Here is a 114,044-nt window from a genome sequence, read left to right as displayed (position 1 = left end):
CAAAACTTGGCCCGTGAGCTTGAGCTGACCAGCCTGAACGCCCTGAATGTTCACGACAGGAACGACAGCGCCCATCACGGTCGGGAACTGGACGAAGCCGTTCTTCTCGAGATCGTCACCCTTCATCGGAGCGTCGGTCGCGCCGAAATCGACGGTCTTGGCCTGGATCTGCTTGATGCCGCCACCGGAACCGATCGACTGATAGTTCATACCGGTGCCTGTCTCCTTCTTGTAGGCTTCAGCCCACTTTGAATAGACCGGGAAGGGGAAAGTCGCGCCTGCGCCGGTGATGTCGGCAGCGGACGCCGTGGTCGTCAGGCTCGCGACGGCAAGGCCGGCCGCAATGGCGAAGGACATGATCTTCACGGTAAATCTCCCTGTTCATACAAGCGCGGCGGGTGGTTCCACGACCTGCTCCGGACCGCGCGAGGGGACAGCTAGGCCCGGCGCATGTCGCCTCTACGACAGTTGGATGACAATTAAATGACACCCCAAAAGGATCCCACGGCAACGCCTTGGAATTACGCCTTCACGCGGCAGATGGAGCCTGTGGAAGCGTCACGGTAAACCGTGCACCTTGCCCTGGCTCGCTGGCGATATCGAGCTGGCCACGGTGTCGGTTGACGATGTGCTTGACGATAGCGAGACCCAAGCCCGTGCCGCCCTTGTCCCGGCTTTCGGCAACATCGACGCGGTAGAACCGTTCCGTCAGACGCGGCAGATGCTCCGGCGCGATGCCGGGACCGTAATCTCGGACGGAGAAAACCGCTGAGCGGCCATTGGAGTTGTGGTCTGCCTCGACACTCTCAACCCTAACGTCGACCGCCCCGCCACTCTCGCCATATTTCACGGCGTTCTCAATCAGGTTCTCGATGACGCGCAGAAGCTCGTCCCGGTCGCCGAGGACCAAAACAGGCTGCGGCGGCAGTGCCATCCGGATCTCGACTCCCCTCTCCTTGGCTTTGGGCGTAAACGTCTCGACCATTGGAACGACGAGAGAACCAAGATCGACGATTTGCGTCGGGGAAAGATGGGCCCGCATCTCGATGCGCGAGAGGGACAGAAGGTCATCGATCAGCCGCCTCATGCGCATGGCCTGCAGTCGCATGATCTCGAGGAAACGCTCCCGTGCCCTGGGATCGTCCTTGGCCGGTCCCTGCAGGGTCTCGATGAATCCTAAGAGAGAGGCGAGAGGCGTACGCAGTTCATGACTCGCATTGGCTACGAAATCCGCCCGCATGGCCTCAAGCCGTCGCGCCGAGGTGAGGTCGCGGAAGAACAGGACGACACCGGACTGCCCGGCCACGCCCGCCCCTTCGGTGTGCAGGGGGCCGATATGGACCTCGAAGGTGCGTTCCGTAGGAACTCGCTCGGAATACTCGATACGCAACGGAGTTGCCGCCTGCAGCACCTCCTCGATGCCGTCGAGCACATCAGGACTGCGCAGGGCAAAGGAGAGGGGATGGCCAAATTTCAACCCCGGCAGGAGGAGATGAGCAGCCTTGTTCGCCTCAAGAACTACGGCCCTTCGATCGACAAGGATGACGGGATCGGGAATATGGGCCAGCACCGCCTCTGCCATGCCGCTCCGGGCGGAGGCCTTGGGACGCGTTTGCAGGGCTTGGCCCAGGCGCTGACGCTGCGGACCGCTCAAGGCGACGCTGAGCCCAATGGCGCCGATGGCCCCAGCCACGAACCAGATGTCGCCGTATCCGCGCCAAAGCGCAACAAGGCTCAGCAGCAGGCAGGCCAGGAGTGCCCCGCGAAACGCGGCCATACGCAGCGGATTGGTGCCTGAAGAGTTGCCTTCCGACCTGATCTCGCTGGGATCTGTCATGATGCTGCGGGGCCCTGAATGAGTTTTGCGTCCTCATTAAGACGCGTACCCTAAAGAGTCATCTCCCTGCCAAGCTTTCCTCTGCGGCGTCCTCATCCGGCTTGAAAGCTCCCCGCGAGGAGCGCAGGCGGTTGCGGACCTCATAGGCTCCCAGAAGCGCGAGCGCCACGATGAAGGGGATCAGGTAATAGCAGAGGCGGTAGAGCAGGAGCGCGCCCAGCACCGGCTCCCGGGGATAACTCGAGAGGGCCAGGAGAATGGTGGCCTCGAAGACGCCCAAGCCTCCCGGCGCATGGCTTGCCACACCCAGCATGACGGCAAAGATGTAGACCGCCAGGAATGTCTCGAAGCTCAGGCCATGTCCGCCCGGCAGCAGGACGAAAAGGACCCCCGCCCCGGCGCAGACATCGGCGGCGCCGATCAGGATCTGCCCAAGGGAAAGGCGCAGGCCCGGCAGCTCCAGCCTCCAGCCTTGAATCCGCACCACCCGACGCTTCAACGAGACCCAGATCAGGTAACCGGCGACGAATACGGCCGCGGCGAGGCCGATCAGCTGGTTGACCCAGATATGGGTGTACACAAGGCTCGCCAGTTCATCCGCCTTGCGGATCAGGCTCCAGGCGAGGACGAGGGCCATGCCGAGCCAGAAGGTGACGCCGGTGATGACGGTGAGGCTTGCCACCCGTCCCGGACTGACGCCCTTTGGGGAATAGATCCAGTAGCGAACAGTGCCTGCGGTGAGAAGCGGGAAGCCGAGGGTGAAGCTCACCGCATAGCTGGTGAAGGAGGCCATCGCCGTGGTGCGATAGGGAATCGTCAGCTTGAGCTGTCTCAGGGCGATGGCGTCGTAGCAGGTCAGCAGGCTGTAGCTGATTGTCGTGAAGAGGATGGCAAGGCCGATCTGCCGTAAGCTCGCTGCCGTGAAGGCGGATTTGAGCTCATTGACGTCGATTTCGGAGACAATCCTCCAGAGAACGACGAGAGACGCACCGAACAGAATCACACTGGCTGCCATTCCGATCCAGGCAAACCGGCGGGACCGCCGCTCCCTGGGATGCAGGGCTTCGGCAGATGTGATGTCCGGCGGGGCAACCGGATGGGGGCTCATTTCGTTCATGAAAGGGTTCAATCAGCCTCAGCGTGAAAACACCCAAAGGGTTCAGAAGCAGCCCTGCATCTATGCGCTCGAACAGCGGAGTGCCAGCCTGTGAGGCGGTTTCTTAATGCTTTCTCATCATCGGGGCTACTCTTTCGCCCCAAAATCACAGTTTGATCACGATTTAGGTTGTCAGCATTGAAAAGGCCCACAACAATGAGGTTCCCTTTGGCAGGAGAACAGGCGGCAAGTCGCGCCCCCAGGGAGATCCGCGTGGATTTCAACGAAACGGAAAATCAGTTTGCCGTTCTGGCGGAATCCCTGCCGCAACTCGTCTGGTCGGCCAGATCCGATGGATCCCACGATTATTTCAACCGCCGCTGGCACGAGTTCACGGGCATGTCTCCGGAACAATCCGCCGGAAATGGCTGGCAGGATGCAGTTCACCCAAAGGATCTGAGCCACGTGCAGGCGCAGTGGCACCAATGTATCGAAACCGGTGCATCTTACGAAGTTGAGTACAGAATCAGGAATGCCGCGGGTGATTACGAATGGGTTCTCAGCCGCGCCGTTCCCATTCAGGACCTCTCAGGTCATACCGTGCGGTGGTTTGGAACCAGCACCAATATCGATGCGCAGAAAAAGGCCGAGGAAGCATTACGCAGCCTCGATACCCGTTATCGCTTGGCGCTCGAGGCCGCCGATCTCGGCACGTGGCAGATCGACCTGGAGAAAGGACAGATCCTCTGGGACGAGGGAACCTGCGCGCTCTATCAGATTCCTCACGACGGATCGTTCAGCATGCCCCTCGAACAGGCGATCGGCATGATCCATCCTGATGATCGTGAAACCGCGCGGGCGCGCATCGCAAAAGCCTGCGATCCGCAATCCGATGGTCATTATGAAAACGAGTACCGGGCCATTCTGCCCGATGGCAGGACCCGTTGGTATCGTTCAATCGGACAGGCTCTTTTTGCACCGGATGGCGACAAGCCTCATGCTGTGAGCCTCTCCGGTGTGATCAGCGACATCACCGAGCGTCATGCTTTCGAGGAAGCCCAACAGCTTCTCACACGGGAACTGAACCATCGCGTCAAAAACCTGTTCGCCATCGCGAACGGCATGGTCTCGATGACGGCGCGCACGGCCAAGGACCCGAAGGAAATGGCTACTGCTCTGCGCGGCCGTCTGAGCGCACTCTCGCGCGCTCACGAGTTGGTCCAGCCGGCAGCCGCTGTGGGACATGGCGCAGGGGCAGATGTCGATCTCGCCCGATTATGCGAGGCCGTTCTCGAGCCCTACGCGCAGACCGGTGCAAACAGAGTCTCGGTGGAAGGGCCGAGTGTGCGCGTAGGATCCAACACCACGACGAGCCTTGCCCTCGTTCTTCACGAGCTTGCCACTAACGCCGCGAAATATGGATGCCTGTCCAATCCCGACGGCCGGCTTGAGATCCGCTGGATGCTTCATGACGAGATGGTCGATCTTCTCTGGACGGAGACCGGTGGCCCAACCGTGGAGACACCGCCGGATTTCGAAGGCTTCGGCACTCAGCTTTCCCAGAGAAGCATCGCTGGCCAGCTCGGCGGCACATTGGAGCGGGAGTGGCTGCCGGGCGGATTGCGTGTGCACATGACCTTGCCTCTTGCCCGGCTGGCAGCCTAACGCTCCGTTCGTTGAAATCCACCCGGAAGCATGCATGATGATCCATCGCCGCGTTCTCGTTCTGGGCGGAGCCCGTTCGGGCAAGAGCCGAACGGCTCTTGAGCTGGCGGAAGCCTCGTCTGAAACACGCATTCTCATCGCGACGGCGCAAGGCTTCGACGATGAGATGCGCGAACGCATCGCGCACCATCGATCGGAGCGCAATCCGTCCTGGGAGACGGTGGAGGCTCCGCTCGATCTCATCGCTGCCCTTCGTGCGAATGCAGGTCCAGATCGGATCGTCCTCGTCGACTGCCTGACATTGTGGCTCTCAAATCTCCTCATGAACGAGCGCGATCCAAGCCGCGAAGTCGATGCATTGGTCGATGCCTTGACAGGCATCGCGGGCCCGGTGGTCCTCGTGTCCAATGAAGTCGGTCAGGGGATCGTCCCCGCAACGGCTCTCGGGTGCTCTTTCCGAGATCACCAGGGTCGATTGAACCAGCGCATCGCCGAAGCGTGCGATGCGGTCGTCCTCGTCGCGGCGGGATGCCCGGTTCTCCTCAAACCCGCTCCTCCCCTGGATCTGCGTTTGGGTTGAGCCATCGCATCTTTAACGCACCTTCGCCCTGATCTCTGCCGCCAGGGCGTCGATCGCAGCAGGAGTCGAAGGCCCGCCACAGATCGTGAGCTTCCTCGGCACCACGAGACGGCGCTCCAGTGGAACCGCGTGCACGAGCGCCGGGTGAACGAAAAGCGCCGTGCCATTGTCGACGGCTTTATCCGAGTCATCATCCAGGAGGAGGAAATCCGGAGGCGTGGTGACGATGGTTTCAAGGCGAGCCATGCCGCCATGCGGCAGACCCAGAGCCTGCTGATGCGGCTTGAAACCCATATGGATCAGAAGCTCGTTCATGGGAGAATCCGTCGAAGACACCCAGCTTCCCCGATCGTAGACAAGGACGCTCGGTTCGCCCTGGACGATATCCTTCGTGCGTTGGAGCGCGGCATCGATCCGTGAGATCAGCGCCTCACCCCGCTCCGGATGGCCGAGCGCACGCGCCATGGTGCGGATCTGCTCCTGTCCCTCCTTGAGACTCGTCCAAGGGCCAAGGGTCAGCACCTTGAGGCCCTGCGCCTTCAGAAGAGCGGCCTGGCCCTGCTGGCCATAGGTGCCGGACAGCACGAGATCAGGCCCGCTGAACAGGATGGTCTCGGCTCTTCCATCATTGACCGGCAATTCCTGGGCCTGCTCCGTCATGAAGGAGATCGACGGATCCTTGATGAGAAAGCTCAACGAGGCGATCTGATCGCGGTCGGCGAGCGTGAGCAGCATCTCGTCGGTGCAGAGGTTGAGGGACACCACGCGCTGGGGTCGGGATTGTGCTCCCGCGACGCCCCCCCAAAGGAGGGCGATGCAGATTGGCAACATCCATCTGGAAAACCGACTGAGGCGTAGTTGCGGCATGGGAGGCAAGCCCGTAAAGAGGTGGTCCGACGTTGGTGCCTCGACTTGATCGAGGTGAAACGGGAACACGGTGCGGACCTTGTCCTATTCCGTGGCTGCCCCCGCAACTGTAAGCGGCGAGCGGCAATCCTTCATGCCACTGAATCTTTGGGCGAGACAAGTTCAAGAGGATTTGGGAAGGCGGATTGCTCGCGATGACCCGCAAGCCAGGAGACCGGCCGGCGTCAAAACGCAACCCGTATTGCTCGCCGGTGGGGCGGGCAGGAGGTCTCCATGGTCGTGCCTTCACGCCGCGTGCTCGCGGTATCCGTGTCCTTTTTCGCCCTCTCGCTGGGCGCTCTCCAGGCGCAAACCTTCACCGAACCGGTGCCAGCCCCCGACTTTGTCGTCACGGCCACGCGCTCACCGCTCGCGATTTCGCAGGCCGGCAGCGCAATCTCCGTGATCACAGCCGAGGAGATTGCAAAGGAATCGCTGACGAGCCCCGCAGAGGTGCTGCGCCGCGTTCCGGGCGTGACGGTCGTCGAGACCGGCGGTCCAGGCTCGACGACGACGGTGCGCCTGCGCGGCGCCGAATCCGGCCAGACCCTCGTTCTCATCGACGGCATTCGCGTGAACGATCCCTCGACGGATTCCGGCGAGTTCGATTTCTCGAATCTCGCCGCCGTCGATATCGAGCGGATCGAGGTTCTGCGCGGCCCGCAATCCGCCATCTATGGCTCCGATGCCATGGGCGGCGTGATCAACATCATCACGCGCAAGGGCAAGGGCGCACCACGCGTCAGCGTCGGCATGGAAGGCGGAAGCTACGGCACGAAGGCCGGGCGAGCTGCAGTCTCCGGCAGCAACGGCCCTGTGTCCTATGCCTTCTCGACCACGGGCTTCGATACCGCCGGCTTCTCCCGCTACGGCTATCGCATCGGCCGGATCGAAGATGCCCTTTCCTTCCCTCTCGAGCCCGACAGCGCGCAGCGTCTTGGTGCGGCAGGTCGCGTCTCGGTTGCCATCTCGCCGGATGTTGAGTTCGAGATCGGCGGCTATTCCAGCTACAACAGGGTGCAGATCGATAACGCCGCATCGGCCTTCGAATTTCTTCCCGATGCCCCCTCGCAAACTCAGCAGCGTTTGTACGAGGGTCATTCGCGCCTGACCATCAACGCCTTCGACGGCATTCTCAAGAACACGTTTCTTGTCTCCGGCAGCCGGACGGATCGCGACTACCGTCTCGTGGGAATCTCACCATTCTCCGGCTTTTACTGGAACAATTACGGGTACCAGGGCGAGCGTTTGTCGGCGGAGTATCAGGGTGATCTGAAGCTCGGCTCTTACGGGCTCCTCACTTTTGGTGCGAAGGCCGAGCAGGAAAATCTGATCTCCACGTCACGCAGCGTTCTCCCCTTCTCCACTCCGGAGAATGAAGACATCGATGCATCGCAAACCACACGCTCGGTCTATGCGCTCCATCAGTTCAGCCTCTTCGAGAATCTGCATCTCTCGCTCGGCGGCCGTGTCGACGATATCGAGGATGGTGACACCTTCGGCACATGGCGCGCCACGGCAGCCTATGAAATCCCGAGCTCTGGCACGAAGCTGCGCGCCAGCGTCGGCACGGGCGCGAAGGCTCCGACCCTGTATCAGAAGTTCGATCCATTCTCGGGCACGGCGGACCTCGAGGCTGAACGCTCCATCGGCTTCGACGTCGGCATCGATCAGCGCCTCGCGGATGACCGCGTGCTTCTCTCGGCCACGTTCTTCGCCAATCGCTTCCGCAATCTGATCGCGTATGGCGTGGCGGATACTTGCCGGCCGGATCAGTTCTATGGCTGCTTCATCAACGTGAACCGGGCCCGGACCAGCGGCGTCGAACTCTCGGCCGATGTGGATGTCGTTCCCGCCTGGCTTCGCGTCAAGGCAAGCTACACGTATCTGGAAGCGTTCGACGAGGAGTCGGATCTGCGCCTTGCGCGCCGTCCAGAGAACCAGGGCCGTCTCGGCATTGCGATCACGCCCCTGCCGGGCCTGTCCATCGAGCCGTCTGTCGTATTCGTGGGAAGCCGCTTCTCCTCGCCTGGCGAGTTGAACGAACTCGCACCCTATGCCCGCTTCGATCTCTATGCGGATTATAAGATCAACGACACCTTCAGCGTCTATGCCCGCGCGGAAAACCTAACCGACGCAGATTATCAGGAGGTGTACGATTACGGCACAGCAGGTCGCTCCTTCTATGCCGGTCTACGCGCGACTTGGTAACAGTCGCGACGATCGTACCCATATGAACTGCAAAGGTCGGGTGCTGCAGCACCCGACCTTTTCTTTTGCCTGCCGAGAATGTGTCAATTCAGTGCAACCGACGCGGTAGAGGATGGTTCGCGATGGTGCTCCGAGCAGCCTGAACAAAAGAGGGTTCCGTTGCGACAACTCGTCCCGTCGCGAGTTGGAACTGACTGAGGAGTTTCAAAAAACCCTCCGAATGCAGAGGCTTACTCTTCATTCAAGCGGGCGACCGTTCGTCGCAACCATGAAGATTTGCCTATTATAAGGCCAAGCTGACCTATTCTGGACATATCCACCTAGCACATACTTGCTCTCGTTTAATCAAGAAGGGCTGCGCACCGTCTCGGCGGATAAGCAGTCGTTTGAGGGGGCTAATCCGAATGCGGGTTGTTCTGACAGCGCTTTACCGCGCATGCCAGTCATCGGTGTTTCGTCAGAGGGGCAAGTATTACTTCAGGCTTCAGTCGCCTGTCGCGCTGAATAGCCTCTCGATCTTTTGCAACCGTCGAGCGTTGCTTGGCATTGCCACGAGCGCGTGCTTCGGTGCATGCGTCACCGCAAGCCCGATGGCCGCTCCCGCTGAAGCGAACACATCTCAGAAGGACTCCACGTCTGCGCGTGCGTCTACGCCTGCGCCGATCATGCTGCCGAGCAGCGACCCCTTGGAGAACATTGTTCAGCCGGAGCCCGCGAAGATTCTCACCTATGCCGAGCTGCAGGAACTGTTCATCATGACCATGCCGCTCACCAATCCGCCCGCTGTGGAAGGCGACACCGAGGACGATGTCGACGTCACGCCTGTCGAATATCTTGAGTTCGAGGAAATGCGCGTGCCGCTCTGGATCGTCGACACGATCATGCGCGCGTCCGAAGTCACCGGGGCCGATCCCGTCTATATGATGGCGCTGGCGGATAAGGAATCGAGCTTTCTCCCCGGCAACAAGGCCTCCACCTCCTCTGCAGTGGGCCTGTTCCAGTTCATCTCGGGCACGTGGCTTGAGGCCGTTCGCTCATTCGGCCCCAAGCATGGCCTGATCATGGAAGCGGCAGCCATCGAAAACCAGGGCGGCAAGCTCTCCGTTCCGGATGAAACCAAGCGTGAGTACATCCTGGGCCTGCGCCGCAATCCCTTCATCTCAGCACTGATGGCTGCGGAAATGATGAAGCGCGACAAGACCAAGATCGAGGCACGCCTGGGCCGCAAGCTCAGCCGCTCCGAGTTCTATCTCTCCCACTTCTTCGGCGTGGACAGCGCCAGCAGGTTCATAGCGCTCGTAGACGATAAGCCGAAGAAGAGTGCCGAGAGCGCGTTCCCGGCTGCGGCGCGTTCCAACAAGTCACTGTTCTTCGCCAAGAATGGCAAGAAGACGCGCGAGCTCACGGTCTCGGAAGTCTATGAGAAAATCGACACGATGATCGACAAGCGACTGAACCGCTATGAGGACGTCTCCTCCCGGATGACGGCAGATGCGGCGTTCTGATCCGCCTGCTTCCTGTTATCCGCTGCCGTCTCCGTAAGAGTGACCACGGCAGGAGCGGCGGAGCTGCTGGGAGTGATGGTCACGAACTCGCCCTTGGGTGTGCGCCGAACCTGCACGATGCGCAGGATGATGAAAGCGGCAAGGCCCAGAGAGGCAAGCGCCGAATAGATGAAGAGACCTTGCGGCCCAAGGAGCTCCATGGCCCCCGCCCCGAACAAGGGGCCGATCGTAACGCCTACCGCCCACGCGAAAAGCAGCGTTCCGACCGTCGACACGATGCGGCCAGGATCGACAATATCGCAGGCATGGGCCACACAGACCGAGTAGATACAGAGAGCCAAGCCTCCCCAGGCGGCGAAGCTCCAGAGGATCGTCTGCTGCGCACCTTGCGCGCTCGCGATCAGGATAAGGATCGAAACCAGGCTCGTTCCCGCGGCCAATCCCGCGATGACATAGCGGCGGTCCGCCCTGTCCGAGAGCCAGCCGAGCGGCCATTGCATCACGAGGCTTCCTGCCTGCAATGCGACGAGCAGCGCTGCTGCTGTCTCCTGGTTCATGCCGATGCTCACGCCAAAGACAGGCGTGATGGCGATCACCGGACCATTGACGAGGCCAACGACGAATGATCCGACGACCGCCGAGGGTGCGGCAGTGAAGAGACCTTTCACGTCGATCTTCACGTTCAAGGGCGCAGGCGGCTCCTTCGTGGTTGTCGCTGCGACGGGAAGCAGCGAGAGCGACATCACCGCGCTGATCGCCATGAACAGCCCATCGGTCCTGATATCACCAAAGCCAATGCCGAGCGGCGACAACATGAGCGCCACTTTCGTTGAGATCATATAAATCGACAGAATGCGTCCGCGGTGGCTCGACGTGGCGCGAGCGCTGATCCAGCCGTCAGTCACGGTAAAGATGCAGGCGAGCGTGACGCCCGTCAGTCCGCGCAGCAGAACCCACGCCAGCGTCGTGTGTGCCTGCGTCATCGCCAGCACGAGCACCGCCACCATGACCGCCAGGCTCGCGAAGGCGCGGATATAGCCGACGTGACGGATGAAGGAGGGAGCCAGGAAACAGCCCGTCGAGAAACCAAGACCATAGGCCGCCGCGACGATACCGATAGCGGTGACGGAGAGACCCTCTGCCTGCATGCGCAGCGGCATCACGGCCTGAAGCAAGCCATTGGCCGCCTGCAACAGGGTGGTTGCGGCCGTCACGGACCAGATAAGAGCGAGAGAGGAATTCACGGATCCACGCGAGGAAAAGGCGGCGGACGCCGCACTCGCGAAGTAGAGAGCAGACGTCCTACCAGATCAAGCCCGATCCACTCTGTATCGATCCCTCTTCAAAAAGTTTCATGCAATCGATCAGTCCGGCTTATTGGTGCGCTCCATTCTTCTGGAACGACGCGAACAGGTAGAAGCCGTTGAAGCGAACGCCGGTCATGGCAGCCTCCCTGTCGAAGCCGAGAGGGGCCTCGCCATTGTCGAGACGTCCGCCGAACTGCCATTGTGGGCTGGTCACGAAGGCAGGAACCGAACGCTCCTCCGGAACCGCACAGACGAGGCCGTCCTGCTGCGTGCTGCGGAACAAATTGTAAGCGTACATGCCCTCCTCCATCGTCATCCCCCAAAGCCATCGCATCGCATCGCGAATCGCAATGTGCCGGAGAACCATGACGGGAGTGTGATATTGCAGCGCAACAAGAACAGAAATCTTTGGATCTCTTTGCTGATGCCCTGTTGCGGCGGGCAAAAGGTTGGGACAGCCTCGTCCGTTACCGTGTTAAGAGCAAGTGCCCGTGTAAGAGCAAGTGCCCATGCGTGTCATTGCGATTGGCAGGGAGGGACAGGTCGCCCGCGCTTTGGCCGAGCGTTCTCCGGCGTAGGGCCTGGATTACAGCCCTTTGGCAGGAACTTCGTGAAGACGGTGCTGCGTCTCGGCAAGGACCGGGAGGAGGTCGGTGTCGTGGCCGACCAGCTCGGCTCTCCGACAAGTGCTCTTGATATTGCCGACGGCATCTTTGCGGTTGCCAAGAGCCTTCTGGAAAGGCTCCAGGAACGCGCCCTACGCGGCGTCTTTCACATGGCAGGATCAGGCTTTGCGAGCTGGGCCGAGTCCGCGTCCGAGATTTTCATCCTGTCGGCCCGATGCGGCGGGCCCAGCACCAGGAGGCGCCCTATCACGACGACGGATTATCCAACCTCTGCCAAACGGCCTCCCAATTCACGGCTGGACGGCATGAAGCTTGAGACGATCCATGAGGTTAAGCTCCCCTCTCGGCAGGCCTCACTAGGGTTTTGTGTCGAGCGTCTCGTTGCGGAGATGCGGGAAAGCGGTATCTCTTGAGTCGAACCGGCAACGGCTGTCTTTTTCTCCAAACAAAACAATTGTTCTTTTAAAAGAACGAACTTAGTATCGGCCTATGACGACGCAACACGACCCCGAGTACCGCCTCGAAACCCGCCTCGTTCACGAGGGCCAGCAGCGCACGCCCTTTGGCGAAACGTCCGAGGCCCTCTTCATCACGCAGGGCTTCATCTATGAGAGCGCGGAGAGCGCCGAACGGCGGTTCCTCAACGAGGAGCCGGGCTACAGCTACAGCCGCTATTCTAACCCGACCATCGATATGTTCGAGCAGCGTATGGCCTCGCTCGAAGGCGCTGAAGCCGCCCGCGCGACGGCGAGCGGCATGGCGGCGGTGACAGCCGCCATGGTGAGCCAGGTTCAGGCAGGAGACCATGTGGTGGCCGCCCGCGGCCTCTTCGGATCCTGTCGATGGGTGGTCGAGGATCTCCTGCCCCGCTTCGGCGTGGGTTGTACTCTGGTCGACGGCGTGGACCTCGATGCCTGGCGCGAGGCCGTCCGGCCCGAGACGAAGGCTTTCCTCCTGGAGACTCCTTCCAACCCGAGTCTCCAGATCATCGACATCGCCGCCGTCGCCGAGATCGCCCATCAGGCCGGAGCGACGCTGACCGTCGACAATGTCTTTGCGACGCCCCTCTACCAGAAGCCTCTCACGCTGGGCGCCGATTGCGTCGTCTATTCCGCGACGAAGCATATCGATGGCCAGGGCCGATGTCTCGGCGGTGTCATCCTGGGCTCCACCGAATTCATCGAGAACAAGGTGCAGCAGTTCCTGCGCATGACGGGACCGTCTATATCGCCCTTCAACGCATGGGTTCTCCTGAAAGGTCTCGAGACCCTCTCCTTGCGGGTGGAGCGGCAGACCGCGAATGCAGGCTTCCTCGCCGACGCCCTACACAAACACCCGAAGCTCGTAAACCTCACCTATCCCGGTCGCGCGGATCACCCGCAGTCCGAGCTGATCCGGCGCCAGATGAGCGGCGCCTCCACCATGATCGCGCTGGAGGTGAAGGGGGGGAAGGAAGCCGCATTCCGCTTCATGAACGCACTGCGCCTCATCCGCATCTCGAACAATCTCGGTGATGCGAAAAGCCTCGTCACCCACCCGTCGACTACCACCCATCAGCGCTTCGCGCCGGAGCTGCGCGCGGAAATGGGGATCTCGGACGGCCTCGTCCGCCTGTCAGTCGGCCTGGAGCACCGTGAGGACCTGCTGGCCGATCTGGTGAATGCACTTGAGCGCGTATGACGGCTGCATTCACGAAAAATTGTTCGGGTTCCTGCGTCCAGCCTTAAGCAATAACCCGCCTCGATCCACATGGCTGCGCCCCACGCAAGGAAGCCGAGATCCCAATAGCTCCAATGCTCGCACACCACGGTCTCGTTGACGTGGTGGATGCCCAAGATCTGATGGCGGATCGTGCCCACAACCGGATTGAACAGCCCCAAGCCCTTCAGCAATGGGTCAAGCAGCAGCACCGCGCAGAGCTGCGCGCTCACCTTCATTCAAGATTTCCGTCTAAACAATGCCGCCGGAACGGCAAGTAAACGCCAAGACCTCTCCCAATGCATACTCCGTTTTCAAGGAGTACCCCTTGAAGTTCCGGCCGGATTGACACACCCTTTACTCGGGAATAACGCGCTCCGGCACAAGAAAGCGCGATCCTTCACAACAATCAGGGGGTGAGGGAGGAAGCCATGAAGAAAGGCAAATCCCCGGAGGGTAAACTTTCGGGACCGTCTAAACATTCGCGCCGTCGTTTCCTGCAGGTTGCCGGCCTCGGCGCTGCCGCAACCATCGCATCGCCGCAGGTCTCGCGAGCGCAAACGGCAACCTGGAAATTCCAATCCACTTGGCCCAACCGGGACATCTTTCACGAATTCTGCAATGACTTCGCCAAGCGCGTGAACGACATGTCGGGCGGGCGCCTGAAGCTCGAAGTTCTCGCCTCCGGTGCCGTCGTTCCGGCCTTTCAGCTGCAGGACGCCGTCCACGCCGGCATTCTGGACGGCGGCCATGGCGTCGCCGCCTACTGGTACGGCAAGAACAAGGCCTTCGCCCTGTTCGGCACGGGACCATCCTTCGGATGGAACGCCAATTCGTTTCTTGGCTGGATGAATTACGGTGGCGGCTACGATCTCTATAACGAGCTGCAGCAACAGATCCTGAAGCTCAACATCGTCGGCTTTCTCACCGGCCCGATGCCGGCTCAGCCCCTCGGGTGGTTCAAGAGTGAGATTACCTCGGCCGATGCGTTCAAGGGCCTGAAGTATCGCACCGTCGGTCTTGCAGCCGATCTCAACCGACAGCTCGGCGCAGCCGTCACCATTCTCGCCGGCGGCGAGATCGTTCCTGCCTTGGAACGTGGTGTGATCGACGGAGCGGAGTTCAACAATCCCTCCTCCGATCTGGTGCTCGGCTTCCCGGACGTCTCGAAGAACCTCATGCTTCAAAGCTATCATCAGGCAGGCGAGACCTTTGAGATCATCTTCAACAAGACGAAGTACGATGCGCTGTCTGCGGAGCTGAAGGCGATCGTCAAATACGCAGCAGAGGCAGCCTCGGCTGACATGTCGTGGAAAGCGCTCGACCGCTACTCGAAGGATCTGGAAGTCATCAGGAGCCGCGGCGTCAACGTGAAGAAGACTCCCGACTCTGTCCTGCAAGTCCAGCTCGATGCCTGGAACAAGGTGATCGATGAGTTCTCGAAGGACCCGTTCTTCAAGAAGGTCATCGACAGTCAGAAGGCTTGGGTACAGCGCACCTATGCCTATGAGCGCCTGAACGAGCCCTCGCGCGACATGGCCTACGATCACTTCTTCAGGGCGACGTAAGGCGCAGCGCAGCTTGCAACGATTGAGGACGGCACCTTTTGTGCCGTCCTCGCCATGCCTCACATCAGATCTAAGAAGGGCTCTTGCATGCGTTTCGTCTACTTCGTGGATCGCATCAATACGCTCATCGGCAAGACCGTGAGCTGGGCCATCGTCGTGCTCACCTTCGCAGTCTGCTACGAGGTCTTCGCCCGTTACGTACTGCGCGCACCGACCGAATGGGCGTTTGACGCAAGCTATATGCTCTACGGCCTACTGTTCATGGCGGCCGGGCCCTATACGCTCGCCCGCAACAACCATGTGCGGGGTGACTTCATCTATCGCAACTGGCTGCCGCGCCGACAGGCAGCCATGGATCTCGTTCTCTACTTCCTCTTCTTTTTCCCCGGCATTCTTGCGCTCGTTTATGCGGGCATTCCCTTCATGCAGATGTCCTGGCTCATGAACGAGCATTCCATGAACTCGCCGAACGGACCGCCGATCTATCCGTTCAAGGCGCTCATCCCCATTGTCGGCTCATTAATGGCGCTCCAGGGCCTAGCCGAGGTGATCCGCTGCATCACCTGCCTGCGTGACGGTGCCTGGCCTCCCCGCCTTCACGATGTGGAGGAGACCGAGAAGCTTATTCTCGAACGAGCCGAACAAGAAGGCCTCAAGAAAGGAACTGTCTGATGCTGGCATCATGGGGGCTTGGAAACCCTGAACTGGGCGTGCTGATGCTCGGCCTCTTCATCGTATTCATCATGTTCGGATTTCCCATCGCCTTCACGTTGATGGCGCTAGGCTTCAGCTTCGGCTACATGGCCATGGGCGACATCGTGTTCGCGCTCGTGGTGCAGCGCGCCTACTCCGTCATGACGAACGATACGCTGGTCGCCATCCCGCTCTTCGTCTTCATGGGGTACATCATCGAACGAGCGAACATTCTCGACCGGCTCTTCCACTCAATTCAGATCGCCGTCGGCGGCATTCCCGGCTCGCTCGCCATCGCGACGCTTCTGACCTGCGCGCTGTTTGCCACCGCCACCGGCATCGTTGGCGCGGTGGTGACGCTGATGGGCCTTCTGGCATTTCCCGCAATGCTGCGGGCGGGCTACGATACCCGCCTGGCGGCGGGTGTCGTCTGCGCCGGCGGCTGTCTCGGTATTCTCATTCCACCCAGCGTCATGCTCATCCTTTATGGCGCCACAGCCGGCGTCTCGGTGCCGAAGCTCTATGCCGGCGCTCTCTTCCCGGGTCTGATGCTGGCAGGCCTCTACATGCTCTATGTCATCGTTCGCTGCACGCTCAATCCAAGCCTTGCGCCCAAGCTCCCGCCGGAACAGCGCAAAATCTCGCTCGCAAAAGTTGTTTGGGCGCTTGCCACATCCTTCTTCCCTCTGGCGCTTCTCATCCTGTCCGTTCTCGGCGCCATCTTCTTCGGCATCGCGACACCGACAGAGGCGGCGGCAGTAGGCGCTCTGGGCAGCCTTCTTCTCGCAGCCGCCTATCGCTCTCTTTCCTTCGCAAAGCTCAAGGAATCCATCATTCTTACTGCCCGCACATCGGCCATGGTGTGCTGGCTCTTCGTCGGATCCTTCATCTTCTCGTCGATCTTCGCCTTCCTTGGCGGCCATCAGCCCATCGAGAGCTTCGTCACGCACCTGAATCTCTCGCCCTTCTGGTTCATGATCCTGACGCAGGCCATCATCTTCGTTCTTGGCTGGCCGCTCGAATGGACGGAGATCGTGGTGATCTTCGTGCCGATCTTCCTGCCGCTCCTCGACAATTTCGGCATTGACCCGATCTTCTTCGGCGTTCTGATCGCACTCAACATCCAGACGTCGTTCCTGTCTCCACCGGTAGCCATGGCGCCCTTCTACCTGAAGGGGATTGCGCCGCCCCATGTGAGCATCAACGAAATTTTCGCAGGCGTGATGCCGTTCCTCTTCCTCGTTCTCGTCGCCATGGCGATGTTCTACGTCTTCCCGCAACTCGGCCTTTGGCTGCCTGGCTATCTCTATAGCTGAGGTTACGGTCGGCGTTGCCGAAGAGCCCACGCCTGACGGCGGAACATGGCTTGATTCATGGCGTTGGCCTTCCATCACGCCAGCAAGGAGGCTGCCATGAAGTGCCAATTCTGCCACCAGGACGTGGACGACCCCTGCCACAACGCACAGCAGATGCAGCAGCGTGCCATGAGCCATGTCGAGCGCTGCGAGCACGCGCTCCAGGCTCAACAGGACATGGGCTCAGGTGCGCACCGCCGTGATGTCCAAGGCAATGGGTGACGTCATGGCCGGCAAGGGTGAAGATCGTGCTCGAGGCCTCGCCGAGCGGAGCGTGAACACCAGCATCGTCCATCCCGATCAGAGCAATCCGGACCACCAGGAGCAGGGTGATCGGACGGCAAGTGATCGCGTTCTTACGGAAAACCAGCAACGGGAAGGTCTGGAGAAGACCGATCCCGATCGTCCGAAACCGGAAGATCGCTATAATCCTTGAGGAACAGCCATGGCCGGTAAAGCCCGCATGAGACCATCCGGGAAGAAACAGAAGCGACGCAAGGATAAGCCATCCGGATCACGCGAGGAGCGTGTCACGCAGCGCAGCTGACACATTGCTTCGTCAGTCAGAAAAGCAGCCTGCCTCGGCAGGCTGCTTTTATTTTTACAGCATTAAACATGGAAAACGATATAACAGTCGTTAGCTTCTAGAGTGTTCATTGTGATTTTACACACATGACAATTAGTGGGATTGTGATCAAAGCAATAAATGTAACCCAAAAGGGAATACTTTCAGGAGGAAGCACTATGACTGCATCGTCTCTCAGTTTCAGATTGGCCGTTCTTTTCGTGATTGCAGGCATGGCCATGGGCATTGGCATGGCCGCGTCGCAGGATCACGCGATCATGCCGGCTCATGCCCATCTGAACCTTCTCGGATGGGTGTCCTTGTTTCTCTTCGGAATTTATTACGAGCGCCGCCCTGCTCTGAATGCGAGCCGCCTGGCGCTGATCCAGGTTGCCCTGTGGTCCGTCGGCACGGTCATCATGACGGTTGCTGTGGCCGCCATTCATCTCGGCTATGAAGCCGCCGATCCGGTTGCCGCCATTTCCGCTATCATCGTTCTCGCCGCGATGCTGATGTTTGCGTATTTCGTTTTCCGCCCTGCGCCGGTCGCAGAAGCTGGCTCCAATGTTCGCATGACACCGGCCGAATAAGCACCGATTATTGCAGAACCATTATAAAAAAGGCCCCGCACAGAAGGCGGGGCCTGCTTTGAAATGTCAGCTTCAAAATGAGATGGTGATGAGCAATCCCTGAAAAAGACCGCAACTCATCAAAATTGAAGTGTCAGAAATTGCAGCGGACGGAAGTGACGTTGTCCGTGCAAAGGTACCGGAGCGAGACGACTCTCGTGAGAGCCGCCTCTGATCAACAGAATCACGTTAGATCACGAAGAAGTCTGCGGCGGTGAGCGCAGCCTTGTTGTGGATCATAGCGAACGTCACCGCAGCAGCAGAACCCGAGCCGTCCTTGTCGTAGGACAACGCGCCGGTGTCCTTGTTGTAGACGATATAGTCGTTGCTATCCAAAGCCTTCTCGCCGACCCTGAAGAAGCTCGACGACAGCGCACCGGTGCTTGTCAGCTTCGTGAAGATGCTGTTCTCAAGACGGAACGAGTCGTGGGTCGGGTTGAAGTCCATGACCCAATCCACATCCTTGCCGATGGCCGTGTCGAACACGAAGGCATCGGCGTCGGAATCCGTACCGCCATACATCACATCGGAGCCAGCCTTGCCCCACAGCACGTCACGGCCTGCATTGCCCTTGAGCAGATCATTGCCTGAAGTGCCAGTGACATAATTGTTGCTGTTCGATCCCTGGATGGTCTTGGTCGTGACAGGGAGCGTCGAGTCCGAAGTCGAATCCGAGGAGGACGTGGTATCCGGAGTCGGCGTAGGCGTCGGAGTGGGAGATGGCGTAGGGCTCGATGTGGTCGGTGCCGAAGGAGTCGTCGTCGTGCCATCGTGATTGAACGACAGCGCATAGAACGACGTCTGGCCGTAGCCCGAACCATTGGTCTCGTTGGCACCGAGATAGGCGCCAGCCTTGAAGTAGAAGGTATCCGACTGCCACACGCTGTTGATGCTGGTATGGGAGTGATAAACCTTGCCGTCGGCATAGACGTCGACGTCGAGCACATTGCCCTTGGCGTTGATGGTGTACGAGAACTTCTCGTTCAGGGACACGTCCGGCGCGGAACCGTCGGCCGCCTTGAAGGTGAAGTTGTGCTCTTTGTTGTCGGAGCCCGACTGGTCATTGGCGAAGTACAGCTTGTTGTCTTGCCAGTAGAGACGAACCAGCTCGTCGTCCTGACCATGGATCTGGCCGACCACGATCTTATGGCCCTGGCCATCGCGCATCGGAGCCGCATCGACTTCGAGAGTGGCGCTCATGAAGCCGCCGGTGGAGAGATTCCAGGCAGCCTTGGAAGTGCCGTTCATCTCACGCAGCTCGGAACGAGCATAGGACGAGCCGCTGGTGGTCGCGCCATTGACGGGAGCATAGAAGACCATTGCACCATCGGAGCCAGTGTAGAAATACTTGCTGTTCTGATAGCCGCTCAGGTTTTGCACCTCCACCGCCGTGCCGGAAAAGCTGCCGGAGGAATCGACAGGAAGGGTAAGCTTCCAATTGGACAGGTCAAAATTGCCGCTGGGTGCGACGTTCGGATTCAAAGACATGAGTATTGCCCCAAACGTCTACTGAGCTTCTTTTTTGATGCTTCTGAGACGCTTTTGATAGAGAGATGAACAAAAGTTAGTCAGAACGACCGAAGGATACGCAACAGACACTTAAAAATGTATAATGGTACTTCAAAGCACCAACTTTTACTTCAGACCTCGGAGATCACTCTTCCGTAATCTGTAGAAAGCCTTTTCTATATCAATTAGGGCGAAATCGTGACGATATTGAACTAATGTTCGATTTCTAAAGGTACTTACCTTCCAAAGGCTCAACTTACTCTTCAGCAGGAAGGCCATTGAGATATAGAGAGAGGATCCTCTGTCCATGCGGTGACAGGCCATCCCTCACACGCAGGAAAGACGAAACAGCTGAGCGACTTGATGAGAAATACTTAAAAGACTGGCATTCCTACATTCGCTGCTCGCCACAGCTCAGGAGCAACGCGAGGCCTTCGCATGCAAACCGTCTCCCTCCTCGCATTTTCTCGTCGCGAGCCACATTGCCGGAAAGCGCCTTACCTCCAATTTCGATCAACTAACCCTTAGTTGCAGTGGATACTGAATTTCGATGGAGCTTTCCTTGGCTGGCTTTAATGCACAGAGAGGGAATCGGCCATGGCTGCACCAATCTTCACTGTTGCCCCAGCCACAGGCGACGCCAGGAAGGATACAGCCGCCATCAAAGCGGCGATTCAAGCAGCCCATCAGGCCTACCTGCAGAATCCTACCGAACAGGTGAAAGTGCAACTCGGTACGGGAACATACGTCGTCACAGGTGATCCTAATAATTCATCGGTCGGCCCTGTAGAGTTGTTGTCAGGCGTTGCCCTCGTCGGCAACGGCATGGGGCAAACCACAATCAAGCTCGCCGATGACTTCAATGCCAGGATCAACGGCATCGTTCGGACAGCGCTGCAGACAGTCGAACACGTCACGGTTGCCAACCTGACCATCGATGGCAATCGGGCCAACAACGTCGAGCATCAGGCGGGCTTCATCTGCGGCATCAAGGAGGACGGGTCGGGGCGCACTCAATCCGACATCACCTTGTCGGGCGTCGAGATCAAGAATTGCACGGCCTACGGCTTCAACCCTCACGAGATCACCTATGACGTCACGATCAAGGACTGCGTCTCTCACGGCAATGGCCTTGATGGTTTTGTGGCCGATGGCGTAGTTGGCGGCACGTACGAAAACAACCTGGCTTTCGATAACGATCGTCACGGTTTCAACATCCAAAACGCAACCGCCAATCTCGATCTGATCAACAACAAGGCTTACGCAAACGGATCGGCAGGCGTCACCATCCAGCGCGGCGATCTCTTCCGCGAGGGTGAGACGACCATCGAATGGGTAACCGACATTCAGATCATCGGCGGCGAGTATTACGGGAATACGAAGGAAGGCATTCTCGTCAAACTCTCGGACGACGTCACCATCGATGGGGCGAGGATTCACGACAACCTGCGTCAAGGCATCCGGATTGAGGGATCGACTGACACGGTCGTGCAAAACAGCATGGTCTTCAACAATTCGCAGGAAGCCGACAATACCTATGACGAGATTCAGATCCGCCTGCGTGTGGATACTGTCACGGGCAAGACCTATTACGCGACCCAAACACAGGTCCTGAGCAACACGATCTACTCGGATGGCAGCATCAACGCGCGCTACGGTGTGCGCGAAGAAGCCACGAATGATGATGGCGGACCGACGGGAACACTCGTCTCCGGCAATTCGATTTCCGGAATGGACTCTGGCTCCGTTTCCGTACCGAACTACATCTGGCTTGGCACGAGTGGAGACGACACCCTTGAAGGCACGACGGGCGGCGAGGAGATGCGCGGTTTGGCGGGCAACGACACCTATGTCGTCAATCATTCCGGAGATAAAATTGTCGAAGCTGCGGGAGAAGGAACTGACACTGTCCGATCGAGCATTACGTATACCTTGCTGGCCAATGTCGAAAACCTGACTCTGACAGGCACGAAGGTCATCAATGGACACGGGAATGAACTTAACAATACCGTCGTCGGCAACAGTGCCGCCAATACCTTGAAAGGCAATGACGGCAACGATACGGTCGAGGGTGGGCTCGGAGCGGATTCACTCTACGGTGGATTGGGCGACGATGCCTTCGTCTTGCGCAAGGGCGAGTTCGGAGGCGATACGATCTTCGACTTCTCCGGCAACGGCAGCGCCACAGGAGACCGGCTGGAGTTCGTCGGGTTTACCAGCAACGCGACACTGACCCAGACCGGTGCCAACACCTGGAGGGTCACGGACGGGACCTACACGGAGACATTCCAAATCGCAGGTGGAGCAGCCGTCCATTCAAGCGACCACAATCTGAAATCCGGCTCAGAGCCCCCTCCCCCGACAACGCAGTATCCAGCCATCGCCATTGGCACCACGCAGTTGGAAAAGCTGGCGTTGAACAAGTTCACCCTTGTCAGCCTCAGCACCGCTCAAGGCGGGCAGGCCGTCGAGAACAGAACCAAGGGTGTGGAGGCCACCGCAAAAGGTACGTTCACGGGTGAGACCGGAACCTACAAGGTGAAGGTTGTCTATTACGATGAGAGCGACGGTGCCTCTCCCATGGGCATTCGCGTCAACGGAACCACAGTCAGCTCCTGGGTCGCCGACAAGCAGCTCGGTTCAACGGGTGCGGATTCCAAAACGCTCACCTTCTACGAAGCCACTCTGCAGCTCACGACGGGAGCGACCCTGGAAATTTACGGCACACGTCAAGGTGATGAACTCGTGCGGATCGACACTCTCTCTGTCAACAAGTGGGACCTGATTGCGTGAGCCTGCCAGACGACGAGAAAAGGCAGCGGGGCGATGAAAAGGCCCCGCGCAGAGACTCAAGCGAGGGATTGCGGATCCTCATCGATTGCAATTGCCTGCTTGAGATTGTCCGATCACGTGGCGGATCCGAACGTCCTGGACATGACCCGGAAGAATTGCCTTCACGCTGTAGGCCCGCAATGCGGGCCGTCACCAGAACACGTCATCGGGGACCAAAGACAAATTCGTGCGGCTCTGTTCTCAAGCTCAATGCCATTTCATCCGCGTGCCCCTTGCCTCGTCAATTCCGGCAATAGCCCAGCCACTGTTTACAACGATGCTTAGGTAGAGGTCCATCAGGAGAGAGAATGGAAGCAGGGCAAGATCATCCTCCTGAACCAGGATATAGATGATTGCCGTCATAAGATTCAGAAGCCCCACCCCCAAAAGCCATGTCAGGATGCCAGACAGATCCACGCCGACTGCACCTGCGGTCGCCACGAAAGCCCAAAAAGCAAAATTGACGATAGGGATGAGCAGGATGTCGAGGCTATAGGCCGCCTTCACCACGAAGTTAGTGCGAGGATTGTTCACTCGTGCGAGCTCCTTGAGCTCACGCCGGTAGGCGCGGATCACTTGGAACGTGCCGCGCATCCACCGATAGCGTTGGCTGATCAGCGTATCGGGCCGGCTTGGGCCTTTCGTAAAGGCGACTGCACGCGGCTCATAAACCACCCTGCCGCCCAAAGCCAGGGCCGAAAGGGATAGCTGGAAATCCTCGGCGAAGGTTTCTCCAGACAAGGGCCCATAAACCTTTCCGCGCTCGTCGCCATGACTATCAACAGGGCGGTTATTGCAGGGTAATGCCGCTACTTTTTCCATGATGGACCTGCGATAGAGCCCAATCGCACCCGGAACAATTGTTACAGTTCCAAAGGCGCTGAGGCACATTCGCATTCCTCCATTGCCGAGAACATACTCCAGCGCCTGGAGACGCGTCAGCAAATTGAAGCGGTTACGGATCGTCACCTGACCGGCAACCGCGACAATCCCGGGATCACGCTGGATCCGTGCGACTGCGATCCAGAGCGTGTCGTGCCTCAGTCGAGAGTCGGCATCCACGCACAGAATGAGTTCGCCCCTGGATCGTTGGTATCCGAAATTGAGGGCGCTCCACTTGCCACCATTGGGTTTCGTGTAGACCCGCACACTGCACCGGTCGTAGTCGCCCTCAAGGGCCTTCGCGAGAGCATACGTCTCGTCCTTGGAGCCGTCATCGACCACGATGACCTCGAAGCTGGGATAATCAAGTGCTATAAGCGACTGGATTGCCGCCGCCATGGTCTCGGCCTCGTTGCAGGCGGGGACCAGAATTGAGACGAAGGGCTGAACGGAGGCTTTGACAGGCTTGGTCTGCGCCTCCTTATTGAAGGTATGGAACGCAATCCCGTGAACCAGGCACCAGCGCAGCATGGTGAGGAAGCACAGGGCCCCCAGGATCAGATTGCCGATGAAAGCGAACCAGCCCCAGTCATAGGTCAGGAGGATCGTCTCCTGGAGTGACCACGGAAGTGTCAGCGTTAGAAACAGACCATACGCGTAGGTCGTCCCCATGAGCATCTGGACCAGCACATGAGGATAATCGCGCGTCAGCGAGCGAAACTCGGACTGCGCTGCCGTGGAGCCACTACTCATGAGATTGCTCTTGTGAACCTATATGCGGATCAGAGTGCCGCACCCGCGCCTGCTGTCAGGCCTGGGCACGATCCGACGATGGGGATGACGTGGAACTCCGCTCTCCATCATCGCCAGAGTGGCTGGCTCGGTATAATGCGGGCAGAATGGAGACTTCACCAGGATGGGGCTCAGCGGCCGAGACAGTCACGGAGATGCGCAATGAGGGTTTGTCATCGAAGGTCAGGTTTTCGGCTGTGCTGTGAACTCGCTGTGCCACCACTTCGACACCCGCCTGGTCGGTTTCCGGCAAAAGCAGCACAAGCTCCTCCCCGGACCAGCGACCCACTTTGTCGCTTTCCCGCATCCCGGAGCAGCGTTCCGCAAGAGATTGAAACACCAGATTACCCACATCCCGCCCATAGGCTTTGTTGATGTCCCGCAGGTTATCAATTCTGATCAGAAGAATCCCGAGGGGCGTGTGGTTCGAAATGGCGTTTCGGATGTCGGCCTCCGCCGCTTCCAGGAAGCGATCTCTGGTCAGGATCGTACGGGCCATGTTTTGCGGCCTGCGGCTTCTGAACTCCACGACAGTGCCGGTTGTCTCAGGGGTGGGTGCTGCCTGCGGTTGAGCCTCAAGATTTGAGTCGCGCTGCCTGCGGCTTGAGCCAAACCCAAGGCAGATAAGACCCACAACGGCCAGCAATGCCCCTCCCTGGAAGCCCCGACCGGCGTAAAAGGCGGGCTGCCAGAGCAGCCGGACTTTCACATCTCGCCCGGCCCCGAGAGCTGTCACCGTCTCGAGGGGAAGTTCAACGTCAAAGAGAGCAACCACTCGACCTGGCTCTGAGGTCCTTTCGATCTTCTGGAACTTGCCATCGAACCGCTTGACCAGCGTCGGGTCTTCCAGCGCAAACTGCACGCCTTCGGTGCTTGCTACGCTATCGGCTTCACGCTCGAACATCAGCACGCGGGCCGTAAAACCGCTCCCTGAGGCAATGGCAAGTACTGGTGCATTGTCCGCAGCAAGGCCGGGAGATGGGTGGCGGTACACGACCTTGCCTTCGAACGGAACCTTGGCGATGGTGGTTTCGGTAATCTTTTGACGTTCTGCCTGGAGCGTTTCCACCCGCGTCTTGGCCGCTGCCATCTCACTCTCGACTTGAGAATTGGCGCGCGCGCGGTCTGCTTCGAGCAGGCGCTCGACGTCCTGGTCGGCAGTCTTAAGTTCGGCCGCTTTTTTGTCGGCTTCGATGATGCTCTGGCGAACAGCTTCAAGCTGCTGTGTGAAGGTGGCGTTCGAGGTCTCGTACCGCTCGTTGAGCGACTCAGCACGACGTTGAAGCTCTGTGACAGCAACCTGATCCCGATTGTGATCGAGTTGGAGCGCGAGGTAAGCGCTCGTGCGCTCCTCGACCCTTTGGGATGTCGTCAGTTGCTGGCTGAACATCTTTTGCACGCGGTCCAGCGCAACCTTCGCTGCTTCGACTTGAGCCGTGGTCGTCTCAAGAGACTTCTTTGCCGCGGCAAGATCGGCGTCAATCTGAGCCTTATCCCGTGCCCAACCAGCCTGCAAGGCAAGGTGGTCCCGCTCCAGATCGCGCCACGACCGCTGCAGCTCAAATTGCAGCTGCCGCTGCTGATCAAGTTGAGCCCTTAACTGCGCCTGCCGCTGAACCAGAATGACATCCAATGGGAGCGCCCGAGCCTGAAGGGTCTCAATCTGGGTGGCAGCTTCTTTGATCTGTTTGTCAATGACGGCAAGTTGCCCTTCGATAGCGGTCGGACGGAACTCAGCAACCACGGCGCCCGGTGTCACACGCTCCTGGTGCGCAATCAGCGACACAGTGGCGTCGCGGCGGTTGTGAACAACAAACAGGTCCTTCCCTTCGACTACGCCGGAGCGTGGCGTGAAAGTATCCACGGCCCAACTCGCAACCGTGGCAAGGAAGCCTAAAGCAAGAGCCGTAAAACCGATTTTGACAAGAGTGGGTGTGGTCGAGACCGCGCCTCTGTTTCGTCTTACCCAGACAACGGAGGTATAGGAGACGACGAAGATGACGAGCCCCACGAAGCCACTGAAGATGGCAATGCGAAGCAAGTCGCCTGTTGCTAATTCGACCATAACCATGCCCCTTTTGCCACCGACAGCGACCCTGTCTTACTGTCGGTCCCGTCCCACTTATTTATAAGCAACCTAATATTTAGCAGCCCCGCTGCATGGGCTTAACTAATGGATCTTAGCTTAGACCTAGTATTTTTCCCATATCTATTGAATGTCTATCTCAATCGCTCAGCCAGCAAACGTGCGATTCTGCATATCTTATTGTAAAATGGCCACACAGCAGCTTTCATTGACATCAGAACCGCAACAAAACTTTTATATTTTGTTATATCGATGCAATATAGCCTCTAAGATCTTAGTCGCGTCTTTCTCACTGAGAAATAAAAACCTAATTCACAGTGGATTACTACTTTGTAGGTATATCCATTTTGCAATTTTTCGATGAAAGCTAACCCTATCAGCTAACCGTCAGGCTCGCTTAACAGCGATTGATGCAAAAAAGGCGGGGCGGGTCGCAGGAAATACGTCTCGAATGAGGCTCTCTAAGCGGTCCCGGCGAAAGCCGTCTCGATAATCACAAACCACAAGCCTGAACAGCAACACGCACATCACGCGCGTGGAGAAACACGGTTGCATCAATGATCCTGAGCTTCACAAGCTACCTGCTTCAGAACAGCAAGATTTCAGTCAGCGCAGTCCTCAGTGACGGCACTCTGAAAGACGGAACACTCACCCAGAGCCAGTTCTCGACCTTCTACACGGATTGGCTGAAGGCGATCTTCAGCAACACCACGGTTCACGATTGGGTCCAGCAGACATCTGCGTCTGGCTTCACCTACGACGTGAGCAACTTCACCATCAACATCAACCAGAATGGCAGCCTCCTGCCGACGATTACGAACGCCGCAGGCCAGACGCTCGACCAGACCGTTCTGAATGCTCTCTTCACCGACAAGGACTCAATGCTTGTCGGCACCGGCAAGACCTCGCAAGAGCGTTCCTATGTCTACGGCTTTGAGCAAACGACCCTGAAGGCCATGTTCGCCCCCAAGGTTTCAGGTCCCGTGACCGGAGAGGCTACGGAAGACGGCAATGCTGTGTCGCTGAGTGCTCTTGCCAAAGTGACGGATGCCGATACGCCAACCTCATCTCTCACGGTGAATGCCCCGACCAGCTTGCCCCCAGGGGTCTCGTACGATGCTCAGGCGAAGTCCTTCATCCTCGATCCGACGCACACCTCTTTCCAAAGCCTCGCTGCGGGTTCAGAAACCAAGGTAACAGTTGATTACACCATTACAGATGACAGCGGCTTTACAACCTCGGCCTCGGTCATTTGGACTGTGAAGGGAATTAACGACGCTGCTTCGATCAGCGGAGCGCATACTGGCTCGGTCACGGAAGATGGCGTCCAGACGACCAGTGGCACCCTGACGGTCAACGACATCGATACCGGTGAGAACGTCTTCGAAGCCGTCCTGGCAGGTGACCTGACCAAGGACTATGGCAGCTTCACATTTGATGAGAGCAATGGTGCCTGGCAGTTCACGATCGACAATGCGGCGGCCCAGTCGCTCGGCGCCAATGATGTCGTTCACCAGAAGCTGACTGTCATCTCTAAGGACGGCACTGCAAACGAGACCATCACGGTGGACGTGCATGGCGTCAATGACGCTGCTTCAATCACAGGCACGAACGCTGGCTCCGTCACCGAAGACAATATCCAGACGGCAAACGGCACGCTGGCCGTCCACGATGTCGATTCTGGCGAGAACCTCTTCCAGGCCGTAGCCTCTGCCGATCTCGCGAAGGCTTATGGCAGCTTCACGTTCGATGCGGACACCGGCGCCTGGGATTTCACGATCGACAACGACGCCGCCCAATCGTTGGGAACCGGTGAGATCGCTCTGCAAAGCCTTACCGTCCTCTCGAAGGATGGCACAGCGTCCGAGACGATCACGGTTGAGGTTCACGGAATCAACGATGCCGCCTCAATTAGCGGCACGAAGTCCGGGACCGTTTATGAGGACGCTGCCTCACCGGGCGAACTCTCCACGGCCTCAGGCACTCTGACCGTGTCCGACGTGGACAGCGGCGAGAACGTCTTCCAAGCTGTGTCGGCCGGAAGCCTCGTGAAGGAGTACGGTGCCTTCACCTTCGATGCCAAGACCGGCGCTTGGGAGTTCACCATCGATAACGCTGCGGCGCAGTCGCTGGGGGCTGGCCAAGTGGTCCAGCAGACCCTTACCGTCACGTCAGAAGACGGGACGGCCTCCGAGACCATCACGGTTAACGTTGTGGGCAAGGCCGAGCCGGTAATGACCCCAACCAAGGTCGTTCTCTCCGACTTTGAGACTGGGACGCTTGCGTCCAATGGCTGGACCGTCACGACCGGCGGCGTTGGAAATGACGGCGGAGCAACCGCTGCCATCACAACAGTAGCGGGAAACAAGGCCGCTGAAATTGTCGCCACAGCGTCGATCAGCAAAACCGTCTCTCTCACGGCCGGCGACGTGTTCCAGTTCGACTGGATGTTTGACTCCGTTCGCCCTTCGGTCGCAGACCAGGGCAACGACATCGCGTACTATATCGACCAAGCAGGGGCGAAGCACACGCTTGCAACCGCGTTCAGCGGCGATACGGCCTGGGCGACGAGCAAATTCACCGCTGCTGCGGATGGCACGTACACCTTTGTGATTGGCGTCGAAAACGACGGAACGGCAACTTACGCGAACACCTATGACTCGAAGCTCTACGTTGACAACGTTCTGTTGTTTGACATCTAGGCCAACGAGTTCTGCTCGGCAAAAGGGGGCTAAGCGCCCCCTATTGTTGTTCTCATCGTGGGCGAACTCCGCTTGAATCGGGCTCGATGAACAACCCATTCCCTCAGTCAAGGCACGAATGGCCTCGAGGCGGAGTCCAGGTTCGGCGCTGACGCTGCGCACGTGTCCTCAGCGGTCAACGGTTTCTACCCGGTTCATGCGGCCGCGTAATGGGCTTGCAGCGGCCGGAACCTGGTCTCGCCTGCGGCAACCGGTGGGGTCTCTCTAAAACGGTGGCGGAGGGAGATCATTTCCCTCCGCCCGCTCGGCTTACTCGATGACTTCGATCACGCGGCGCGTCTCGGGCTCGACCAGCGCAGCCTCATCGTCGATCACCACGTAGCGATAGGTGCGAAGCTCCGGCACCTCCGAGACGATCGTCTGCGGCACCTCCAGGATCTCTACCTCCTGGGGCAGCGTAATCCCTTCGCGCAGTTCCACCTTGGTCGAGGTCGTACGCGTGGATCCGGTGGTCTCTACCGAGGTCTTGAACTTCTTGCGCTGCTCGCTGCTCAGGCTGACGGAGGCGGACTTACGGGAGCCTCCGGACTTGTGGATCACCTCCACGATCTTCTTCGTCCGGGGCTCGACGATCACGATCTCGTCCCGCACCACGACGTACTGGTAACCGCGGTACTGCGGGACGATCCGCACCACCTCAGCCGGCAGCGGCGCCAGACGGACCTCATCCGTGATGGTGGAGCCGACCGACACATTGAAGTTGACGTTCGAGACCGTGTTCACGTTGGTGTTGCTGAAGACCTGCGTCACCTCGGAGCGCTGCTCGGTGTTCAGGTTCGCCACAGCGTTCGTCGTGGTGTTCGACGAAGCGGTAGATGACGTGCTGGACGAGGCTCCTGCCGCGCCGCTCTGCTGGGTTGTGGAGCCCTGTTGCGTACTGGAGCCCGACTGCTGTGTGGTGGAGGCCGATTCCGACTGGGTGCTCTGCGGCTGCGAGGAACCCGTGGTCGAGCGCTGCTGGCTGTTGCCGGTTGTCTGCGAAGTCGAGCCGGAGCCCGTCTTCTGGTTCTCCTGTGCGCTGGTTGCCGATTGCGTAGAGCCCTGCTGCGGCCGCTTCTGGTTATCGGTGGCCTGGGTCGAGCCCTGCGAGCCAGAGGCTGCGCCTGCCGCAGGGGGGCGCTGGCTCTGCTCGGCCGATCCTGTCGAAGACGGCTTGGACGCATCTTGCGAAGACGAACCCTGACGCTGGACCTGGCTCGGCTGCTCTGATGCGGAGCCGGAGGACGCGGTCGAGCTCTGACTACGGCCGGGGGCGGCCTCGGACTTGCCGGGGGCGTCAGACGAGGCGCTGGGGCGGTTCTGGCCGGGAGCGCTTTCGGACTTTCCAGGCGTCTCCGGCGAGGCTGCCGGCGGCTTGATCTGGCCAGGCGCGGTGCCTGAGGAGCCCGGGGCTTGTGCTTGGGCGAGGACAGGAGCGATGCCAAGAGCCAGGGCTATTGCGGCGGCTGTCGAAAACAGAGTCGTACGCACTGAACGTTCTCCTTTGGATCTGTTCTAATCTCAACAGTCCAACGGAGCGTGGCAGGATCCGTTCCAACATCCCTGCCTAGCATTCAGCAGGCGGATCACCCTGCGGATACGGATCAATGTGGGATACGCACTGCCTGAAACTGCAGAAGATAAAAGATGTTCCCAAGGCTCCTGAAGCCCCTGCCGATGTGAAGCTGTTGCCCGAGATCCGGGATCTGCTCGCAACTAATCAGACCACGCGGCGGGGATAACTACAGGTTGCCTCCGGCGGGTGCAGGATAATTGCAATCGTCCCAAGACTGAAACTCCTCGATGCCGAGTGGACCAGATCGTGGGTTCCGGACGGACACACCCAGCGACGTCAGCCGAGAAGCGTCTCATGGGAGCTCGAGGGAACGGAGCTGTCCTCGTCGCTGCCTGGGGAATGAGTCTCACCTACGGTTTTCAACCTTGGGTACCTTCGGCCTAGATGATGAAGTCTGGTCGACGACATCTTCATAGCCGAGAAGCCCTGAAACCTTCCTAATCCTGCCTCCTGCCCGCTTTGTTACACTCAGAACGATCGTGGACGTTCGCGTCAGCCAGTAAGCGGCGCATCGACTGCACAAACAACGCCGCTTGGGGCGAACTCGATTTTGACTTCACCTCCGAGATCGTCCGCCAAGCTCCGCTCGATCAGACGAGACCCAAACCCACGCCGAGCAGGCTTGTGGACAGGCGGCCCGCCCGTCTCCTCCCACATCAGGTACAAGCGATTGGGGGCATTCGTGCCGTTCAGCTTCCAGCGAATCTTGATTTCTCCGATGCTATTCGACAGCGCCCCGTACTTCACCGCGTTGGTAGCCAGTTCTTGCAGCGCCATCGCGAGGGCGAGGGCCATGCGTGGCGGTACTTGTATGGGGGGTCCCTGCACGTGGATACGGTCTTCCCCGCGACTGCGGTATGGCGCGACGGCTTGCGCGACGATGTCGTGAAGGCCCACGTCAGCCCAGCTTCGGTCAGTCAGGACGTTGTGGACTTGCGACAGCGCAATAAGACGGCTCTCGATTGCACTGGAGGCGTGATCCAGGTCCGGCGCATTGCGAAGGGTTTGCGAGGCGATGGACTGCACCGTCGTCAGCGTGTTCTTTACCCGATGGTTCAACTCGCCGATGAGAAGGTCCTTTTCTCTCACCGCCGCCCTCAACTGGTCCACGACACGCAGACGCTCAAGGGCTGCCCCAAGGAGATTGGCGTAGCTCCTGAGAAACTCGATATCCGCTTGCGTGAAGTTCCGGGGCGTTTTGCTATCCACTTGAAGAACACCGAAGGGCGGGCGCCCACTGCTGCTCAAAATCAGCACATTCGCGAAAGCCTTAACCCCATGCTCTTTCATGAAATCGTGGTACTCGAACCGTTCTTCCTCCGCGATATTGTTCGAGATGACCGCCCCATCCTTGAGGGTCAGCCCCTCCGGCGAGTTTTCAGCAGCAGTGACAATTACGTGCCCGATGACGCCAGGGTCCCAACCATAGCCCGCGCGAGCTTTGAATGTCCTGCCATCAGGCAGGAGTTCCATGACCTTCGCGAGAGCAGTATCGAGGGCACGACCGACCAACTCGCAACCTTTGTTGAGGATGTCGTCCAAGGCTTCCGTCTTGAGGGCGAGTTCGCCGAACTCCGCCAAGACACGCTGCTGTTCCAGCAAATCGTCTTGGTTTGTGTCCTTCTGATCAGCCATCTCGTGCCTTGCCAAGGTTAATACAGCAAGGTTTTCAATCCTGTTGGTCGGCCTATGGTTCCAAGCAGGTATGGCTAATACCCTCGGCCTTCAGCCCCTTTGTCTTTTTGCGTCCGGTCAATTCATCATCCATGGAGCAACGACCGTCAAAGCCCTCCGCACTCCCGTGAGGGTAAATGATAGGCGAGCGGAAAGCCGTCTACCGCCCTCTGGCCAGGTGCTGCCTGATTCCCTCTTGGGCTGCATCCAGATCGGCGTAGGTTGGCTGACCCAGTCCTTCCAGCCGACCGAACCCTGCTTCCAGGTACCAATGCCCTGATACGCTATCGTACTGGTCACCGAGGTGGGTCAGCACCGCTACAAGCCGATGGTTCTCATCGAAGACCAGCATGCCCTCTTCGTCGCTGCCATTGCCAACCCGCACCGGCTGAAGGGAGAGGCTCATGCGGCCGCATCCTCGCGCACCAAATGAAGGTAGGTCGGGTCGAACTCACCCATCTGCTTCAGCCTGTCCCAATCAGGAATGGTCAACCGTGTTCCTTGCGTGACGATCAGGCCCTCGGCCCGCAGTTGCTGCAGAACCCGGTTGACGTGAACCGTTGTGAAGCCGAGCGCATCGGCGAACTCGCCTTGGGTGATCGGCAGGTCACAGACATGGTCCTCGACCAGGCCCACAGCCCTCAGGCGCACCATCAGCTCACACAGGACATGGGCCATTCGGGTGGGGCCTTCGCGCCGGCCCACATTTATCACCCATTCCCGGAAGATGGCGGCATCGATCAGGGTCTCGCGCCAGAAGGCGGCGGCGAGGCGCGGATAGCGGGTGCAGAGGTCCCACAGGGCCTCGTGGGCGATGAAACCGGCCGTGCAAGGGCTGATCGTGGCCACGCTGTTGTCGAGCACCTTCAGGTGCAGGCTCTGGAGGTCGGGAATGTCGCCGGCGATGGCGAAGGACACGATCTGGCGCTTGCCTTGAACGGTCATCTTGTAGACGCAGGCGAAACCACTCAGGATCAGGCATGAGCGGGAGGGGCGGTCCCCTTCACGCACGATATCCTGGTCTTCTTTGATGACCGTGACCTGCATCGGCAGGCTTTGGAGAGCCTGGCGCTCGTCATTAGTGAGCGTAAAGATGCTCTCCAGCTTGCGGATAAGCGGATTGTGATCGGGATGGAAATTTGAAGGCATGATGGCGCTCCCTTTATTGTAGGCGGGAGCACTCGGATCTCTCAGTCACCAGCGCCTGAAATCGGTTGCCGATAATGAAATCACCATCGCATGCAAGCGAACGTCTGTCATAGACCTATGTTAGTTTCAGAGATTAATTTCACCAATCCAGGCTGACGTGTCTGTGATGGCCGTAATTCCGATCGGCCCCTCTCGACAAGGATCCGGTACAGCTCAGGTCAACTTAAGTGAATGCTGGCTTCTCCGGCCTCCTCTACCGATAAGTTTAGGAGTAGAGAAATGCTGGATCAGCCCCGCTGCTTGATTGTCGAGGATCAGATTCTCATTGCCTTGTTGATCGAGGCATACCTCGAGGAAGCAGGCATTGCCGTGCAGACGGTGGCCTCCATTGCCGAGGCGCGAGCCTGGCTGGAGACCAACACAGCCGACATCGTCATTGTCGGCTTCATGCTCAAAGACCGCCCTGCCACGGAGCTGACAGGTGAACTCAACAGACGCGCCATCCCATTCGTCATCTATTCTGGATACCCTCTGCGCCAGAGCATACCCTCTGAGCTTCAGGGAGCGCCGTGGCTCAAAAAACCGACGAGCCGTAACGATTTGCTGAAGATTGTTCTGAAGACCCTCATGGCCATGTCAGGGCAGGCGCCATCCGCTCCGACGCTTCATTCTTGATCTTTACCTTCCCATCGATCTCCTCCACGAGAAGATGATCGATCCCCCGAGATTGCCAGCCGTTGCACAGGCCCAACTTCGTATCATCACAAAGCCATTTCCGCTCGAGGAAGACAATCAGAACGTAAATGTCGTCAACGGGGCCAACCACGAAATCCCCTGCCTTTGCGAATGTCCACGTCGGCCAGACTAGTTGTCTTCGGGCTTAAATTTCAGAACCGCTAAACAGAGGTCATTTGACGGGTGGCGGACAGGTCAGCGCCTTTTCACGGCAAAGGGTGAGAAGGCCTGCATGATTGGCATCATCTGCATGCGATTAATATTCAAGTGCCGTGGCAGCGTGCAGGACCAGAAGATTGTCTCCGCAATGTCCTCAGCCGTCATTGGAGTGAGGCCCTCATAAATCTTCCCGGCTCGTCCCTGATCCCCCTTCATCCGCACGACTGAGAATTCCGTTTCGGCCATTCCGGGTTCGATGTTGGTGACCCGCACGTTGGAGCCCAGAAGATCCGCGCGTAGGTTGAGCGCGAACTGTTTCACAAACGCTTTCGTGGCACCGTAAACATTGCCGCCAGGATAGGGATAGTCGCCGGCCACCGACCCGAGAAGGACCAGATGTCCTTCGTCGCGCGCGACCATACCCGGCAGAACGGCGCGCACCGTGGAGACCGCACCGTTGATATTTGTTGCGATCATCTGCTCCCAATCGGCGATATCAGCCTCGTGAGCAGGCTCAAGTCCTAGAGCAAGACCAGCATTTGCGACGCACACGTTAGGACGCTTAAAGGGTTCTGGGAGCAATTCAATTGCCTCGAACACTGCCTCTCGGTTCGTGACGTCGAGTTCGATTGTATGACAGCGTTCGCCGAACTCGTCCTTGAGCGCGGCCAAGCGGTCCCGACGTCGCCCCGCTGCAATCACCTTCGCTCCTGCCTGATGGAAACGTCGGCACACAGCGGCCCCGAAGCCAGCTGTTGCACCGGTGACAAGCACCGTCAGGCTCTGTGGATCGAGCATCTGGATCATATTTCAGTCCTCCAAGGTCGGGAGCAAGAGACGTACAGCTGTCGTCTCCCGAACGTTAAAAGCATTCGCTGCATCATGCTTGCAGGCGGAGCAATGGTTCACATTCAAGTGCGCTCATTGTCGATCGGCCGAAAGATTCGGTAAGCAGAGGTGATGTCCTCGTCAGCAAAGCCATTGGCGATAAGCCACTGGTGAAGCTCCGCAACAATTGCCGTGATCGGCATGACGGCGTGGACGGCCTGGCCGAGCGACTGCACCAGCTTCAGGTCCTTTACTAGGCTCTGAATAGTTCCCGTCGGAGCAAAGTCATTCTCAACCATGCGAGGCCAGAGTTGCCGGAGCATTGTTGAATCGGCACGCCCGCCGGCTAAAGCGGCAGGTAGCGCCGCTACATCGAGGCCCGTCCGCTTTGCCAAGCCGAGCGCTTCCGCGAGCACCATCATCGTGCAGGCGACAATGGTCTGGTTGATGAGCTTGGTCGTCTGTCCAGAGCCGATGTCTCCCATGAGAGTCATGCGCTTTCCAAGATGAGCCACGAATGGTCGGATCCGGTCCAGATTAGCCGATGACCCTCCAACCATGATGGTCAACGTTCCGGTCTGCGCTCCTGTCGTGCCTCCCGAGACCGGAGCGTCGACCCACTCCCTCCCGCACCGGCTCTTCAGCTCTGCCGCCATCCGGATGGTTGCATCGGGAGCTACCGTCGACATATCCACAAGAATGCCTCCGGATCGCCGTGCCGTGCCAATCCCTTCGGGCCCGAGGACGACCTCCTCCACGGCAGCAGTGTCGCTGAGGCACGTGAAAATGATCTCCGCATTTTCAGCCATATCCCTCGGGCTCGAACTTGCGATGGCGCCCGCCTGGAGCATGGGATCAAGGCGATCCGGATTACGGGCCCAGACGCGAACAGGAAGTCCGGCGGACAAAAGCCGCATCACCATGGGACTGCCCATTTTGCCCAGTCCGATATATCCGAGAGTGGGATTCAAGGTAGTCATGCAAGTTCAGCTTTCATTCGATCCGGACGCATTCTGGCAGTTCGTCATCGCGCGATGAGCGCGTTTCCGTTCTATTGAGTGAAGCGGCCAGCACCGCCCGCAACATCGAGCTTTCGGGTGCTGTCAAAGAATTCCGCGGCCGGATCGCTGGTCAATCCCACCATTTCCAACACAGGTCGCTCGGTCCATCCGATCGAGCCGAGATCCTCCATCACCGCATTGAAATCAATCGTGCCACACCCTACCGGATCGTGCTTGTAGACTGACAGTCCGGTGTCAGACAGGTGGATCATCTTTAAACGCGATCTGCACCGGCGCAATGCTTCCCGGATGTCCTCTCGGATGAAGGCTCCATTCGCCACATCATAGAGGACACCGACCTCATCGGATCCATAGGCCTCTAGCGTCATCATCAGGCTTTCCGCATCGGGTACAAATGCAAAAGGCATATTTTCGACGAGGATTCGCGTCCCGACTTTGTTTGCAAGAGGCACGAGGACGTCCAGCGCACGATAGAGATGCTCGACAGCCTGCTCACGCGGGATAGGAACGAGCGGATTCAATTTTCCCGGCCCGATGACGACATCCGGCACACATAGGTCACCCGCCAGCTCGACAGTCTTGCGAAGCAAGGAGAGTGAATAGTCCCGCATCTCGCGTGTAGCGGCGGCGATATTGAGATCGATGTTCGGCTGATTGAGCGACCTCAAAGTGAGTGAACGTTCAGACAAAGAGGTCTTGAGCTGCTGACGCGCGCCGCGATCCATATCAGCCGGCCACGCGTGCCCTGGATACATCACCAGTTCGAAGGCGTTGAAGCCCCACTCGGCCAACGCGCTCATGCATTGCTCAGCCGTGTGAGTAACGACATACGAATATGTGGTGATGGCATAATCTGAAGCGGCCATGAGGTTTTCGTTCCTGCGGTTGATATTCTGGCTCCGTGTCAGCCGGGAAAGCCGACAAAACCTTGACAACTTGGGTGCGTCGCACCTGCCCAAGGCAGCAGCAGGGAGACTCCGGTGGTCAGGCGCCCCTCCAGCGCCCGATGCGCCTGCGCAGCATCGACCAAGGAGAAAGTCTGCCTCACCGGGACATCGACAACGCGATTCGATATCGCATCGAAGACCTCTTGGGCCATTGCCAGGAGTTTCTCCCGGGTCGCTGTGAAGGTGGCCAGAGTAGGACGCGTCACATAAAGAGAACCTTTCTGCCCGATCAGAAGGAGATCGAAGTTCTTGATTGGTCCCGATGCATTTCCGAAAGCGCAAAGGAGCCCGCGCGGCTTGATACAGTCCAAAGATGCCGGATACGTCGTCCGACCGATGCCGTCGTAGACAACATCGCAAAGCCCGCCTTTCGTGTAGCTTTTGACGGCAGCCGCGAAGTCCTGATCCGTGTAGATGATCACTTCGTCGCACCCTGCGGCCTTTGCCAGGGCGACCTTCTTGTCCGAGCCGACCGTTCCGATAACCTTTGCGCCCAGGTGCTTGGCCCATCTGCAGAGGATCTGCCCGACACCGCCCGATGCCGCATGGACGAGGATCGTTTGTCCCGCTTCCACCCGGAACGATTGACGCAGAAGATAGTGTGCCGTCATCCCCTTCAGGCAGGCGGCTGCCGCCGTCCGATCGTCGATTGCGTCCGGCAGGGGAATGAGAAAGCGAGTGTCCAGGTTGCGCATCTCGGCATAGGCGCCACCGGTTGCGGTGGCGTAGGCGACCCTGTCTCCTTCCTTGAAATCTGTCACGCCGGGACCGACCATCGTCACGACGCCTGCCGCCTCATTGCCTGGAATGAACGGGAGTTGAGGCGCCTTGTTGATGCCGGTGCGAAAATAAGTGTCAATGAAATTGACGCCGATCGCCCGGTGCCTGATCTGGACCTGTCCTGGACCTGGTGGCACGAGGTCTTCATTCTCGACCTTCAGGACCTCCGGTGCGCCAGTCTCGTAGAAACGTACGACAACGCTCATGAGGCATCCCCCTCTTCAAGTCTCCGACGTTGGATCCGCGCGCCACGGATCAAGGTAGACCATCCTGAGGGTTCCGCCTGCCCGGATTCCAGAACCACCATTTCCGATCCATCACCCAATCCCTGACATCCTCGCGGAAGGCCAAATAGTGCGACGACTTCCGGTGAACCTCGAGTGCCGCATCATCCGCGTAGATTTCGATGAGCAGGAACAAGGTGGGATCATCCCGCTCCTGGAAGAAATCGAACCGCAGACATCCGTCCTCCCGTTCCAGGCTGATGGCCGCATGGCGCTCCAGCCTGGCGCGGAACGGTTCAATCACATCTTCCCTCACCTTCAGGTGAGCCGTGTGCAGAAGGGACATCGTCAGTTCAGAGATTGAAAAGCATCAGGCGTTCTTCGGTCATGTCCCGGATCGCGTAGCGCGGGCCCTCCCGCCCGATGCCACTATCCTTTACACCACCATAAGCGAGCTGATCCGTGCGCCAGGTCGAGCTGCCATTGATGATGACGCCACCTGTGCGGATCGTGCGAACGGCCCGGATGGCGAGATCGATGGATTTGGTGAAGACGCCGCACTGCAATCCGAACCGGCTGTCGCTGATCGTGCGGCAGACCTCGTCGAAATCCTTGTAGGGCAGAATACTGACGACGGGACCGAACACCTCGTCACACACGACTTTCATCGATGACTTTACGTCGACGAGAACGGTCGGCTGAAGTTGCGCTCCTCTGCGCTCTCCCCCTGTGAGGACACGCGCTCCACCCGCCACGGCTTCCTTGACCCATGACTCGACGCGCTGCGCCGTCGGCTCGTTGATCAGCGTGCCGACGTCGGTCGACGGATCGAGCGGATCGCCGAGCTTCAGCTTGGACACCTCGGAGACAACGCCCTCGACGAAGACGCTGTAGACATCCTCATGGACGTAAACGGTCTGCACGGAGATGCAGCTCTGCCCTGCGAGACGCATGGAATTGCGGGCGCAGACTGTGGCGGCCTCCTTGATATCTGCGTCCTTGTGAACAACGGTCTGCCCTGCTCCGCCAAGTTCGAGCGCTACCCGGCGCAGGCCGGATGCCGCCTTGATTTCGGCGCCTACGCGGGTCGAGCCCGTGAAGGTCACGAAGTCGACGCGCGGATCACGCACGAGAGCCGGCCCGACTTCGGGACCATAGAGCGTGTTGAGAACGCCGGCCGGTGTCCCCGCGTCGAAGAACAGGCGGGCCAGTTCGTGCACCACTCCCGGTGCCTGGGGCGGCGCCTTCAGTACGATGGCGTTGCCGGCTGCAATCGCTGGCGCCACCTTGTGGCAGGCGAGATTGAAAGGAGCATTGAAGGGCGTAATCCCAGCTACAACGCCGACTGGGAAGCGCAGCATGATAGCGATCTTACCCGCGCCCATCGCGCTGCCATCCAGCGGGATATGCTCGCCCTCGATACGAATGGCCTCCTCGGCCGAAAGATTGATCGTGTCCTGGGAACGCACAACCTCCCCGCGCGCGTCCTTCAGCGCCTTTCCGGTCTCGCGGGACATGATCTCCGCAATCATGTCGGCCCGTTCCACGAGAAGCGAGGAAACGCGCCGCAGGAGCGCAGCGCGCTCGAAACCGGGCATTCCGGCAATGATCGAGCGGGCGGCAACCGCGGCGCTGAGCGCCGCATCGAGGTCCAGCAGCGTCGAATGCGGCTGATACGACACGATCTCGTTGCGATATGGATCTTTCACAGGATCGGTCTGCGCTCCCTCGCGCCACTCGCCGCCAATCAGCATCGGAATGGTCGGAGCATCGACACGGGCATTCGCAGCTGTACTGGCCATCATCTCTCTCCCTCTTTTATCAGCGTGATCGGCCCCAAAGAACCTATCCTGCAGTATGTAACTGGCGGTATCGCCCGCAAAACTTCACTCGCAGCCGGGCAATATTCCGGCTTTGCGGTAAGCCTCGAATTGCTTTTGGAACATCTGTGCGGAATCCACCGACCCCGCGAAGCCGGTCTGACGAAGACGCGTCAGGCTGGAAAGCAGGTCCCAGTCCTGCCGGAACACGAAATCGCCGAACGCCCACAACGCCACTGATTCCAACGGGCGCCGCTGAAGCCCGTGCCGCGCGACGATCCGATCCCAGACAGGGCCCTTGTCCTGCATCCACGATGCAAGACGGATATCCCGTGGCTCGCCGCATTTGACGCCGAGCATGTCGGCAAGACGTGGCCACATGTAGCGCCAGCGAAAGGCGTCGCCATTCGTGATGTTGAAGGCGCAGTTAGCTCCTTCCACCCTGGTCGACAACCAGAGGATCGCCTCCGCAAGATGATTGCCGTCCGTCACTTCCGTCAGTGTGTCATAGCCCAATACGGTTCCCGGAAAATCGAAGGGAACCGACAGCTCACGGCAGATGGCAGCATAAGCGGCAATGATGGTCGTGAGGTTGCGTGCTCGTGACGGCGCGAAATCACACACGACATTCGGCCGGCAGGCCGACCAGGTCCACCGCTTCCCGCGCTGCAAGGCGGCAAGCGCGTCCTCCTGGTCGTAATAGAAGTTGGGCGGCATATGCCTGGGGTCGTCCTCCTGCGTCGGAGTACGATGGGGACCGAGATGCACGCCATACCATTTCGTGCCCTCGACGAGATGGACATGGGCCAGCTCCGATGAATGCGCCTCGGCCGCTTCGACCACATTCACCAGCATCCGCACATTGGACTCGACATCCTCGATCCCGCCCTCCCCATGCGGCGCGCGGGCGGCATAGAAGACGTGGGTGATCGGCCCTGCCTGGGAGATCGCTCGCCGGACCGATACCCCGTCGAGAAGATCAGCGGCAAGATGAATGAAACCGGACTCCCGCAGGGGCGCCGAGCGCGATATTCCGTGGATTGCCCAGTCGCCCTGGCGCGCCATGGCCGCTACCAGCGAAGAGCCGATGGCACCGGTCGGCCCGACGACGAGAGCGCTCCTACGGACCATGGATCAGCTCCCTGCCTTATAACCGAGAGCGGCAAGTTTTCTCGCGCTGTCAATCGTGTCCATGTCCGGATTTCGCGAGATGACCTCGAGGACCGGCAGCTCGGAATAGCCGATTTCCTCCAGCACCGGAGGCACGGCAGCGAAGGGAACATCGCCGAGACCCACCGCATCGTGCCGGTAGACGGACTTTCCGGTATCGGAAAAGTGCACGAGGCCGAGTCGCTTCTTCACCGTCCTCAAGCCCTGGCATGGGTCCTCGCCGATGAAATGGCCGTTGGCGACGTCATAGATGATACCGATATCGTCATTTCCGTATTCATCGAGAGTCTGCACGAGCGACTGCGCGTCGGGCAGGAAGGCGAAGGGCATGTTCTCGACGAGGAGGCGCACCCCGCTCTTCTTCGCGATGGGATAGAGATGATCGAGCGCCTTGAAGAAATGCCCGACGAGGAACTCGCGGCTCGGCGCGAAGAGTGGGTTGGCCTTTCCAGGGCCGATGACGATGGCGGGAGCCCCCAGATCGCCTGCGAGCGCGACGAACTGAGACAGGAGGCCCAGCGAATACTCACGCATCTGCGGCGAAGCGCCGACGATGTTGAGATCGATGTTGGGCATATTGAGCGATACGATCCGCGTGCCGCTCTCCTCGCAGGCTCGAATGACGTCGCGCTTCGTCGAAGTATCAGCCTCCGAGGGCCAGAGATGGCCGGGATACATCATGAGCTCGAAGCCGGGATAACCCTGCTGGGCGAGATGCCGGATGCATTCGGCGGCAGACATATCGAACGTATAGGAATAGGTGTTGACGGCGAAGATCTTGGCAGGGTCAGTCATGGAAAAGCGATCCGATCGGTGGAGTGCGGGAACGAAAGAGCGAAATTCGCAACTGCCTAGCGAACGGCAAAATCACGCCACGTAAATTGCGGCTCGTATCCGAGTTTCTCTCGAGCATGGGTGATGTCGAACACACCGGCTCTGGGGTTTCTGGAATAAACGTCGCGGCGAATTTCCGGCACCTTGCCAAGGCGCTCCTCGTATATCTCCAGCGTCGGTCGCTCGTTCAACCCATCGGCAGCTCCAATGAAGAAGCAATCATAGCTACCATCAGGATGCTCCAGAGCCAACTGAAGTCCCTGTGCCACGTCCTGCGGCGCGACGTATCCCCAGAAATGATAATTGTGCACGTCCGAGCCGCGTTCCCGCAGTTCCGGATATTCGGGCTCGAACACGATGTGACCGGGGCGGATGACGAGAACCTCCAACTTGCCGCGCGCGGAGAAGCACTTGGAGATGGACTCCGTCACCTCCTTCGAGAGTGAATAGACTTCGCTAGGCCGGATCGGATGCTTCTCGTCGACAGGCAGGTACTGAGGCGCCCAGTTCTTAGGGTTGTAGTGCAGGCCCGTCGCGGAATCGCTCGAGGCGACGACGGCCCGCTTCACGCCGGCATCCTCGGCCGCCTGAAGCACGGCCCATGTGCCCTGCGTGTTAACGCGAAAACAAATCTCAGGGCTGCTCGTCCTCGGGTTCGGAACGGCTGCGAGATGGATCACAGCGTCCACACCCTGAAAGGCCTCGGTCAATCCTGCAAGATCCGTAATGTCCACACTCTGGTAGGCGACACCCGGCACGTCCGACGGCCTCACATCGATAACGGTGATCTCATACTTGTCTTTCAGACGATCCACCACGAAGCGGCCCAGGCGCCCGCTGCCCCCTGTCACGACAACCTTCTTATAGCCCATTTCGTCTATCCTCCCGATATTCGTAAGTTGTATTCTTAGCGCACAAGATCGATCCACCGGCGCTCGGCATGCGAGCGGTAGATCGCTTCTTCGATGCGTAGAGCTTCCAGATATTCGGATGCTACGTTCTCGACCGGCGTTCCTTCCCGGAGATGGCGCACCACATGCTCCTGCAGAGCATGGACGGAGTCGCCCGCATATCCTTTGTTCTCCCAGGAATAGGTGTGTTCCGTCTCAGCGCTGCCGCGCCTGCGGAGCTTAATCCTGCCGAAGCCGTCAACGCGCAGGCTCCCGTCCGAGCCCTCGATCAGCAACTCTCCCATGGTGAGACGCGGGTTCTCGGCCTCGAAGTCGAGAAGCCGGTTGCCGTCGAAAACGCCGGCCGCACCCGAAGCGAAGCTGAACGTCACATAGCCGGAATCCTCACCGGCAATCGCTGGATTGAGACGGCGCAGATGAGCGAAGACCCCGGTGACCTCCCCCATGAGATAGCGGAACACATCGATGGTATGAATCCCGGTTTCATGGATGAGGAAGCGCGGCATCTTTTGAAAATAAGGCTGCCGGTCCAGATAAGCGGAAGGTCCCTGCCCGTCGCCGGGGCGCATTCTGAAGAGTACGTTGTAAGGCTCGCCGATCACGCCGTCGCGCAGCAGGCGACCGGCCTCGCGGTTCCACGGACGGAAGCGCCAGTTCTCATGTGCAACGATGAGGGTGCCTGTGCGCCCCGCTGTCTCCACCAAGGCTCGTGCCTCCTCGAAGGTTGGCGCGAGCGGCTTCTGACAGATGATGGGAATATTCCGCGCTGCTGCAAGCTTGACGAGGGCCGCGTGGCTTTCAGGGGTCGTGATGATGTCGACTAGATCCGGCTTGGTCGTATCGAGCATCTCCTCGGGGTTGGTAAAGACCGCCTTTGCTCCATAGCGACCGGCGAATTCCTCAGCGCGGGCGGTGTTGGAGTGGACACAGATGCCAACCAGTTCGACGCCAGGGATCCGGCTCCAGCTATCGTAGTGATAGTTACTGAAGAACCCTGTCCCGAAAGCAGCGACACGCATCTTGACCTCCGTCCCCGATCGTTGGGAGACAATAGACATCTCACAATCGCAAATGTCAATTTACAATGCTGAATTTTGCGCAAGGAAAGCGAGCGCATAGATTCCGGTCTGCGCATTTTTCGAGATGTCTTCAGGCAAGACGGAGAGCAGCGTATTCAAAGCCGCGTCGGCGCCGTCGCGGTCGGTCGCATGCACGACGATGACGGAGCCGACATAGCGATCCTCGCCTCCGCGCAACTGCTTTTCCCTCGTCGCAATCGTTGAGCGTTCACGGTCGGCCTCCCAGAGCTCGACACCAACGACGCTGTCTTTGTTTATGAGAATGTCCGACACAGTCTTCCAATTCCAATCGTTGGGGGCGGCCTCGTCCCGCTGCGCATCGATGCGCATGGTGACGGCATAGCCACCCTCGGCTTGGCCTACACGGCTCTTCCGCACGCAGACAGTGCGTGAATTGTTGAGGAAGCGTGGTTGAGATTGCAGCGTCCATGGCGTCGGATTGTTGAGACGCACGAGATATTCCTCTGAGGAGAGGACGCCAACATTCTGCGTTACGTAGCGAATGAAGAGGGCAGGACTGCCCTGGACGGCATGATAGCGCCGGACGCTGATGAAGCCGGGAACAGCCAGCCGCTCGAAATGGTGCTCAGCATTATACCAGGCAAGAACCTTCGAGGTGTAATCGGGAATGATATCATGCCAGATCGCCAGTATCCCGCGCTGCTCAGTGTCCATTGTCACACCCCGTTTTGCGATGATGTGAGTTAAGCTACCAAATCAAGAAAAGGCAACCGCCTTATTGGCCCTTGTTGGCAGGTTCCGCATAATTTCATGTTGCGGAAGCAAAGTTAGCGCGCGATGCCGTCTCATGGAAAGAAAGAAGGGCAGCGACTTCTCCATCGCTGCTCGTCCTGTTCGATCAGGCCGGCCGCCGATAACCCAGTTCCTCCGACAATTCAGCCGCCGTTGTCCGGACGCGTTGCGTGATTAGGTCCATCCTCTGGAGGTTCATGCGCCAGATGGGGCCGGACACACCGACCGCCCCGACAGCCTGCCCGGTGAAATCGTAGATGGGAGCAGCGACACAGCGCACTTCGTCGTTGAACTCCGCATCATCGAACCCGACGCCGGACTGCCTCACGCGCTCGATCTCGGCACGAAGCTGCGTGGGATCTGTAATTGTTTTCGGGGTCCAAACCTGCAATTCGGCGCTCGCCAAATACGACTCGAATTGGGCCTCCGGCATCGCGGCCAGGAGCACCTTGCCAAGTCCCGTGCAATGAGCTGGACGAAGTCCGCCCGCGCGCTCGACGAGTTGGAAGGCCCCTGTCCCCGCCACCCTAGCCGCAATGACTACATCATTGCCGGAGCGCAGCGCCAAGTGGCTGCTCTCGCCGCTCTCCCGCGCCAATTCTTCGAGGAAGGGCGTTGCGGTCGCAATCAGGTCGACCTCGCTCGAGGAGCTGGCCGCCAAGCTGAAAATAGTGCGCCCTAGGTGGTAGCGCTTGGTCGCTTTGGCCTGCCTAACCACCCCGAGTTCAACCATTGTGCGGACAAGGTGGAAGGTGGTGCTTGTGTGCAGCCCCACGCATTTGGACAGCTCCGCAAGACTGATCCCTTCCTGGTGCTGGGCAATATGGCTCAAAATGGCAAAGGCGCGCTCAATCGACTGGACTCCGCTCCGCTCCTTGCTCGTATCATTATCAAGTTTCACAGGCTCTTGAACGGACGAGGTCTGTGCCATGTTGTGAACTCCAATTCGATCACTGGAAAAGCCTCAGCAGGTGTTTTGGCGCGCAGCCTTGGCAGAGCGGAGGCTTTTCATCGTTATAAGGGGCGTTTAGGTGGAACTCCATATGCCATGTTGCGAAATAGTGGGAGGTTCCTTCCAAAATAATGCGACTGATCGCCTTGCCCTGCCGCCATCATTCAAAGAAAGGCGATTATAGCCTATTTCCACCCCATCATTTCCACTCCGCCGCAGACGCTGATGGCTTGGCCGGAGATTGCCATGCCGAACGGGGAGCAAAGATACAGGGCCATGTTGGCGATATCCTCGCGCTCCACCTTCATCCCGAGGGCAACGGGATCCAGCACCCTCCGCTCCATGTCCCCGGGAGTCATCCCCAAAGCTGCGGCGCGGCGCTCCACGAGGCCTGAGAACCGTGTCGTGTTGACGTGGCCCGGCAAGATCGCATTGACGCGGATCCCATCACGTCCGACTTCCATCGCGAGACTCTTGGTGAAGCCGATCACCCCCCATTTCGCGGCGGCATAGGGTGTACGGTTCGGATAGGACAGGCGCCCGGCTACGGAAGCAAGGTTGACCACGTGCCCGGAGCCTTCCCTGCGCATCAGCGGCACGGCCCGCTTGGCACAGTGAAACATGCTCTCGACATCGATGGCAAGGGTTTCCCGCAGCGCCTCGGCGCTGACATCGGTGATACCACCCGTTGGCCCCGCAATGCCGGCATTGTTCACGAGGATGTCGAGGCCGCCGAACCGGCGCTCCACCTCATCGAACATGGCGTTGACGGCTGCGGGATCGGAGACATCCGTGCGGCTTGCCGAGATCTCCGGAATGTCCGTCTTGATTTCATCAATCGCCTCCAGCGCCACATCGCAGACATGGACACGCGCTCCGGCAGTCAGAAATCCCTCGGCGATGACGCGGCCGATGCCTGCGGCACCGGCTGTTACGACAACGCGCTTGCCGGAGAGGTCTACAGGTAAGAAACGCTGCTCAGTCATTGTCATTGTGCTCCTTTCGCTTGTCCGAGTGGAAAGACCGTTCAGACGGCTTCCTTCAGCAGCGACACGGCGCGGGCATCGTATTGCGCATCGAACCCGAGCACCTCACGGCTCCGCGTCAGATCGTAGAGAGGCGCGAAGGGATTCTGCTCGTAGATTTCAGGACGGCGGACTTCCGGCAGCCGGCCGAGCACCCGCGCGAGCCGCTCAAGGGTGGGTTCGGGCGAAAGCGTCACATTGGCGGAAACGAAGAAGCGGTCGAAGCCGGTATATTTCATCTCGAGCGCGAGGCGGAATGCGCGGGCTGCGTCACGCGGGTCCACATGATGCCAGCAAGGACCGCCGCCCGCAGAGGATGGGCCGCCGGCCGGAGTGCCCTTGTAAGTCTCGGGCGACATAGATCGCGCACGGATCTCGCCGTACATTTCCGGATAGGCTACGAAGACGGGACGCAGCACGATCACTTCCATCTTGCCTCGCAAGGCAAAGCTGCGGCCCAAATCCTCGCCGAGCAGCTTGCTGAGGCCATATGGATCGGTTGCGTTGAGAGGGTGGTCCAAATCGACTGGCAGGTATTCCGGAGAGTGCATTGCCCCCTCACGCACCGTAAAGCCGACCACGGAATCACTCGAGCAGATCACGACCCGCTTGACGCCCGCGTCCTCTGCCGCGGCAAGGAGCAAGTAGAGACCGACGACATTCACCTTCATGGTCGTCTCGCCGGTGCCCGACCAGATGTTCGGGATAGCGGCGACCTGGATGATCGCATCCTGTCCTTTCACGGCATCCGCTACGGCAGCGGGATCGGTAAGATTGCCGACGCGCCAGTTAATAGGCGCGCTTCCCTGCTTCAAATCGAAGCCGGTGACCCGGCAACGTCCTGTCAGTTCCCGTACGATCGCCTGACCGAGAAGCCCGCCTGCGCCAGTGACCAAGACATTTTCGTATTTCATGACTTTTCCTCTTGAGAGACGATGCGTCCCCCTTTTCTCGTTTCAACAGGCCCTCGATGAAGCTGTGTCATCACCGTTGAAGGAGTTCCACATTGTCCTTCATCCAGGCCGCAAAAGCGGCGACGCCCTCGGTCAGCGGCAGCGAGGGCTTATAGCCTGTATCGTCCTTCAGGCGCGTGCCTGCGAGCGGTCCGCGCATCCGGTTGTAGGTGGTCCATGGCATGGTCCCAGGCCCGACCTCGACGACGGCGCCAGGCACCGCGGCCCTGACAGCCTCGGCCACCTCATAGGTTGTCCAATTCCGGCCGTGCCCGAGATGATAGATATCGTAATTGAGGGTCGGCGCATTGTAGGCTGCGAGCAGCCCCGACGCCACATCGTCCACATGCGTGAAACTCGCTGCGAAGTCGCCGCCGCCGGCCTCCCGAATCGGAATGCCCAGAACAGCCTCGCGCAGGAAGGCGACGACAGGCCCTCGTGGAAGATCGCGCTCGGCGGGAACCAGCGGCGGACCGTAAACAAAGGAGATCCGCACCGTCGCCGCCGAGAGACCATATTGCTTACGATACATTCCGACAAACAATTCGCCGGCAGCCTTCGTGGAGCCATAAAGAGTGGATGGAGAAAGGGAATGATCCTCGATAAGAGGCTCGTCGAGACGCATATCCTTCTGGAAGACCGATCCTGTGCTCACATAGATGAAGCGCCGCCAGCTCCGAAGCCGCGCCAGTTCCAGCAGCGCGGCCGTCGCAGTCGCATTGGTTTGCACCGTCTCCCACGGAATGGCATGCGCTACCCGATCGTTCGGCACCGCCGCCGTATGAACACAGCCGTCGATGTCGTGCGCCGAAGTCACAGCAGCGAGAGAGAACGGGTCGTCGAGAGCGCAATGCACCCATCGAACGCTTCCTCCGAGCTGATCGACGATCGCCTGCGGGACGGGCGAGCGGTGCTGAGCAACCACGTCCATCCCGGCTTTCACCGCAAGCCTGACGACGGTCAGTCCCACATGCCCTGTCGCGCCAGTGACCAGGAGTGCCATCTCATCCCCCGTTACATCAAAAAAGGCATGATTCCTCTTTTCCGAATTCCGTGAGGCGTTGATCACTCGTCATAGATGGGCGACGTGATCACCAGGAACACGAGGTTTTCCAGGCCAGTGTTATAGAAGGCATGCTCGACACCTGGCGGAATGAATACGACGTCGTGCGCACGCACGACCTGCTTCACATCGCCATGCTCGAACAGTCCCTCGCCCGAAAGCACGTGATAGATTTGCTCCTGCACCTTGTGCTTGTGGCGCGCGACATAGGCCATGGGAGCGTACGAGGAGATCCGATGATCGATCTGCTGCGCCCCGAGTCCCTCCAGGTCGACGAGAGGCTTTGATAGTGCCCCACCATGATGACCGGGAAACTCCTTCCACGGCACTTCAGCGATATTGCGGATTACAGCCTTCGGCTCGCTCATGTCCCTACTCCCCTGCCTTCTGAATAACTTTTGACATTTCGCTATGTGAACTGTCTTATGTCAATGTAGAATATTGAGATATCTACGGGGCGAATGGATGCGCGTCCTTTCCGCACCTCACCATCCCAAACCGCAATATCATGACGAGGGCCACGATGCAGGCAACGAAACGCTGGAAAATCCTGATGCTTCAAGGCGCCAACATGAATTATCTCGGGCGTCGGGAGCCTGAGCGCTACGGCACCACGACTGCAACGGAAGTCGACGCCATGATGAGCGCCTACGCGGCCGAGCGTGGCGTGGATCTCGAGATCTTCTACACCAACATCGAAGGTGAAGCGATCAATCGGATCTATCGCGCTAACAATGAAGGTATGGACGGATTGCTCATGAATCCCGCCGGTTTCCAATATGCCGGCTTCGCCCTGCGCGACTGCCTCGCCGCCGTTAAACCGACCCTGCCCTATGTGGAAGTTCATATCACGCACCGCTCCATTACGGGCGGCCTTCAGACAGTGACGGCGGAAATGTGCGAGGGCTTGGTGCTTGGCTTCGGCACCGATTCTTATCTGCTCGGCTTCGACGGATTGTTGCGGATCCTGGAGCGGCGGCGATAATTCCGCCGCCATGTCTTGACCGGCCATCATGGCAGTGCCGCCGCGTCTCTTGCCGCCACATAGCCAAATGTCAGAGCGGGACCCAAGGTGATTCCGGGGCCGGGATAGGCCCCATTCATCACCGAATTCATATCGTTGCCGCAAGCGTAGAGACCAGGGATCGGTGTACCATCCTCCATGAGGACCCGAGCCCGTGCATCCGTTCTCAGGCCGGCAGCTGTACCGAGATCCGCCGGATAGACGGCGACTGCGTAATAGGGCGGTTTGCGGATCGGCGCAACGCAAGGATTGGGCCTGACGTCTGCATCGCCCAGATGTCTCTGGTAGATGTCTCCTCCCCGGCCGAACTCGGGATCCTCTCCTATCTCTGCTTTCGCATTATATGCATTGATAGTGTCCTGCAGCGCCTGCGGCGGCAGGCGGAGCTTGTCTGCAAGCTCCGTGATCGTCTCCGCACGATAAAGATAGCCACTCGCAATATCGTTCTTGCAGGATAGGCTGAACGGCTTGATGCGGCCCAAACCGTATTTCCAGAGGAAGCCGCTGTCGCAGATCAGATAGGCGGGAATGGCGCTGTCGGGTTGGCGCAGCATGGCCAGTACGAATTCATGGTAGGAGCGGGCCTCGTTCACGAAGCGCCTGCCGTTGCGACCCACTGCGATGAGTCCCGGCTTTCCGCGATCAGTGACTGTATGCGGGAACACGCCTTGCGTACCGTCCTTGCGCATGAAACGCGATGCCGGCACCCAGAAGGCGCGATTGGCGGCACGCTCGTCAATGCGTCCACCCACGGCGCGTGCCAAACTCGCACCTGATGCCGCTCCGGAGGAAATCGTCGCCGAGACTGCCTGCGCTGCCGGAGGCAAATGTGCCTTACGAAGATCCAGATCGTGAGAGAAGCCGCCACTCGCCAAGATCACGGCCTTGGCTCTCAGCTTCGCTCTTTCTCCATCTCGGCAACCGATCTCGACACCGCAGACGCGGCCCTCCTCGACGATCAGCCGTTCGACGGCGGTGCCAAGGCGGATATGAACGCCCATTTCGAGTACCGATTTGAACAGCCGCCCCGTCAGCGCATTGCCCAGATAGAGGGTCGTCCCGCGCGGTGCCGTCATCCGCTGCCTGGCATAGCGCGCGAGGAGCTTCATGACTTTCCACGTCGATGCCGGCCGCCGAAACACGTTGCGCAAATGCGGAATGTCCGCGCGGCTGATCATCATGCCGCCGAACAAGGTGAATTCCGGAAGAGGCGGCCGCAACAGGGCGAACTTCTCTCCCAGCTCTGCCCCGTCGAAGGGCTGCGCCTCAAGCACGCGGCCGCCGGACGTGGCGCCGGGAAGATTCGGATAATAATCGGGATAGACGGGAACGGGCTGGAATTTCAGTGACGTCTTGCTTTCGAGATACTCGACCGCCTCCCCTGCCCGCGCGAGAAACGCTTCCCGCACGCTCTCGTTTTCAAGACCGAAAGCGGTTTCGCGCAGGTAGGTCCGCGCCGCAGCGATCGTATCGCCCTTCTGCTTGGGATTGGCCGGCATCCACACCATTCCGCCGGAAATGGCGCTCGTTCCGCCGATCAACGGCGTCGCTTCGAGGAGAGCGACGCGGCCTTTCTCCGCAGCCGCCACGGCTGCTGCCGTGAGCCCGGCCGCGCCGGCCCCCACGACAACCACATCGTATGTCTTCTCGCTCATCGGCCCGACCCCACGTCAGATCAGGATGACCGCTTTGCCGCGATATAAGCAGCAAACCCGTCGCGCATCGAGAAGCGCGGCAGATAGCCGAAAGCCTTATGGGCGCGGTTGCAATCCAGCGCCCCTTTGCGCACGGCAACGATGCCAGGTGCGACCTCGTAGTCACCCGCCGAGATCGCGATATCCGCTCCAGGGACAAGTTCGCGGATGATCTCGACCATCTCACCAAGACTCAAAGCCACTCCGGTTGTGATGTGATACGTGTCGTGCTCGTGCTCACGATGATCGAGGGCCTTGACGATACCCTGCACGAGATCGTCGATATAGATCTGATCAACCCGGTAATCCGCGCCGCCTGCCACGTGCAGCCTGCGCCCTTCGATTGCCGCATCCAGGAACGTCTTCGGAATCCGCGGACGCGGAAGCTCGGGTCCATAGACCCAGCATGTCCGGATATTGATGACCGTCTTCCCGTTGGCACGAGCAAAGTCCCTGGCGAGTTGCTCCACGGCAAATTTCGAGATGCCATAGGGCTGCACCGGAAAACAAGGGTGTCCCTCGTCGATCGTGTCAGCCTGGAAGGGGCCATAGACCTCCTCCGAAGAGAGATTGATCATGCGCGGCACATCCAACAGGCGCATGGCGGAAAGCACGTTCAGTGAGCCCTCCACATTCACGCGCATCGTGTAGAGCGGACTTGTCAGGGAATTGACGATCCCGACGACAGCGGCACAGTGAATCACGGCATCGGGTCGGGACGCCTTCATCGCCTCGGCAAGTTGCGGCCATTCGGTCAGCTCGCCGGGGAAGAAGGACACGTTCCGATACTGCTCCCGCAACCGCTTCAGTGCAGGGCCCTCGGCTATGTCGAAGGCAGCAATCTCGTCCCCACGCCGGGCAAGGTTTTCCGCAATAGCGGCTCCGATGAAGCCGCTACCGCCCGTCACGAATATTCTGGCCATTGCGCTTCCATCCTCTCCGGCTTCGTCTTACACCAGCTCTGCAGGCAGGATACGCTTTCCGAAGACCGGCTCTTTGTAGGGCACGGGCGGCAGTGACCAGGCGCCGGTCGCCGGCGGGCGAACATCGGCATCCACATGCACATCGATAAGATAAGGCCGATTGGCGCGAATCGCGTGCTCCAGTGCACCCGCGAAATCCTCGGAACGTGTGACCGTGACTGCCTCCACGCCCGCGGCCCTCGCCCACATGGCGAAATCGGGATTGTACGGCTCGCCGTTCGGGCCGGCATAGAATGCCGTTCCGATCTCGCGCCCATTGAACAAGCCATACTGGATATCGCGGATCGCGCCCCAAGCAAAGTTGTTCCACACCACCCATACGACAGGGATGTTGTATTCCACCGCGGTGCACAGGACGTGAGGCACCATGGCGAAGCCGCCATCGCCACACACAGAGATCACAGGTCGGTCGGGTGCGGCCAGTTTGGCGCCGAGTGCGCTTGATGGTCCGAAGCCCATGCCGGAGAAGCCCCAGCTGTTGAGCATCGTCTGCGGACGCCGCGCCTTCCAGAACTGCATGAACCAATTGTGATGGACGCCGGCATCGAAGGTAATGATGGCATCGTCCGGCAGGACGTCGCGGCAATCGGCAACAATGCGCTCCGGCCGGATCGGCTTGGTGTGCAGATCGAAGTTCGGCCTCGTGAAAGCGTCCCATTCATCCCGCCAGCCGTTGATCTGATTCAGCCACTCCCGATTACGGGGTTCAGCGGTGACGCCGCGCTGGTCAAGAGCAGCCAGGATCTGCCTGAGGAAGCTGCGCGCATCCGCAAGGATCGGCAGATCCGGGGCATAGTTGCGCCCGAGCTCGGCATGATCGACATCCACATGAATCAGCTTGGTGGTCGGGAAGTTCCAGGAATAGCCCGGCATCCAAGAGGACGAAGAGCGATCATCGAAGCGCGCGCCGACGGCTAAGACGAGATCGCTGAGGCGGCCGGCCTGGTTGGCAGGATAAGCGCCATTGCGCCCGATGAATCCGAGCGAGAGCGGATCCTCCATATCGATGCAGCCCATGCCGTTCGGCGAGCTGATGACGGGGATCGACAGCCGGTGCGCCAGTGCACTGAGCTCATCGCATGCTTCCGAGATCGCAACGCCGTGTCCGATGAAGAGCACCGGACGATTGGCAGCGAGCAGCATGTCCACAGCGCGCGCGACATCTTCGGGCGCTGCGGCGCTGCGGCGTTCGTTGAGAATGGCGCGCGAACCGCTTTCAAGGTTGATGTCAGCCTCTTCCTGGAACACGTTGAACGGCACGTCGAGATTGACGGGTCCGGGACGCCCCGACAGCATGGTCGACATGGACTGGCGCAGAGCCAACGGCAGCATGTCCACCCGGGTGGGCTGGAAGCTGCGCTTGACGACCGGCCGCATGACGTTCGCAAAGTCGGCTTGGTTGTGCCTGTTGATCTCCTGAAATGGACTGCGATTGAACTGCGAGGTCGGGACATTGGCCGTAATCGCTAGAAAGGCCGAGGAATCGGTCAGCGCCAGGGCCGTTCCCATGACGAGATTGGCGGAGCCGGGGCCGCAGGAGGTCAGGGTAGCCACCGCTTCGTGTTTCACGCGGAAATAACCGTCGGCCATGTGAGCCGCCACCTGCTCGTGGCGGGGCGAAATCAGGGTGATGTCTCCCCGCGCCTCATAGAGCGCATCGAGCATGCCCACGTTGCCATGGCCGCAAATGCCGAAAACGTATGGGACTTTCTCTTTGACCAGAAATTCGGTGATCAGTTCGGCGCCCTTGGGCATCTCTATGTCCTCTTGGTTTTTCCTGGCACGAAGCCTGTTCATTACTCATAACGCATTTGTCATTTTGAAATGTCAATTGTCATTGTGAAAAAACGTAGGAGACAATGATGTTTCTCGCCGCACCCAGTAATCCGGTCACGACATTTCTCACTGCGGGCTGCGCGTATTCGCAGCTTTGTACTGCCGACCGATCGGCAGGCTGAATGCTGCTTAGGCTGGAGCGGCTTGTTTCTTACGATGCTGCAGCGGGCTTCAAAGATCTTTCAGCGACACTGTCCTTGCCGACCAAGGCGTTCATCGGCGAGTGCGGCGAGAGTCGTCCCTCTCGCCGCATCGATCCTGTTCACGCTGCTGATTGCCGGAAGCGGAAGCCCCGGAACAATCTCTCCCAACCTCTTCCGAGACCCCGCTTGAAGGCCTCGTTCTGCAGGCACAGGGACATAACAATGAGCGCCAGCAGCACCAGCGCGACGGGCCGGGTCACAAAGGGCTCGATGCTGCCGGTCGAACCCAGCAGAGCGCGACGCAGGCTCACGTCCGCCATGGAACCCAGGAGCACGCCGATCACGAGCGGAGCAACCGGGTAGCCGATCTCCTCGAGCAGATAGACCACCGCTCCGAAGCCCAGCATGAGATAGACGTTGAAGAGATTGAGCCCGAGCGCCCAAGACCCGAGAGTCGCCAGGAAGGCCACGACGGGCATGAGGATTGCGGTTGGAAGCCGCAGCACCATCACCGACAGACGCGCCATCGAAAGGCCGATCACGAAAATTCCGATGGCAGCCCAGAACAGCATCGCTCCCATTTGGGCGATAAAGTTCGGGAACTCGAAGGACAGCATAGGTCCAGGGCGAACGCCGTGCAGATTCAGTGCGCCGAGCAGCATGGCGGCCGGAGGAGACCCAGGGACGCCGAGAGTGAGAACAGGGATGATGGCTCCGCCGATGCAGGAGTTGTTCGCAACCTCTGGGCAGATGACGCCGGTCGGATTGCCCTTGCCGAAGGTCTCCGGATGGGGATCGGCTTTCTTTGCGGCATCGTAGGAGGCCCAGGCAGCGATATCTTCGCCAACGCCGGGAATGACCCCGACGCCGACGCCGATGGCTCCGGATCGAACGATTCCGACTTTTCTCTTCCAGAGTTCGCCCCATCTCGGCCACAGGCTGTTGACGGTGCGTACGCTTCCGGCCTGATCATCGAGATCGCGTAGAACACGAATAATCTGCGGAATGGCAAAGCCGCCCAGGATCACAGGAACGAGATCGATACCCCCTGCCAGTTCAGCGATACCGAAGGTGAAGCGAGGATAGCCTTGGATCGTCTCCATACCCACGGATGCGATGAGGAGGCCAAGAAGCCCTGCAATCCAACCCTTGGCAGGCATGTCCGGCGAGGTCAGCGAGCCGCAGATCAGCACGCCGAACAACGCCAGCAGGAAGAATTCGGCCGAAGTGAACTGCAGGGCAAGCTCGATCAGGATTGGCGAGAGAGCGATCAGTGCGAAGAGACCAAGAATCGTGCCGATCACTGAGGCCGTCGTCGACATTGAGATCGCCTCGCCCGCGCGGCCCTGTTGCGCCATGGCATAACCATCGAGAGCCGTGGCGGCTCCGGCTGCGCTGCCGGGAATGCCCAGCAGGATCGATGCATGCGACGGGCCGTAAATCGCCCCGACATAAGCGCCGATCAAAGCAATCATCGCGAGATCGACGGGCAGAGTGAACGTCACGGTGCTAAGCAGAGCGACGGCCAGCGTTGCGGTCAGACCCGGAAGTGCGCCGAAAATAATGCCGAGCGTTACCGACCCAGCCATGACGGCCATGTTGATCGGCGTCACCATGGCGAAGATTTCATAGATGAAGGAGAGAAGCATCGTCGTCACCGCGTTTCAGAGAGGTGGCTGTTCAAGGCATCGGCACGAAGAGGAATGTCGAAAACAGGTAGGAAATGACAAAAGGAACACCGACGGACACCGCGAGAGTGACAGCAACGGTTCGGACCCAATGATGCTGGGCGTCCTTCCACCAGAAAATCGCAATCGATGCGAAGAGAAAGATGCTGCTGGCGACGACGAAATTGATCTTGCCGAGGCCAAAGAAGATGTAGACCATCATCAGCAGCGTGATGATGATCGCCCTGTGGATCGGGCGGTTTCGTGGCAACCCACGAATCCAATTTGAGGTGGCCTCTCCAATTCCGTTGAACCCGCCCTCTTTGATCGCGGTCAGCAGGACGCGTGCGCTGAATAGGATCAGAAGCGCCCCCACGACGGTTGGGAAGAGCCCTGGTGAGAGATACCATTGCGCGGCACCGCCGGTGAGGGTGCTCGTCCACGGCATCTGTGATCCGGAATAGATCACGGCAACACCAAGGCCAATCATGGCGCATGAGGCAACGACGTCAGCGCGCCGAAGTGACTTGTGCGGCAGCATATCCTGCTCCTTGAAAAGAAGTGGGACGGCGGACCATGGAGACCCGCCGCCATTTCCAATGGATTTAAGGCTTTGCGATGCCGAACGTGTCGGGAGATTTCTTGGCAACGCCAAGTTCGTAGAGTTTCCAGCTCATGGCGTCCTCCATTTTCTGGAGGCTCTTTTCGGCTGCGTCGCCATACTCGCCGTAAAGCTCGAACATGCGCTCGCTTCTGAGCGACTGCACCTTAGGATCGTCCATCGCTTTCACGAAGGCTGCATCGACCTTGGCCACGATCTCCGGGGGAGTATCCTTCGGGATGGCCATGCCAAGCCACTGGCGAGCGGGGATCTTCTGGATGTCAGGATACTTGGCGCCGGCCGCTGGAATCATTCCAATCTTCGGAAACTCGAAGGGCTTCATCTCAATCATCGCAAGCGGGCGCAGCTTGCCGGCGCGAATGAATTCGGCCTGTTCGGCAATACCCGTCACAACCGCGTCGACTTCGCCGGTGAGACCCGCCATGTGCGCCGGGCCGCTGCCGTCATACGGGATGTAGTTCAGTTCGACGCCAGCGGCCTGCCCAAGAGCGAGGGCCTTCATGTGCCAAACACAGCCGATAGGGCAATGCCCGACCTTCACCGACTTCGGATTTTTTCTTGTTGCCTCGATCAAATCATCGAGGCTCTTATAGGGAGAATCCGCCCTGACGGAGATTACGCCCGGCGCGCCCGCGACAATGTACCAGCGCCAGTCCTTTGTCCCAGTATTGTGGAACTCCATGACCTTGACGATCTGCTGCGCTTCTGAGGCCCCAAGCCAAGTGTAGCCGTCATGAGGCTGCGACCAGACGTGGTTCATCGCGACGCCGCCGCCGCCGCCCGTGCGATTGGATACGTTGATCTTGCCACCGAGATGCTTCTCCATAGCCTGCGCAAGATAGCGGTTTGTCGTATCCGTACCGCCGCCGGCTGCAGCCCATACCGACAGATCGATCGGCCGCGACGGAAAGTTCTGTGCGAATGCCGATGATGACAGCACCATCGCACCCGCAACGAAGACCGCCTTCTTGAGCCATTTCCTTGATTGCATCGTTTTCTCCCTTAGCGCCTGAATTCGCGTTTTTTCTTCATGATGGCCGTCCGTTGGCCGGAGTTGCGGAAGAAACCGGACGCACCTGTCCGATATTCTCCTCGCTCCGTCACTTGAGACCATTCGCTGGCATTTTGGCTTACGAAGCTTCTTCAAGAATTCTGATCGGTGCTCCACAATGAAGGCCCGACCGCCAGTCTGCGCCGATCTCTTTGAAGTCCTCGAGGCACCTCCCGCGCGACAATGGCCACAAATCCGTTGCCAATGTGGGAAGCGTAAATTTTATTTTGGTGGCAAGTCAACTCTCATTATGAGATTTCTTCCGGAGAGGTCGTGATTTATTGTTTGCGGCTGTTTCCGGCACGAAAGGCTTGAACGTCGGGTCTAACTGTTATGATAGAACGCCTGAGAGTGCTTCACAGGGCAAGCTTGACCTCTTCTCCTATGCAAAATAGGACATGAGAACCTTCAAGAAGAAGCTATTTTTTCATAATGTAAATTGCAATTTCTAAATTGCAGTCCTAACCTGATCGGCGCAGGTTAGTCTGAGAGATTCCGTGCCAGAGGCTGCAACAACATCAACGAGGTATGGTCCAGTGCTGCCTGCTCACCAAATCTCGGGCGCGTGGTGACCGGCCGCAGTTGGGCAGAGAGGACCTCGCCCGATATGGCCTTTATCATACGAGCCGAACTCTTCATGCCTGAGAACACCATACCTTGGGCCTATATCCCAAGCCGCAAGGGAGCCATTCGTGACCAGACCCCTCGCCATCAACTGCTATTCCTATATCTGGCGGCTCTCCGCCTGCGAAACTCTGGCCCATCTCGCCGAACACGGACATCGCCACTTCGAACTGATGGTGAACTGGCCGCATCTGTGGCCCTCCGCGATGGGGAATGCGGCTCGGCATCGAATCGGCCGTCTGCTCGAAGAGAAGAATCTTAAAGTCCTTTCGCTTGCGCCTCCGATGCTCGACCTGAATCTCGTCAGCAACTCCCCTGAGGTGCGGCGCTACTCCATCGACCACTATATCGACGTCATCCGTCTCGCAGGCGAATGGCGCACGCCCTGGGTCGTCGTGGTCCCCGGGAAGATCCACCCCCTGCTCCCGCTGCCGTCCCATTTCAGGGACCGGTGGTTCGAGGACGCCCTCGAAGAGATGGACCGCGCCGCGGAAAGCGAAGGTGTCAAGCTGACCATCGAGAATGTGCCGTCATCCTACCTGCCGCATGCCGGCGACCTCATGCGTCGCCTGAGGGAGATCGGCAATCCGCGCCTCGGTGTGACCTACGATGTTGCGAATGCCGTCTTCGCCAGCGAGGATCCAGCGGAGGGACTACGCATCGTCGCGCCGAAGCTGGAATTCGTCCATCTGTCGGATACGGGCCTGAGCACTTGGGCTCATTCGACGATTGGCACAGGCGTGGTTCCCTTCGACAGAATCGCCAGCGCCCTCGCAGAGATTGGTTTCAAAGGCCCCTCCACGCTTGAGGTCATTTCGCAGACCCCGGACGAAGATATTGCGGCAAGCTGTAAAGCTCTCTCGGCATTCGGCTGGAGCACCGCCGACAGGACAGGATGAGCCGCGGTTCGCCGGGCTCCCAGCATTCCGAGCGCAGAAGCGGGCATCACCAGCGCTGGGGGCAAGCTCCTCCCTCTTAACGGCAGATAATCCGCCATGGATCTGCAAAGGACGTCTGACGTTTACACGCGACGGATCGCGCATCGGCCTTATCGCGTGCGAACCAGGTTCGTATCTGGCTGATGGCCTTACAATAAAGATAGGAGCACTGTACTGCTGCATCGGCAGCCCGGTGCTCCCCTTCAGCCAGATTCCTTGTTATCTAGATCAGGCCGCCGTTAGGCTGAACGGTCTGACCATGCACCCACGATGCCTTGTCAGACGCGAGAAAGCTGATGATGTTGGCCACCTCCTCGGGTCGGCCGACGCGGTTGAATGGACTTAGGGCGGCGGAGCGATTGATCGCCTCTTCCGTCTTTCCGGAGCGGAACAAGTCGGTATCCACCGGGCCCGGTGCAACCGCATTCACCCGGATGCCACGGCCGCCAAGCTCTTTCGCCATGGAGCGGATGAGGCATTCAACCGCCGCTTTCGTGGCACTGTAGGGACCGACACCTGGAACAGCATGACGCACGAGCGACGTGGTCAGAGCAATGATTGAACCGCCATCGGCAACTCTTTGCGCCGCCTGATGCAGAATGTTGAATGCCCCGACGAGGTTAATTTCGACGAGTCGTCGGAAAGTATCCAACTCGAACTGCGCTATGGGAGCAGGCGGCACATTGATGCCCGCATTCGCGACAATGCAATGCGGCGCCTCGCCGAAATCCTTCTCAACATCGGTGAAGACTCTGGCAACTGCAGCAGGATCAGCAATATCGACCTGATATGCCTTGAAACTGGCATCCCTGACCGAAGGTAACTCGTGTGGGGCCTCATTCACATAAGTGAACGCCACGTCGAAACCATCCTGTGCTAACGCATTGACGCTTGCCGCGCCAATTCCGCGCGATCCTCCGAATACAAGAGCAACTTTCCGTTTCATTAGCTTTCCTCGAAGACAGGGCCTCCCAAACACACGGGGGCAATTCTGGATTAATCGATTATCATGAAGGCGTTGTTCGTCTCGGGACTTCCTTCTTTTTGGCCGCAGTCAGAGAAGAGATGTCACTCGCATTCGAGATCAGGCGTTTAGCTGAATAAGGCGGACGACAATCCCTCCATCCTTAATTGATCAAATCCATGGAACGCACATCCCACGCCTTCGGATCAGAGAAAGCTCAGCCGCCATTCGAGACCCGGCTGTGAACGGTCCTAATGACAGCTGAAACGCTGAGAAGACTTGCGAAGATGGGAGTCACTCTGACCACAGCGGCATCCACTTCTCCGATCAATCGATCGCGTAGATCAGAATTCTCATCAGGTTTGATCGTCCCGATAAAAGATCGATGATGTCCCCTCCGTTCTCTGGAGTGTTTTCAGGGTGAATCTGTGCCCCTTGATCTCGCCCTACGGGGCAACGTCGCGGCCACTTGCGTTTAATCTAGGTCTTTATACGTCCATGTCGCAAGCACTTTCTGATTGTAGCAATCAACCTTTTGCCGTTTGGCCAGACGGAATTCCGAGCGGCTGCATCGTAAAGTGAGACTCTCCTTCTGAAACGCCGACTGAAACGAGCGTCAGCAATAAGCTCTACAGCACCTGACTTTCTCAGATTTGCCGACGAATTCTACAATGCAGGAAAATATCTCACTGAGCGGCAAAATGGTGATGCGGAGCAGTGCGGCAGGCGTGATGGACTGCGGGGCGTGCTCCATGCAGATGGGCGGGCCCCACGGCGACCAGAGCGTTGTCTCGCTGGCCCATGGAACGCAGTCAGCGAGCGCATGCATCGCGAAATGGCGATGGAGTACACGGGCAACGCCGATGCCGACTTCGCCCGCAACATGATCGCCCCTCACCAGGGCGCCATCGACATGGCTAAGATCGTCGTCGCCTTCAGCAAGGACCCGAGATCCGCGAGCTCGCCCAGAACGTCATCAAGGCGCAGGAGGACGAAATCACCATGATGACGGCTTGGCTCGCGGAGAGCGCGAAGCCGTGAGGTGTACGCCATGGCATCCAACCTGACGATCAGCCGGCAGACGCTTCTCCACCGGACTTGCCGCTGCATCCGTCACCAATGCGGCCTTTTCCGCAGTGGCGGTAGAAGCCCTGCCCGCGATGACGGTCACCAAGGACCCGAGCTGCGGCTGCTGCGGTGCCCAGGCCGAGCACGTGCGCAAGGCGGGATGTGCCGTCGAGGTAATCAAGCCGGCAGAGGTGAACCGCCTCAAGGCACGCCTCGGCGTGCCTCAGGCGCTAGCCTCCTGCCACTTGGGTCAAAGGTGTCCCTAAGTGCGCTTGCGCGACGGTCTGTTTACGGCCCGAACACGGAACTTTGAGCAAGGCCTGCCGAGCAAAACCTGAACTCGGCAGCGAATTTATTTGCTGCACAGTTCTGTCGCTCGTCTTGAGAGATTTTGGAGAAATTTGATGGGACCTACTGGTTCTTCCAGCTAAGTCCCTGAAACCTTTGGCGCTCCCTAGGGGACTCGAACCCCTGTTTTCGCCGTGAGAGGGCGACGTCCTAGACCGCTAGACGAAGGGAGCTAGCAAGGTGGAGGCCGCTCGTATAACCACCATCGTGAATCCCTTCAAGCCCTTTCTCTTAAAAAAGAGGGGGCCATGCTGAAAATGAGGACGCGGTGGACGAGACGAACCTTCACGAATGGACCCTGGACGATGGAACAGCGGCCGAGCGGCTGGACCGGGTGCTCGCGCGCCTTGCGAGCGACTTGTCGCGCAGCCGTCTGCAGGCACTGATCCGCGAAGGCCAAGTGACCGTCAATGGCGCGCCCGTGCTCGATCCGGGCCGCAAGGTGGGAGCAGGCGCCCGGGTTGCGCTGCGGGTCCCCTCACCCGTTCCGGCCGAGCCCCAGGGGGAGGCGATGGACCTCGTGATCGTCTATGAGGACAACGACCTCATCGTGATCGACAAGCCGGCGGGGCTTGTGGTCCATCCGGCGGCGGGGCACGAATCCGGCACTCTGGTCAATGCGCTCATCGCCCATTGCGGCGATAGTCTCTCGGGCATCGGCGGCGTCAAGCGCCCCGGCATCGTGCATCGGCTCGACAAGGATACGTCGGGCCTCCTCGTTGTGGCTAAGAACGATCTGGCCCATCAGGGCCTCGCGGAGCAATTCGCCGATCACGGCCGCACCGGCCCTCTGGAAAGACTCTATCTCGCCCTTGTCTGGGGCGTGCCGGAGCGCAAGCGAGGAACGGTGGAGGCGGCGCTGGCCCGCAGCCAGCATAACCGGGAAAAGATCGCCATCGTCTCCGACGAGAACGAGCGTGGCCGCTATGCCATCACCCATTACGAGGTGCTGGAGGCCCTGCCCCACGCCAATCCCATGGCCGCTCTCGTCCAATGCGAGCTGGAGACCGGGCGTACCCACCAGATCCGCGTCCACTTGGCCCATATCGGCCACCCGCTCCTTGGCGATGCCGTCTACGGCTCAGGCTTCAAGACCAAGGCGAACCGCCTCTCGGACATGCAGCAGCAGGCTTTAAAAGCCCTGAACCGGCAGGCGCTTCATGCCGCGGTTTTAGGCTTCGAGCATCCCAGGACAGGCGAATTCCTGCGTTTCGAGAGCCCCATCCCTGCGGATTTGGCAATGCTCGTGGAAGCCCTGCGAGCGTAAAGTCGAGCGTCAATGCGTCGCAAAATTCTGCCACGCTGGCACCCTTGCGCTTTCCAGGCGTTCACCACGTCTTGAAGCCTGACGCCTCTATTCGGACAAGGTCGGACCGCTTATATAAGGAAGTTGGCGGCTGGCCATTCTGGGGGCCGCCTCAGGCTTGCCTCACGGAAAGAGGGAGCCAAAGGAGGAGAACACATGGCTACAGCGCTTCCAGTGCTTGCCAATGAAGGGGGCCTTTCCCGCTATCTCGACGAAATCCGTCGCTTCCCCATGCTTGAGCCGCATGAGGAATACATGCTCGCCAAACGCTGGCGGGAGCATGGAGATCGCGAGGCTGCCCATAAGCTCGTGACATCCCACCTGCGCCTCGTCGCCAAGATCGCCATGGGCTACCGTGGCTACGGCCTGCCGATCAGCGAGGTGGTGTCGGAAGGCAATGTCGGCCTCATGCAGGCCGTCAAGCGCTTCGAGCCCGACAAGGGCTTCCGCCTCGCCACATATGCCATGTGGTGGATCAAGGCGGCGATTCAAGAATATATCCTGCGGTCCTGGTCCCTCGTGAAGATGGGCACCACCGCGAACCAGAAGAAGCTGTTCTTCAACCTGCGCAAGGCCAAGGGCCGCATCTCCGCCCTCGAAGAGGGCGATCTGCGTCCCGAGCAGGTAAAGCAGATCGCCACCCAGCTCGGCGTGACCGAGCAGGACGTGGTGGACATGAATCGTCGCCTCGGCGGAGACGCCTCTCTCAACGCGCCCCTGCGCGAAGAGGGCGAGGGTGGCGGCGAATGGCAGGATTGGCTGGTCGATCAGAGTGAGAGCCAGGAGCAGCTGCTCGTGGAGGAGGAGGAAGGCCAGAACCGGCTGACCGCACTCCGCAACGCTCTCTCGGTCCTGAACCCGCGCGAGCGCCGGATCTTCGAGGCTCGCCGCCTCTCGGAAGACCCGATCACGCTCGAAGAGCTTTCGACCGAATTCGGCGTCTCCCGCGAGCGCGTGCGTCAGATCGAGGTGCGCGCCTTCGAGAAGGTGCAGGAAGCGGTGAAGAAGAACCTCACCCAGATCGAGAGCACACCATCGACTGGAGCCGAAGCCTCGGTCTGATTGGAAACCACGATTCCATGAAAAAAAGCCGCGCATCGCGCGGCTTTTTTGCTGGCTCACGATAGCTCTCCTACTGCCACTGGCTGAAGGCGCTGTTCAGAACCTGCTCGCCCGTGGTGCCCTTTTCAAAGCTCAGGATGGCGCGCTGGCCGGAGGCCATGCGGACTGGCAGATCGATCCAGTTGCGGCGCACGAAGAGTTCCGTATTGCGCTCCACATCGCCCTGCAGATTGGACAGGCCGATCAGGAACAGGTTTTCGCGCACGGGAACCGGCAGGCCCGCAACCGGCGTACCGCGCGCGGCTTCCTCGTTCTTGAACTGCAGGAGGCCGACGTCTCGGATCACGCGACCGCTGTCGCCGTTGCGGGTGGTGAAGGTGAGCTCGACCGTATGCGACGCCGGCAAGGTCGTATCGAGGTTGCGGCGCAGCACCATCTTCATGGTGAGGCCTGCATCAGCGATCTCGATATTGGCGGAGACAGCCTTCTCGAGCGGCTGCCCCTGCCCAGGATTCACATCCTCGAGTCGCCAGACCACGCGCCCGACATAGGCCTTCGGGGTCTGGGGATTGGCGGCATCCTCTTCGTAGAAGACGGCACGATGCGCCACGCCGATCGCCTGGCCTGCTCCTGCAGGAGCAGGCGCTGCCTGCGGAGCCTGCCCGCCGACACGCTCGTTGATCTTGGAATTTTCGGGAGCAACCGGGGCCTGAGGAGCTTCGGCCACGGGCGTCTCGGGGATAGGCGCGTCCGTGCGGCTCTGCCACCAGGCAAGACCCGCGACGAGAAGGATCACGAGGCCGATGACGGAGCCGAGCAGGATCGAGCGCATCCGCCCGTTGTTCTGCATGGCCGGATGCGGACGCGTGTCGACCCGCGGGCGGGCAGGTGCCGCCTCCTCGAAAGATTGAACGGGCTGCTTGGATTCCACCTCATCCTGGGAAGGCGCCCTCAAGGCCTGCCCTGGCGACACCACGCTTCGCAAGCGCTCGGCAGAGGATTGATGATGCTGATCCTCGGCCAGGAGCTCCGCGAAGGCGTTCGGATCGAAGCCTGCCGGAGGAGGCGCGTAATCGGCCTCGACCCGCGTGATCGCTTGATCGAGGGAGGTACATTCCCGCTGGATATCCGCCTCAGGCAGAGGCGGATTGAGAGACCGCAACTGGGTGACCAGAGCCGTTCGGGCGCGCTCGTAGACGGCGCGCCGCGTGACCGGCGTCTGCTCTGTCAGGCCTTCGACGGCCCGTGCGATGAGAGGGTAATAATCTGCCATTTCTCTCCGAATGGACCCGGAGACGGCCCGACGTCAAGCCTCAAAGGGGTTCTTCATGAGGATTGTGTCGTCACGCTCGGGCGAGGTGGAGAGCACCGCGACGGGCGCGCCGATCAGCTCCTCGATGCGGCGGACATACTTGACGGCCTGTGCCGGAAGATCCGCCCAGGAGCGCGCCCCGGCGGTTGAGCCGCTCCAGCCCTCGAACTCCTCATAGATCGGCTCGACCCTTCCTTGAGCCCCCTGGCTCGCCGGGAAGTAGTCGATGATCTGGCCGTCGAGCTTGTAGCCGACGCCGATCCTGATCGTCTCGAAGCCGTCGAGGATATCGAGCTTGGTGAGCGCGATGCCGTCGATGCCGGAGGTCCGCACCGTCTGGCGCACGAGGGTGGCATCGAACCAGCCGCAGCGGCGCTTGCGGCCCGTGACCACGCCGAATTCCTTGCCCTTCTGGCCGATCAGCTCGCCGGTCTCGTCGAACAGCTCGGTCGGGAACGGTCCCTCGCCCACGCGGGTGGTGTAGGCCTTGGCGATGCCGAGCACATAGCCGACGCCGCCCGGGCCCATGCCCGAACCCGTGGCCGCCTGGCCCGCCACCGTGTTGGATGAGGTGACGAAGGGATAGGTGCCGTGATCGACGTCGAGGAGAGCCCCTTGCGCGCCCTCGAACAGGATGCGGCGGCCTGCCCGGCGCTCCTCATCAAGCAGACGCCACACGGCGTCCATGTAGGGCAAAACCTTCGGAGCGACCGAGGCCAGTTCCTCATAGATCTCCTCGGGCTTGAACTCGTCGAGGCCGAAGCCGCGGCGCAGCGCATTGTGGTGCGTGAGCAGGCGCTCGATCTTGTCGCGCAGCGAGGAGAGATCGGCCAGATCCATGAGGCGGATGGCGCGACGGCCCACCTTGTCCTCGTAAGCGGGGCCGATGCCGCGCTTGGTGGTGCCGATCTTCGTGCCGGCGCTGCCGCTCTCGCGCAGCGCATCGAGCTCGCGATGGATGGAGAGGATCAGCGTGGCGTTCTCAGCCACGCGCAGGTTCTCGCGGGAGATCGCCACGCCCTGCTCCTGGAGGCGCGCCACTTCCGCCGCAAGCGCATGCGGATCGAGCACCACGCCGTTGCCGATGACCGAGAGCTTGCCGGGGCGGACGACGCCGGAAGGCAGCAGCGACAGCTTGTAGACGTTGCCGCCGATCACGAGGGTATGACCGGCATTGTGCCCGCCCTGGAACCGCACGACCACGTCCGCCTGCTCGGACAGCCAGTCGACGATCTTGCCCTTGCCTTCGTCGCCCCACTGGGCGCCCACGACAACCACGTTCGCCATCGCTCAAGCCTCACATGAAAAAACCCCGGCGCAAGGCCAGGGTTTGGATGGGTAAAAACCTTGCAAACCCTCTTCGTGGATCGCGCGCCCCAGGTCAAGCCGGAATGAGCCTTGTCCCATGCATCATGCTCCGTCCTGCTGTGCGCGAGATGTCCCTCAGTCTCGGTTTTTCAAGAGACGGAATAAAGGCGAGCGCCTGCACCCTCAGAGAATGGCTCATCAAGCACGGGCACCGCTTTCCCCTCCCCGCTGGCGGGGGTGGGGTGGAACGACCGGGTGAGCGATGGGATTCGTTCACTCACGTCATCACCGGCCTTGTGCCGGTGATCACGATAAAGCGAAGCGTTGCGCTCTTCCTGTTCGGGGTGGCTGGGGCAAGCCCGGCCATGACAGTAGTACTGTTGTACTCTCTTGATGAAGCGCAGCACTTTGACTTTGCGACCCCCACCCTCAATCCCTCCCCGCAAGGGGGAGGGAAACACCCAGCCTCTCAAGATGAAGGCGGAGCTATGAGAAAATGGGGATCCCCGGAGCAAGCCCGGTAGTCGGCCATGACGGAGAGAGTGGGACGGAAGCCGTCATCCCGGCCGGAGATGGCGAAAGCCATCGGAGGGGAAGGGAGTCCATAGCGCCTCGTGTGTCGGTGGATTCCCTTCCCGGTCCTTTCGGACCGCCGGGGCTGACCCGGGCGGGCGCTGTCGGATGTGACGCAGAAGCTCGATCGGAATTGTCAAAGAGCCAAGCGGCAGCATCCTCGCGGCGTGTTGGCCCGAGGGTGTGGGTCGAGGGGGGCGCGAGGAGCGGTCCGGCTCGATCTTGGAAGTGAAGCGTGGAACCGAACGGCTCCTCGCGCACGGCTTCTTTAGGCGGACAGGCGGCACCGGCTCCGTCAACCGCCGCAAGCGGACACCGCAGCGGTCGCTTCTCGACCTGCGGGCGGCTTGTGACCGATCCGAGCCCGACTTGCACAGCCTGGGCCTCCCGTCACCGGAGGCTGCGTTGACCTCCCGCACGGGACCGCTCCCGACCCCGCAGTCACGACGCCTCGCGAGCGCGCCCCCGGCAGGTCAGGACAGATGCAACATAGTTTAGATTAGGACCAAAGTCAAGAACAGAGTGAGAACACGATCATCGTCGTTCTGGGCCGGGTAGCGGTGGTGCGACCGGGTGAGCGATCATGAGAGCCTGCGCTGGAAGACCTCTCCCGTGTGGGAGAGAGGTGCACAGTAGAACCCAATGTGTTTGCTGGATCAGACACAGCGCTCCGACTTTTCGAGCCTACGGCCCGAAGATGATTCTGGCGGAGCGCCGATGGCTTCCCTAACAGTACACAGTCGCCTAGATGCTCTCCATAGATAGGAATATGTATTCCATCACCGGGGAGAGCGCCGTGAAAAGGATTTTTGTCGTTGTCGGCATGGCGCTCGGCACTGCGGGCTGTGCGCCAATGGTGCAGGAAACCATGACGGTCTCATGCTCGGACTATATCGGCCGGCCGATTTCGGAGCGCATCGCGGCTTTCGGGCCGCCACAGGCAATCTACCGGATCAACCCGACTGAGTTGGGATACGTTTTCGAGACGAAAGACACGACCTTCGTCGGCGGCGAGACCTATTACACGGTCAACTACATGATCGGGGCCGACCGGCACCGTGCTCCCATCTACCCTGTCACCACCAAGTGCCGGGGCTTCGTCGTGCAGGCGCCATCCTCCGCCACTCCCGTCTCTCAGCGTATCATCGTGGATGTGCTTTAGCGTGTCGTGCGGAACCGGAGGTTCGCGTCGCCCCCCCACGTCATCACCGGTCTTGTGCCGGTGATCCCGACCTTTTGAAGCGCTGCGCCCGTTACATCGGGATGGCCGGGATAAGCCCGGCCATGACGAAGGGAGAAGGTTCTTTGGACCGACCCGGAGGATGTCAGGCCCGGCCGCGGGCGCTCTTCTGTATCTTCACCCGATGCTCGATGAAGTTGCGGATTTCCCGGGTGCGGCGGTTCGCATCCAGCACCTCGGCATCGACCCCGTGCCTCCAGGCCAGATCGAAGCGTGAAGGCTCCACATCGAGTGTCGTCAGGTCATCCGCGTAGGAATGGACCTCTTCCGGCGTGCGGCAGAAGCCTTCGCGGATCATGAGTTCGGTTCGCTGACGCAGGATCACCGCCAGTTCGGAAAGGCTGAACTCCGGGTGGTACTGCACGCCCCAGAAGGTGCCGCCGTCCCTTCGGATCTCAGCCGCCTGAACCTCGGAGACCGGATTGGTGGCGATCACGCTGGCGTCTTCAGGAAGCGCCGTGACCATATCGAGATGAATGGCGGGCGCATCATAGACCTCCGGGCGGCCCTCAAGCAGGAGGTGACCCCTTCCCTCCTCCGTGCGCCGCAGGCGGCGGGCGAAACCCACTTCGCGACCGAGAGGATTCTTCTGCACGTCGCCGTCTGCCGCAACAGCGGCCACCTGCAGCCCCCAGCAGGAACCGAAGGACGGCGTGCCCGAGGCATAGATCGCCCGCATCAGGTCGATCTGGCGCGTGATCTCAGGGGTACGGTCATAGATGCTGAGGTGCGAACCGGTGAGCACGATGCCATCGTAAGACTCGAGCCCCGCCTGATCCGGCAGGTTCGCGCCCTCGTCCGTCGGGAAGGCGATGTCGCAGATCGCCGTCCTTTCGATGTCCTGGATCGCCTGTGCATAGGACTCGGACAGCATATTGCCATAGGCAGCCTTGTGGGCCTCCCTTGCACTGCGCGTATTGCCCTCAACCATCAGAAACCGTAAGGCCATCATCGTCACCCGCTTCGTTGACGCTGGTTTATCGAAACTGCGCCCGGCGGCAAGTATCATGAGGTCTAGCCTTCCATGAAAATCCTGCAATCGCTCTGGAAGGGACTGTGGGGACAGGCCTACCTGCTTCTGATCCTCACCACCCTTATGTGGGGTGGCAATGCCATCGCCGGACGTCTCGCCGTCGGCGAGGTGTCGCCCATGCTGCTCACCTGCATCCGCTGGGCCATCGTGGCCGTCATCTTGGGGCCGCTGGTGGGACGGCAGGTCGTGGCCGAGTGGCCAAAAATCGGCTCGCGCTGGCTCTACACCATCCTCATGGGCTCTTCGGGCTTCACGGCGTTCAACGCCCTGTTCTATGCCGCCGCCTATCATACGAGCGCAGTGAACCTCACGATCTTCCAGGGCTCCATTCCGGTGCTGGTGCTGATCGGCACCATCCTGTTCTTCGGCGCACGCGTGATCCCGCTGCAGATCTTCGGCATGATCGTCACGATCCTCGGTGTCGTGCTGGTCTCGGTGAAGGCGGATCTCGAGGTTCTCACGACGCTGGCGCTCAACATCGGCGATGTGTGGATGCTGATCGCCTGCGTCTTCTATGCGGGCTACACGCTGGGCCTGAGGCGTCGGCCGCCCGTCTCGGGCCTCGTGTTCTTCACGGCCATGGCGGGCGTCGCATTCCTCACGTCGCTGCCTTTGCTCGCAATCGAGATCGCGCAGGGCGCGGTGCAATGGCCGACGCTCAAGGGCTGGCTGATCCTTCTCTATATCGGCCTGTTCCCGTCGCTCATCTCGCAGATTTTCTTCATTCGTGGCGTGGAACTGATCGGGCCGGCACGTGCAGGCCTATTCGTCAACCTCGTGCCGGTCTTCGGCGCACTGCTCGCCGTGATGCTGCTGGGCGAGCCCTTCGCCTACTACCACGCGCTGGGCTTGTTTCTGGTGCTCGGTGGGATTTGGCTGGCGGAGCGGAAGTAGTAACAGTCACACCACTGCAAAATGCATTTTTCCGTCATGGCCGGGCTTGTCCCGGCCATCCACGTCTTCAACGACGATAAAGACGTGGATACCCGCAACAAGTGCGGGCATGACGAAGAAGGACATCACTATAGGCAGCACTAATCCGCGAACACCACCGTCTTGCGGCCATTGAGCAGGATGCGATCTTCCAGGTGGTAGCGCACCGCACGAGCGAGAACGCGCCGCTCGATATCACGTCCCTTGCGCACGAGATCGTCCGCGCTGTCGCGATGGGTGATCGGCTCCACGTCCTGCGCGATGATCGGCCCTTCATCGAGATCGGACGTCACGTAATGAGCGGTGGCGCCGATCAGCTTCACGCCGCGCGCATGGGCCTGATGATAGGGCTTGGCGCCCTTGAAGCTCGGAAGGAACGAGTGGTGGATGTTGATGCAGCGGCCCGAGAGCTTCGCCGCAAGCCCATCGGACAAAACCTGCATGTAACGCGCGAGCACCACGAGATCGGCCTGTGAATTGCGGATGATCTCCCAGATTCTGGCTTCCTGTTCGAGCTTCGTGTCCTTCGTCACGGGAAGATAGTGGAACGGAACGTCACCCAGGCCCACATGGCTGTAGGTTTCGGCGGGATGATTGGCGATGACGCCGACCGGCTCGAAATCAAGCTCGCCGATGCGCCAGCGGTAGAGCAGATCGGCCAGGCAATGATCGAATTTCGAGACGAGCAGCATGACTTTGCGCTTTTCGCCGATATCGCGCAGGGTCCATGTCATGCCGAAGCGATCCGCCAAGGGCACGAAGCCATCCTTCAGGGCGTCGATATCGCCGTGCCCTTCGACCGGATTGAAAACGACACGCATGAAGAAGCGATCCGTCAGCGTGTCGTCGTATTGCTGGGCGTCGAGGATGTTGAGGCCCACATCGGACAGATGCCCTGCCACGGCGGCGACGATGCCGGGACGGTTCGCGCAGGCGAGCGTCAGGACGAAGCGTTGTGACGGGACATGGACCATGATCTTACCTCTTCTCTCGCATCTTCTTTTCCGGCGAACGGGAATCCCCTTCGCCGGAAGATGCTTTAAAAACGCACCGCGCGGGCGCGCTTGACCTGCGGAATCTCCTCGATCTTGCGCAGGAGTTCATCCGAGACGGGCTCGTCGACCGAGACGAAGCAGATGGCGTCGCCGCCGGGCTTGTCGCGGCCGAGCGCGAAGGTCGCCACGTTCACGCCGGACTCGCCGAGCAGCGTGCCGAATCTGCCGATGAAGCCCGGCTTGTCGTCGTTGCGCACATAGATCATATGCGGCGCGAATTCGGCATCGACCGCGATGTCGCGGATCTCGGTGACGCGTGGCTTGCCGTCCTGGAACACGGTGCCGCCCGCATGGCGCGACATATCCTCCGCATCCACGATGATACGGATGAAGCTCTCGTAATCGCGTGCGGCGCTCTCGCGCTTGACCTCTTCCACCGTGATGCCGCGCTCACGGGCCACGATGGGAGCCGACACCATGTTGATGTCCTGCAGGAAGGGACGCAGCACGCCGGTGATGGCCGCCGATGTCAGCGCACGGGTGTTCATCTCGGCTACGGCGCCTTCGTACTCGATGCGGATGCCCTTGATCGGCGCCTCCGTGAGCTGGCCGAGGAAGGAGCCGAGCTTGTCCGCAAGCGCCACGAAAGGCTTGAGGCGCGGCGCTTCCTCCGCCGTGATGGACGGGAAGTTCACAGCGTTCTGGATGGCGCCCTGGAGCAGGTAATCCGACATCTGCTCGGCCACCTGCAGGGCCACGTTCTCCTGCGCCTCTGTCGTCGCAGCACCCAGATGCGGCGTGCAGACCACGTTGGGATGGCCGAAGAGCGGATTGGTGAGCGCAGGCTCCTCGACGAACACGTCGAAGGCGGCCCCCGCCACATGGCCGGAATCGAGCGCCGCGCGTAAAGCTGCTTCATCGACGAGGCCGCCGCGGGCGCAGTTGATGATACGCACGCCCTTCTTCGTCTTGGCGATGTTTTCGCCTGAGAGCACGTTCTTCGTCTTTTCCGTCAGCGGCACATGCAGCGTGATGACGTCGGCGCGGCGGAGCAGATCCTCCAGCTCCACCTTCTCGACGCCGATCTCGATCGCACGCTCGGGAGACAGGAAGGGATCGTAGGCGATCACCTTCATGCGAAGACCGATGCCGCGATCGGCGACGATGGAGCCGATATTGCCGCAACCGATGACGCCGAGAACCTTGCCGGTGAGCTCGACACCCATGAAGCGGTTCTTCTCCCACTTGCCGGCTTGCGTCGAGGCATCGGCCTGCGGGATCTGGCGCGCGAGCGCGAACATCATCGCGATCGCATGCTCGGCGGTGGTGATCGAATTGCCGAAGGGCGTGTTCATGACGATGATGCCCTTCGCCGTGGCGGCGGGAATCTCGACATTGTCCACGCCGATGCCGGCGCGGCCGATCACCTTCAGGTTCTTGGCCTGTTCAAGGATCTTCGCCGTCACCTTCGTGGCGGAGCGGATGGCAAGGCCATCGTAGTTGCCGATGATCTGGCTGAGCTTCTCCTTGTCCTTGCCGAGGTCGGGCTGGAAATCGACCTCGATGCCGCGATCCTTGAAGATCTGCACGGCGGCAGGCGAGAGAGCGTCGGAAATGAGAACGCGGGGAGCGGGCATGGGTTAAACCTCATGGCGTCATGGCCGGGCTTGTCCCGGCCATCCACGTCTGCCGGTTTCGCAAGCTCAGCCTCAAAAAGGCGTGGATCCCCGGGACGAGCCCGGGGATGACGGAACTGAAGAAATTGAGCCTCAAGCCGCTTTCGCGAGCTTTGCCTTTTCCTGCGCGAAGGCCCAGTCGAGCCACGGCGTCAGGGCTTCGAGATCGGATTGCTCCACGGTCGCGCCGCACCAGATGCGAAGGCCGGGAGGCGCATCGCGATAGGCGCCGATGTCGAGGGCGACGCCCTCCTTCTCGAGCGCGGCGGTGATGCCCTTGGCAACCTGCGCCACGGCTTCAGGACCTTTCGCCACCACATCGGGATCGGCGATGACGAGGCACACGCTGGTGTTCGAAGCGGTCGCCGGAATCTTCGCGAGGTTCGCGATCCAGGGCGTGCGCGCCACCCAATCGCGAATGACCTTCGCGTTGGCATCGGCCTTGGCGACGAGCGCGTTCAACCCGCCGATGGACTTCGCCCATTCGAGCGCGTCGATGTAATCCTCGACCGCGAGCATGGACGGCGTGTTGATGGTCTCGCCCTCGAAGATGCCCTCGATGAGCTTGCCGCCCTTGGTCATGCGGAAGATCTTCGGCAGCGGCCAGGCCGGCTTGTAGGTCTCGAGGCGCTCCACCGCGCGCGGCGAGAGGATGAGCATGCCGTGGGCCGCTTCGCCGCCCAGCACCTTCTGCCAGGAGAAGGTGACCACATCGAGCTTCGCGAAATCGAGCTTCTGCGCGAAAGCCGCAGAGGTCGCATCGCAGATCGTGAGACCTTCGCGATCGGCCGCGATCCAATCCGCATTCGGCACGCGCACGCCGGAGGTCGTGCCGTTCCAGGTGAAGACCACGTCGCGGTTTTTCGTGTCGACCCGGGAGAGATCGGGCAGCTCACCGTAAGGAGCGTTGATCACGCGGGCGTCGGCGAGCTTGAGCTGCTTGACCACGTCGGTGACCCAGCCCTCGCCGAAGCTCTCCCATGCGAGCATATCGACCGGGCGGGCGCCCAGCATCGACCACAGCACCATCTCCACGGCGCCGGTATCGGAGGCGGGCACGATGCCGATGCGGTAATCGGCCGGCACGCCCAGCACCTCGCGAGTGAGGTCGATGGCGAGCTTCAGGCGCGCCTTGCCGAGCTTCGCGCGATGCGAGCGGCCGAGGCTTTCGGTCTTCAGGTTTTGCAGGGACCATCCGGGGCGCTTGGCGCAGGGTCCGGAGGAAAAGAAAGGCGCGCGCGGACGCGCGTTGGGCAGGTCTGTCATGGTATCCATCCTTACAGATGGGCGCCTCTCGGTGGGGAGAGGTGTCCCGCCGACCGGTATGACGGAATGGGGGCCTATGGTCAAGGCAGATGCCGCAAGGCTAGGCAACGGAGAAAAATCTCAGATTACGAAATCGTAATACAAAACATCGTGCTCACTGCGTTATAGTCATAGGGACTGACCTAAGTTGTGTTAGGTCACATCCCATTAATTCGAGACTGAAAAAGACTTCCGAGACTAAGGAGCGAGCATGCGTGTGTCCGGTCAACTCGCCGTCATCGCCGTGCTGGGGGCAGCAGGGTTTGGCGGGTGGTATGCCTATCAAGGCGGGTACCTCGCCAATGTGCCTGTGATCGGCGCGTATGTGAGCCAGCCCGCAGGGCAAGGACAGGGCGCTCCCGCTGGAGGACGCGGCGGTCGCGGCGGTCCCTCCGGACCGGCGACCGTGGAGGTCGATACGGTCAAGACCGGTCGCATCGTGGAAACCCGCGAGGCCGTGGGCACGGTGCGCGCCTTCGAGTCCATCACGGTGACGGCTAAGGTCGCTGGCGTGATCGATGAAATCGGCTTCGAGGAGGGCCAGAAGGTGAAGGCCGGCGACATTCTGGTGCAGCTCGATGCCGCCGAGCGCCGGGCCGACATCGACCAGGCCATTGCCGAAGCCAACCGCGCCGTGGCCCAGCGGAATGAAATCTCCATCAAGCTCGAGCGTGCCCAGGCCCTCAGCCGCACCGGCGCGGGCACAAACGCGCAGGTGGAGGATTTGACCGCACAGATAAAATCCCTCGAAGGCGCGATCGCCTCGGCTCAGGCACAGCGCAAGGCGGCCGAGGCGCGGCTTGAGGACCTGACGATCCGTGCCCCGTTCAACGGCCGCGTCGGCACCCGCTCCGTTTCGCTCGGCGCCTATATCGCGCCCGGCACGCGGATCACATCGCTTGATGACCTCTCGAAGGTTCGCCTCGACTTCGCCGTGCCCGAGAACCTCCTGGGCCGTCTGCAGCCCGGCCAGACGGTGAATGCCATGTCGGCGGCCTACAAGGGCCGCACCTTTACGGGCAAGGTGTCCACCATTGATCCTCGCGTCGATCAGGCCACCCGCACCGCACGTCTCACCGCCGAGTTCGAGAACCCGGACGAGGCCTTGAAGCCCGGCATGTTCCTGGCCGTAACGCTCGAAGTCTCGGTCAATAATGAGGCAGTCCTGGTCCCGGAAGAGGCCATCGTCAGCGAAGGCCTGCGCCATGTGGTCTACCCGGTGAGGGACAACAAGGTGGAGCGCCGCGTCATCACCATCGGCCAGCGCCAGGGCGGCAAGGTCGAGGTGGTGAACGGGCTGAAAGCGGGCGAGACGATCGTGGTGTTGGGTGTCCAGCGCGTGCGCCCCGGGGCCGAGGTGATCGCCCGTCCGCTCGGTTCGAGCGCACAGGAGCCGCAAGGCGTGCCTGCCGCGAACCGCCAGCCGCCTTCGCGCAGCACGCTGAATGCGCCGCACGCGATCGGCACTGCGCAGGCCGCAGAGCGCTAAATGATTTCTCTCCCGCTCCGGCGGGAGAACTTTTGTCAACGGCTGGTCCAAGGACCGGTCCAAGAGCTGAGCCGTCATGCAGGTTTCCGACCTCTTCATTCGCCGTCCCGTTTTCGCCGTTGTGGTAAGCCTGCTGCTGATCGTGGGCGGCCTATCCGCGCTCATGAATCTGCCGATCCGCGAGTATCCGAGTGTGGATCGCCCGGTCGTGTCCGTCTCCACCGTTTACCGCGGCGCTTCGAATGAAGTCATCGAGAGCCGCGTGACCGAAGTGATCGAAGGTGCCGTGGCAGGCATCGAGGGCATCAACCAGATCCGCTCGCAAAGCCAGAACGAACGCTCCTCGGTCTCCATCGAGTTCGACGTGTCGCGCGATCCCGAAGGCGCAACGTCCGACGTGCGCGACGCGGTCTTCCGCGTGGTGGGCCGCCTGCCGGACGGCGTGGACCAGCCGGTCATCCGCAAGGTGGACGATAACGCCTCCGCCATCATGTGGGTCAGCGTCACCTCATCGACCTACGACGCTCTCGAACTCAGCGACTTCCTCAAGCGCGTCTACGTGGACCGCCTCTCGACCGTTCCCGGCGTTGCCAACGTCAACCTGGCCGGCGAACGGCGCTATTCCATGCGCATCTGGGTCGACCGCCCTGCACTGGCAGCGCGCGGCCTCACGGTTCAAGATCTGGAAACGGCGATCCAACGGCAAAATGTGGAACTGCCGGGCGGACGCATCGAATCCACCCAGCGTGAATTCACGGTGAAGACGGATTCCCGCCTCTCGACTCCGCAGGATTTCGAGCAGCTGATCGTTTCGAACAAGAACGGCTATCTCGTGCGCCTGAGCGAGGTCGCCAAGGTGGAGGTTGGGCCGGAGGACAACCGCTTCGAGTTCTATGAAGCGGGCAAGGTCGCCATGGGCCTCGGCATCGTGCGCCAATCGACAGCCAACACCCTTGCGGTTGCCGAAGGGGTGCGCGCGGAACTGGAAAACCTGAAGTCGTCGCTTCCCCCGGGAACCACGGCACAGATTTCCTACGACGAGAGCCAGTTCATCAGCGCTTCCATCGACGGCGTGCTGCACACGCTCACGGAAGGCATCATGCTTGTCGTGCTCGTGATCCTGGTGTTTCTGCGCGACTGGCGCTCCACCATCGTCGCGATCGTCGCGATCCCGGTTTCGATCATCGCCGCCTGCATGGTGATGGCTTACTTCAATGCCTCCATCAACGTGCTGACCCTCCTTGCCGTGGTGCTCGCCATCGGCATCGTGGTGGACGACGCCATCGTGGAGATCGAGAACGTTCACCGCCGGATCGAGGAAGGACAGCCGCCGCTGCTTGCCTCCTTCGACGGCGCGCGCGAGATCGGCTTTGCGGTCATCGCCACCACCGCTACGCTGATGGCGGTGTTCGTGCCGCTCGCCTTCATGACCGGCAATACGGGCCAGCTCTTCCGCGAGTTCGGCATCACGCTCGCCGCCGCCATCTTCTTCTCCGGCGTCGTGGCGCGCACGCTCACCCCGATGCTGTGCTCGAAACTCATGGTGCCGGCCCATGGCCGCATCCAGAAGATGACCGAACCCTTCTTCACGGGCATGAACAATGTCTATCGCAAGATCCTGATGCGGGTTCTCAAAGCCCCGCTCATCATTCTTGCCTTCGGTTTCGCCGTGAGCGTGTCGGCCTATGGCCTGTTCCAGATGCTGCCGAAAACCTTTGCGCCGACGGAGGATCGCGGTGCGATCATCGTGCGCGTGGAGGCACCGGAGGGTGCAAGCCTCGATTATACCCGCGATCGCGTGAAGGAGGTGGAGAAGATTCTGCTGCCCTATCAGGAACAGGGCGTCGTCTCCTCCATCACGAGCCAGGTCGCGCCCGGTTTCGCGCGTCCCTCACCGGTCAATTCCGGCATGATCATCGTCCGCCTCGTCCCCTGGGATCAGCGCACGATGAAGCAGCAGACTCTCGTGGATGAGATCAACCGCAAGGTTGCGAACTTCCCCGGTGCCCGCGTGGCCCCGATCAGCCCCGGCTCGCTCGGCCAGCGCGGCCCGTCGAAGCCCATTCAGTTCGTGCTCGGCGGCCCCGATTACAACACCCTTCGCGAATGGCGCGACATCGTCATGCTGAAGGCGCAGGAAACGGGCATGTTCGTGAACATGGATTCCAATTACCGCGAGTCCCAGCCCGACATCCGCGTGCAGATCGATCGACAGCGCGCCGCCGATCTCGGCGTGTCGGTGGAGGATATCGGTCGCACGCTTGAACTGATGTTCGGCGAACGCGAGGTTTCCACATTCGTGAACCGTGGCGAGGAATATTCCGTCATCATGCGGGGCCGCGCGGAGGATCGTGCGACGCCAAACGATCTCGCCAATACCTTCGTGCGCGCGACGAACGGCGAACTTGTTCCCCTCTCCTCCTTCGTCAACCTGACAGAAGCTGCGGCCCCGCAGACGCTCAACCGCTTCAACCGGATGCGCTCCATCACCATCGATGCGAGTCTGCAAGGCACCACCTCCATCGGCGAGGGGCTTGCGGTGCTGGAGCAGATCGTGCGTGAGAACCTGCCGGCGGAAGCGCGCATCGGCTATACCGGCCAGTCGCAGGATTTCCGTGAATCCTCGAATGCGATCTACGTCACGTTCGGCATGGCGCTGCTCGTGGTGTTCCTGGTGCTGGCGGCGCAGTTCGAGAGCTGGATCAACCCGTTCATCATCATGCTGACCGTGCCGCTTGCCGTCACGGGCGGCTTGGCCGCGCTCGTGATCACGGGCCAGACACTCAACATCTACAGCCAGATCGGCATGATCCTGCTCATCGGCTTGATGACGAAGAACGGCATTCTCATCGTCGAATTCGCCAACCAGTTGCGCGAACGGGGAATGTCCGTGTGGGATGCGGTGATCGAAGCCTCGGTGCTTCGGCTTCGCCCGATCCTCATGACGTCGATCGCCATGATCGGCGGCGCGATCCCGCTTGCCTGGTCCACGGGCGCAGGCGCGGAAGCACGGAGCGCGATCGGTACGGTGATCGTCGGCGGCGTGACCATGTCGACGCTCCTGACGGTGCTCGTCGTGCCGGCGATCTACCTGCTCATCGGCGGCTATACCAAACCCGCCACTTACGTGAGCGAGATGCTCGACCGCTTACGCGCGCAGACTGGTCAGCGCCCCCATGGTGAGAGCCCTGCCCCGCAGATCGCGCAGCCTCCGACTCATCCGGCGGAATGACCGGAGGCGATCTGCTCGAAAAGAAAGAGCTCCGCACGATTCTTCGGCGGAGCTTTTTTCTTTCGACGGGAGAAAAATCTAGAACACGTAGCGTCCGGTATTCACGAAGACACTGACCTCATAGGTCTTTAGCCCCATGACGGAGGCAATCATGCTCTCCGCATTCCACAGGACCCGGTTGAACTCGACCGAGCTGACACGGGGCGCCTCGACCACTGGCTCGGCGGTCGCCGGCTTGACGGCCGTCAGCGACTGGTCCTGGGGCAAATAGGGCTGCAAGACCCGGTTCAGCTCCGCGATCGCGTAGGCATTGAACTGGAGAGCCTGGGGTGGGCGAACGATGGGATTGCCGGTTTCGAACATCAGTGCCTCTGCAGCGAATCGCAAAGGAATTTATTGAAGAAATCGTTAATTTCAAGGACAAGCTTAACGATAATTCATGAACTTTGGCAGCAGCAGAAAAGGCATGGATGCTGCCATCCATGCCTTGCTCCTTCGCGCTGAGGGATGCGTTTAAGCGGCGGCCTGCGAGGCGGCCTGCGTCACCGCATCCACCACATCGTCCACCACTTGGATCACGAGGTCCGCATTGTCGCCCTCACCCATCACACGGATCACCGGCTCCGTGCCGGAGGGGCGGATGACAAGGCGGCCCGAGGTTCCAAGCCGCTCGCGACCCGCCTCGATCGCCTTGATGACCAAAGCCTCCTGCAGCGGCTTGCCGGACTTGTAGCGCACATTCTTCAGAACCTGCGGCAGCGGCTCGAAGCAATGGCAGACCTCAGAGACCGTCCTGCCCATGCTCTTGACCACGGCGAGGAGTTGAAGGGCTGCGATCAAGCCGTCGCCCGTCGTCGTGTAATCCGACATGATGATGTGGCCGGATTGCTCGCCGCCGAGATTGTAGCCATGCGCACGCATATGCTCGAGCACGTAGCGGTCCCCGACTGCCGTGCGTACCAAGCCGAGGCCAATGCCGCTCAGATAGCGCTCGAGACCGAGATTGGACATGATCGTGGCGACGATACCCGGTTGAGAAAGGCGTCCGTCCTCTTTCCAGGAGCGGGCGACGACACCCATCAACTGGTCGCCATCGACCCTCTGGCCCTTCTCGTCCACGATCAGAACACGATCCGCATCGCCATCGAGCGCGATGCCCACATCGGCACGCAGCTCGCGCACCTTGTGGATCAGGGCCTCGGGAGCGGTCGAGCCGACCTCGTGATTGATGTTGAAGCCATTGGGATCCACACCGATGCTCACCACCTCGGCACCGAGCTCCCACAAGGTTTCGGGTGCGACCTTGTAGCCCGCGCCATTGGCGCAATCGACCACGACCCGCATCCCCTCCAAGTCGATCTGGCGCGGCAGCGTGCGCTTGGCGAATTCGATGTAACGGGCATGGACGCTCTCGATCCGCTTGGCGCGGCCGAGATTGGCGGAACCCGCGAGGCGAGCTGTCAGATCCGAGTCGATGAGCGCCTCGATCTTCATCTCCACATCGTCATTGAGCTTGAACCCATCGGGCCCGAACAGCTTGATGCCGTTGTCCTCGTAAGGATTGTGCGAGGCCGAGATCATGACGCCGAGATCGCACCGCATCGAACGTGTGAGCATGGCGACCGCCGGCGTCGGCATGGGACCGAGCAGCAACACGTCCATGCCCACCGAGGTGAAACCCGCGACCAGCGCGTTCTCGATCATGTAGCCGGACAGGCGCGTGTCCTTGCCGATCACGACCCGGTGACGGTAATCGCCGCTCTGGCTGAACATGAGGCCCGCCGACTGGCCGACCCGAAGGGCCAGATCGGGTGTAATGATCCCGTTGGCCCGCCCCCGGATCCCATCGGTTCCAAAGTATTTCCGCATGGGTTTCTTCTCCGCATCCCGTGGCGCTGATAAGCGCTTTGGCTTTCTCAAAGCAACCCCCTCAATCCGGGTCAAGACTTCGCCCTGCAAAGGCTCATCACATGTGATGAGCGATTATTACAAGAGGAGAGAATCCTCTTACCAGATTGAAAGTAGAAGGTTCCGGTAAACAAAAAAGAACGCTCGCTGAAAAGCGAGCGTTCTTTGTAATTCGCAAGGATGCGACCTTTTAAGCCTGCGGCTGGGGCTCCATGCCCCCGTCGCTCTCCCGAGGCCGCCCGGGCCGGGTGGTCGGGACGGCGGAGCCGCGCACCGGGGTCACCGGATCGCCGCCCGCATCGCGCACCGGCGGCTGGCCGTCGAGGAGGTTGCGGATCTCCTCGCCCGTCAGGGTCTCGTATTCCAGAAGGCCACGGGCCAGGGCCTCGAGGTCGTGCGCCTTCTCGGTGAGAATGCGGCGGGCGTCGTTGAGGCCCGTTTCCACGAGGCGGCGAACTTCCGAATCGATCTTCTGTGCGGTCGCCTCAGACACGTTCTGCTGGCGGCCCATCTGCATGCCGAGGAACACCTCGTCCTGGTTCTCGCCGTAGGCCACGGTGCCGAGTTCGGGCGAGAAGCCCCACTTGGTCACCATCATGCGGGCCAGGCGCGTGGCCTGCTCGATATCCGACTGGGCGCCCGAGGTCACCTTCTCCTTGCCGAAGATCATCTCTTCCGCAATGCGGCCGCCCATCATGATGGCGAGACGCGAGGTCATCTGCTCGAAGCTCATGGACAGCTTGTCCCGCTCGGGCAGCTGCATGACCATGCCGAGGGCACGGCCGCGCGGAATGATGGTGGCCTTGTGCACCGGATCGGTGGCCGGAACGTTCAACGCGACGATGGCGTGGCCGGCCTCGTGATAGGCAGTCAGGCGCTTCTCGTCGTCGGTCATGACCAGGGTGCGGCGCTCCGCGCCCATCATCACCTTGTCCTTGGCATCCTCGAACTCGCGCATCGTCACGATGCGCTTGCCGCGACGGGCCGCAAGCAGCGCCGCCTCGTTGACGAGATTCATGAGGTCCGCACCCGAGAAGCCGGGCGTGCCGCGGGCGATGACCTTGAGGTCCACGTCCGGAGCGAGCGGAACCTTGCGCACGTGAACGCGCAGGATCTTCTCGCGGCCGGTGACGTCCGGGTTCGGCACCACGATCTGACGGTCGAAACGACCGGGACGCAGCAGCGCCGGATCCAGAACGTCGGGACGGTTGGTCGCCGCGATGATGATGATGCCCTCGTTGGCCTCGAAGCCGTCCATCTCCACGAGGAGCTGGTTGAGGGTCTGCTCGCGCTCGTCGTTACCGCCGCCGAGACCGGCGCCGCGGTGACGGCCGACCGCGTCGATCTCGTCGATGAAGATAATGCAGGGCGCGTTCTTCTTCGCCTGCTCGAACATGTCACGCACGCGGGAGGCACCGACGCCGACGAACATCTCGACGAAGTCCGAGCCCGAGATGGTGAAGAACGGCACGTTGGCCTCGCCCGCCACCGCGCGGGCGGTCAGGGTCTTACCGGTTCCGGGAGGGCCGACGAGCAGCACGCCGCGCGGGATGCGGCCGCCGAGACGCTGGAACTTCTGCGGATCGCGCAGGAACTCCACGACCTCCTGCAGGTCTTCCTTGGCCTCGTCGATACCCGCGACGTCGTCGAAGGTCACGCGGCCATGGGCCTCGGTGAGGAGTTTGGCTTTCGACTTGCCGAACCCCATGGCCCGGCCTGCGCCGTTCTGCATCTGGCGCGACAGGAACACCCAGGCGCCGATGAAGAGCGCGATGGGCAGGATGTTCATGAGAACCGCGATGAACCAGGGGGTCGAGTCGGATTGCGGACGCGCCGTGATCTGCACGCCCTTCTGCTGCAGCTTCGTGACCAGGGCCGGGTCGTTCGGCGCATAGGACGAGAAGGTACGGCCATCGGTATAGGTGCCGCTGATCTCGGGACCCGAGATGATGACGCTCGAGATGCGTCCGGCATCGGCGTCATTCAGAAGCTGGCTATAGGCGATGTCGCTGCCGCCGCCTCGGTGGCCCGGGCTCTGGAAAAGGGTGACGAGCGCCAGCACCAGGAGGAAAATGACAACCCACAAGGCGAAGTTGCGGAAATTTGAATTCATCGGATCAGGTTCTGCCCCAGAGGGAGATGAAGCACGAGAAAGATCGGGAACCTCCCCATGCGGCTAAACTCAATGTAGGCACACCGTTCCCCCTTGCCAAGGGAATGAGGCGTGCGTGCGGCATCATCCGAAGGTCTTGGCTAAGAGAATTGGCTAACGACCTCGTGAGCGGGGCGGTTCCGGCCTCACTCTTAAGAGCCCGGCCCGGTCGAGATCGAGGAGCGCTCCGGCAATCGTCAGACGCAGGCTCTCACCGGCCAGGATTGCCTTCCTCAGGCGCTCGATGCAGCTTTCCAGCCTTTGAAGGCGAATATTGTCGAGGTCGATCCGGCCGAGAGCCTGAGCCAGGATCCTCAGCCCGATCTCGAAGGGCTCTTCGGCAAGACAGGCCGCCTGAAAGGAAAAGACCCCCTCTCCTGCCTCTGGGGTCGCGCGCTCCAAAGCCTCACGCGCCTTGATCTCCAGCGCCTCGTCAGCCTGCGCGACCCGCTCGGCCAGGCGGGCCAGGCGGCTTGCGGTCACCCCCTCCTCTGCCAGAAGCGGCATCAGCCTGCGCCAGCGGACCCGGGCGAAGCGCTCGTCCGCATTGGACGGATCGGTGACGAAGCGCCAGCCGCTCGTTCGGCAGAGGTCGAGGAGCGCGGCCTTCGGCCAGCCGAGCAGAGGTCTCGCATGGGTGATGCCCTCCCGGTTCCGCTCCCGGCGCATGCCCGTCAGACCTTTCAGGCCCGAGCCCTTCGCGAGGCGCATCAGGATCGTCTCGGCCTGGTCGTCCTGCGTGTGGGCGGTGACGACATGGGACGCTCCCACCTCGCGGGCATATTGGATGAGGAGACGATAGCGCGCCTCGCGTGCGGCCTCCTGCAGGCCGGTCCTGGGCTTCTCGCCTGTCCAGACGAGGGTGCGGTGGGGAAGGCCCAAGGTCGCCGCCTTACGGGCGACAAAGGCGGCCTCCTCGGCTGCTTCGGGACGAAGGCCATGGTCCACCGTGGCGACGAAAATCGGGATGCGGCGCTCCAAGCCCCAGCGGGCGAGCAGATGCATCATCGCCATGGAATCGGGCCCGCCTGAGACGGCGGCCAGGATGCCTGTGGCATGGCTCAAACTGGAAAAAAGCTGCTCCGGATCAATGGTCGGGAGCGGATCGTCAGGCACGGGAGCGGCCACGGTTCGGGTGCTCGTTCGGGTCAGCCTGGATCAGGTGCACTTGTTGCGCTTCTGCTCGCGCTCGGATGCCTGGCGGACATTGGCGGAAGCCTGCGGATACTTGCGGTCGAGTTCGGCGAAGACGGCGCAGGCCCGGTCGCGGGCACCCAGGCCATTGAGAGACACGCCGAGACGCAGCATGGCATCGGGAGCCTTGGCGGCATCCGGATGATCGCTGGAAACATTCAGGAACTGCTCGGCTGCCTCGCGGTAGCGATTGCGCTGGAGATAGGTTTCACCGAGCCAGAACGTGGCCTCGGGCACCAGCCTGTCGCGGGGGTTGGACTGCAGGAAACGGCGGAAGCCCATCTCGGCCTGGTCGTAATCCTTCTGGGTGAAGGAGGCATAGGCCGCATCGAAATCAGCACGTGGATTGCCGAGGCTGGTGGCCGCCACGCTCGGGTTAGGCCGGGTCTGGATTGCTCCCTGGGGCAGCGGCATGCCACTCCCGGCTCCACCGGGAGCGGCCTGCCCTTCCTCCTCGATCAGCTCGCCGATCCCCGCGAACTGCTCGCCCTCCTGGCCTTCCTCCGCATCGGCGAGCGGCGCGGAGGGAGACGTGGTGCCCAGCGGGCGCGGAGCGCCCGGGGCATTGGGGTCTTGAGATGGATCGAACACATCGCTGCGGCGCTGAGGCATCGTCTGGGGCTGAGCCTGGGGCTGCACCGGACGAGGCGACGGCGTTGCGGACGGAGCGGCGGGCTTGGAGCCGCCGCGGCCGCCGAGATCCTGGAAGCGGAACTCCACGTCCTCCTGGAACTTGCGGAGCTGGTCCTTCAGCTGGCGGTTCTCGAACTGAAGCTGCTCAAGCTGACCGGACATCTGCCGCATCTGGTTCTCGAGGCGGTTGAGGCGCACGATGGCGTCGGCCGCGTCCTGCGCGGCGGCAGGGGCTGCCAGAGCGAGAGCCAAGGCGAAAAAGACAAAGAGGCGTCGTAACATGCTGGATACCGTGAGGGGTCTTTAAGCGACCGTGCCGATAACACAAAAGCGCCGCCACGGCGATAATGTGGCGACGCTTCGAGGTTTCACGTTTCAGTGTCCGGAAGGCTTACGCGCCGGCCCCGCCGAGGACGGTGACCGCGCGGCGGTTCTGCGACCAGCAGGAGATGTCGTTGCAGACTGCCACCGGACGCTCCTTGCCGTAGGACACGGTGCGGAAGCGATTGCCGGGGATGCCGCGCGAGATCAGGTAGTCGCGCACGGTCTGGGCACGGCGGGCCGAGAGCGAGAAGTTGTACTCGCGGGTGCCGCGCTCGTCCGCATGGCCCTCCACAATGAAGGTATAGTTCGGATAGCGCTGCAGCCACTGGGCCTGCTTGTCGAGGGTGGCGACGGCGGTGGGGGTGAGATCGGTCGAGTCGGTCTCGAAGAAGACGCGGTCGCCGACATTCACGACGAAGTCCTGGGCGCTGCCGGGGGTCGCAGCACCACCGGCGCCGAAGCCGCCAGATCCATCGGCCATGCCGTCTTTGTTGGAAGAACAGGCTGCCGCCCCAAGGGCGAGGACGATAGCAGCGGCGAATTTGACGGCGCGCAGCGACATCATAGGCAATACTCCTTACACACACGTTTGCCGAACGTTGTGAGGTTTATATCGGGCTGATGGTTAAGGGAGGGTTCCGTCAACCTTGAGAGGCACTGCCGGGATTAAGGTGAATTATGGCCAAGTTGTGGAACTTGGGCTTAAGGTTAACAGGAGGTTAAGGCGGGCTCAGCTACCCTTCACACCACATCGTGAGCCGAATGCCCGCCTTGAGCGTTGAAAGGTCATGAATCTCATGACGAACCAGCCTGGACTGTCGATTCAACCCTACCGCACTGCCTTGGACGAGCTCCGCATGGAGCGCGCCTTCTCGCGCATTGCCGACAGCGACCTGCGCCTGGGCAACGACATCAGGCTGCTGAAGAACTCCAGGGAGAACTATCCGGCCTGGCTCAAGGCCATCCGGTCGGCCGAACGCGTCATCCATTTCGAAAACTTCATCATCGCCGATGACAAGACCGGCCAGATGTTCGCGGAAGCTCTCATGGAGCGGGCCCAGGCCGGCGTGAGGGTTCGCGTGCTCTATGACTGGCTGGGCTCGTCCTTTCGCGCCCTCCCCACCTTCTGGCGCCGCCTGCGCGAGGCTGGCGTGGAGGCGCGAGTGTTCAACCCGCCTCGGTTGACGGACCCGTTCTGGGTCAGGCGCAATCACCGCAAATTGATCACGGTCGACGGACGTATCGGCTTCGTGTCGGGCCTGTGCATTTCCGACAGCTGGGAGGGCGGCAAGGAGAGCGAGCCATGGCGTGATACGGGCATCTCGCTCGAAGGCCCGGTCGTCGGCGATCTCGATGCGGCATTCGCGGAAAGCTGGGTGCTCGCGGGCATGCGCGCGATCCCGAAGTGCGACCTGTCCCACGCCGACGCGATCCCGCATGCCGGCACGATGGCGGCAAGGCTCATCAGCGGCGAGCCCGGCATGTTCCGCACCTACCGCGTGGATCAGTTCATCGCCGCCACCGCGCAGCGCAATCTGTGGCTGACCGACGCCTATTTCGTCGCGACGACATCCTATGTGCAGGCGCTCGGCGAAGCGGCGCGCGACGGCGTGGACGTGCGCCTTCTCGTGCCGGGTTCGAGCGACGTGCCCGCGCTTCAGCCCATCGTGCGCGCGGGCTACCGTTCTCTCATCGAAGCCGGCATTCGCGTGTACGAATGGAACGGCTCGATGCTCCACGCCAAGACGGCCGTGGTGGATGGGCGCTGGGCACGTGTGGGCTCCACCAATCTCAACTTCGCGAGCTGGGCGACGAACTGGGAACTCGATGTGATCGTCGAGGATTCGGGTTTCGCCGAAGCCATGGAGGCGATGTACCTGGAGGATCTCGCCAATGCCACCGAGATCGTGCCCGGATGGCAATCCCGCCGCAAGAGAGCCCTCAACATGCGCTCGCGCCGCGGTCACCGGTTCAAGCGAGGGGGCGTGCGCAGGCTCGCCGCCGGTGCTCTCGCGCTCTCGAGCAGCATCGGCAAGGCCATGGGTTCACGCTCGCTCACCGCGACCGAGACCAGCAGCATTGCCATCATCGGCCTTGCCCTTTTGGCGCTGGCCATTCTGATCGCCGTCTTTCCGGTGCTGATCATCGCTCCCATCGTGATTGCCCTCATCTGGTTCGCTCTTGCGCTCCTCATCCGCGCCTTCCGCATCAAGCGGCGCGTGCGCCTGAGACGGCGCAAGCTGGCGATCCGGCGCCGGTTGAGTAAGATCAAGGAAGAAGAAGCCTCCGCTGGGAAATGAAGGAAACCAGCCGCCAAGCTTGGCATTGATAGGGTGTTGCCTCGATGAAGAGGCATGATCGAAGGAGACGATGATGGCTTCCGGCACCTCCAACCCCTCTTCCTACGACCCGCTCTACCGCATCGAATCCATGAGCGCGCTTCTCGCGCGCAACTGGTGGGCCGTGGCGCTTCGCGGCGTCTTCGCCATCATCTTCGCGCTGATCGCCTTTTTCTGGCCGGATGCGACGATCCTGTCCTTCGTGCTCTTCTTCTCGGCCTACATGCTGGTCGATGGCGTGTTCGGAATCGTTGCGGGCATCCGCGCCGCTTCGCAGCATGAGCGCTGGGGCCTGCTGATCCTGGAAGGCGTCCTGAACATCCTCGTCGGCCTTCTTGCCTTCCTCATGCCGGGCCTCACGGTCGTGTTCTTCGTCACCCTGCTCGCGGTCTGGTCACTGATTACCGGCATCCTGATGATCGTCGCAGCCTTCAAGCTGAGCCCGGCCTTCGGGCGCGGCTGGCTGATCTTCAGTGGTCTCGTCTCGGTTCTGTTCGGTGTTGCGCTTCTGATCGCGCCGCTCATCGGCGCTGTCGTCCTGACCTGGTGGCTGGGTGCCTATGCGATGGTCTTCGGCATCGCGCTCGTCATCCTTGCCTTCAGGCTGCGCAGCCGGAAGGATGATCTCACCGGCAGCGCGTCGCTGCGTGCCTGATGCAACTCTCCCCTTCCCCTTGCAGGAAGGGAAGAAAGTGCGCCTGAATGAAAAAGGGCGCTGTGAAAGCGCCCCTTTTCTCAATCTTACTGCCGCGACTCGCTGAGCAGCGGGGACCAGGTCGGGTCCGAGGCGAAGGATGGCGTGGGCACCGGCTGCTCCACGCGGCCGGTGATGTCGACCATGTAGAGCTTCCCACCGGACTGGCCGCCCGGATCGCGGAAGAACAGGATGTACTGGCCGTTGGGCGCCCAGACCGGGCTCTCGTTGTGGAAGCCTTCCGTCAGGATGCGCTCGCCCGATCCGTCCGGCTTCATGATGCCGATGGCGAAACCGTTCGCATGCTGCTTGGTGAAGGCGATGTAATCGCCTCGCGGCGACCACGCTGGCTGCGAATAGGAGCCGTCGCCGAACGAGATGCGGCGCTGGTTCGAGCCGTCCACTCCCATCACGTAGAGCTGCTGCTTGCCGCCGCGATCGCTCTCGAACACGATCTGCGAACCATCCGGCGAGAAGGACGGCGAGGTGTCGATGGCATTGGTCGAGGTCAGGCGCGTGGTCGCCTGCGAGCCGAGATTCATCATGTAGATGTTGGCATTGCCGCCCTGCTGCAGGCTCATGACGATGCGCTGACCATCAGGCGCGAAGCGCGGAGACGACGTCATGTCGGGGAAGTTTCCGACGACCTGACGCGAACCGGTCTCGAGATTGATCACCTGCACGCGCGGCTGCTGGCCTTCCACCTGCGACATGAAGGCGATTTCCTGCGTCACCGGCGAATAGCGCGGCGTCACCACGCTGGTATCGCCCTGAGTCAGGTAGCGCACGTTGGCGCCATCCTGGTCCATGATGGCAAGCCGCTTGCGGCGATTCTCCTTCGGACCCGATTCCTCGACGAACACGATGCGCGTGTCGAAGAAGCCGCCGAAGCCGGTGATCTTCGTATAGACCGCATCGGAAATGATGTGGCCGACACGGCGCCAGAAATTGGCATCCGTCACATATTGCTGACCCGTCAGCTGCTGTCCGGAATCGATGTCCCACAGGCGGAACTCGGCGCGAAGGCGGCCCGATGGATCGCGCGAGACGCGGCCCGTCACGAGAGCCTGCGCACCCGCCATCTTCCACGCATCGAAGCGCGGTGCCGCGTCGAACGACGGACGCTCCGGGAAGCGCGACCTGTCGAGCGGCGCGAAATAACCGGAGCGCTGCAGGTTGTTGGTGATGATGCCGGCCACGCGCTGGCCGAGATCGCCCTCGCCCGCAAAATCGGCGATGGCAATCGGCATGGGCTGGAACTGTCCGCCCGGGCCGACGCGGAACGAGAGCTGCGCGTGGGCAGCAGGCGCGAGCGCTGCCATCGGAACGATGATGGACAGCGCGACGAGAAGACGGGAGACGAGGCGAGTGATCATGTTGTCATGTCTCAAGCGTAATGGGCTTAAAGATCAGGAGAGATCGAACTGGACGTTGAGGATCTTCCAGTCCGAATAGAACTGCAGGTACTGGGTGGGAACGCGATAGGGTGCGCAACGCCGCACGGCACGCACAGCGGCATCGGCCACAGCGCGGTCGGTGGTGCTGCCGCCGACTCGCATCACGGTCGGCTCGCTCGCGAGCGAGCCATCCTGGTTGAGGCGGATGTCGAGGACCGGCGGCGTCGCATCGCCATTGGAGGCGCTGATCGGAGCCTGATAGCAGCGCTTCATCTGCTCCTGGAAAATGCCCATGAGCGCATCGCGCATGCTCGGGTTGAGCTTCGCAGACGTGCCGGTTGCAGTGCCGAGCGACGCGGTCTTCTGAACCTCTGATCCGGTTGCACCGGTGGACCGGTTCTTGTCCTTGTTGTCGAGGAATTGCTTGAGATCGCCCATGTCGAGCTTCTTCGCGACCTGGGCTTCCTTGCGCGCTTTCGCCTCGGCTTCGGCCTTGGCTTTCGCTTCCGCAACTTTTTTAGCTTCCGCTTCGGCTTTGGCCTTCGCTTCGGCCTCGGCTTTCTCTTTGGCCTTCTGCTCGGCGACGCGCTTGGCTTCGGCTTCCGCCTTTGCCTTAGCCTCAGCCTTGGCTTTCGCCTCCGCTTCGGCCTTCGCCTGTTCGGCGGCCTTGGCCTTTTCGATCGCTTCCGCTTCGGCCTTCTCGATTGCTTTTCTCTCCGCCTCGGCCTTGGCCTCCGCCTGAGCCTTCGCCTCGGCGGCTGCCTTTGCCGCTGCTTCAGCCTTGGCCTGCTCTTGGGCCTTGGCAGCGGCTGCGGCGGCAGCCGCCTCCTCGTCAGCGACCTTCATGTCCTCGGGGCGCTTGGGAGGAGCCGGGGCATTGACCTTGTCCTCGCCGGGCGCGTTCTGCTCGGTCTTGTCCGCAACCTTGTCGGCGCGCGGCTTCGGCGTCGGCTGCACGGCCTTGGCGTCCGTCTCGCCCTTGGTGATCTGCGAGAACTGATTGTCGGTGATGACCTCGACGGGGATGCCTTCCTGCGCCTCAGGGAATTCGGCAGCGAAGGGCAAACCGATCAGGGCAGCCGTCAGCAGCGCCGCATGCGCGACGCCGGAGACCCAGAAGCCCGGTTCGGAGGGGTTGAAATGATCCTTCAACGCCACGTGTGTTTGCCCCTTACCTTCAAGTCCTTCAGCGCTGTTCCATCTCGGTCACGAGCGCGACCCGCTTGTAGCCAGCGGTTGTGACGATGCTCATGACCTGGGCGACTCGCCCGTAATCAACCTTCTTGTCACCACGAACGAAGATGCGCTCGTCGAACCCGGCCTTCGACACTTCGGCGAGCTTGCCGACGATGGCCTCATCCGTCAGCTCGGTCTCGCCGAGGAAGACCTGTCCCGTCGCCTTGATGGAGAGCGTAACGGGCTTCGCATCCGAATTGAGCGGTGCGGCCTTCGTCTGCGGAAGATCGAGCGGCACGCCGGCGGTCATCATGGGAGCCGCCACCATGAAGATGATGAGCAGCACCAGCATGACATCGATGAACGGCGTCATGTTGATTTCGTTGATCGCGCCGCCACGTTTCCCGCGTCTGCGGCGACGTCCGCCTGCTCGGCCTCCTGCTGCAACCATGGCCATGACTCAGTGCCCTCTCATCAAGCCGCGCGCGAGATGCGCTCGTCGATCTGGCGCGACAGAATGGCGGAGAACTCGTCCGCGAAACCTTCGAGCCGCGACTGCAGCTTGCCGACTTCCGATTGGAGCTTGTTGTAGGCGAGAACCGCCGGAATGGCGGCGAAAAGGCCGATGGCCGTGGCGAACAGCGCCTCCGCGATACCGGGAGCCACGACCGCAAGGCTCGTGTTCTTCGAGGCCGCGATCGAGGTGAACGAATTCATGATGCCCACCACCGTGCCGAAGAGGCCGATATAGGGACCGGCCGAGCCGATGGAGGCCAGGATCATGAGGCGGGAATCGAGACGCTCCACCTCGCGCTGGATGGTGACGTCGAGAACCTTGTCGATGCGCTGCGACAGGCTCTGGAACGAGCGGGCAGAGCCTTCGAAGGAGCGCTTCCATTCGCGCATGGCGGCGACGAACACGGCCGCCAGCCCTGTGGCCGGGCGGCTCTGGAGCGAGCGGAACAGCTCCTCCAGCGACTGGCCGGACCAGAACACGTCCTCGAAGCGATCCATGGCGCGCTTGGTGCGGGCGTAGAGCAGGGTCTTGTCGATGATGATGGCCCAGCACCACACGGAAGCGGCCAGGAGCCCCATCATCACAAGCTTGACGACGAAATGCGCCTGCCAGAACAGGCTAAAAAAGGACAGGTCGTGCGCCACAGGAGCGGCCTGGGCCACATCAGCCGGATTCATAAGTCTCGTCCTCGCTCTTCGAGCAACCTTGGGAGAAGCCCCAAGGCCCGCCGCAGAATGGTCTAGGAAAATCTTGTTCTGTTACCCTGCTCGTTCGTCCTCGAATCTGTCGAAAATAAGGGCGGGGACTCCAGGGCAGCAGATCATGCCTGACCGTTGCCTTTTAGGCACAGAGTAAGGTTAAGGCTTGGTTTAAGCGAGGCTGAACAGGGGCGAAAACGGCTCTGGAGCCAAGAGAAGTCCTGGCTGGCATGCGTCTCGAGCAAGGCGGAAGGACATGCCCTTACGGCATGTTTACACATTCGCAAGGCTCACTCAGGAGGAGATGTCCTGGTTGACTGAGAGCGCCGCTCGGAGATTGTCGGGAATGCGCACCGCCCGACCATCGCGGACGGCAGCCACCATCACGTCGGCGCGCACGAGCACGTCTTCGCCGCGGCGCACCTCCTGCGCCAGCGTCATGGAAGCGCCGCGCAGCTCCTTCGGGCGCGTGACGATGGTGAGCACGTCGTCCATGACGGCAGCGCCGAGAAAATCGATGTTCATCTTGCGGACCACGAAGGCGAGACCGCCCATCTCCGCATGCAGATCGGATTGGGCCACTTCCACCGCGCGCAGGATCTCGGTGCGGCCACGTTCCAGAAAACGTAAGTAACTCGCGTGATAGACCCGGGCGGAAAAGTCCGTGTCCTCGTAATAGACGCGCACAGGCAGGAGATGCGCGCCATCCTGCATGAGGCCGGAGAGATGGGGCCAGGGACAGCCTGTCTCACTCATCCCCGTCTCCATTGAAGAGGCCGAACTGTGCGGTCGTCTCACGCGTCGGCTCCGGAATCCCGAGATGCTTGAAGGCGTGCGGCGTGAGGATGCGTCCGCGCGGGGTGCGCTGCACGAAGCCCTTCTGGATGAGATAGGGCTCGATGATGTCCTCAATGGCATCGCGCGGCTCGGAGAGCGCTGCCGCGATGGTCTCGATGCCGACGGGACCGCCGCCGAAGGAATTGGCGATCATGGTGAGATACTTGCGATCCATCAGATCGAGGCCGATGGGATCTACGTCGAGCAGACGCAGCGACCGGTCCGCCAGATCGCGGGACACGATCTGCACTCCTTCGACGATGGCGAAGTCGCGCACGCGGCGCAGCAGACGGCCCGCGATACGCGGCGTACCGCGCGCTCGGCGGGCGATCTCGTTCGCGCCCTCCTCGCTCATGTTGAGCCCAAGCACACGCGCGCCGCGGCGCACGATGAGCTCCAGTTCCTCGACGGTGTAGAACTCGAGGCGGATCGGGATGCCGAAGCGGTCCCGCAGCGGCGTCGTCAGCAGGCCAGCGCGGGTGGTTGCGCCGACGAGCGTGAATTTCGGCAGCTCGATCTTCACCGAGCGCGCGGCGGGGCCTTCGCCGATGATGAGGTCGAGCTGATAATCCTCCATGGCGGGATAGAGGATTTCTTCCACGGCAGGATTGAGGCGGTGGATCTCGTCGATGAAGAGCACGTCGCGCTCTTCGAGGTTGGTGAGCTGAGCCGCAAGATCGCCCGCCTTCGCGATCACCGGGCCGGAGGTCGAGCGGAAGTTCACGCCGAGCTCGCGGGCAACGATCTGCGCGAGCGTCGTCTTGCCCAGCCCCGGCGGGCCAACGAAGAGCACATGATCGAGGGCATCGCCGCGGGCTTTGGCAGCGTTGATGAAGACCTGGAGATTGGCGCGCGCGGCGGCCTGACCCGTGAAGTCGGACAGCGACAACGGCCGGATCGACGCATCGACATCGTCCTCGCGCTTTTCGGGGCTGAGCAGGCGGCGTGAATCGGTCAAAGAGGCTTACCTTCCAAAGGCTTCAAATAGGCGGCGAGACACTAATACGCCATTCTTAACGAGATCAAAACAGGAACGTCGATTGGTCACAGGCCAAGCCCTTCTGGGCTTACCGGGCTAGCTCCCTCAGGCCCAGCCTAATCAAAGTCTTCGCCTCGGCCTCGTCGCCGGCCTGCTTCATGGCGGCGGCGACGGCGGCGGAGGCCTGGACCTGCGGATAGCCCAGATTGACGAGGGCCGAGATGGCGTCTGCCACCGGCGCAGGGGCGCTCTTGTCCTCCACGGCATTCGAGAGGCGGATCAGCGTCGGATCAACCGTGGCAAAGGCCGGGGCCTTGTCCTTGAGTTCGGAGATGATGCGTTGCGCCAGCTTGGGGCCGACGCCGGGGCCACGCGCCACCGATGCCTTGTCACCGGTGGCGATGGCCGTCGCCAGGCTGCCGGGGTCGAGCACGGAGAGGATGCCAAGGGCTACCTTGGAGCCCACGCCCTGCACGCTCTGGAGCAGGCGGAACCATTCGCGTTCCGAATCCGAGCGGAAGCCGAACAGGCGGATCATGTCCTCGCGGACCATGGTCTCGATGGAGAGCACGGCCGCCTCGCCGGTGGGCGGCAGGTTCTGCAGGGTGCGGGAGGAGCAATGGACCACATAGCCGACCCCGTGCACGTCGAGGATCACGAAATCCTCGCCATAGGAATCCACCACGCCTTTGAGTTTGCCGATCACGATCTTTCCCCTCCGGTGTCATCCCCGCGAAGGCGGGGATCCATAACCGCGACAGTGCTCCAGTGAAGAACCCGCAGTGTTTATGGATTCCGGGCCCGGCTACGCCGCCCCGGAATGACAGTGCTGTTCTGTAACATCTTAAAGGCTGGCTGCCAAAGCGCGCGCCTTGCGGTGATGGGCATGGGCGATGGCGATGGCGAGCGCATCGGCCGCGTCGGCCTTCTTGAAGTCGGCCTTGGGCAGCAGGATCTTCACCATGGCCTGGACCTGATCCTTCTCGGCGTGTCCCACGCCCACCACGGTCTTCTTCACCTGGTTGGCGCCGTATTCCGCCACGGGCAGGTTGTGGAGGGCGGGCACCAGGAGCGACATGGCACGCGCTTGGCCGAGCTTGAGGGTCGCCTGGGCATCCTTGTTGACGAAGGTCTCCTCGACCGCGACCTCGTCGGGCGTCCAGGCGCGGATGACTTCGGTCAGGCGGTCGTGGAGCTGCTTGAGGCGCAGCGCAAGGTCGAGATCGCCGTCGGAGGTCACGACCCCGCAAGCCACATAGGAGAGCTTCGTCCCCTCGACGGTGATGATGCCCCAGCCCGTGTTGCGCAGGCCAGGGTCGAGGCCGAGGATGCGGACGCGTTCAGTCATAGGCCATTCCTCACCCTGCAACCTCATCCTGAGGAGCCGCGCAGCGGCGTCTCGAAGGATGATCCAGTGCCCTCTGGAAATGCCTCGCCCTTCGAGACGGACCTAAAGGTCCTCCTCAGGGTGAGGCTCCCGAAATCGTCAGCCCGCCATCTTCTGCATGAGAGCGTCGGAGAGCTCGAAATTGCCGTAGACATTCTGGACGTCGTCGTGCTCTTCCAGCGACTCCATGAGCTTCATGAGCTTCTCGCCGGTCTCGTCGTCGACGGAAACCGGGGTCTGGGGCTTCCAGACGAGCTTGGAGGCTTTCGGCTCGCCGAACTTGTCCTCGAGCGTCTTCGTCACCTCATTGAGGGAGGTCTGCTCGCAGTAGATCTCATGGCCGTCCTCAGACGAAACCACATCTTCGGCGCCCGCCTCGATGGCGGCTTCCAGCATGGCGTCGGCGTCCGCCACGTCAGCCGCGAACTCGACGTAGCCGACCCGGTCGAACATGAAGGACACCGCGCCGGTTTCCGCGAGGTTGCCGCCGCTCTTGGTGAAATAGGAGCGGATGTCGGAGGCCGTGCGGTTGCGGTTGTCGGTCATTGCCTCGACGATGATCGCGGCGCCACCCGGGCCGTAGCCCTCGTAGCGGATCTCCTCGTAGTTCTCGCCGTCATTGCCCGCCGCCTTGTTGATGGCGCGCTGGATGTTGTCCTTGGGCATGTTCTCGGCGCGGGCGGCGAGGATCGCGGCGCGCAGGCGCGGGTTCATGTTCGGGTCGGGCGTGCCCATCTTGGCCGCCACGGTGATTTCGCGGGCGAGCTTGGAGAAGAGCTTGGAGCGCATCGCGTCCTGGCGCCCCTTGCGATGCATGATGTTCTTAAACTGCGAATGTCCGGCCATCGGGGCCTCCGAGAGGCGGCCGAGAGCTGCCCGGTACGGGCGCTCCTCAGGCTCGCGCATGTTGACGATGGAGGGCTTATAAGGCGGCGAGGGGCCTGAGGCCAAGCCCCCCGCACACAATGCTTCAAAAACTTAAAAGCCGAGCCAGGACGGGACGTTGGCAATCGCCGCCATGACCAGGTGGTAGGATGCTCCCAGCACCGTGGCCGTATAGATGAGCCCCGCGATCCCGATGAGATAGCCCCCGATGAGCAGGTATCCGTCCTCCTCCATCACCGCGATGGAGGCGATGACGAGGGCGATGGAGGGCGGGAAGTTGGTGCCTGGGAACGGAATGAGGACGGAGAGAGCCACCAGAACGGCGAAAAGCCCCACCACCCGGTCACCGAGGGGACCGAACAGGCCGGTCAATCTCGGCCGGCAGAAGCTTTCGAGCTTCTGGAGCTTGGGCTCGGCGATATCGATCAGGCGCTTGAATCGCGAAACCGACACCGTCTGCCGCATGATGAAACCCGGCAGCCAAGGGCGCTTGTGGCCCAGCATCATCTGGATGCCGAAGATCAGGACGGGCGTGCCGACGATGCCCGCGATGCCGGGCACGTTCGGCACGCAATTGGGCAGGGAGAACAGGATCAGCACAAAGCCGAAGGCGCGCTCGCCGAAAGCCTCGATGATCTCGCCGATGGAGACCACTTCTCCCCTTGCGTCGTCGATCACGGAGCGCAGCATGGCGGAGGCACTGTCATGCTCATGCGCCCGATGGAACTCGCTGTCCTCGCGGTAAGGGCGTCGTCTGGCGCGGGCTGGTTCTGTCTTGGCGTCCACCGGTTCCTCCGTGGCGCAGAGATGGGGATCGTTTCGGGCCTAGCCAAGACTTCGCAAGACTCGGGCAGGCCAACCGCCCCTTAGTCCCAGAAGCGCGGCCAGGTTTCTTCCAGGTTCGGCCCCAGCCGGACCGCCGCCACGCGGAGAGCCAAACCGGTCCGGTCGTCCGTTTCCACAGCGATCCCGGAAAGCGTGCCCTCGCCGAGGCCGGGCTCGAGGCGGGTGCCGGGGGTCTTCTGGAGGAAGCGGCGGATCGCCTCCTCCTTCTGCATCCCGAGCACGCTGTCGTAATCGCCGCACATGCCGGCATCCGACATATAGGCCGTGCCACCGGTCAGCACCCGGTGGTCGGCAGTGGGCACATGGGTGTGGGTGCCGACGACGAGGCTCGCCCGTCCGTCGAGGTAATAGCCCATGGCTTCCTTCTCGCTGGTGGCCTCGGCATGGACATCCACGATGATCGCATCCGCCACCTGGCCCAGGGGGCAATCCTCGAGGGCCTGATCGACGGCCACGAAGGGATCGTCGAGCGGATCCATGTAGAGGCGGCCCATCACCTGCACCACCAGAACCCGATGGCCCGAGCGGGTGTCGATGAGGTTCGCTCCCCGTCCGGGCGTGCCGAGCGGGTAGTTCATGGGGCGAAGGAGCCTCGGCTGACGCTCGATGAAGACGAGGGTCTCTCGCTGGTCCCAGGAGTGGTTGCCGAGCGTGATCGCATCGGCGCCTGCGTTCAGAATCTCGTCGCAGATCGCCTCGGTGATGCCGAAGCCTCCGGCCGAGTTCTCGCCGTTGATCACCACGCAATCGAGTTTCCAGCGTTCGCGAAGTCCCGGCAATCGCTCGATCACGGCATTGCGGCCGGCGCGCCCGACGATATCGCCGAGGAAGAGAAGACGCATGGTGGTCCCTTAAACAGGCTTGGTCCGAATCAGCTCGGTTTCCGTGATGATAACGTCGAGCAGACGGTCGTGCTCCTCGACCGGAACCTGCTCGATCTCCTGAACCGCATAAGCCAAGCCAATGGTCAAGACGGGATGCTGCTTTTCGAGCGCCGCGATGGCCCGGTCGAAATGCCCCTTGCCGTAGCCGATGCGCCCTCCCCTGCGATCGAAGGCGACGAGGGGGACGAGGAGGCATTTCGGGAAAACCTCCGGCGCATCGGGCCCGGGCTCCCGCACGCCGAAACCGCCTTTGACGAGCACGTCGCCGGGCTGCCAGAGGCGCCAGCTCAAATGGGGATGGAGGACCTGGGAGAGCGCGACATCCTGCCCGCGCTCCAGAAGCGCTTCCATGAGCGGCCGCGGATCGACCTCGCTGCGGATGGGCCAATAGGCTCCCACGGGGGTGACGTCCCGAAGGCCGGAAAAGCCGAGGGCCCGTTCTGTGACCGCCAGAGCCGCCTCCTCGCGGAAAACCTTGTCGAGACTGTCGCGGCGGGCAAGCGCCTCGGTGCGAAGCTGTTCTTTCAAGGCGGGAGGAGAGTGAGAATGCATGAAGTGCGGAGCCACAAAAGCCGTCGGAGAAGCGATCCCGGGAACCTACAAAGTAGGTGGGCGCCGTATGTCCCGGTCCACGGACCAGGTCAGGGACAGCTCCCTTCAGGATCGATAAGGCCCCGGGGAATATGAACTCCTAACGCGCCCCGCAGCCCCGCTCTCCCTATGTAGGGACTGGAGAGGTCGGGGGGAAGGGGAAAAGTGAGCAGGTTGCCGAGATCTTCCGAGACCCGGCAACCCGGAAACCTAACCCTTAGGGAAAGTACGGACTGGCCAAGGTTGAGGAAAGGCTTTCAAATGGGCCTCGTGGGGGATGAGCCATCCATCGACGGGAGGAAACATGGCCCATCTGAAACAGAACAATTACAAAGAACGAAATCGTAACGACTGTACCGGTTCTCCCGGCATCGACGCCATGATGCGGGAGGTGCTGCATAGGCTCGGCGATATCGACGTCGAGTACGAAATCCGGCTCGATGAGGTCGAGCACAGCTGCACCGACCAGGAATTGAAGAGCCACATCAAGAAGAAAATCACGGCCGCGCATTATGAGCGACGGGAGCCTTATGTGGAGCTCTTGACCACGCTCAGGCAGCGCCAGCAGCGATTGTCATTGGCTCAATAGTCAATAATCAAAAGCGCCATCCCGGGGCCGCGAAGCGGAACCCGGGATGACGCACAACCAATCTATCCCTGCCCCGTCACATTCAGGCTGCGCGCCAGCTGCTCGATCCGCTCGGCGGCTTTGATGACCCCCTCGGCAAGCCTGGTTTCAATCATCAGGGTGCGCTCGTCGCCCGACGAGCCGAAGGACTTCAGGCGGGCCAGCTCCGCCTCCAGGGCCGTGAGGCGCCTCCTGGTCGCATCGAGTTCATCGGCCTGTGTCATGGCTGCCATGACGTGGAGGCGCAGGTCGCCGATCTCGCCGAAAGCCGCCCGCATTTCCTCGATCTTGGAATCATAGGCCGCCGCCAGCCGCTCCAGATGCGCCTCCTCGCCTTCGGCGCAGGCGATGCGATAGGTATGGCCGGCGATCGTGACGGTGACCTGGGCCATGCTCAGCCCTCTTCCAGCGCGAGCTGACCGGCTTGGGCGAGCACATTCTGCACGGCGAGAATGGCGAGCTGAACGCGCCGGCTCACATCATCGGTGGCCACCTCGAAGCGGTGAAGGCGGGTGAGCGCCCCGTCCAGTTCCTCGGCGAGACGGGACCGGTCGTCCTGCATGAGCTGCAGCTCGGTTTCCAGGTTCCCCTTGCGCCGGTCGGCTTCCAGACGGCGGGACACCGAGGCCTCCAAAAGCCCCAGGGCCGCATCGAGCCGTTTCATCGCGTCGTCGAGTGGGGATGTCATCCTGCCTCCTGGAATCGGGTTGAGACTAGCGCATCGTGCGGAAAAGTGGATCCGGTTTTCCGCACCAACGATGCGCTGCTCTAGAAAGGGAGCATCGATGGATCCCAAAAGTGCAATCCACTTTTCTCGTCCGAGGCTCTAGGCGGGCAAGCCTGAAGGAGCAACGGCTGATCGGAGGATTACGACCCCTGAAGTCTTTGACTCGCCCCTCCCCCGTGTTAAGGAGCCCACGCCTTCAGACAGACCGCCCTTTTCAAGGGCCTTCAAGACTTGTGGATCACGCCGTGCTGAACACCGTCCCCGCCGATCGCGTCACCCATTCCGATCTGGCGAACGCCGTGCGCGTCCTCGCCATGGATGCCGTCGAACAAGCCAAATCCGGTCACCCGGGCCTTCCCATGGGCGCCGCCGATATCGCGACCGTGCTGTTCACCAAGTTCCTGAAATACGATGCCGCCGACCCGACCTGGCCCGACCGCGACCGGTTCATTCTCTCGGCCGGCCACGGCTCCATGCTGCTCTATGCCCTGCTCCACCTGACCGGCGTGAAGGGCATGACCATCGAGGAGCTGAAGAACTTCCGCAAGCTCGACTCGAAGACCCCAGGCCACCCGGAAAACTTCATGACCCCCGGCGTCGAGACGACCACGGGTCCGCTGGGCCAGGGCATCGCCACGGCGGTGGGCTTTGCGCTCGCCGAGCGCATGCTCAATGCCGAATACGGCAACGATATCGTCGACCATTACACCTATGTGCTCGCCTCCGACGGCGACCTGATGGAAGGCATCAGCCAGGAGGCCATCGCTCTTGCCGGCCACCTGAAGCTCAACCGCATGATCGTCCTGTGGGACGACAACGGCATCTCCATCGACGGTCCGCTGTCCATTTCCGACTCGGTCGATCAGGTGAAGCGCTTCCAGGCCTGCGGCTGGAATGCGGTGCGCATCGACGGCCATGACCCGAAGGCGATTCAGCGCGCCATTGCCCGCGCGCAGAAATCGGACAAGCCGACCCTCATCGCCTGCAAGACCACCATCGGTTTCGGCGCTCCCAAGAAGGCCGGCACCTCGAAGGCCCACGGCGAGCCGCTCGGCGCCGAGGAACTCGCCGGCGCCAAGGCTGCATTCGGCTGGAGCCATGCCCCCTTTGAGATCCCGGACAACATCCGCGACGCCTGGGCGAAGGCCGGCAAGAAGGGCCGCCGCCTGCGCAAGGCTTGGACCGACCGTCTCAAGGCCCTCCCCGCCGAGCAGCGCGCCGAGTTCGAGCGCCGCGTGAAGGGCGTGCGCCCGCAAGGACTCGCCGATGCCGTTGCCAAGCTGAAGGACCGCCTGGTGGCCGAACCCCAGAACGTCGCCACCCGCAAGGCCAGCGAGATCGCGCTTGAGGTCATCACCGAGGCCGTGCCGGAGCTGGTGCTGGGCTCGGCGGACCTGACGCCCTCCAACAACACCAAGACCAAGAACCTCACCGCCATCTCGCCCGGCAATTACGCGGGCCGCTACATCCATTACGGCATCCGCGAGCACGGCATGGCGGCGGCCATGAACGGCATCGCCCTCCATGGCGGCTATGTGCCTGCGGGCGCGACCTTCCTGGTCTTCACGGATTATGCGCGCCCTGCCATGCGCATCGCGGCGCTTGCCGGCATTCCGGCGGTCTATGTCATGACCCACGATTCCATCGGTCTGGGTGAGGACGGCCCGACTCACCAGCCGGTGGAGCACCTGGCGGCCCTGCGCGCCATGCCGAAGATGCGCGTGTTCCGCCCGGCCGACGCCATCGAGACGGCGGAAGCCTGGCAGATGGCTCTCGAGCGCACGGACGGCCCGACGACCCTGGCGCTCACCCGTCAGAACCTGCCGCAGGTCCGCAAGGACGGTGGCACGAAGAACCTTTCTGCGACCGGCGCCTACGAGCTGTCGCCCGCCAACGGCAAGGCCCGCGCCACCATCTTCGCCTCAGGTTCCGAGGTCGAGATCGCGCTCGCGGCTCAGAAGCTCCTTGCGGAGCAGAGCTTCGAGGTCCGCGTGGTCTCGGTGCCCTCTCTCGACCTGTTCCTGGCCCAGCCCGAGAAGGTGCGACAAGGGATCATCGGCGATGCGCCCATCAAAGTCGCCGTCGAGGCGGCCGTGCGTTTCGGCTGGGATGCGGTGATCGGTCCGGACGGAATTTTCGTCGGCATGCATGGGTTTGGCGCCAGCGCGCCCTACAAGGACCTCTACAAGCACTTCGGCATCACCGCCGAGGCAGTGGCGGAAAAAGTTCTCAGAACGCATAATCTCTGAGACTGGAAGAGGCCAAGCGCCTCATCACAAGGGAGCTAAGACTATGACGGTGAAGGTCGCGATCAACGGTTTCGGTCGCATCGGACGCAATATCCTCCGCGGCATCGTGGAGAGCGGCCGCAAGGACATCGAGGTGGTTGCCATCAACGATCTCGGCCCGGTGGAGACGAACGCCCACCTGCTGCGCTTCGATTCCGTCCACGGCCGCTTCCCGGCCGACGTGCAGGTCGAGGGCGAGTTCCTCGTCATCAACGGCCGGAAAATCAAGGTCACCGCGATCAAGGATCCGGCGACGCTGCCGCACCGGGAACTCGGTGTCGACATCGCGATGGAGTGCACCGGCATCTTCACCTCGAAGGAGAAGGCCTCCGCGCACCTCACCGCCGGCGCCAAGCGCGTCATCGTCTCGGCTCCCGCCGACGGCGCCGACCTCACGGTCGTCTACGGCGTGAATCACGACAAGCTGACGAAGGACCACATCGTCATCTCGAACGCCTCCTGCACCACGAACTGCCTCGCCCCCGTGGCGAAGGTGCTTCACGATACGGTGGGCATCGAGAAGGGCTTCATGACGACGATCCACTCGTACACCAACGATCAGCCCACCCTCGATCAGATGCACAAGGACCTCTACCGCGCTCGCGCGGCGGCCCTGAACATGATCCCGACCTCGACCGGCGCCGCCAAGGCGGTGGGCCTCGTTCTGCCGGAACTCAACGGCAAGCTCGACGGCTCGTCCATCCGCGTGCCGACCCCGAACGTGTCCGTGGTCGACTTCAAGTTCGTCGCCAAGAAGGCGACGTCCAAGGAGGAGATCAACGAGGCGATCAAGCGCGCGGCCGATCAGGAGCTGAAAGGCATCCTCGGCTACACGAACCAGCCGAACGTCTCGTCGGACTTCAACCACGACCCGCACTCCTCCGTGTTCCACCTGGACCAGACCAAGGTGATGGAGGGCAACTTCGTGCGCGTCCTGTCCTGGTACGACAACGAGTGGGGCTTCTCGAACCGCATGGCAGACACCGCCATCGCTCTGGCGAAGCTCATCTAAGGAGGCTGCCTCAATGACCGCCTTCCGCACGCTTGACCAAGCCGACGTCAAGGGAAAACGGGTTCTCGTCCGTGTGGACCTTAATGTCCCTATGGAGAACGGCAGGGTGACGGACGCGACGCGCATCGAGCGCGTCCTTCCCACCATCCGGGAGATCGCCGACAAGGGTGGCAAGGTGATCCTGCTCGCCCATTTCGGACGCCCGAAGGGACGTGACCCGAAGGAATCCCTGAAGCCGGTTGCGGAAGCGGTCTCGCAGCATCTCGGAAAGACAGTGGCCTTCGCCGATGACTGCATCGGCGAAGCCGCCTCCGACGCCGTCGCCGCTCTGAAAGAGGGCGAGGTGCTTCTTCTCGAAAACACCCGCTTCCATGCGGGCGAGGAGAAGAACGACCCGACCTTCGTGCAGGAACTCGCGAAGCTCGGCGACATCTATGTGAACGACGCCTTCTCCGCCGCCCACCGCGCGCATGCTTCGACGGAAGGTCTTGCTCGCGTGCTGCCCGGTTATGCCGGCCGCACCATGCAGGCGGAACTCGATGCGCTCACCAAGGGCCTCGAGGCGCCGAAGCGCCCCGTGGTCGCGATCGTCGGCGGCGCGAAGGTTTCGACCAAGATCGACCTTCTCGAAAACCTCGTCGCAAAAGTCGATGCCCTCGTCATCGGCGGCGGCATGGCCAACACCTTCGTGCACGCGACAGGCCTTAACATCGGCACGTCGCTGGCCGAGAAGGATCTCGCCGCGACCGCGATGCGCATCATCGAGAAGGCGCGCGCCTCCAACTGCGCGATCATTCTGCCCGTCGACGGCGTGTGCGCCTATGAGTTCAAGGCCGGTGCGCACAACCAGACCTACGGCATCGATGCGATCCCCGAGGATCAGATGATCCTCGACGTGGGCTCGCAATCGGTCGAACGCATCAATGCCGCGATCAACGATGCGGCGACGCTCGTGTGGAACGGCCCGCTCGGCGCCTTCGAAATCCCGCCCTTCGACCAGGGCACGGTGGCGGCTGCCCGTCATGCGGCGCAGCGCACGAAGGAAGGCAAGCTCGTCTCGGTCGCCGGCGGCGGCGACACGGTGGCGGCCCTCAACCATGCTGGCGTTGCGGAAAGCTTCACCTATGTATCCACGGCAGGCGGCGCGTTCCTCGAATGGCTCGAGGGCAAGGCGCTTCCCGGCGTGGAAGCCCTTCGCGCTTGAACACCATGCTTCGGCAAAGTGGTTACCCACTTTGCCGAAACAAAACGCTGACGGGATCGCTTAAGCTCAGGTTCAGCTTCCGCGCGTTTTAAAGCCAAAAACCAACACGGAGAGGACGAAATGGCCCGCATCACCATGAGGCAGCTTCTGGATCACGCAGCCGAGCAAGGCTACGGCGTGCCTGCCTTCAACATCAACAACATGGAGCAGGCGCTCGCGATCATGGCTGCAGCCAACGAGGTCGATGCACCGGTGATCATCCAGGCAAGCCGCGGCGCGCGCTCCTATGCCAACGATGTCATGCTCAAGCACATGATGGATGCGGTGACCGAGATCTATCCGCATATCCCGGTCTGCGTGCACCTCGACCACGGCAACGAGCCCGCCACCTGCATGACCGCGATCCAGGCCGGCTTCACATCGGTGATGATGGACGGATCGCTGAAGGCGGACGGCAAGACCCCGGGCGACTGGGACTACAATGTCGGCGTCACCAGGAAGGTGGTCGAGATGGCCCATCTCGGCGGCATCTCGGTGGAAGGTGAGCTCGGCGTGCTGGGCTCTCTCGAAACCGGCATGGGCGACAAGGAGGACGGCCACGGCGCCGAGGGCAAGCTCTCGCACGACCAGCTGCTGACGAATCCCGACGAGGCCGTGAAATTCGTGGCCGAGACGAAGGTCGACGCGCTCGCCATTGCCATGGGCACCTCGCACGGCGCCTACAAGTTCACCCGCAAGCCCGACGGCGCGATCCTCGCGATGCACGTGATCGAGGAGATTCACAAGAAGCTCCCGAACACCCATCTCGTGATGCACGGCTCGTCGTCAGTGCCGCAGGACCTGCAGGACATCATCAACCAGTATGGCGGCCAGATGAAGCCGACCTGGGGCGTGCCGGTGGAAGAGATCCAGCGCGGCATCAAGCACGGCGTGCGCAAGATCAACATCGATACCGACAACCGCATGGCGATGACAGGCCAGATCCGAAAGGTTCTGACCGAGAACCCCGGCGAGTTCGATCCGCGCAAGTATCTGAAGCCCGCCATGGAAGCCATGACGAAGCTCTGCAAGCAGCGCCTGCAGGAGTTCAACACCGCAGGCCAGGCCTCGAAGATCAAGCGCGTCTTCACGCTGGCCGAGATGGCCAAGCGCTACGCTTCGGGCGAGCTCGACCCGACCTTCGGCACGAGCCGTCAGGCGGCTGAATAACCGACCGGGCTTTCGCCTTAATCCTGATCGAGAAGCGGGGCCTCGCAAGATGGCCCCGTTTTCGTTATGGGATGCTTGTCTCTCTCCTTCGAGTTTCGTGATCGATGTCCGAATCTGCCCGCCTCTACCTTATCACTCCCATTCTGGAGGACGCCTCCTTCGCCCCGAAGCTGGCCGAGGCCTGCAAGGGCGGAGCCGTGGCCGCCGTGCTGCTTCGCCTAGGCGCCGCCGACGAGCGCAGCCTCACCAATCTGGTGAAGGCGCTCGGCCCCTCCGCTCAGGACCACGGAGCGGCCCTCATCGTGACCACCGAAGGGGAGGTCGATCTCGCCAATGTCGCCGTGCGCGGCGGCGCGGACGGGGCCCATGTCTCTGGCGCGGATCCGGCTCGGATCCGTGAGCTGCGCGAACGTCTTAAAAGCGAGCGCGCCGTTGGTGCAGGCCACATCCGCACCAAGGACGATGCCATGAGCCTCGGCGAGGCCGGAGTCGACTATCTGCTCTTCGGCGAGCCTCGGCGTGACGGCTCCCTCCCCTCGCTCGACAGTGTCGCCGAGCGTGCCGCCTGGTGGGCCGAGATCTTCGAGACGCCCTGCGTCGCCTATGCGCCGAGCCTGAAGGCGGTCGAGACGCTCGCCGCGACACATGCGGAATTCATCGCCCTTGGGGATGCGGTCTGGGACCATCCGGATGGCCCGGCTGCCGCCGTGAAAGCAGCCGCAGAGACCCTCGCCCGGCTGGAGGCCTCGCATTGATGCGGGCATCCGCTCTCATCGGCGGCGTCCTGCTGCTGGCCTCCGTTGCGGGAGTGCAGGCGGCCGAGCCCGATCTCGCCTATGGCGCCTATCAGCGCGGCCTCTACCAGACGGCCTTCCGCGAGGCGACCTTGCGGCTGGAGAAAAACAAGAACGATGCCGCCGCCATGACCCTTCTGGGCGAGCTCTACAACCAGGGTCTTGGAGTGGCGCTCGACCCGAAGAAGGCCGCCGAGTGGTATCAGCTGGCGGCCCAGCGGGGTGACGCCAATGCCATGTCGTCCCTGGGCCTTATGGCGCTCGACGGACGCGGCGTGCAGAAAAACCCGGCTCAGGGCAAAGCCTGGCTCGAACAGGCTGCGGCCAAGGGCAACGGTGTCGCCTGCCACAACCTCGCCCTGCTGCTCCTCACCAGCGGCTCCGACATGGACCTGGAACAGGCGGTCGAGCTGCTGCGCAAGGCGGCTGATGCGGAAATTCCCGACGCCCAGCATGCCCTCGGCGTGCTCTATCTCCAGGGACGCGGCGTCGCCAAGGACGCTTCGGAGGCCGCCCGCCTCTTCGAGCGCGCCGCCAAGAACGGCAGCTCCGTGGGCGAGGTGGAATACGCCATCCTGCTCTTCAACGGCGAGGGTGTGACGGCAAGCGAGTCCCAGGCCGCACGCTATTTCCGCCGCGCCGCCGCCAAGGGCAACGCCATCGCCCAGAACCGCCTGGCCCGCCTGCTCGTGGCCGGTCGGGGCGTACCCGCGAACAGGATCGATGCCGCCGCCTGGCATATTCTTGCCGCGGCCCAGGGCCTCACCGATCCATGGCTCGACAACGCTCTGAAGGATCTCACCACCGAGGAAAGGACCCGCGCCGAGAAGCTCGCCGCCGAGCGGCTCGGGATGCGGTGACGGACATCTTCACGCGCGAAGCGGATCAATTAGGTCCCAGACCGGTTGATCCGCTTGACGCCAACCCTCCCGTGGTTCATCGACCACTGTCTCAATCTTTGCTCTTTGCCAGGACTTAGCCCCATGATCCGCTCGCCCCTCATGACCGTCATGACCGATGCCGTGATGAAGGCCTCGCGCTCCCTGAAGCGCGATTTCGGCGAGGTGGAGAATCTGCAGGTCTCCCGCAAGGGCCCCGGCGATTTCGTGTCCGCCGCCGACCGCAAGGCGGAGAAGATCCTGCGTGAGGCGCTTGAGAAGGCCCGTCCCGGCTACGGCTTCGTCATGGAGGAGCAGGGTATCGTCGAGGGCACGGACACGAGCCACCGCTGGCACATCGACCCGCTCGACGGGACCACGAATTTCCTCCACGGCCTCCCGCAATTCGCGATTTCCGTCGGCCTCGAGCGCGACGGCCAGATCGTGGCCGGCGTGATCTACGATCCCGCCAAGGACGAGTTGTTCATCGCCGAGAAGGGCAAGGGCGCCTATCTCAACAACCGCCGCATCCGCGTGGCGGCCCGCACGGAGGTGCCGGATGCGGTCGTGGCCTGCGGCCTGCCGCATATCGGCAAAGGCGATCACGGCCTTTTCCTGCGTGAATGCGCCTCCGTCATGGCCCATGTGGGCGGTATGCGTCGCTGGGGCGCGGCATCCCTCGATCTCGCCTATGTGGCCTGCGGGCGCTTCGACGCCTATTGGGAGCGCGGCCTGAACTCCTGGGACATGGCGGCGGGCATTCTGATGGTCCGCGAGGCCGGCGGCTTCGTCTCCGATGCGGACGGCGTTCCGAACCCCATGGCCACCGGCTCCATCGCCTGCGGCAACGAATACATGCATCGCGAGCTGCTGAAGCTGCTCAAAAAAGCCAAAGGCTGAGGCCAGGAGCGGATATTTCTGCTCCTGTCCCCAAGCGAGGCCCTGCTCGTGCTTGATCCTTGAGACCGGGGCGGTCACATTAGTGCATCGTGCGGAAAAGTGGCCCCGGTTTTCCGCAACCAACGATGCACTCTGTAAAAGAGAGCATCGGATTGGGTCCCAAAAGTGGATTCCACTTTTGGGTCCGAGGCTCGAGAACCGTCCCGAAGCACTTGAGCACAGGATAACGATGGCGGACCAACCCCTTACCCCACCGCGGATCTACCTTATCCGCATGGCGGTCTTTCTGGTTTTGGCAGGGTTTATCGCTTTCATCCTGTACCGGCAGATCTGGGCCGCCTTCCAGGCGAATCCCGGCCTCAACGCCCTGATTCTGGGCGTGATGTTCATCGGCATCGTGCTCGCCATCCGACAGGTCTGGCGCCTGTTTCCCGAGGTGCGCTGGGTCAACACGCTGCGACAGACGGAGGAAGGGCTAGTCGCCCCGACCTCCCCCGTGCTGCTCGCCCCCATGGCTGCCTTCATCAGCAACCGCTCCGGCAGCTCGCTTTCCATCGCCGCCATGCGCTCGCTCCTGGATTCGGTCGGCGCGCGTCTGGACGAAAGCCGCGAGATCCTGCGCTACATGGCGGGCCTTCTGGTTTTCTTGGGCCTGCTCGGCACCTTCTGGGGCCTCATCGATACGGTCGGATCCGTCGGGCGGATCATCGGCTCGCTCCGCACAGGCCAGGACACGGCCGTGCTCTTCGATGAGTTGAAGAATTCGCTGGCCGGCCCTCTTCAGGGCATGGGTCTCTCCTTCTCCGCCTCGCTCTTCGGTCTGGCCGGTTCGCTCGTTCTCGGCTTCCTCGACCTCCAGGCAGGCCAGGCCCAGAGCCGCTTCTACACGGAGCTGGAGGATTGGCTTGCCACCTCCACCTCCGATATTCCCGCCGATACGCCCCTGCGCTCCACCACTCCGCACGACCTGACGGTAGTCCTCAACCGGCTGACCGCCGCCGTGAACGACGGAGCGGGCGGACGCGCCGCGACCCAGGCCATGGCGAATCTCGCCGAGGGCGTGCAGGGCCTCGTCCAGCACATGCGCGCGGAGCAGCAGATGATCCGCGACTGGGTGGAAGCCCAGGCCGCTCGCGAGAAGGAGCTGAAGCAGGTGCTCGACCGCATCTCCCGTGAAAGGCTGCCCTGATGCCCGTCTCGAGCTCAGGCGGCCGGAGGCGAGGACGTAGCCAGATCAATTATTGGCCAGGCTTCGTGGATGCCCTGTCCACCCTGCTTCTCGCCATCATCTTCCTGATCTCGGTGTTCACGGTGGGACAGTTCTTCCTGTCCCGCGAATTGTCGGGCCGCGACACCGTGCTCGACCGTCTCAATCGACAGATTGCCGAGCTCACCGATCTCCTCTCCCTCGAACGCTCTGGCCGCCGCACGGCGGAAGAAAGCCTGACATCCCTGCAGAGCACGCTGAGAGCCGCCGAAGCCGAGCGGGCCCGCCTGCAGGGCCTCGTGGAATCCGGCGGTGCGGCGCAAGCCCAGGCCGGCGAGCTGAACGCGGCCCTCGAAGCCGAGAAGCAGGCCACCGGCCGTGCCTTGAGCCAGGTCGAGATCCTCAACCAGCAGATCGCAGCCATGCGCCGCCAGCTCGCGGCGCTCGAGGAGGCCCTCTCAGCCTCCGAGAATCGGGACAAGGAAAGCCAGGCCCGCATCGCCGATCTCGGCAGCAGGCTCAATGTGGCCTTGGCTCAGCGTGTTCAGGAACTCGCGCGCTATCGCTCCGATTTCTTCGGCCGCCTGCGCCAGATCCTCGGCACCCGTCCCGATGTGCGCATCGTGGGCGACCGCTTCGTCTTCCAGTCGGAAGTGCTTTTCCCGGCGGGCCAAGCGACCTTGCGCCCTGAAGCCTCGGGCGAGATCGATCGCATCGCCAGCGCCCTCGTGGAACTGGAAAAGCAGGTCCCGCCGGATATTCCGTGGGTGATCCGCGTCGACGGCCATACGGATCAGCGCCCGATCAACACCCCGCAATTCCCGTCGAACTGGGCGCTCTCCTCCGCCCGCGCTATCGCGGTCGTCCAGGCCCTCATTGCGCGGGGTGTCCAGCCGCAGCACCTCGTGGCGGCCGGTTTTGGCGAGTTCCAGCCCCTCGATAACGGCACGACGGAAGAGGCTTACGCCCGCAACCGGCGTATCGAGCTGAAGCTGACGGAACGATAGGATCAGGCATTCTTCCCCAGCGCCTGAGCCACGTCCTTCACCTGGACGCCGACACGCTTGATGGTCTCGACCAGCTGCTGGCGCGGAACGCCCCATTTGTCGGACCAATAGCGCATCTCCCAATCCTCATAGAGATTGATGCGGGCCGAATCCTGCGGATGCCTCCTGAAGGTCGCCGCCATTCCGCGTCTCCCCGAGCGCTCGAAGGGCCGATCTGCGCCGGCCCCTGAAACAACCGAAAAGTAAGAGATTCGTTTCGATGCGATAGGTCTATTCAGCCGCCAGACCGTGCTCTTGCGCACCGGTGAACTGAAGCTTCGCAAGACGGGCATAGAGCCCGCCCTGGTTGAGAAGCTGTTCGTGCGTCCCCTCCTCCACGATCCTGCCCTTGTCCATGACGAGGATGCGGTCCGCCGAGCGGACGGTGGCAAGCCGATGGGCGATGACGAGAGTGGTACGGCCTTCCATCAGCCGGTCGAGGGCTCCTTGCACCTTGCGCTCGCTCTCCGCATCCAGCGCCGAGGTGGCCTCGTCGAGGAGCAGGATCGGCGCATCCTTGAGGATCGCGCGGGCAATCGCGAGGCGCTGGCGCTGGCCGCCGGAGAGCGTCACACCGCGCTCGCCGATCAGGGTCGCATAACCCTGTGGCAGGGCCTCGATGAACCCATGGGCCGAGGCGAGTTCCGCCGCGCGGCGCACCTCCTCCTCCGAGGCTTCGGGGCGGCCGTAGCGGATGTTGTCGAGAACGCTCGCCGCAAAGATCGTGGGCTCCTGCGGCACAAGGGCCATGCGGGCGCGAAGGGCGAACGGATCTACCTCGGTGATCGGCACTCCGTCGACCCGGATCGTGCCGCTTTGAGGATCATAAAAGCGCAGCAGCAATTGGAGGATGGTGCTCTTGCCCGCCCCTGAGGGGCCGACGATGGCAACCCGCTCGCCCGAGGCCACTGCAAAGCTCAAGCCATGCAGAGCGCGCTGCTCGGCGCGGGTGGGGTAGGCGAAATGCACATCATCGAAAGCCACGGTGCCGAGCGGAGGTTGCGGCAAAGGCTTTGGATTACGCGGCGCCTCGATGGCAGGCTTGGCGGCCAGGATTTCGCCGAGACGCTCCGCCGCGCCTGCGGCCTGGGACAGCTCGCCGTAGACCTCGGAAAGCTGGCCGAGGGAGCTTGCTGCAAAGACGGCATAGAGCACGAATTGCGACAGCCGCCCGCCGGTCATGGCGCCCGCGAGCACATCCTGCGCGCCGTACCAGAGCACACCCACCACGCTTGCCGAGATCATGAAGATGCCGGCGCCCGTGAGGAACGCGCGCATGGTCGTGGAAAGCTTGGCAGCATCGAAAGCCTCCTCGGCCGCCAGAGCGAAGCGGGAGGCGGTGAGGCTTTCCATGCCGAAGGCCTGCATGGTCCTGACCGCGCCGATGGCCTCCGCCGCATAGGCCGAGGCATCGGCGAGCCGGTCCTGCGCCGCCCGGGAGCGCCGTCGCACCGCTCGGCCCGAAAAGATGAGGGGCAGTACGATCATGGGAATCGCGAGCAACACGAGAGCCGAGAGCTTCGGGCTCGTGACGATCATGAGCGTCACGGCCCCCATGAAAAGGAAGACGTTACGAAGCGCGATCGAGATGCTGACCCCGAAGGCCGCTTTCACCTGGGTCGTATCGGCGGTCAGCCGCGAGACGATTTCGCCGCTCTTGGTCTGGTCGAAGAAGGCCGGGTCAAGCGACGTCAGATGCCGGAACACGGCGGAACGCAGGTCCGCCACCACCCGCTCGCCCAAGGTAATGACCAGGTAATAGCGAAGGGCGCTCGAGATCGCGAGCACGGCCACCACCACGATGAGGAGAGTGAAATAGGCGTTGATGTAGGCCCGTCCTGCTTCCGAGAAGCCGAAATCCACCACCCGGCGCACGGCAATAGGCACCACGAGGGTCGCGGCCGAAGCCATGGTGAGCGCAGCCAACGCGCCCGCGATCCTTCCCTTGTAAGCCAGGCCATAGGGAATAAGCGGTTTGAGCGCGCTGAGCGCGGCTTTGGGACGGTGTTGGGCGTTTGGCAGCTTGGCCATGGAAGCCTTCGTTTCAGGAATTCACGGACTGGAGCTGTTTCCATTGGCATGGAATCAGCTCTTTTCATTGAGATGCCTCAATTTTCGACGGCGAGCCGGATCCACTTCGCCGAAAAGTGCTCTGGAGCGGTTTAACACCTTTGCCCCGGCTTGTTTCAAGGTTGTAAGTGAGGTATAGGCGCGCATTCACCAATTCAGGCTCGATCTTACGCTGCGGGCTGACCAGATGTGGCTGGCCGCAAGAAGGACTATGGCAATGGCGCGCAAAGAAACCGATCACCCCGACTACCACTTCATCAAGGTAGTCATGACCAACGGCACCGAGTACACCACCCGCTCGACCTATGGCAAAGAGGGCGACACCCTCAACCTCGATATCGACCCGAACACCCACCCGGCCTGGACCGGCGGTACGCAGCAGCTGCTCGACCGCGGCGGCCGCGTGTCGCGCTTCACCTCGAAGTTCGGCAACCTGGGCATCGGCAGCAAGAAGTAATCCGGTTCATCCCGGACACTTCGACAGACAAGCAAAAGCCCCGCGGAAGCGGGGCTTTTTCGTTGTTGGACCTACACGCAGCCCTCATCGTGAGGAGGCCTGAAAGGCCGTCTCGAAGGACGAGGGCGTCTCCAGAATGCTCTGGATCCTCCTTCGAGACGCCGCTTCGCGGCTCCTCAGGATGAGGTCAGTACCAGGACATGATGGCTATTCCGCCGAGCAGAAGGCCCGCTCCAGCATGCCGAGCTGGAGGGCCACCGGGTTCGGCTCCTGGGGCAGAGGCGGCGCTTCCGCTGCCTCCGCGAGCAGGCGCTCGAGATGAAGGATGCGGGCGTGGAGCCGGGTCGCAAGCCCGATCAGCTCGCGCAGACGCGCAGGCAGGGCTTCGTATTCGACGAGCGTCGTCGTGGTGTCATGGGAGTTCAGGCGCACACGGGCTTTCTCGGCGCGGGCCTGATCCGGGGTGATCTCGCCTTCGGCGACCGCGCGCTGGAGCAGAAGCCAGGAGGCGATCTGCATGAGACGGGTCGTCAGGCGCATGCTCTCGCTGGCGTAAGCCACGCTCGCCTCACGCTGCAGGAGTCGCGATTCCTCACGGCCGGGACCGTCGAGATAAGCGGCCGTCTCCTCAACCAGCTCCATGCCCTCCTGGAAGAGAGCCGTAAAGGCTTCGGATCCCACAAAGTTCTGCCCGAAACGGACAGGATCGACGTCAAGTTTGATCACGTCGGGCTCGTGCAAGAGACCGTCTCCCAAGGCGTTCCTCCGGTCAAGAGCCGGAAAAATGTTCGTTGTCGAAGGGAATATAGAACGGGCTTTCCGGAGATGCTCTGGTAACCTCTTCTTAAGGTTAAGCCGAGGAGTCCCGTCAAAAATCGAGCCGCGAAAGCGGCTCTTGGGAGTCTAACAGGGAGGTGTCAAACAGAGTGGGAGGAAGAACCACTCAGGACGTCCAGCGGGAGAGAACCGGACGCCTTCATGAGACACCGAATTCGTTAAAACCACGTTAACCTTGCCCGA

The 114,044-nt window shown here is 61.3% G+C and carries 103 protein-coding genes, 1 tRNA gene, 1 other RNA gene, 1 pseudogene and 1 riboswitch (2 of these 107 only partly in view); of the genes and pseudogenes, 36 read left to right on the top strand and 70 right to left on the bottom strand.

What is annotated here, in order from left to right:
* The 3 genes from pstS to ACUXUR_RS11720 form a co-directional block, all read right to left on the bottom strand.
* On the bottom strand, window positions 1-357 hold the 5' end (the start) of the coding sequence (pstS, locus tag ACUXUR_RS11730; protein WP_445502576.1) for a phosphate ABC transporter substrate-binding protein PstS. 678 nt of this gene lie to the left of the window's left edge; the window shows 357 of its 1,035 coding nt (coding positions 1-357); its start codon is at window positions 355-357; its stop codon lies off the left edge, out of view.
* 172 nt (window positions 358-529) lie between these two features.
* Window positions 530-1,837, bottom strand: coding sequence for an ATP-binding protein (locus ACUXUR_RS11725; protein WP_445502527.1), 1,308 nt, complete (start codon window positions 1,835-1,837; stop codon window positions 530-532).
* A 58-nt stretch (window positions 1,838-1,895) separates the two neighbouring features.
* On the bottom strand, window positions 1,896-2,954 hold the full coding sequence (locus tag ACUXUR_RS11720; protein ID WP_445502526.1) for a lysylphosphatidylglycerol synthase domain-containing protein: 1,059 nt from the start codon (window positions 2,952-2,954) through the stop codon (window positions 1,896-1,898).
* Window positions 2,955-3,206: 252 nt separating this feature from the next.
* Here ACUXUR_RS11720 and ACUXUR_RS11715 point away from each other — a divergent pair, with 252 nt between their 5' ends.
* Together ACUXUR_RS11715 and cobU are read left to right on the top strand one after the other, a co-directional pair.
* Window positions 3,207-4,598 (top strand): sensor histidine kinase, encoded by a 1,392-nt coding sequence (locus ACUXUR_RS11715; RefSeq protein WP_445502525.1) that lies wholly within the window; start codon window positions 3,207-3,209, stop codon window positions 4,596-4,598.
* A gap of 34 nt (window positions 4,599-4,632) precedes the next feature.
* Entirely contained in the window at window positions 4,633-5,178 is a 546-nt protein-coding gene (gene cobU, locus ACUXUR_RS11710; protein WP_445502524.1) for a bifunctional adenosylcobinamide kinase/adenosylcobinamide-phosphate guanylyltransferase, read from the top strand.
* 12 nt (window positions 5,179-5,190) lie between these two features.
* Here cobU and ACUXUR_RS11705 read toward each other — a convergent pair whose 3' ends face one another.
* Window positions 5,191-5,943, bottom strand: a complete 753-nt coding sequence (locus tag ACUXUR_RS11705; RefSeq protein ID WP_445502523.1) for an ABC transporter substrate-binding protein — start codon at window positions 5,941-5,943, stop codon at window positions 5,191-5,193.
* Window positions 5,944-6,061: 118 nt separating this feature from the next.
* Window positions 6,062-6,282: riboswitch (cobalamin riboswitch) on the top strand.
* Between the two features lie 36 nt (window positions 6,283-6,318).
* Between ACUXUR_RS11705 and ACUXUR_RS11700 the strand changes: the two genes are divergently transcribed.
* Window positions 6,319-8,295 carry a TonB-dependent receptor plug domain-containing protein gene (locus ACUXUR_RS11700; protein WP_445502522.1) on the top strand — a complete coding sequence of 659 codons (1,977 nt, stop codon included), beginning with the start codon at window positions 6,319-6,321 and terminating at the stop codon, window positions 8,293-8,295.
* A gap of 686 nt (window positions 8,296-8,981) precedes the next feature.
* Window positions 8,982-9,800, top strand: coding sequence for a transglycosylase SLT domain-containing protein (locus ACUXUR_RS11695; RefSeq protein WP_445502521.1), 819 nt, complete (start codon window positions 8,982-8,984; stop codon window positions 9,798-9,800).
* Here ACUXUR_RS11695 and ACUXUR_RS11690 read toward each other — a convergent pair.
* Both ACUXUR_RS11690 and ACUXUR_RS11685 read right to left on the bottom strand, forming a co-directional pair.
* Entirely contained in the window at window positions 9,755-11,044 is a 1,290-nt protein-coding gene (locus tag ACUXUR_RS11690) for an MFS transporter (RefSeq protein WP_445502520.1), read from the bottom strand. The two genes, ACUXUR_RS11695 and ACUXUR_RS11690, sit on opposite strands and share 46 nt — an antisense overlap.
* A gap of 130 nt (window positions 11,045-11,174) precedes the next feature.
* Window positions 11,175-11,405: a hypothetical protein gene (locus ACUXUR_RS11685; protein ID WP_445502519.1), complete on the bottom strand. Its 231-nt coding sequence runs from the start codon at window positions 11,403-11,405 to the stop codon at window positions 11,175-11,177.
* Between the two features lie 312 nt (window positions 11,406-11,717).
* Here ACUXUR_RS11685 and ACUXUR_RS11680 point away from each other — a divergent pair, with 312 nt between their 5' ends.
* Both ACUXUR_RS11680 and ACUXUR_RS11675 read left to right on the top strand, forming a co-directional pair.
* Entirely contained in the window at window positions 11,718-12,146 is a 429-nt protein-coding gene (locus ACUXUR_RS11680) for an SDR family oxidoreductase (protein WP_445502518.1), read from the top strand.
* 76 nt (window positions 12,147-12,222) lie between these two features.
* Window positions 12,223-13,413: an O-succinylhomoserine sulfhydrylase gene (locus ACUXUR_RS11675; protein WP_445502517.1), complete on the top strand. Its 1,191-nt coding sequence runs from the start codon at window positions 12,223-12,225 to the stop codon at window positions 13,411-13,413.
* Window positions 13,414-13,523: 110 nt separating this feature from the next.
* Here the strand turns inward: ACUXUR_RS11675 and ACUXUR_RS11670 are convergent.
* Window positions 13,524-13,670 (bottom strand): annotated as a pseudogene (locus ACUXUR_RS11670) (DUF2243 domain-containing protein); the annotation flags it as partial.
* 192 nt (window positions 13,671-13,862) lie between these two features.
* Here ACUXUR_RS11670 and ACUXUR_RS11665 point away from each other — a divergent pair.
* The 6 genes from ACUXUR_RS11665 (at window position 13,863) to ACUXUR_RS11640 (ending at window position 18,202) form a co-directional block, all read left to right on the top strand.
* A complete protein-coding gene (locus tag ACUXUR_RS11665) occupies window positions 13,863-14,999 on the top strand; it encodes a TRAP transporter substrate-binding protein (protein WP_445502516.1) in 1,137 nt (378 codons plus the stop codon).
* An 87-nt stretch (window positions 15,000-15,086) separates the two neighbouring features.
* Window positions 15,087-15,671 (top strand): TRAP transporter small permease subunit, encoded by a 585-nt coding sequence (locus tag ACUXUR_RS11660; RefSeq protein WP_445502515.1) that lies wholly within the window; start codon window positions 15,087-15,089, stop codon window positions 15,669-15,671.
* Window positions 15,671-17,008 (top strand): TRAP transporter large permease, encoded by a 1,338-nt coding sequence (locus tag ACUXUR_RS11655; protein ID WP_445502514.1) that lies wholly within the window; start codon window positions 15,671-15,673, stop codon window positions 17,006-17,008. Before ACUXUR_RS11660 ends, ACUXUR_RS11655 begins: the two co-directional genes overlap by 1 nt.
* A gap of 96 nt (window positions 17,009-17,104) precedes the next feature.
* A complete protein-coding gene (locus ACUXUR_RS11650) occupies window positions 17,105-17,269 on the top strand; it encodes a hypothetical protein (RefSeq protein ID WP_445502513.1) in 165 nt (54 codons plus the stop codon).
* Window positions 17,247-17,483, top strand: a complete 237-nt coding sequence (locus tag ACUXUR_RS11645; RefSeq protein ID WP_445502512.1) for a hypothetical protein — start codon at window positions 17,247-17,249, stop codon at window positions 17,481-17,483. Before ACUXUR_RS11650 ends, ACUXUR_RS11645 begins: the two co-directional genes overlap by 23 nt.
* A 308-nt stretch (window positions 17,484-17,791) precedes the next feature.
* Complete coding sequence (locus ACUXUR_RS11640) at window positions 17,792-18,202, top strand: hypothetical protein (protein WP_445502511.1); 411 nt, start codon at window positions 17,792-17,794, stop codon at window positions 18,200-18,202.
* 228 nt (window positions 18,203-18,430) lie between these two features.
* On the opposite strand, the gene ACUXUR_RS11635 is transcribed toward ACUXUR_RS11640, so the two are convergent.
* The gene (locus ACUXUR_RS11635; RefSeq protein ID WP_445502510.1) at window positions 18,431-19,729 is read right to left on the bottom strand and encodes a polysaccharide lyase family 7 protein; all 1,299 of its coding nucleotides are present in this window, start codon (window positions 19,727-19,729) and stop codon (window positions 18,431-18,433) included.
* 618 nt (window positions 19,730-20,347) lie between these two features.
* Between ACUXUR_RS11635 and ACUXUR_RS11630 the strand changes: the two genes are divergently transcribed.
* Window positions 20,348-22,543, top strand: coding sequence for a right-handed parallel beta-helix repeat-containing protein (locus tag ACUXUR_RS11630; RefSeq protein WP_445502509.1), 2,196 nt, complete (start codon window positions 20,348-20,350; stop codon window positions 22,541-22,543).
* A gap of 246 nt (window positions 22,544-22,789) precedes the next feature.
* On the opposite strand, the gene ACUXUR_RS11625 is transcribed toward ACUXUR_RS11630, so the two are convergent.
* Both ACUXUR_RS11625 and ACUXUR_RS11620 read right to left on the bottom strand, forming a co-directional pair.
* A complete protein-coding gene (locus ACUXUR_RS11625) occupies window positions 22,790-24,217 on the bottom strand; it encodes a glycosyltransferase family 2 protein (RefSeq protein ID WP_445502508.1) in 1,428 nt (475 codons plus the stop codon).
* Between the two features lie 55 nt (window positions 24,218-24,272).
* Window positions 24,273-26,321: a GGDEF domain-containing protein gene (locus ACUXUR_RS11620; RefSeq protein WP_445502507.1), complete on the bottom strand. Its 2,049-nt coding sequence runs from the start codon at window positions 26,319-26,321 to the stop codon at window positions 24,273-24,275.
* 578 nt (window positions 26,322-26,899) lie between these two features.
* Here ACUXUR_RS11620 and ACUXUR_RS11615 point away from each other — a divergent pair.
* Window positions 26,900-29,044 (top strand): VCBS domain-containing protein, encoded by a 2,145-nt coding sequence (locus ACUXUR_RS11615; RefSeq protein WP_445502506.1) that lies wholly within the window; start codon window positions 26,900-26,902, stop codon window positions 29,042-29,044.
* A gap of 309 nt (window positions 29,045-29,353) precedes the next feature.
* Here ACUXUR_RS11615 and ACUXUR_RS11610 read toward each other — a convergent pair whose 3' ends face one another.
* The 4 genes from ACUXUR_RS11610 to ACUXUR_RS11595 form a co-directional block, all read right to left on the bottom strand.
* On the bottom strand, window positions 29,354-30,574 hold the full coding sequence (locus tag ACUXUR_RS11610; RefSeq protein ID WP_445502505.1) for a DUF1236 domain-containing protein: 1,221 nt from the start codon (window positions 30,572-30,574) through the stop codon (window positions 29,354-29,356).
* Between the two features lie 577 nt (window positions 30,575-31,151).
* Window positions 31,152-32,201, bottom strand: coding sequence for a sensor histidine kinase (locus ACUXUR_RS11605; RefSeq protein ID WP_445502504.1), 1,050 nt, complete (start codon window positions 32,199-32,201; stop codon window positions 31,152-31,154).
* Between the two features lie 292 nt (window positions 32,202-32,493).
* Window positions 32,494-32,739 (bottom strand): hypothetical protein, encoded by a 246-nt coding sequence (locus ACUXUR_RS11600; protein ID WP_445502503.1) that lies wholly within the window; start codon window positions 32,737-32,739, stop codon window positions 32,494-32,496.
* Entirely contained in the window at window positions 32,736-33,482 is a 747-nt protein-coding gene (locus ACUXUR_RS11595) for a Crp/Fnr family transcriptional regulator (RefSeq protein ID WP_445502502.1), read from the bottom strand. Before ACUXUR_RS11595 ends, ACUXUR_RS11600 begins: the two co-directional genes overlap by 4 nt.
* 279 nt (window positions 33,483-33,761) lie before the next feature.
* Between ACUXUR_RS11595 and ACUXUR_RS11590 the strand changes: the two genes are divergently transcribed.
* Window positions 33,762-34,157, top strand: a complete 396-nt coding sequence (locus ACUXUR_RS11590) for a response regulator (RefSeq protein ID WP_445502501.1) — start codon at window positions 33,762-33,764, stop codon at window positions 34,155-34,157.
* Between the two features lie 255 nt (window positions 34,158-34,412).
* On the opposite strand, the gene ACUXUR_RS11585 is transcribed toward ACUXUR_RS11590, so the two are convergent.
* The 16 genes from ACUXUR_RS11585 to ACUXUR_RS11510 form a co-directional block, all read right to left on the bottom strand.
* Window positions 34,413-35,183 (bottom strand): SDR family NAD(P)-dependent oxidoreductase, encoded by a 771-nt coding sequence (locus tag ACUXUR_RS11585; protein ID WP_445502500.1) that lies wholly within the window; start codon window positions 35,181-35,183, stop codon window positions 34,413-34,415.
* 104 nt (window positions 35,184-35,287) lie between these two features.
* Window positions 35,288-36,184: an NAD(P)-dependent oxidoreductase gene (locus ACUXUR_RS11580; protein ID WP_445502499.1), complete on the bottom strand. Its 897-nt coding sequence runs from the start codon at window positions 36,182-36,184 to the stop codon at window positions 35,288-35,290.
* 71 nt (window positions 36,185-36,255) lie between these two features.
* A complete protein-coding gene (locus tag ACUXUR_RS11575; protein WP_445502498.1) occupies window positions 36,256-37,092 on the bottom strand; it encodes a sugar phosphate isomerase/epimerase family protein in 837 nt (278 codons plus the stop codon).
* Between the two features lie 38 nt (window positions 37,093-37,130).
* On the bottom strand, window positions 37,131-38,159 hold the full coding sequence (locus ACUXUR_RS11570; RefSeq protein WP_445502497.1) for a quinone oxidoreductase family protein: 1,029 nt from the start codon (window positions 38,157-38,159) through the stop codon (window positions 37,131-37,133).
* A gap of 49 nt (window positions 38,160-38,208) precedes the next feature.
* Window positions 38,209-38,523, bottom strand: coding sequence for a putative quinol monooxygenase (locus ACUXUR_RS11565; RefSeq protein ID WP_445502496.1), 315 nt, complete (start codon window positions 38,521-38,523; stop codon window positions 38,209-38,211).
* Window positions 38,524-38,530: 7 nt separating this feature from the next.
* Window positions 38,531-39,982 carry an aldehyde dehydrogenase family protein gene (locus tag ACUXUR_RS11560; RefSeq protein ID WP_445502495.1) on the bottom strand — a complete coding sequence of 484 codons (1,452 nt, stop codon included), beginning with the start codon at window positions 39,980-39,982 and terminating at the stop codon, window positions 38,531-38,533.
* Between the two features lie 81 nt (window positions 39,983-40,063).
* On the bottom strand, window positions 40,064-41,128 hold the full coding sequence (locus tag ACUXUR_RS11555; protein ID WP_445502494.1) for an SDR family oxidoreductase: 1,065 nt from the start codon (window positions 41,126-41,128) through the stop codon (window positions 40,064-40,066).
* A 3-nt stretch (window positions 41,129-41,131) separates the two neighbouring features.
* Complete coding sequence (locus ACUXUR_RS11550) at window positions 41,132-41,962, bottom strand: sugar phosphate isomerase/epimerase family protein (RefSeq protein ID WP_445502493.1); 831 nt, start codon at window positions 41,960-41,962, stop codon at window positions 41,132-41,134.
* 56 nt (window positions 41,963-42,018) lie between these two features.
* Window positions 42,019-42,873, bottom strand: a complete 855-nt coding sequence (locus tag ACUXUR_RS11545; RefSeq protein WP_445502492.1) for an NAD-dependent epimerase/dehydratase family protein — start codon at window positions 42,871-42,873, stop codon at window positions 42,019-42,021.
* A gap of 35 nt (window positions 42,874-42,908) precedes the next feature.
* Window positions 42,909-43,931, bottom strand: a complete 1,023-nt coding sequence (locus ACUXUR_RS11540) for a Gfo/Idh/MocA family protein (protein ID WP_445502491.1) — start codon at window positions 43,929-43,931, stop codon at window positions 42,909-42,911.
* Between the two features lie 60 nt (window positions 43,932-43,991).
* Window positions 43,992-44,666, bottom strand: a complete 675-nt coding sequence (locus tag ACUXUR_RS11535) for a hypothetical protein (protein WP_445502490.1) — start codon at window positions 44,664-44,666, stop codon at window positions 43,992-43,994.
* Window positions 44,667-44,850: 184 nt separating this feature from the next.
* Window positions 44,851-45,675: an IclR family transcriptional regulator gene (locus ACUXUR_RS11530; protein WP_445502489.1), complete on the bottom strand. Its 825-nt coding sequence runs from the start codon at window positions 45,673-45,675 to the stop codon at window positions 44,851-44,853.
* Between the two features lie 206 nt (window positions 45,676-45,881).
* Window positions 45,882-46,682: an SDR family oxidoreductase gene (locus tag ACUXUR_RS11525; RefSeq protein ID WP_445502488.1), complete on the bottom strand. Its 801-nt coding sequence runs from the start codon at window positions 46,680-46,682 to the stop codon at window positions 45,882-45,884.
* Window positions 46,683-46,723: 41 nt separating this feature from the next.
* The gene (locus tag ACUXUR_RS11520; RefSeq protein ID WP_445502487.1) at window positions 46,724-47,635 is read right to left on the bottom strand and encodes an NAD-dependent epimerase/dehydratase family protein; all 912 of its coding nucleotides are present in this window, start codon (window positions 47,633-47,635) and stop codon (window positions 46,724-46,726) included.
* A 70-nt stretch (window positions 47,636-47,705) separates the two neighbouring features.
* Window positions 47,706-48,677 carry an NAD-dependent epimerase/dehydratase family protein gene (locus ACUXUR_RS11515; RefSeq protein ID WP_445502486.1) on the bottom strand — a complete coding sequence of 324 codons (972 nt, stop codon included), beginning with the start codon at window positions 48,675-48,677 and terminating at the stop codon, window positions 47,706-47,708.
* Window positions 48,678-48,739: 62 nt separating this feature from the next.
* Window positions 48,740-49,105, bottom strand: coding sequence for a cupin domain-containing protein (locus ACUXUR_RS11510; protein WP_445502485.1), 366 nt, complete (start codon window positions 49,103-49,105; stop codon window positions 48,740-48,742).
* Window positions 49,106-49,260: 155 nt separating this feature from the next.
* Here ACUXUR_RS11510 and ACUXUR_RS11505 point away from each other — a divergent pair, with 155 nt between their 5' ends.
* Window positions 49,261-49,722: a type II 3-dehydroquinate dehydratase gene (locus ACUXUR_RS11505; protein ID WP_445502484.1), complete on the top strand. Its 462-nt coding sequence runs from the start codon at window positions 49,261-49,263 to the stop codon at window positions 49,720-49,722.
* 26 nt (window positions 49,723-49,748) lie between these two features.
* Here ACUXUR_RS11505 and ACUXUR_RS11500 read toward each other — a convergent pair whose 3' ends face one another.
* The 6 genes from ACUXUR_RS11500 to ACUXUR_RS11475 all read right to left on the bottom strand — a co-directional run bounded on the left by ACUXUR_RS11500 (window position 49,749) and on the right by ACUXUR_RS11475 (window position 57,697).
* The gene (locus ACUXUR_RS11500) at window positions 49,749-51,416 is read right to left on the bottom strand and encodes an FAD-dependent oxidoreductase (RefSeq protein ID WP_445502483.1); all 1,668 of its coding nucleotides are present in this window, start codon (window positions 51,414-51,416) and stop codon (window positions 49,749-49,751) included.
* Window positions 51,417-51,436: 20 nt separating this feature from the next.
* Window positions 51,437-52,378 (bottom strand): NAD-dependent epimerase/dehydratase family protein, encoded by a 942-nt coding sequence (locus ACUXUR_RS11495; protein WP_445502482.1) that lies wholly within the window; start codon window positions 52,376-52,378, stop codon window positions 51,437-51,439.
* A gap of 27 nt (window positions 52,379-52,405) precedes the next feature.
* Complete coding sequence (locus ACUXUR_RS11490; protein WP_445502481.1) at window positions 52,406-54,193, bottom strand: thiamine pyrophosphate-binding protein; 1,788 nt, start codon at window positions 54,191-54,193, stop codon at window positions 52,406-52,408.
* A 343-nt stretch (window positions 54,194-54,536) separates the two neighbouring features.
* Entirely contained in the window at window positions 54,537-56,066 is a 1,530-nt protein-coding gene (locus ACUXUR_RS11485) for a tripartite tricarboxylate transporter permease (RefSeq protein ID WP_445502480.1), read from the bottom strand.
* A 31-nt stretch (window positions 56,067-56,097) separates the two neighbouring features.
* Window positions 56,098-56,625 (bottom strand): tripartite tricarboxylate transporter TctB family protein, encoded by a 528-nt coding sequence (locus ACUXUR_RS11480; protein WP_445502479.1) that lies wholly within the window; start codon window positions 56,623-56,625, stop codon window positions 56,098-56,100.
* Between the two features lie 64 nt (window positions 56,626-56,689).
* Window positions 56,690-57,697: a Bug family tripartite tricarboxylate transporter substrate binding protein gene (locus ACUXUR_RS11475; RefSeq protein WP_445502478.1), complete on the bottom strand. Its 1,008-nt coding sequence runs from the start codon at window positions 57,695-57,697 to the stop codon at window positions 56,690-56,692.
* 752 nt (window positions 57,698-58,449) lie between these two features.
* On the opposite strand from ACUXUR_RS11475, the gene ACUXUR_RS11470 reads away from it, so the two are divergent.
* Complete coding sequence (locus tag ACUXUR_RS11470) at window positions 58,450-59,280, top strand: sugar phosphate isomerase/epimerase family protein (RefSeq protein WP_445502477.1); 831 nt, start codon at window positions 58,450-58,452, stop codon at window positions 59,278-59,280.
* A gap of 262 nt (window positions 59,281-59,542) precedes the next feature.
* Here the strand turns inward: ACUXUR_RS11470 and ACUXUR_RS11465 are convergent, their stop codons facing one another.
* The 3 genes from ACUXUR_RS11465 to ACUXUR_RS11455 all read right to left on the bottom strand — a co-directional run bounded on the left by ACUXUR_RS11465 (window position 59,543) and on the right by ACUXUR_RS11455 (window position 61,872).
* A complete protein-coding gene (locus ACUXUR_RS11465) occupies window positions 59,543-60,265 on the bottom strand; it encodes an SDR family oxidoreductase (protein WP_445502476.1) in 723 nt (240 codons plus the stop codon).
* A 912-nt stretch (window positions 60,266-61,177) separates the two neighbouring features.
* The gene (locus ACUXUR_RS11460; protein WP_445502475.1) at window positions 61,178-61,336 is read right to left on the bottom strand and encodes a hypothetical protein; all 159 of its coding nucleotides are present in this window, start codon (window positions 61,334-61,336) and stop codon (window positions 61,178-61,180) included.
* Window positions 61,337-61,796: 460 nt separating this feature from the next.
* Window positions 61,797-61,872, bottom strand: a tRNA-Glu gene (locus ACUXUR_RS11455).
* A gap of 95 nt (window positions 61,873-61,967) precedes the next feature.
* Here ACUXUR_RS11455 and ACUXUR_RS11450 point away from each other — a divergent pair.
* Together ACUXUR_RS11450 and rpoH are read left to right on the top strand one after the other, a co-directional pair.
* Window positions 61,968-62,966, top strand: coding sequence for an RluA family pseudouridine synthase (locus ACUXUR_RS11450; protein WP_445502474.1), 999 nt, complete (start codon window positions 61,968-61,970; stop codon window positions 62,964-62,966).
* Between the two features lie 195 nt (window positions 62,967-63,161).
* On the top strand, window positions 63,162-64,067 hold the full coding sequence (gene rpoH / locus ACUXUR_RS11445; protein ID WP_445502473.1) for an RNA polymerase sigma factor RpoH: 906 nt from the start codon (window positions 63,162-63,164) through the stop codon (window positions 64,065-64,067).
* A 70-nt stretch (window positions 64,068-64,137) separates the two neighbouring features.
* Here the strand turns inward: rpoH and ACUXUR_RS11440 are convergent, their stop codons facing one another.
* Both ACUXUR_RS11440 and ACUXUR_RS11435 read right to left on the bottom strand, forming a co-directional pair.
* Complete coding sequence (locus ACUXUR_RS11440; RefSeq protein ID WP_445502472.1) at window positions 64,138-65,340, bottom strand: histidine kinase; 1,203 nt, start codon at window positions 65,338-65,340, stop codon at window positions 64,138-64,140.
* A 33-nt stretch (window positions 65,341-65,373) separates the two neighbouring features.
* On the bottom strand, window positions 65,374-66,666 hold the full coding sequence (locus ACUXUR_RS11435) for an adenylosuccinate synthase (RefSeq protein WP_445502471.1): 1,293 nt from the start codon (window positions 66,664-66,666) through the stop codon (window positions 65,374-65,376).
* 1,390 nt (window positions 66,667-68,056) lie between these two features.
* Here ACUXUR_RS11435 and ACUXUR_RS11430 point away from each other — a divergent pair.
* On the top strand, window positions 68,057-68,422 hold the full coding sequence (locus tag ACUXUR_RS11430) for a hypothetical protein (protein ID WP_445502470.1): 366 nt from the start codon (window positions 68,057-68,059) through the stop codon (window positions 68,420-68,422).
* Between the two features lie 163 nt (window positions 68,423-68,585).
* Here the strand turns inward: ACUXUR_RS11430 and ACUXUR_RS11425 are convergent, their stop codons facing one another.
* Window positions 68,586-69,509, bottom strand: a complete 924-nt coding sequence (locus ACUXUR_RS11425) for a type 1 glutamine amidotransferase (protein WP_445502469.1) — start codon at window positions 69,507-69,509, stop codon at window positions 68,586-68,588.
* A 15-nt stretch (window positions 69,510-69,524) separates the two neighbouring features.
* On the opposite strand from ACUXUR_RS11425, the gene ACUXUR_RS11420 reads away from it, so the two are divergent.
* Window positions 69,525-70,427, top strand: coding sequence for a DMT family transporter (locus ACUXUR_RS11420; RefSeq protein ID WP_445502468.1), 903 nt, complete (start codon window positions 69,525-69,527; stop codon window positions 70,425-70,427).
* A 140-nt stretch (window positions 70,428-70,567) separates the two neighbouring features.
* On the opposite strand, the gene purU is transcribed toward ACUXUR_RS11420, so the two are convergent.
* The 3 genes from purU to ACUXUR_RS11405 form a co-directional block, all read right to left on the bottom strand.
* Window positions 70,568-71,440, bottom strand: a complete 873-nt coding sequence (gene purU, locus ACUXUR_RS11415; RefSeq protein ID WP_445502467.1) for a formyltetrahydrofolate deformylase — start codon at window positions 71,438-71,440, stop codon at window positions 70,568-70,570.
* Between the two features lie 65 nt (window positions 71,441-71,505).
* On the bottom strand, window positions 71,506-73,098 hold the full coding sequence (gene serA, locus ACUXUR_RS11410; protein ID WP_445502466.1) for a phosphoglycerate dehydrogenase: 1,593 nt from the start codon (window positions 73,096-73,098) through the stop codon (window positions 71,506-71,508).
* Between the two features lie 132 nt (window positions 73,099-73,230).
* The gene (locus ACUXUR_RS11405) at window positions 73,231-74,403 is read right to left on the bottom strand and encodes a phosphoserine transaminase (protein ID WP_445502465.1); all 1,173 of its coding nucleotides are present in this window, start codon (window positions 74,401-74,403) and stop codon (window positions 73,231-73,233) included.
* Window positions 74,404-74,653: 250 nt separating this feature from the next.
* On the opposite strand from ACUXUR_RS11405, the gene ACUXUR_RS11400 reads away from it, so the two are divergent.
* Window positions 74,654-75,931 carry an efflux RND transporter periplasmic adaptor subunit gene (locus tag ACUXUR_RS11400; RefSeq protein WP_445502464.1) on the top strand — a complete coding sequence of 426 codons (1,278 nt, stop codon included), beginning with the start codon at window positions 74,654-74,656 and terminating at the stop codon, window positions 75,929-75,931.
* A gap of 76 nt (window positions 75,932-76,007) precedes the next feature.
* A complete protein-coding gene (locus ACUXUR_RS11395) occupies window positions 76,008-79,163 on the top strand; it encodes an efflux RND transporter permease subunit (RefSeq protein ID WP_445502463.1) in 3,156 nt (1,051 codons plus the stop codon).
* A 78-nt stretch (window positions 79,164-79,241) separates the two neighbouring features.
* Here the strand turns inward: ACUXUR_RS11395 and ACUXUR_RS11390 are convergent, their stop codons facing one another.
* The 6 genes from ACUXUR_RS11390 to pal form a co-directional block, all read right to left on the bottom strand.
* Window positions 79,242-79,526 carry a hypothetical protein gene (locus tag ACUXUR_RS11390; RefSeq protein WP_445502462.1) on the bottom strand — a complete coding sequence of 95 codons (285 nt, stop codon included), beginning with the start codon at window positions 79,524-79,526 and terminating at the stop codon, window positions 79,242-79,244.
* 150 nt (window positions 79,527-79,676) lie between these two features.
* Window positions 79,677-81,032, bottom strand: coding sequence for a phosphoglucosamine mutase (gene glmM / locus ACUXUR_RS11385; RefSeq protein WP_445502461.1), 1,356 nt, complete (start codon window positions 81,030-81,032; stop codon window positions 79,677-79,679).
* Between the two features lie 229 nt (window positions 81,033-81,261).
* Window positions 81,262-83,184, bottom strand: a complete 1,923-nt coding sequence (gene ftsH, locus ACUXUR_RS11380) for an ATP-dependent zinc metalloprotease FtsH (protein ID WP_445502460.1) — start codon at window positions 83,182-83,184, stop codon at window positions 81,262-81,264.
* A 153-nt stretch (window positions 83,185-83,337) separates the two neighbouring features.
* Entirely contained in the window at window positions 83,338-84,351 is a 1,014-nt protein-coding gene (gene tilS / locus ACUXUR_RS11375; RefSeq protein WP_445502459.1) for a tRNA lysidine(34) synthetase TilS, read from the bottom strand.
* Window positions 84,352-84,381: 30 nt separating this feature from the next.
* Entirely contained in the window at window positions 84,382-85,332 is a 951-nt protein-coding gene (gene ybgF / locus ACUXUR_RS11370; protein ID WP_445502458.1) for a tol-pal system protein YbgF, read from the bottom strand.
* 109 nt (window positions 85,333-85,441) lie between these two features.
* Window positions 85,442-85,939, bottom strand: a complete 498-nt coding sequence (gene pal / locus ACUXUR_RS11365) for a peptidoglycan-associated lipoprotein Pal (protein ID WP_445502457.1) — start codon at window positions 85,937-85,939, stop codon at window positions 85,442-85,444.
* Window positions 85,940-86,171: 232 nt separating this feature from the next.
* Here pal and ACUXUR_RS11360 point away from each other — a divergent pair, with 232 nt between their 5' ends.
* Window positions 86,172-87,674: a phospholipase D-like domain-containing protein gene (locus ACUXUR_RS11360; protein ID WP_445502456.1), complete on the top strand. Its 1,503-nt coding sequence runs from the start codon at window positions 86,172-86,174 to the stop codon at window positions 87,672-87,674.
* A gap of 73 nt (window positions 87,675-87,747) precedes the next feature.
* A complete protein-coding gene (locus ACUXUR_RS11355; protein ID WP_445502575.1) occupies window positions 87,748-88,368 on the top strand; it encodes an HdeD family acid-resistance protein in 621 nt (206 codons plus the stop codon).
* Between the two features lie 86 nt (window positions 88,369-88,454).
* On the opposite strand, the gene tolB is transcribed toward ACUXUR_RS11355, so the two are convergent.
* The 13 genes from tolB to ssrS all read right to left on the bottom strand — a co-directional run bounded on the left by tolB (window position 88,455) and on the right by ssrS (window position 98,726).
* Window positions 88,455-89,729, bottom strand: coding sequence for a Tol-Pal system beta propeller repeat protein TolB (gene tolB, locus ACUXUR_RS11350; protein WP_445502574.1), 1,275 nt, complete (start codon window positions 89,727-89,729; stop codon window positions 88,455-88,457).
* An 87-nt stretch (window positions 89,730-89,816) separates the two neighbouring features.
* On the bottom strand, window positions 89,817-90,956 hold the full coding sequence (tolA, locus tag ACUXUR_RS11345) for a cell envelope integrity protein TolA (protein WP_445502573.1): 1,140 nt from the start codon (window positions 90,954-90,956) through the stop codon (window positions 89,817-89,819).
* Window positions 90,957-90,990: 34 nt separating this feature from the next.
* Window positions 90,991-91,437 (bottom strand): protein TolR, encoded by a 447-nt coding sequence (tolR, locus tag ACUXUR_RS11340; protein ID WP_445502455.1) that lies wholly within the window; start codon window positions 91,435-91,437, stop codon window positions 90,991-90,993.
* A 17-nt stretch (window positions 91,438-91,454) separates the two neighbouring features.
* Complete coding sequence (tolQ, locus tag ACUXUR_RS11335; protein WP_445502454.1) at window positions 91,455-92,174, bottom strand: protein TolQ; 720 nt, start codon at window positions 92,172-92,174, stop codon at window positions 91,455-91,457.
* A 315-nt stretch (window positions 92,175-92,489) separates the two neighbouring features.
* Window positions 92,490-92,951, bottom strand: a complete 462-nt coding sequence (gene ybgC, locus ACUXUR_RS11330) for a tol-pal system-associated acyl-CoA thioesterase (RefSeq protein ID WP_445502453.1) — start codon at window positions 92,949-92,951, stop codon at window positions 92,490-92,492.
* Window positions 92,944-93,990 (bottom strand): Holliday junction branch migration DNA helicase RuvB, encoded by a 1,047-nt coding sequence (gene ruvB / locus ACUXUR_RS11325; protein ID WP_445502452.1) that lies wholly within the window; start codon window positions 93,988-93,990, stop codon window positions 92,944-92,946. The genes ybgC and ruvB overlap by 8 nt, the downstream gene beginning before the upstream one ends.
* Window positions 93,991-94,099: 109 nt before the next feature.
* A complete protein-coding gene (ruvA, locus tag ACUXUR_RS11320) occupies window positions 94,100-94,717 on the bottom strand; it encodes a Holliday junction branch migration protein RuvA (RefSeq protein WP_445502451.1) in 618 nt (205 codons plus the stop codon).
* Window positions 94,718-94,855: 138 nt separating this feature from the next.
* Window positions 94,856-95,359 carry a crossover junction endodeoxyribonuclease RuvC gene (gene ruvC / locus ACUXUR_RS11315; protein WP_047189193.1) on the bottom strand — a complete coding sequence of 168 codons (504 nt, stop codon included), beginning with the start codon at window positions 95,357-95,359 and terminating at the stop codon, window positions 94,856-94,858.
* A 138-nt stretch (window positions 95,360-95,497) separates the two neighbouring features.
* Window positions 95,498-96,244: a YebC/PmpR family DNA-binding transcriptional regulator gene (locus ACUXUR_RS11310; RefSeq protein WP_445502450.1), complete on the bottom strand. Its 747-nt coding sequence runs from the start codon at window positions 96,242-96,244 to the stop codon at window positions 95,498-95,500.
* 132 nt (window positions 96,245-96,376) lie between these two features.
* Window positions 96,377-97,069: an exopolysaccharide biosynthesis protein gene (locus ACUXUR_RS11305; RefSeq protein WP_445502449.1), complete on the bottom strand. Its 693-nt coding sequence runs from the start codon at window positions 97,067-97,069 to the stop codon at window positions 96,377-96,379.
* 80 nt (window positions 97,070-97,149) lie between these two features.
* A complete protein-coding gene (locus tag ACUXUR_RS11300; protein WP_445502448.1) occupies window positions 97,150-97,971 on the bottom strand; it encodes a TIGR00282 family metallophosphoesterase in 822 nt (273 codons plus the stop codon).
* 9 nt (window positions 97,972-97,980) lie between these two features.
* A complete protein-coding gene (locus tag ACUXUR_RS11295; protein WP_445502447.1) occupies window positions 97,981-98,565 on the bottom strand; it encodes a 5-formyltetrahydrofolate cyclo-ligase in 585 nt (194 codons plus the stop codon).
* 4 nt (window positions 98,566-98,569) lie between these two features.
* Window positions 98,570-98,726, bottom strand: a non-coding RNA gene (ssrS, locus tag ACUXUR_RS11290) — 6S RNA.
* A gap of 182 nt (window positions 98,727-98,908) precedes the next feature.
* Between ssrS and ACUXUR_RS11285 the strand changes: the two genes are divergently transcribed.
* On the top strand, window positions 98,909-99,193 hold the full coding sequence (locus ACUXUR_RS11285) for a hypothetical protein (protein ID WP_445502446.1): 285 nt from the start codon (window positions 98,909-98,911) through the stop codon (window positions 99,191-99,193).
* A 62-nt stretch (window positions 99,194-99,255) separates the two neighbouring features.
* On the opposite strand, the gene ACUXUR_RS11280 is transcribed toward ACUXUR_RS11285, so the two are convergent.
* Complete coding sequence (locus ACUXUR_RS11280) at window positions 99,256-99,624, bottom strand: cell division protein ZapA (RefSeq protein WP_445502445.1); 369 nt, start codon at window positions 99,622-99,624, stop codon at window positions 99,256-99,258.
* Window positions 99,625-99,626: 2 nt separating this feature from the next.
* The gene (locus ACUXUR_RS11275) at window positions 99,627-99,920 is read right to left on the bottom strand and encodes a DUF4164 domain-containing protein (protein WP_445502444.1); all 294 of its coding nucleotides are present in this window, start codon (window positions 99,918-99,920) and stop codon (window positions 99,627-99,629) included.
* A gap of 353 nt (window positions 99,921-100,273) precedes the next feature.
* Here ACUXUR_RS11275 and tkt point away from each other — a divergent pair, with 353 nt between their 5' ends.
* From tkt to ACUXUR_RS11230, 9 genes are all read left to right on the top strand, one after another.
* On the top strand, window positions 100,274-102,208 hold the full coding sequence (gene tkt / locus ACUXUR_RS11270) for a transketolase (protein ID WP_445502572.1): 1,935 nt from the start codon (window positions 100,274-100,276) through the stop codon (window positions 102,206-102,208).
* A gap of 43 nt (window positions 102,209-102,251) precedes the next feature.
* On the top strand, window positions 102,252-103,259 hold the full coding sequence (gap, locus tag ACUXUR_RS11265; protein WP_445502443.1) for a type I glyceraldehyde-3-phosphate dehydrogenase: 1,008 nt from the start codon (window positions 102,252-102,254) through the stop codon (window positions 103,257-103,259).
* Window positions 103,260-103,272: 13 nt separating this feature from the next.
* On the top strand, window positions 103,273-104,463 hold the full coding sequence (locus ACUXUR_RS11260; RefSeq protein WP_445502442.1) for a phosphoglycerate kinase: 1,191 nt from the start codon (window positions 103,273-103,275) through the stop codon (window positions 104,461-104,463).
* Between the two features lie 120 nt (window positions 104,464-104,583).
* Window positions 104,584-105,672, top strand: coding sequence for a class II fructose-bisphosphate aldolase (fba, locus tag ACUXUR_RS11255; protein ID WP_445502441.1), 1,089 nt, complete (start codon window positions 104,584-104,586; stop codon window positions 105,670-105,672).
* Window positions 105,673-105,776: 104 nt separating this feature from the next.
* Entirely contained in the window at window positions 105,777-106,427 is a 651-nt protein-coding gene (locus ACUXUR_RS11250) for a thiamine phosphate synthase (RefSeq protein WP_445502440.1), read from the top strand.
* Window positions 106,427-107,326 (top strand): tetratricopeptide repeat protein, encoded by a 900-nt coding sequence (locus tag ACUXUR_RS11245; protein WP_445502439.1) that lies wholly within the window; start codon window positions 106,427-106,429, stop codon window positions 107,324-107,326. Before ACUXUR_RS11250 ends, ACUXUR_RS11245 begins: the two co-directional genes overlap by 1 nt.
* Before the next feature lie 123 nt (window positions 107,327-107,449).
* Window positions 107,450-108,244 (top strand): inositol monophosphatase family protein, encoded by a 795-nt coding sequence (locus ACUXUR_RS11240; RefSeq protein WP_445502438.1) that lies wholly within the window; start codon window positions 107,450-107,452, stop codon window positions 108,242-108,244.
* A 229-nt stretch (window positions 108,245-108,473) separates the two neighbouring features.
* Entirely contained in the window at window positions 108,474-109,433 is a 960-nt protein-coding gene (locus ACUXUR_RS11235; RefSeq protein ID WP_445502437.1) for a MotA/TolQ/ExbB proton channel family protein, read from the top strand.
* Window positions 109,433-110,458, top strand: coding sequence for a peptidoglycan -binding protein (locus tag ACUXUR_RS11230; protein ID WP_445502436.1), 1,026 nt, complete (start codon window positions 109,433-109,435; stop codon window positions 110,456-110,458). The genes ACUXUR_RS11235 and ACUXUR_RS11230 overlap by 1 nt, the downstream gene beginning before the upstream one ends.
* A 2-nt stretch (window positions 110,459-110,460) precedes the next feature.
* Here the strand turns inward: ACUXUR_RS11230 and ACUXUR_RS11225 are convergent, their stop codons facing one another.
* Together ACUXUR_RS11225 and ACUXUR_RS11220 are read right to left on the bottom strand one after the other, a co-directional pair.
* Window positions 110,461-110,640, bottom strand: a complete 180-nt coding sequence (locus ACUXUR_RS11225) for a DUF3606 domain-containing protein (RefSeq protein WP_445502435.1) — start codon at window positions 110,638-110,640, stop codon at window positions 110,461-110,463.
* An 88-nt stretch (window positions 110,641-110,728) separates the two neighbouring features.
* A complete protein-coding gene (locus tag ACUXUR_RS11220; protein ID WP_445502434.1) occupies window positions 110,729-112,528 on the bottom strand; it encodes an ABC transporter transmembrane domain-containing protein in 1,800 nt (599 codons plus the stop codon).
* 256 nt (window positions 112,529-112,784) lie between these two features.
* On the opposite strand from ACUXUR_RS11220, the gene rpmE reads away from it, so the two are divergent.
* On the top strand, window positions 112,785-113,024 hold the full coding sequence (gene rpmE, locus ACUXUR_RS11215) for a 50S ribosomal protein L31 (protein ID WP_445502433.1): 240 nt from the start codon (window positions 112,785-112,787) through the stop codon (window positions 113,022-113,024).
* Between the two features lie 207 nt (window positions 113,025-113,231).
* Here the strand turns inward: rpmE and rcdA are convergent, their stop codons facing one another.
* The gene (rcdA, locus tag ACUXUR_RS11210; protein ID WP_445502432.1) at window positions 113,232-113,750 is read right to left on the bottom strand and encodes a protease adaptor protein RcdA; all 519 of its coding nucleotides are present in this window, start codon (window positions 113,748-113,750) and stop codon (window positions 113,232-113,234) included.
* A 280-nt stretch (window positions 113,751-114,030) separates the two neighbouring features.
* On the bottom strand, window positions 114,031-114,044 hold the 3' portion of the coding sequence (locus ACUXUR_RS11205; RefSeq protein ID WP_445502431.1) for a DUF1192 domain-containing protein. The gene runs 193 nt beyond the window's last position; the window shows 14 of its 207 coding nt (coding positions 194-207); its start codon lies off the right edge, out of view; its stop codon occupies window positions 114,031-114,033.

Source organism: Microvirga medicaginis (assembly GCF_052658925.1).
This window is presented reverse-complemented; position numbering and strand designations above follow the sequence as displayed.

Bases quoted from the DNA above. Each gene is read 5' to 3' on its own strand.
- ACUXUR_RS11725 (WP_445502527.1), bottom strand. From the start codon at position 1,837: ATGACAGATCCCAGCGAGATCAGGTCGGAAGGCAACTCTTCAGGCACC.
- ACUXUR_RS11720 (WP_445502526.1), bottom strand. From the start codon at position 2,954: ATGAACGAAATGAGCCCCCATCCGGTTGCCCCGCCGGACATCACATCT.
- cobU (WP_445502524.1), top strand. From the start codon at position 4,633: ATGATGATCCATCGCCGCGTTCTCGTTCTGGGCGGAGCCCGTTCGGGC.
- ACUXUR_RS11700 (WP_445502522.1), top strand. From the start codon at position 6,319: ATGGTCGTGCCTTCACGCCGCGTGCTCGCGGTATCCGTGTCCTTTTTC.
- ACUXUR_RS11685 (WP_445502519.1), bottom strand. From the start codon at position 11,405: ATGTACGCTTACAATTTGTTCCGCAGCACGCAGCAGGACGGCCTCGTC.
- ACUXUR_RS11675 (WP_445502517.1), top strand. From the start codon at position 12,223: ATGACGACGCAACACGACCCCGAGTACCGCCTCGAAACCCGCCTCGTT.
- ACUXUR_RS11665 (WP_445502516.1), top strand. From the start codon at position 13,863: ATGAAGAAAGGCAAATCCCCGGAGGGTAAACTTTCGGGACCGTCTAAA.
- ACUXUR_RS11660 (WP_445502515.1), top strand. From the start codon at position 15,087: ATGCGTTTCGTCTACTTCGTGGATCGCATCAATACGCTCATCGGCAAG.
- ACUXUR_RS11655 (WP_445502514.1), top strand. From the start codon at position 15,671: ATGCTGGCATCATGGGGGCTTGGAAACCCTGAACTGGGCGTGCTGATG.
- ACUXUR_RS11650 (WP_445502513.1), top strand. From the start codon at position 17,105: ATGAAGTGCCAATTCTGCCACCAGGACGTGGACGACCCCTGCCACAAC.
- ACUXUR_RS11640 (WP_445502511.1), top strand. From the start codon at position 17,792: ATGACTGCATCGTCTCTCAGTTTCAGATTGGCCGTTCTTTTCGTGATT.
- ACUXUR_RS11635 (WP_445502510.1), bottom strand. From the start codon at position 19,729: ATGTCTTTGAATCCGAACGTCGCACCCAGCGGCAATTTTGACCTGTCC.
- ACUXUR_RS11630 (WP_445502509.1), top strand. From the start codon at position 20,348: ATGGCTGCACCAATCTTCACTGTTGCCCCAGCCACAGGCGACGCCAGG.
- ACUXUR_RS11625 (WP_445502508.1), bottom strand. From the start codon at position 24,217: ATGAGTAGTGGCTCCACGGCAGCGCAGTCCGAGTTTCGCTCGCTGACG.
- ACUXUR_RS11620 (WP_445502507.1), bottom strand. From the start codon at position 26,321: ATGGTCGAATTAGCAACAGGCGACTTGCTTCGCATTGCCATCTTCAGT.
- ACUXUR_RS11615 (WP_445502506.1), top strand. From the start codon at position 26,900: ATGATCCTGAGCTTCACAAGCTACCTGCTTCAGAACAGCAAGATTTCA.
- ACUXUR_RS11600 (WP_445502503.1), bottom strand. From the start codon at position 32,739: ATGAGCCTCTCCCTTCAGCCGGTGCGGGTTGGCAATGGCAGCGACGAA.
- ACUXUR_RS11595 (WP_445502502.1), bottom strand. From the start codon at position 33,482: ATGCCTTCAAATTTCCATCCCGATCACAATCCGCTTATCCGCAAGCTG.
- ACUXUR_RS11590 (WP_445502501.1), top strand. From the start codon at position 33,762: ATGCTGGATCAGCCCCGCTGCTTGATTGTCGAGGATCAGATTCTCATT.
- ACUXUR_RS11585 (WP_445502500.1), bottom strand. From the start codon at position 35,183: ATGATCCAGATGCTCGATCCACAGAGCCTGACGGTGCTTGTCACCGGT.
- ACUXUR_RS11580 (WP_445502499.1), bottom strand. From the start codon at position 36,184: ATGACTACCTTGAATCCCACTCTCGGATATATCGGACTGGGCAAAATG.
- ACUXUR_RS11575 (WP_445502498.1), bottom strand. From the start codon at position 37,092: ATGGCCGCTTCAGATTATGCCATCACCACATATTCGTATGTCGTTACT.
- ACUXUR_RS11570 (WP_445502497.1), bottom strand. From the start codon at position 38,159: ATGAGCGTTGTCGTACGTTTCTACGAGACTGGCGCACCGGAGGTCCTG.
- ACUXUR_RS11565 (WP_445502496.1), bottom strand. From the start codon at position 38,523: ATGTCCCTTCTGCACACGGCTCACCTGAAGGTGAGGGAAGATGTGATT.
- ACUXUR_RS11560 (WP_445502495.1), bottom strand. From the start codon at position 39,982: ATGATGGCCAGTACAGCTGCGAATGCCCGTGTCGATGCTCCGACCATT.
- ACUXUR_RS11555 (WP_445502494.1), bottom strand. From the start codon at position 41,128: ATGGTCCGTAGGAGCGCTCTCGTCGTCGGGCCGACCGGTGCCATCGGC.
- ACUXUR_RS11550 (WP_445502493.1), bottom strand. From the start codon at position 41,962: ATGACTGACCCTGCCAAGATCTTCGCCGTCAACACCTATTCCTATACG.
- ACUXUR_RS11545 (WP_445502492.1), bottom strand. From the start codon at position 42,873: ATGGGCTATAAGAAGGTTGTCGTGACAGGGGGCAGCGGGCGCCTGGGC.
- ACUXUR_RS11540 (WP_445502491.1), bottom strand. From the start codon at position 43,931: ATGCGTGTCGCTGCTTTCGGGACAGGGTTCTTCAGTAACTATCACTAC.
- ACUXUR_RS11535 (WP_445502490.1), bottom strand. From the start codon at position 44,666: ATGGACACTGAGCAGCGCGGGATACTGGCGATCTGGCATGATATCATT.
- ACUXUR_RS11530 (WP_445502489.1), bottom strand. From the start codon at position 45,675: ATGGCACAGACCTCGTCCGTTCAAGAGCCTGTGAAACTTGATAATGAT.
- ACUXUR_RS11525 (WP_445502488.1), bottom strand. From the start codon at position 46,682: ATGACTGAGCAGCGTTTCTTACCTGTAGACCTCTCCGGCAAGCGCGTT.
- ACUXUR_RS11520 (WP_445502487.1), bottom strand. From the start codon at position 47,635: ATGAAATACGAAAATGTCTTGGTCACTGGCGCAGGCGGGCTTCTCGGT.
- ACUXUR_RS11515 (WP_445502486.1), bottom strand. From the start codon at position 48,677: ATGGCACTCCTGGTCACTGGCGCGACAGGGCATGTGGGACTGACCGTC.
- ACUXUR_RS11510 (WP_445502485.1), bottom strand. From the start codon at position 49,105: ATGAGCGAGCCGAAGGCTGTAATCCGCAATATCGCTGAAGTGCCGTGG.
- ACUXUR_RS11505 (WP_445502484.1), top strand. From the start codon at position 49,261: ATGCAGGCAACGAAACGCTGGAAAATCCTGATGCTTCAAGGCGCCAAC.
- ACUXUR_RS11500 (WP_445502483.1), bottom strand. From the start codon at position 51,416: ATGAGCGAGAAGACATACGATGTGGTTGTCGTGGGGGCCGGCGCGGCC.
- ACUXUR_RS11495 (WP_445502482.1), bottom strand. From the start codon at position 52,378: ATGGCCAGAATATTCGTGACGGGCGGTAGCGGCTTCATCGGAGCCGCT.
- ACUXUR_RS11490 (WP_445502481.1), bottom strand. From the start codon at position 54,193: ATGCCCAAGGGCGCCGAACTGATCACCGAATTTCTGGTCAAAGAGAAA.
- ACUXUR_RS11485 (WP_445502480.1), bottom strand. From the start codon at position 56,066: ATGCTTCTCTCCTTCATCTATGAAATCTTCGCCATGGTGACGCCGATC.
- ACUXUR_RS11480 (WP_445502479.1), bottom strand. From the start codon at position 56,625: ATGCTGCCGCACAAGTCACTTCGGCGCGCTGACGTCGTTGCCTCATGC.
- ACUXUR_RS11475 (WP_445502478.1), bottom strand. From the start codon at position 57,697: ATGCAATCAAGGAAATGGCTCAAGAAGGCGGTCTTCGTTGCGGGTGCG.
- ACUXUR_RS11465 (WP_445502476.1), bottom strand. From the start codon at position 60,265: ATGAAACGGAAAGTTGCTCTTGTATTCGGAGGATCGCGCGGAATTGGC.
- ACUXUR_RS11460 (WP_445502475.1), bottom strand. From the start codon at position 61,336: ATGGCGTACACCTCACGGCTTCGCGCTCTCCGCGAGCCAAGCCGTCAT.
- rpoH (WP_445502473.1), top strand. From the start codon at position 63,162: ATGGCTACAGCGCTTCCAGTGCTTGCCAATGAAGGGGGCCTTTCCCGC.
- ACUXUR_RS11440 (WP_445502472.1), bottom strand. From the start codon at position 65,340: ATGGCAGATTATTACCCTCTCATCGCACGGGCCGTCGAAGGCCTGACA.
- ACUXUR_RS11435 (WP_445502471.1), bottom strand. From the start codon at position 66,666: ATGGCGAACGTGGTTGTCGTGGGCGCCCAGTGGGGCGACGAAGGCAAG.
- ACUXUR_RS11425 (WP_445502469.1), bottom strand. From the start codon at position 69,509: ATGATACTTGCCGCCGGGCGCAGTTTCGATAAACCAGCGTCAACGAAG.
- ACUXUR_RS11420 (WP_445502468.1), top strand. From the start codon at position 69,525: ATGAAAATCCTGCAATCGCTCTGGAAGGGACTGTGGGGACAGGCCTAC.
- purU (WP_445502467.1), bottom strand. From the start codon at position 71,440: ATGGTCCATGTCCCGTCACAACGCTTCGTCCTGACGCTCGCCTGCGCG.
- serA (WP_445502466.1), bottom strand. From the start codon at position 73,098: ATGCCCGCTCCCCGCGTTCTCATTTCCGACGCTCTCTCGCCTGCCGCC.
- ACUXUR_RS11405 (WP_445502465.1), bottom strand. From the start codon at position 74,403: ATGACAGACCTGCCCAACGCGCGTCCGCGCGCGCCTTTCTTTTCCTCC.
- ACUXUR_RS11400 (WP_445502464.1), top strand. From the start codon at position 74,654: ATGCGTGTGTCCGGTCAACTCGCCGTCATCGCCGTGCTGGGGGCAGCA.
- ACUXUR_RS11395 (WP_445502463.1), top strand. From the start codon at position 76,008: ATGCAGGTTTCCGACCTCTTCATTCGCCGTCCCGTTTTCGCCGTTGTG.
- ACUXUR_RS11390 (WP_445502462.1), bottom strand. From the start codon at position 79,526: ATGTTCGAAACCGGCAATCCCATCGTTCGCCCACCCCAGGCTCTCCAG.
- glmM (WP_445502461.1), bottom strand. From the start codon at position 81,032: ATGCGGAAATACTTTGGAACCGATGGGATCCGGGGGCGGGCCAACGGG.
- ftsH (WP_445502460.1), bottom strand. From the start codon at position 83,184: ATGAATTCAAATTTCCGCAACTTCGCCTTGTGGGTTGTCATTTTCCTC.
- ybgF (WP_445502458.1), bottom strand. From the start codon at position 85,332: ATGTTACGACGCCTCTTTGTCTTTTTCGCCTTGGCTCTCGCTCTGGCA.
- pal (WP_445502457.1), bottom strand. From the start codon at position 85,939: ATGATGTCGCTGCGCGCCGTCAAATTCGCCGCTGCTATCGTCCTCGCC.
- ACUXUR_RS11360 (WP_445502456.1), top strand. From the start codon at position 86,172: ATGACGAACCAGCCTGGACTGTCGATTCAACCCTACCGCACTGCCTTG.
- ACUXUR_RS11355 (WP_445502575.1), top strand. From the start codon at position 87,748: ATGGCTTCCGGCACCTCCAACCCCTCTTCCTACGACCCGCTCTACCGC.
- tolB (WP_445502574.1), bottom strand. From the start codon at position 89,729: ATGGCAGCGCTCGCGCCTGCTGCCCACGCGCAGCTCTCGTTCCGCGTC.
- tolR (WP_445502455.1), bottom strand. From the start codon at position 91,437: ATGGCCATGGTTGCAGCAGGAGGCCGAGCAGGCGGACGTCGCCGCAGA.
- tolQ (WP_445502454.1), bottom strand. From the start codon at position 92,174: ATGAATCCGGCTGATGTGGCCCAGGCCGCTCCTGTGGCGCACGACCTG.
- ybgC (WP_445502453.1), bottom strand. From the start codon at position 92,951: ATGAGTGAGACAGGCTGTCCCTGGCCCCATCTCTCCGGCCTCATGCAG.
- ruvC (WP_047189193.1), bottom strand. From the start codon at position 95,359: ATGACTGAACGCGTCCGCATCCTCGGCCTCGACCCTGGCCTGCGCAAC.
- ACUXUR_RS11310 (WP_445502450.1), bottom strand. From the start codon at position 96,244: ATGGCCGGACATTCGCAGTTTAAGAACATCATGCATCGCAAGGGGCGC.
- ACUXUR_RS11300 (WP_445502448.1), bottom strand. From the start codon at position 97,971: ATGCGTCTTCTCTTCCTCGGCGATATCGTCGGGCGCGCCGGCCGCAAT.
- ACUXUR_RS11295 (WP_445502447.1), bottom strand. From the start codon at position 98,565: ATGCATTCTCACTCTCCTCCCGCCTTGAAAGAACAGCTTCGCACCGAG.
- ACUXUR_RS11285 (WP_445502446.1), top strand. From the start codon at position 98,909: ATGGCCCATCTGAAACAGAACAATTACAAAGAACGAAATCGTAACGAC.
- ACUXUR_RS11280 (WP_445502445.1), bottom strand. From the start codon at position 99,624: ATGGCCCAGGTCACCGTCACGATCGCCGGCCATACCTATCGCATCGCC.
- ACUXUR_RS11275 (WP_445502444.1), bottom strand. From the start codon at position 99,920: ATGACATCCCCACTCGACGACGCGATGAAACGGCTCGATGCGGCCCTG.
- tkt (WP_445502572.1), top strand. From the start codon at position 100,274: ATGGATGCCGTCGAACAAGCCAAATCCGGTCACCCGGGCCTTCCCATG.
- gap (WP_445502443.1), top strand. From the start codon at position 102,252: ATGACGGTGAAGGTCGCGATCAACGGTTTCGGTCGCATCGGACGCAAT.
- ACUXUR_RS11260 (WP_445502442.1), top strand. From the start codon at position 103,273: ATGACCGCCTTCCGCACGCTTGACCAAGCCGACGTCAAGGGAAAACGG.
- fba (WP_445502441.1), top strand. From the start codon at position 104,584: ATGGCCCGCATCACCATGAGGCAGCTTCTGGATCACGCAGCCGAGCAA.
- ACUXUR_RS11250 (WP_445502440.1), top strand. From the start codon at position 105,777: ATGTCCGAATCTGCCCGCCTCTACCTTATCACTCCCATTCTGGAGGAC.
- ACUXUR_RS11245 (WP_445502439.1), top strand. From the start codon at position 106,427: ATGCGGGCATCCGCTCTCATCGGCGGCGTCCTGCTGCTGGCCTCCGTT.
- ACUXUR_RS11240 (WP_445502438.1), top strand. From the start codon at position 107,450: ATGATCCGCTCGCCCCTCATGACCGTCATGACCGATGCCGTGATGAAG.
- ACUXUR_RS11235 (WP_445502437.1), top strand. From the start codon at position 108,474: ATGGCGGACCAACCCCTTACCCCACCGCGGATCTACCTTATCCGCATG.
- ACUXUR_RS11230 (WP_445502436.1), top strand. From the start codon at position 109,433: ATGCCCGTCTCGAGCTCAGGCGGCCGGAGGCGAGGACGTAGCCAGATC.
- ACUXUR_RS11225 (WP_445502435.1), bottom strand. From the start codon at position 110,640: ATGGCGGCGACCTTCAGGAGGCATCCGCAGGATTCGGCCCGCATCAAT.
- ACUXUR_RS11220 (WP_445502434.1), bottom strand. From the start codon at position 112,528: ATGGCCAAGCTGCCAAACGCCCAACACCGTCCCAAAGCCGCGCTCAGC.
- rpmE (WP_445502433.1), top strand. From the start codon at position 112,785: ATGGCGCGCAAAGAAACCGATCACCCCGACTACCACTTCATCAAGGTA.